This window comes from Bradyrhizobium sp. AUGA SZCCT0182 (assembly GCF_018130185.1).
Lineage (GTDB): Bacteria > Pseudomonadota > Alphaproteobacteria > Rhizobiales > Xanthobacteraceae > Bradyrhizobium.
Genome location: NZ_JAFCLY010000015.1, coordinates 1 through 113,304 on the forward strand (window position 1 = coordinate 1; position 113,304 = coordinate 113,304).

The following is a 113,304-nucleotide window of genomic DNA, read 5'->3' on the forward strand; positions in this document are numbered from 1 at the left end:
GAAATCGTGTCAAGTAGAAAATTTCTGTAAATCAAAAATATTTCTGTTGCCGGCCGACCCAAATCAGTGCGCATCTATCGCCATCCCGTCCCACTCAGAGGGCGTCGGCCGTCGTCACGGACGTTGGGCGGGTTGCGGTGGACGCTGGTTTACGCCTCGACGACGGCGTGGATAAGCGTACGGCAAAACCGTGTGGTCCTGGCACCCGTTGCAGGTGTCAAGCTGTCGGGTAGGCGTGAGCCGAACGGCGGTGACGGAGTCAACCAAGAACTCGTCTCCGGGGAGAGCACGATATAAGCCGTAAAGCCATTGCGCAGGGAAGGCCGGGTGTTCTCCGCTGCCCTGTATGCTCGTGTGCAGCATTTGTTGTGCTAACCGCACACGAGACCGCGGGTGCAGCGCGCACCCGGTCTTCCCTGCGCCCTCTATTTGAAGAGGGCGGGAAGTTTCTGGCAAAGCTCGGGCGCAATGCGTCGCGAGATCGCGAAATCACGTTTTGAATGATTGCGCATCTACAATCACCGCTGTCGTCCCGGGCTTGACCTCAGATGCGCAATTGCGCATCGGGGGACCCATAGCCACAGGAAAAAGTTTTGCGAACGGTCTCTGTTACCGCGTCTTCATCGAGAGCTCACGCGGTATGGGTCCCCCGATGCGCAATCGCGCATCTGAGCTCAAGGCCGGGACGACGAGTGGAGAGCGTGAGGGCGCCAAAACGGACTGCGCCTCTGCCCGAACCGCATGGGTCCAAACACGGGGATGAATTGACTCCAAGGCTTAACCGGCTGCAAATGCAGCCAAACACTAATGGCGAGGGAAAACACCATGGCTGACGCGCTGATCATCGACGCCTGCAGGACACCGCGTGGCATTGGCAAGGCCGGCAAGGGTGCGCTCGCCGGCATCCATCCGCAGCAACTCGGTGCCACGGTGTTGCGTGCGCTGGCAGATCGCACCGGGATTAATACCGCTGACGTCGACGACATCATCTGGGGCACCAGTTCCCAACGCGGAGCGCAGAGCGGCGACCTCGGCCGGATGTCGGCGCTGGACGCCGGCTATGATGTGCGCGCCAGCGGCGTCACGCTGGACCGGTTCTGTGGTTCCGGCATCACCAGTGTCAACATGGCGGCCAACTCCATCATGTCGGGCTCCGAGGATCTCGTGATCGCCGGCGGCACCGAGATGATGTCGATGGAGGGTCGCCGCGGCGAGGGGCCGTTCATGATGGACAATGGCAACCTTCGTCTGCGCGCCCGGCACCCGCAATCGCATCAGGGCGTCTGTGCCGATGCGGTGGCGACGCTGGAGGGTATTTCGCGTCAGGATGTCGATGCTCTGGGCGTCGAGAGCCAGAAGCGCGCGGCCGCCGCCATCAAGGGCGGTCATTTCGACAAGAGCCTCGTGCCGGTTCACCGCGAGGACGGCAGCCTTGCGCTGGACCGCGAGGAATATCCGCGTCCGCAGACCACGCTGGAAGGCCTTGCCGGGTTGAAGCCCGCCTTTACCGCGGTCGCGGACTATCCGCTCGACGACAAGGGCACGACCTACCGCAATCTTATCCTCGACAAATATCCCGATCTCGACATCAACTTCATGCATCACGCCGGCAATTCCTCCGGCGTCGTTGACGGCTCGGCGGCCATTTTGTTGGCTTCGCCGAATTATGCCAAGGCACATGGCCTGAAGCCGCGGGCGCGCGTGGTCGCGATGGCGAACATGGGAGACTCCCCAACCCTGATGTTGAATGCGCCGGTGCCGGCTGCGCGCAAGGTGCTGGCCAAGGCAGGCCTCACGCTCGATGATATCGACCTGTTCGAAATCAATGAAGCCTTCGCCGTCGTCGCCGAAAAATTCATTCGCGACCTCAAGCTCGACCGCGACAAGGTCAACGTCAATGGCGGCTCAATCGCGCTCGGTCACCCCATCGGCGCGACCGGCTCGATCCTGATCGGTACCGTTCTCGACGAACTGGAGCGGCGCGACCTCAGGCGTGGCCTGGTGACGATGTGCGCCGCCGGTGGCATGGCGCCTGCGATCATCATCGAGCGAGTCTGAAGCGTTCTCGAGCGAAGAAAACGCGATCAAATCAAGCGGCGGGAAACTGCAGTTCGAACGCCACGTCCTTGTCTGATGGCAACAGCCGGATCGATCCGCCGTGACTCGCCATCACGGCCTGGACGATCGCGAGTCCCATTCCGGTGCCGCCGGTGTCGCGGCGGGTGGTGAAGAACGCGTCGAATATCTTCTCCCGGTTAGCTTCCGATATCGGATCCCCGTCGTTGCTCACGGTCATCTTGACCGTGGCACCTTCATCGACCGCTGCCAGCCGCACATTCCCAGCGTTGTGACGAATGGCGTTGTCGGTCAGATGCGAAAGGACGATGAGCGCCTTCTCGTTGGACATGCCGATCGAACGTTCGAGACAGCCGGTGGCGTCGATCGCGCGGGTGGGAAAACGGCTCCTCAGTCCACTGACGACCTGGCTTAATTCGGTGTGCTCGTTCTGCGGCGTGGTCTCGGCGCGCGCCAGTTCGCGCAGCCGCTGCGTCATCGCTTCCAGGCGCTCGGTGTCACCCAGAATATTCGATACGAAAGTCTTCTGCTCCATCAGTGTGAGATTGCCGGTCTTGCTCTGCAGCGAATCCAGCAGCAGTTCGGCGGCGCCCTTGATCGAGGTCAGCGGCGACTTCAGCTCGTGGGTGAGATGCGACGAGAAGGTCGCGATGTAATCCGATCGGCGCGACAATTGCTCGGCCATGTCGAGAAAGCTGTGCGACAGCTGGGAAAACTCGCGGGTGCCGTAATGCGCCAGCGGCTGAAAGGCGTCGCGGTCGCCGCGGCTGATACGGGCGGCGCGATCGACCAGCTCGCGCATCGGCCGGGTGATGGTGCGGGAAAACACCAGGCCAATGATCACAGTGGCGAAGATGACGGCGAAGCCGGCAAGAATGAACTTGCCACGCTCCTGATAGAGATGGTCGAAGATGTTGCTCGGCGTCCTCGATAAGTAGACGACGCCGGCAACGCGGTTGTTGACGACGACGGGCATGGCCGAAAACACGTGAACGCCGACGCCGCGGCTGATCGAGTAGATCGGCGGCGGGGGCTTGTCGGGGACCCTGATCCGCAACGCGGCGCGATACTGCCCCTGCAGCGCCGTCGCCACCTCCTCGATATGCGCCAGCGATTGGCCGACTTCGTTGCGGCCGGCGATCACGACGCCGCGGGGATCGAGGATCCGGAATCCCGCCAGCGTGACCTTCTGCGTTTCCAGGATGATCGGCATCAGCCGCGCACCGATCTCGACATAGGCCGGAGATGCGGGAGCAGCGGCCGGAAGCGCGTCGGGCCGCCGCCTCAGCAGATCTGCGCCGGCGGCAAGGTCGAGTGCCGGCCGGATTGGCGTCATCTTGTCGTCCGAAACCGGACGCGCATCGGGCGGGATTTCAGCGCCAAGGACGACCCCGGCATTGAGGCGGGATTCCACCTCCCGCGCATAGACCGCGGCCAATACCCGGCTTTGGGCAATCAACTCGGCCTGCGTCTGGTGAATGAGCTGGTTGTCATAGAGCCGAAAGAAGAACAGGCCGACCAGAGGCAATGCGGCCACAGCAGCCAACGCGGCAAAAATGATCATGCCGACCGACGGCCGCCATTTCTCGCCGGCCCGCGATGTCATGCGTGCGGCTCGCATCGGCCGAGCTTGAAGCCAACGCCGTGGATGGTCTCGATGACATTGTCGCAATTCACCGCGGCAAGCTTGGCGCGAATATTGCGAATATGGCTGTCGATGGTGCGGTCCGACACCTGGATGTTGAGCTGATAGGCGGCATTCATGATCTGCTCGCGGCTGAAGACCACCGATGGCCTGGTCAGAAAAGCCCTGAGGATTCCAAATTCGATGGCGGTCAGGCGAAGCGGTGTACCGGCGAACGCCGCAACATGCTGTTCCGGATCAACCAGCAGCCCGCCCTGGGAAAGCGCCGCCGTCGCCTTGGTGTCCGACCCACGCTGCGAGGTGCGGCGCAGGATGACATTCACCCGCGCGACGAGCTCGCGCGGGCTGAAAGGCTTGGTGACGTAATCGTCGCCGCCGATCTCGAGGCCCAGCACGCGGTCGATCTCTTCGTCGCGTGCCGAAAGAAACAGGATCGGAACGTCCGATGACTTCCGGACCTCCCGGCAGACATCCAATCCATCGAATTCCGGCATGCCGATATCGAGAATCATGAGGTCCGGCCTGTCGGCGGCGAAGCGGGTCAAAGCTTCCTTGCCGTCCCGCGCCTCGAAGACGGTCATCCCGGCCTTCCGGAGCGCGACCCGGATGACTTCGCGAATATGCAGGTCGTCATCGACGATGAGGATACGGTGTGTCAAACGTCTCTCCGGACAAAGGTCGTCGTCAACTCGCGGTCGAACTCTTTGAGGCGTCCAGAGTACGCTGGAGCCGCCAGCTCCGAAAACCCCAGGCGCGCCAGGATGCCAAATCATTGAGATGCTGTTCTACAAGGTAGTTGCGGCGGAAAACAAGGTTTGGATCGAAGCTGCGGAGGGCAATCGCCCTGTCGATGGCGGGCAAGGCCTGAGGACCGAGATGAAACAGATAGTTGATGTCGACCGGGACACCCTTTCCCGTGGCTTCGCGGCTATGACCGACATTGTAGTCGGCGATAACAGCAGGAAAATTGACCAGCGAACAAACATAGAGCGTTGCGATCAAAGTGATGAGGTTCGCGCGGATCAGCCAATCGTTCGAACGATTGAGCCTGATACGGGCAACGATAAGCAGCAGTCCGAACGCGACAAGCAGCATCCAGATAAAGGCTGCGACGCGCCACCAGGTCAGCAGGTAGATCTGCACATAGAGATCGAGCCGCAGGATGGATGACGCAACCAGCAGGACGTTCTGCGCGACCCAGAGATAGACGAGCGGCCGGATCACCTTCGATTGCTCGGCCGGGCCGCCGGGTCTCATTGCGATGAGTACGAATCCGGCAGCCAGCAACGCGGTGAGGATCAGGGGATAGGCGCCCCGGTGCGCATAGGCCGCGTAGCTGATGTCGGCCGGCAGCGTCGCGTTGCCCCAGAGAAAGAACACGTCCAGGGCGGTTTGAACCGCAAACAGCAAATTGAACAGGATCAGCGAACGCAGGATGGTCGCCACACCGAAGAAGTCGACGTCATGAACTGGCTTCTCCTGCTCCTCCGTTACCGATACGACCAAGTCGGCCGGCACCTCGGACTTGCGGCGCCACCGGACGTGGATAAAGGGCCAAACGAGTGACAAAGCGGCTGCCCAAAACAGCACCCGTGCCAGGCTGATATAGGAGGTGGCGCTGCCGGGGTTCATCAGGCTGATCCATTTCTCAAGCAGCGGATTGGCCGATACGAACAGCAAAGCGAAGATGCCGCTGAGAACTACCGGAATGAACCACACGGTGAAACCTGCCGTCAGCGCCGGGAGATTGAACGCGCTGATGGCGTCCCGGAGCAATCTGAACGGGCCGACCAGATAAAGGTCGCAGAGCGCGGCGGCTTGTTCGCCAACGCCGGTCAGTTTGCGATCTGTCGTTAGCGAGAGGCCAACGCCGAGCGCCACGACAATGAAGAAGAGTGAAGCGGCATTGAATTCCTCGACGGCCGGGATGAGGGCGGCGAGCACAAGGAGACCGGCAACTAGAACCTTCGCTTTGTTCAGCCTGGTGAAATTGGCGAGCAGCGCGCCGCCGGTTAGTGCAATGGCGAAGATAGCAGCGGATATTCCGGTTCGCTGGCCGTAGAACAGCCAGTCGGCCAATGCCGCGAGGGCCAGGGCAATGGCCGGCTTGATTGGGAAAGTGCTTTCCCGAATGGAGCCTGCATGGGGTGCCGGCGTGGAGAATTCAGCCATTGTTGCGCTGCCTGTCTGGAGGGAAAGATTGCAGACCAGCGCCGCCGAGAGTGGCTCAGAGAGCCACCAGCCATCATTGGCTAAACGCGAGGGAATCGGCATTCAAAGGTCGTCACCGGTTTGCAAGACGAGCTATGCGCGGCCGTTGTGCAAATGCCGGGAAGGCGGTCTGCAAGACTTCAGGATTCTTATGCAGTTTCTGTGCAGCCACGCTTATGCGCTCGCGCGGCAATAACAAGTTTGATACGGCGATGGTCTCGCCTGTAACAAACGCACACAGCATCGTCCTTCATGCAAATCATCAAACGTATCGGCGTCGGCCTGATCTGGTTCGCGGGGTTGGCTTTCATTTTCATCGCGGCGAACAAGAACGATCCTTATCTGATTGCGTTGCGTGGTACGGGTAACATCGTTCTTGTCGCGGTGAGCGTTGGCGTTCTCGCCTGCCTGCTTCGTGGCGGTCACTGGCGCAGGCGAGGGCTCGCGGGAAAACTACTGGCCCTGCTGTGGTGCCTGCCGCCGCTGTCAATGCTGTGCGCGCAAGCCTCGTTCGAGTTGCGCAGACGAAACGTTCTGCAGACCGACGTCGTACAGGCGCGTAGCCTCGGCCAGCATTTCATGGTGGGGTATTCATCATTCCCTGAAGTGGCTGCTTTGGCTGAAAAAGGCCTGATCGCCGGCATCTACATCACCAAACACAATGTACGAAGAGCACCGGCGACGCTGAAATCTGAAATCTCGGCGCTTCAGGAAAAACGACGTGCCGCCGGCCTGCCGCCATTGATTGTCGCCGCCGACCAGGAAGGCGGCATCGTCTCGCATCTGTCGCCGCCCCTGACCAAATTGCCTGCGCTCTCGACGCTGGCGAACCTTCCGCCGGATGTTCGCACGGAGAAAGCGGAGGCGTTCGGGCGAACTCATGGCCAGGAACTGGCGGCGCTTGGCGTCAACCTCAATTTGGCGCCGGTGCTGGATTTGCGACCCGACGCGAAGCGTAACCGGTTCGATTTCAACACGCTGATCGGCCACCGCGCGATTTCCGACGATCCGGCCATCGTGGCCGACATCGCCAGGTCCTATGTCCATGGGCTTGAGGCCGTTGGCGTCGGTGCGACCGTGAAGCACTTTCCGGGGCTGGGGCGGGTTCGTGCCGATACCCATCACTTCAGTGCCGATCTCGATACGCCTCTGGCGGAGCTCGAAGCGTCCGACTGGCGGCCGTTTCGGGATGTGCTGGCGGGCTCCAGGGCGCAGTTAATGATCGGGCACGTGACGCTGACCGCTGTCGATCCCGATCGCGCGGCGTCGCATTCCCGGCTTGTGGTTGACGGCATCGTTCGCAAGAAGTGGAATTATCAGGGCGTCATCATGACTGACGATCTGGTGATGGGCGCGATCTATCAGAACAATGTCTGCACAGCGGTGGTGGAAGCGCTCAATGCCGGCGTCGATCTGCTGCTGGTCGCCTTCGACGGTACGCAATTTTACCGGATCTTCGCGTGCGCCAAGGAGGCATCTTCTCAAGGGAAACTCGATTCGGTAACGCTGCGCGACAGCGAGGCACGGCTAAAGCGGGCATTGCCGCCGGATTGAGAGAGACGCCCCGTCGCGGTCTCGGTGCTGGAAGGTCTGGCGTTTGCCATGTAACATCCTCTTACGACGCGCCGGTCGTCGCCGCAGGTACCATCGTGGCGGGCCGGAAAAGACGTCCTCGGGGTGGTGCAATGCAGTTCGGAATCTTCGATCAAAACGATCACGGGCCCTATCCGCTCAGCGAACAATATGAAAATCGGCTGCAATTGATCGAATTCTACGATCAAGCCGGATTCCGTACATACCATATGAGCGAGCACCATTCGACGCCGCTCAATTTGACGCCATCGCCAAGCGTGTTCCTTGCAGCGGCGGCGCAGCGCACCAAGCGTCTGCGCCTCGGTGCGCTGGTCTACGTATTGCCGACGCACCATCCGCTGCGGTTGGCCGAAGAAATCTGCATGCTGGATCATCTGAGCCGGGGCCGGATCGAGGTCGGGATCGGCCGAGGCGCGTCGCCGCATGAGCTGCATTATTTTGGCGTCGATCCGGACCAGGCACAGGCGATGTATGTCGAGGCCTACACCGTCATCATGCAGGCGCTGACGCAGGCCGAGGTGAATTTTCAAGGCAAGCACTATCAGTTCACGAACGTGCCGATCGACATGAAACCGGCGCAGCTTCCGCACCCGCCGCTATGGTACGCGGTCCCGGTGCCCGAGGGCGCGGTCTGGCCGGCGCAGAACAGGATCAACATCGTGTGCGGCGGGCCGCTGCCGCGGGTACGTGAGATTACCGACCGCTTTCGCGCCGAATGGGCTGCGGCGGGCAATTCGCCGGAACAGCTGCCGCTGCTCGGGATCAACCGTTTTGTGGTGGCGGCCGACAGGGACCGGGAGGCGATGGCGCTTGGTCGCCGTGCCTGGCCGAACTTCTACAGCAGCTTCATGAAGCTCTGGAAGAAGCACGGTACGCAGCCGCGTTTCGCCCGGCTGCCCGAGGATTTCGATACGATGGTACAAAACGGCGGAGCGATTGCGGGATCACGGGGCACGATCCGGGAGCAGGTCAGAAGGATGACCGAGGAGGCGGGCGCCAACTACTTCATCAGCCAGTTTTCGTTCGGCAACCTCAGCCAACAGGAGGTACTGCACTCCGCTGGCATCTTTGCGCGCGAGATGCTGCCCGTGGCGCGGGAGCGCGTGGCGCAGACCGTCCAGGAACACCAAGGATGATCATTCGCGTTATCGCATCGAGCCGATCCGTCGAAATCGATGACCCCGAAAATTTCAAGGCATTCTCGGTCCGCATCGAAGGGGCGATGGATTCCACCGTGCAGGCAAAACTGCTTGGCAGCGTGGCCGTGCGCAGCGATCGCGAGCATGCCTGGATTTCGGAGAAGGTCTTGCGCGATTGGCCTTCGCTCACATACGAGGCGTGGTGGCAGGATGGCCTGTCGAACATGATCGCAGCGGTGCAGAAATTCGGCTGGATCGATCAGGTCAACCATTCGATCCGCGCCCACATCGAATACGCGCCGTAGCGGTTTGGTGGACCGCAGCCTCGCTCAGTAACGAGTGCTGAGCGCAGGTTTGTAGTCCTGCCGCCTGGACCACGACGTGTAATAGGCAACGCCCGCCATGATCGCGATTCCGGCGATGCTGACCAGGAAATGCATCGCGAGCGAATTCGGTCCCGTGATCAGGAAGAAATGCCCTGCAAAGGAAAGGAAGACACCGGCGCAGAAGACAGGCAACCATTCTTCCCCGCACTTCACGATCGGCCGCAGGGCTGGCCGTTGAAATCCATGCCAGTCTCTCGGGACCGCGAACGAGAAGAGGAAGGCAAGAGTGAGGAAATGAAGTACCCTGTAAGGGGCCAGATTTTCCTTTTCATTTGGAAGGAAGAAATCGAGCACGGCGTCAGGAACGATTCCAGCCAGCTGCGGCACGTTTCCCGTTACGGTCACGATCAACGCGAACAAGAGATAGAGCAAAGCCAGTATGCGCAGGATCGAAAGATCCTGGAGCGAACGAATCGTCCGCATTTGCCTCGCGCTACCCAACGCGAACCAGGCGCCGAGCACGAACAGCAACTGCCAGGCGAATGGATTGAAATACCAGTGCCCGTCTGGAAATGAGGATAGATTCCAGTCGAATTTGCGGGCGGCGAGGTAAAGGACAATCGACCCGGCTGCCGTCAGGTTCGGCCGGCGCAACATTCCGAACAATACGACCGGAAAAAATGCCATCAGGACGATGAAGAGCTGCAACACATCGAGGTTGAGCGGCTTGGCCTGGAGCAGCAGGCCGTAAATCAATGTCCGGATCGTGTGGCCGAGGATTCCGGCGACATTGAATTCGTGGATGATTTCGGGCGCCGCCGATTTCCTGGCGACGTATCCGATCAAGTCGATATAGATCACGAACAGGACGACATAGGCGGCGTATAGCTGCCATACGCGCCTGAAAATGCGGGTAGCGGTGACCAGGAAACCGCGCTCCAGCATCATTTTTCCATAGAGGATTGCGGCGGTATAGCCGCCGACGAACACGAACAGGTCGGTTGCGCCGCTGAATCCGAAATTCCGCAGGGTCAACAGGCTGACTGCGTTATGCGGAATGTGATCCAGAAATAAGAACCAGGCAGCGATACCAAGCAGCAGACTGAGCCGGGGATCGCCGTCGCGTGCGGCGATCTCGGCCTTCATTGACGGAAACATGGAGTGTAAGAACTTTGCAAGCCGGAGAAAATCGAATCGCTTATGTAGCGCAATTGTCTGCGCCGTCCGAGTAGACTTTGCGTGACGAATATTTAAGGAAGCCGCCGGCGATCAAGGCCCGTTAATGATCACATTATTTTGACGACGGAACAGGGTTGCGCGAGTTCAGACGGTTTCGTGTTTTCGCAGGTCGCGTCGGTGGTCGAACTGGTCGGCCTGCAGATCGACGCTCGCCGCGCCAATGTCGGGAAGCGCGGCTTCGTTCAGAATGTCGGCGGTTATGTCCTCGACGGAGGAATCGACGATTTCATGGATAAAACTGATGTTCCTGTATTCACCCGACGCAATCCGCGAGATGACCTCGCGCCGGGTGATTTCAGGATCGACAATGGCCTCACGGCCACGCCGGCCGTAATCGATCATCACGACGAAATACTGCATATTTGGCAATCTGTCAGTCACCCTGGAACGGATGACACCAGTATTACTGAAAAACAGAAAAAGTCAAGCAAGAATTCGGCAAAACAGCAATCAAGGCGGCGTGTGGCCTGTTCCCGACGGCCGGCCGGCCGAATCACTTGATGGCTTTACCTGCCGAATCGCTTCCCTTTCGCCGGCATCCCGTCCGCTATTTTGCCTTGGCCGCCTTGCGTGTCTTCGCAGCTGCCTTATTGCGCAGGCGTTCGATCTGACCCCGCGGCAGGGTGACGCAGATCTCGCCGATCCATTCGAGTTTCACGCCCGTGATCGGCTTGGCGTTGAAGCTCTTGAGATTGACCAGAGGTGAGGACTTTCCTCGCTCGATCGTCTTCAAATAGCGCTCGCCGGTCTTCAGGCGCACGACAGCCTCTTCGCCGTAGAAGCTCGACAGCGGATGGCGCTGATCGCGGAAAACCACGATAACGTCGCCATTTTCGTATTTTGGCAGCATGGAATCGCCTGCAACTTCAAAGGCGATGGTCTCTTCGGCCATCGGGAAGGGCAGTTCGACCTCGCCGAGGCCCTCCGGCGGCACCTGTTCATGCTCTGGCTCGATCGTTGCGCCGGCGCCGACGCGCCCCATGATCGGCACCGAATTCAGCCCGAGATATTCCGTGATCGGCGCGATCTCGGACGCCTTGATCAGCCGTATCCCGGACAGGATTTCCGAGACTGCGCCCGCACGGACCCCCATGGCGTCCGCCAGGCCACCCTTGCTCTTACCCGTCCTCTCAAGTGCCCGTTCGATCATTTTGACGTCCAGCATGGTTCATCCTTTCCCGAATTTCGGAAACACTAGCAGTTACGATTACCAGAAACAAGCTTGACTTTTTGTTCGGAATATCGGAAATAAACGAGGGGGCGTCGGGCGGCGCTGAAAGAAACAGGAAATTCGGTAATGGAACCAACAGACTGGGCGCCCGAGCACTCGGGCGCGCTGCGGGAGCTTTTTGCCCTGCATTTGTCCTTTGCCCGGATCGCGGCAACTATCAACAGGAAATTCAACACAGCTTACTCGCGCAACGCCGTGCTGGGCCGTGCCAGGCGGATGGGGCTCGCCGGGGACGATCGGTCCGGATCGTCCCCAGGCGTGGAGCCGCAGTTGACCCGGCCGGGCCAAATTCACCTGGTAGAGGCAACATCGCTCAGGTTTCCATGGCCGGTGCCGCCGCTTAGAGGGATGAAGCCGGTCGAGCTGCGTTGTGTCGAGATCGATCCGCTCCATCTTTCCCTGATCGAACTGGAACGCGGCAATTGCCGCTACCCTTACGGTGGGGACGAAGAGGGGGAAGCCATCACCTTCTGCGGTCATCCACGCCGGCCTGGCTCGAGTTACTGCACACCGCATTTTCATTTGAGCCGCGGCCCCGGCACGCCATCGGAACGCACGGCGTGCACTGTCTTGCTCAAGCTGGTTGAGACGGCATGAACAGCAACGCCGGGTTCTTCCGCGCGCAATCCAAATCCCATCGTTCTTGAAAGGAGATCATCCGACATGCCGAGAGCCAAGCGGAACAAGCCGTATAACCCTGCAAGGGCCCATGACCGGAAATCCCGGGATTTGCCACGCAACGCCGAGGTCGCGACCGTCGAGGTTGACAATCCCCTGGCGCTGGAGCCGGGTGAGAAGATGGTTGCCCTGCGCTCCATCCGCAACGATCCGCTTGCCCGTCTGCATTCGCATCGCCAGATCGACGAGGCGCAGTACCAGGGCGGGCGGGCCTTTCAGAGCGATTGGGAGAGAGCCGAGCGCGGCCCGCGCGCTGTCGATCCGACCAGGGAGTACGTGGATGGCGGTCAGATGCGCGAGCCGATCACCGAGGGGCAGCGCAAGGCCGTGCTGCGGCTCAATCGCGCCGAGCGCGAACTCGGTGCCGACGGTTCGGCGCTGGTGCATGACGTCCTTGTCCACGGCTTGACTATGGCGCAGGTCGGGCAACGGCGGGGATTGCTCACCCAGCGCTGGAAGGACTATTTCGCACGTCGGTTCTGCGAATGCCTCGACCGACTAGCACTGATCTATGGGTTCGCGAACGCCAATCCCGTCAAAACGCCCCCGCGATGAAGCATTATTCCAGCCCAGCGCGGCGGAACCCCTCTAGATAATGCTCCCGATCGGCGTCGAGTTTCCAGGGTAACTGCGTCGCGATCCAGGCCAGCGAGATATTGGGCTGGGTCCGCCGCAGCTCCTCGAGCGCGGCTTTGGCGACGTCGATCTTCCCGGCCATGCCGGCGGCCACCGTCAGCACCCGGTAGGCGCCGCTGAGATCGCCGCGCTGGCGGGTCGCTTCGCGCGCGAGCGAGATCGCTTCACAATAGTTCCTGCCGACGAACTGGGCGTAGGCGGCGACGCCGTAATAGATCGCGGACGAAGGATCGCGCGGGCTCTGGCGGATGGCGCGTTGCGCGGCCGCATAGGAGTCCTGCCATCGCCCGCTGTAGGACAGCGCCAGCGCGTAGTATCCTTGCGCCAGCGAGAAGTTCGGGTTGAGCTGCAACGCCAGCTCGAATTCGGCCAGTGCATGGTCGAGGCGGCGGGTGGAGAAATAGACGCTGGCGAGCGCGGTATGCGCCCACGCATCCTCGCTGTCGGCAGCAATGGCTGCGAGCGCTGCGCGCTCGGCGATGGGGGCTACGGTCGTAATGTCCGCCCAGCCCAGATGCACGCCGAACATGTGGTTAGTGGCGATCAGGGCCAGCGCCTGGCCGTAATTCGGATCGATCGCAATCGCCTGTTCCAGAAGCGTCTGAGCGGCGGCGCTGTCCGTCCGCGTCACGCGCCAATGATGCGACAGCGCCCGCATAACAAGGTCCCACGCGTCCACGCTGTTCGGTGGTTTGCGCCGGCTGCGGAAGTTTTCGGCGGCATAGATCTGCGGCTCGATCGCCGCGACGATGGCATCGGTGATCTCATCCTGCACGGCGAATACGTCGACCAGATCGCGGTCGTAATGCTCTGCCCAGACGTGGCTGCCGGTCGCAGTGTCGTTGAGTTGCGCGGTGATGCGCACGCGATCGCCGCTCTTGCGCACGCTGCCTTCGAGGACGTAGCGCACCCCCAGTTCGGCGGCGACCTGCTTCAGATGCACCGCCTTGCCCTTGTAGGAAAACGACGAGTTGCGGGCGATGACGAAGAACCAGCGCAATTTCGACAACGCGGTGATGATGTCTTCGCTGATCCCGTCAGAGAAGTATTCCTGTTCCTGGTCGCCGCTCATGTTGTCGAACGGCAATACGGCAATCGCCGGTCGATCCGGTAATGGCAATGGCCGGGGTTCAGCAGCGGCCTCGGCTGGCTCGGGGGGCGGATGAACGCCATTCACCTGCTCGTTCACGGTTCCAACGAAACGAAGACCCTTTCGCGGAATTGTCCGGATCAGCCGTTGCTCCTTGCCACAGTCGCCGATGGCGTTTCGGGCGGCGTTGATGCGGCTGTCGAGCGTTGAGTCCGACACGGTCCGACCGCCCCAAACCAGCGCGATGAGGTCGTTCCGGCTGACGACGTGATCGCGACGCTTCAACAGATGAACCAGCAAGTCGAATACTTGCGGCTGCATCGCAACCAGTTCGCCGTCGCGGCGCAATTCGCGAAGATTGGTGTCCAGAGCGTACTTGTCGAAGTCAAATTTCACGTGCGTTGTCGCATCCTTTCTCAACAAACAATCAAGTCCGTCTCATGGAGAGATCAAGCGTCAGGCTAAGTCTTGTCGGCGCGTTTCAGTCATCCTGCAAAAACCGAAGTCGCGATCCCATTGCCCTCCACGGAGTTAATTTCATGTCCGAAGCCCGAGCCATTGGCTCAGTCATGCCGACAAATCGAATGCTCAAATTCACTGCATTTCTGTTCGGCGCTGTGGCCTATTTCACATTTCTCTTCACGATTTTGTATGCGATCGGGTTCGTGTCGGACCTGGTCGTGCCGAAGGCCATCGATACCGGCGCGAATTCGCCCGTTTTTGAAGCAATCGCCGTCAATCTCGCGCTGATGTCGCTGTTTGCCATTCAACACGGCGTGATGGCGCGTAGGGGCCTTAAACAATGGTGGACGCAGTTTATTCCGAAACCGTTCGAGCGCAGCACCTATGTGCTGTTTGCCAGCCTGACGTTGCTGCTGCTGTTCTGGCAATGGCGGCCGATTCCGACCGTCGTCTGGCATATCGAAGAGCCCGAAATGGCCGCAACGATCGCCATATTGTCATTTGTCGGCTGGGTGATCGTGTTCACCAGCACATTCCTCACCAATCATTTGTTCGGATTGCACCAGGTCACCAACCACCTGACCGGTCGGCAGATGCCGCCATCGATCTTCCCGACGCCGCTGCTCTACAATTTCGCGCGGCATCCGATCTATCTCGGCTTCATCATCGCGTTTTGGGCGGCGCCGACCATGAGCGTCGGGCATCTGTTGTTCGCGGCGGTGACCACGGCCTACATCTTCATCGGGATATTGCTCGAAGAGCGCGGCCTCATAGGCATGTTTGGCGACGAATATCGTCGTTACAAGCAGCGGGTATCGATGTTGTTTCCGTGGAGCAAACTGATCTGATCCAGACTCTCTGTTGTTTGTACGGAGACATAAGTGATGAAGCATACGGACACTGCCTCACCAGTCGAAGTGCAGGTTAGCGGGTTGCCGGATGGATCGGGCGTAGCGCTTCCCGGGTAAAAGTATTCGCGATACCCGCTGCGACACTGCTTTCGACGCGACTAAGCGAAGTATTGCGCTGCCCGGTCGGGGAAAACCCGATCGGGCGGCCGTTCGTTTGGGAGAGAGCTATGTCAGAGGCAGGTCCCGCCCTGCAAATTCGGGGTTTGGCGTTGGCTGCGGGCTTCCGGTAAAAGGCCATGAAGCACCGTTCGCGGCGGCCGCGATCCGTTCCGCCAGGCAAAATAACACGAGGAAATGCCCGACATGACTGCCAGACCGCAATTGCCGGAGCGCACGCCGCGCGCCAAGGGCGAACCGACCGCCCTCGATGGTCTGCTGGTCGTCGATTTCACCCGTGTTGTTGCAGGGCCCGCCTGTACGCAAACGCTGGCCGACTTTGGCGCCGAGGTGATCAAGATCGAAAATCCGGATGGCGGCGACGATACGCGTCATTATGAACATGCGGAAATCGGCGGCGAGAGTGCGGCCTTCCTCAGTCTCAACCGCAACAAGCGCGGTATTGCGCTGGATTTCACCAACCCGGCGGCGCTGGAGGTCGCGCGCGAACTTATTGCGAAAGCGGACGTCGTGGTGGAAAATTTCTCTGGCGGCGTGATGAAGAAATTCGGCCTCGACTATGCGTCGGTCGTTCCAACCAATCCGCGACTGGTCTATTGCTCGATCTCGGCCTATGGCCGCAAGGGAGAGCTCGCCTTGCGCCCCGGGTTCGACCCGATCACACAGGCCGAAAGCGGCTTCATGTCGCTGAACGGCTTTCCGGATGCTCAGCCGGTACGAACCGGCCCGCCGATCGTGGACATGGCGACGGGAATGTCGGCGTGCAACGCGATCTTGCTGGCTCTGATTGCGCGCGACCGGCTCGGCCGTGGCCAGCAGGTTGAGGTGGCGTTGATCGACACCGCGGTAGCGATGACCGGCTTTTATGGCATGGCCTACCTGATCAGCGGCGAGAACCCCGGTCGTTTTGGTAATTCACCTAACGGCTCACCGACGGTCGGCGTGTATCAGGCCGCCGACGGGCCGCTCTATATGGCCTGTGCCAACGACCGGCTGTACCGCCGCCTTGTGACGGAGGTGCTGGAACGGCCCGACCTCGTGACCGACCCTGAGTTCGCTCACCGGAAAAACCGAACGGCCAACAAGGAAAAGCTGCGCGCCATCATTGCCGGCGTCTTTGCCAGCGACCGGCTCGAGAACTGGATGGCGAAGATGAAAAAGGCGAACATACCGGTTGGCTATCTGCGCACCGTCGAGGAGGGCTTCAACGCGCCGGAAGTGCGCGACCGCGATCGCCTCAGCCACATCCCGCATCCGACCGCTGGTTCAGTGCCCAACATCGAAACGCCGCTCAATATGAGCCTCACGCCGACGATCGATCCCGTCGCTGCGCCGCTGCTCGGCGAGCACACCAAGGAAGTGCTGCGCAAGACGCTTGGATACGATGACCGCCGTATCGCTGGTTTGGCCGAGGCGGGGGCTTTCGGAAAGACGAGCAATACCGGCTGATCGGCTGTCTTTCGTTTCCAATCGTGTCACCGGCGCCGGGTCTGATCCATTCGGACCGGTCCCGGCCCCGCACATTTCCCGCCGACCCTCTCGCCGCACCGAATCGGGCCGTTTCGGCCGTTCAGTTCGGCTTGCTGCGTAGGTTGTTTTTTGGCATAGTTGCAACCTGTTCGGGCTCCGCGCGATCGATTTCCAGGCGAGCCATGCGAAGTATCAGGGTCGCCGTCGTCAAGCCGAGCCGTTCGGCTTCTTGCGCAGCAGTATCTACTTTCTGGGCCAAGCCCTCACGTTTACCTGGATATGCCATTCCTGTTCCTCTTCTAAGGTGCGAGATGAAAAATCCCACTTATGTTGCAGAGCTGCAGAAGAAACTCGGAGCTCCATCGAGCGAAACGATCGAAAGCCTGCGACTGTTGAAGGCTTTCGTCAAACTTCCGTCCGGTCAGCGTTCCGAAATCATCGAGCTGGTCGAACGAGTAGCGACGGACTCTTCGTCTAACGATCCCTCATTGTCTTGACCCCCATTGCACGCGCGCCTTGCTTCAATTGTTCGCTTGATGGGCGGGCGGACGGGTCGCGATCGCGTAGACTGCGCCGCCCTCCAGCGCTTCGGATTGATGGAGCGTGCCGGCGGGCAGGTGGATGGTATCGCCGGCGCCGACGATGCGCTGGCCGCCATCCCACATGAAATTCAGCCGGCCGCTAATGATCACGAGGATTTCATCTACCGGATGGGTGTGAAAGCGATGCACCTTGCCCGCGGCGTCATGCTGCAATTCGATGCTGCCTTGCTCGGGGAGCAGGTTCAGGATGACGGGATCGATAGCGAACTCGGTTTTCTGACTTGCAATGATTTGGGTCATGCCGCTTGCTCCTTGTCTTCGATTTGAGGCGGTTTGCTCTGCGCGAGCTTGGCGAAGGGACAGCCTCCTCCGGATTCGTTATCGTCATGCAGGAAGTACTGCTGGTACTCGCGCCCGTCGGCCGCACCGTAACGGCCGAGATGCGGTGAGGGGCTTGCATTGTCGTAGGGAATGAGCCGCTTGCGTACTTCGGCGAACGCGGCGTTGGCGGCCTTTTCGCTACCGAGGATCTTCTCGAACACCCATCGTGGCTGGAAGGTGAGCATGAAGGCGCTCGACCGGCGGCTTTGCCGCATCACGTGTGCCGGCGTCGTGCACACCACAAAAATTGGCTCTCCGGCGAATGAGAACTCCCACATTGGATGATCGATCTGTTCGGGGATCTCTGCAGGCCATGGACTCTTGTCGAGCCGCGCCAACTGGTCGAGCGTCAGCCACATCTTGCGGTAATAGGCGTCAAGCGTCTGCACCGGGCGAGGCCGGGTGAATACGATCAACGAAGTGTTGGGACCGTAGGATCTGGACTCGGAGACGTATTGTGCGAGTTGGACGCCTAGAATCTCGACGTCGTAGGGATCGAGGAACAGATAGCGCAACTGGTCCTGCCGATGGCCGGTCACGCCGAAAACACAGGGAAAAGGTCTCGCTCCGCTGCTCATCTGGGCTTCGAATTCGGAGAACATGACACTTTGCCAACTGCTCACCGCATACTTCGATGCGACTTCCTCTTTTCTCAAAAACAAACGCTCCATAACGGCCCCTCTACGTTCAATGCGTCTAGCGAACTATCAATTTGGTCCTCATCAATAACGGCCCGGCGATACCCGGCAGCGACATGAGCAGCAGAATTCCGATCAGCATGCTGTACCCGGCGTCGCCGATCGCGGCAGCGCCTTGCATGCCGCCGCTGGCGGCAAGCGGACTGGCGGCAATCATGGCGAAGCCGATGACGGGCTGTGCCGCGCCGGCGAAAATTCCCGCGGCCGTCGTGTTCACGGACGCGCCGACGCCGATAAGGTCGGAGGTGTAAAGTTTCTTGGTGCATTTCAGCACCAGGGGCACCGTCCCGCCGGCGACAAGTCCGAGCGTCGTAAACACGATGGTAACGTAGATCAGGCCGAACGCCTGTGCGATCGGCGGCAGCAGCATTGCAATCAGCACCATCCGCAGCACGCAGATGCGGATCAGCGCGGTGTCGAGCGCGGCTGCTGCGCGGTCAGCCATGTGACCGAGAAAGATCGAGCCGACCGCGTTACCGATCATGAAGGCGAGCAGGGGAGTGGCGGCCGCCGTCGGCGAGATACTGAAGAAATGAGCCACCATCGGAATACCCCAGACGCCTGACAGTGTCGTCACGACGGCGAAGTGAGAGGCAAAAGTCATGGCGCAGCCCCAGTTGGCGAGCTGGGTCAGCGATTGTCCGGCGGCCACAACGACGCTCTTCAACGTCTTGTTGCTGCGCGATACCGGATCAGGCTTCAGCACGACCTTGGCGAAGGCAAGGTTGGCCAATCCGACGGCGGCGATGAACAGGAAACACGCGCGCCAGCCGAAGCCGGTTACCGCGGCCGCGAGCGGCGTCGTCGCGATGACCCCGCCGACGTAGCCGGATACTTGCGAGATGCCCGACATCACGCCGAACCGCTCGTCGCTGAAGCTCTGCGCCACGAGCTTCAACAGCGCCGTGAATACCAGCGCGTCGCCGCAAGCGATGACGAGGCGCGCCGCAAAAACGTCGAGCATATTCGGCGCCAGCGCAAACGCAGCACTCCCGAGCGAGGATGCCACCATACTGAACAGCACCACGCGCTTGACGCCGTAACGGTCGACCAGAAGACCCGCCGGAATCTGCATCAGCGTGTAGCCCCAGAAGTAGCTGGAGGCGAGCATCGCGACGCCGGCGGCGTCGGTGCTGAAGTCGTGCATGAGGTTCAGGCTGACCGATTGCGGCGACACGCGCTGCAGGAACGCGATGGCGTAGGCGATGGCCACCGCTGCCCAGGCCAGATAGGCGCGATCGGTGAACCGCGAGACCGGTGCGATCATGGCCTGTTGTCCGGGCATCGACATCATACCCTCGCGTATCCAACCGAGAACAGGGCATCGGCCGTATCGGGAATCACACGGGACATCGCGGCGTCGACCAGCGACGCCGCGCCATGATAGTCCTGCCGGTGGTGCTTAATGTGGCCGTAGGCGCCCCGCATGATCATGCCGGGTAGTTCCAGCAGTTTGCCGGGGTACAGCGAGGAGCACATCTCAATGCAGGCCGCTTGCAATGCGGGATCCTGCGTGTCCCCAAGCAGCGAGGGGGCAACCTTCTCGCAGATCTTGGCATTGGCGGCCCATACGATGGGATTTCGCGTCCGCCATCCATAGAGCACGCTGTCACCCTTCTCGGCGGCACCTGAGCGCCTCAGAACTTCCGAGGTGAAAAATCCGTAGAGCCCGCGGCCCTGATGGGCGGGGAGCACTTCGGTTCCACTGCGATAGATTGCAAGTCCACTGGAGATCCTCAGCACGCGATAGACCGAAAACGCGACCAGTCCTGAGCTGCTAAAAACCAGAATGAGGCTGAACTTGCTGTCGAACGGGGAGGCGTCCGCCGTCCAATGCGGCTCGCTGGCTTTCCAGTTGACGGCGATGATGCCGTTCATCGCGTCCATCAGCGGTTGGCGGTCGGGGGCTGCAACGCTTGATGCATCCGGAAAGCTGTAGACTGCGTAGTCTGTCCAGGGCGATTTGATCGCCTGATACCGGCTGCCCAGATTTCGCGTCATCGCCGAACTCCAGTTATGCCCTGAGCTATACAGGCGAGCCTCGAATGGCTTAAAGGACAATATGCCCTCGAAATCTGCCAAACCCCGACGCTCCGGACCGCGTGAAACGCCGTCGACGCGGCGTATCGCGATCGTCGCCTTTCCGGGCGTGACCCTGCTGGATATCTCCGGTCCGGCGCAGGTGTTCGCGGAGTTAGCGGCGATCGAGTTGTCTGGTCCGGGCTATTCCTTGTCCTATCTGTCAGCCTCGGGCGGGTTGGTGCCGACAGATGTCGGGATGATGGTGGATACCGCCGCGATCGATAGCGTCCGGCCGCATCAAGTCGATACGCTGGTGATCCCGGGCGGGCCCGGTATTTGGGATATCCGCAAAGACACCCGGCTGATGCAATGGATTTCGCAGACGCTGCCCAAGGCACGTCGGGTGGCATCGGTGTGTCTCGGGGCTTTTGCGCTGGCCTGGACCGGCGCGCTGGACGGAAAGCGCGCCGCGACCCATTGGCGCTATTGCCCGAGGCTGCAGGACAGCTTCCCCAACATCCGCGTCGAGCCGAACGCGATCTTCGTCAAGGACGGGCGGGTCTGGTCATCGGCTGGCGTTAGCGCCGGCATCGATCTGGCGCTCGCCATGATCGAAGAGGATTTCGGCCACACCACCGCGCTCGACGTTGCGCGAAGGCTGGTGGTGTTTCTCAAGCGGCCCGGCGGCCAGAGCCAATTCTCTACCGTGCTCGCGGCGCAAGCCTCCGACGTCGAAGGGCGGTTCAGCGCGTTGCACGCCTGGATCATCGAGAATATCGCAAGCGATCTCAGGGTCGAAACACTCGCCGCGAAGGCCGGGATGACGCCTCGGACTTTTGCTCGCACCTATGCCAACCGCACCGGAATGACGCCGGCGAGCGGTGTCGAAGCGCTGCGGGTGGAAACCGCACGTCTGTTGCTGGAAAGCAGGCAGGTCGGCGGCGTGATCGAGGTCGCCAAACGCGCCGGGTTCGGCGATGACGAACGCATGCGCCGCGCGTTCCTGCGGCACCTCGGCGTATCGCCCACCGAATACAGGAACCGTTTTTCGGGCGGTTGAGCGCCGCCGCCGGGGGCCCAGCGGCCACGAAGTTCCCCTGTGTTAGTCCCCAAAATGCGCCAAGCTCTGACGTTTTTGGCCACAATCCAAATCGACCGTGACGACATGAAAACGCTGGTCGTCATTTCGATTCTTGCGCTGCTCACGGTTTCCGGGGCGGCCTATACCGACCAGCTTTTCACGGGCGATCAGCAGACGACGCGAGGGGCGGATTGAACGCGCCTCACAAGCACCTTGGGGACGACGAGCATGCTTTCAATTGATCAATTCTTGCGATTCATCAGTGTACCGGCCGTGATGGCGGCATTCCTGATTGCCTCCCAGGTCTCGGGCGCGGGAATTTTCCATTCCAAGCCGATGTACCTCGCCAGCGAATAGCAGCCCTTCGTTCCAGCACCGGATTAACCCGTTCAAAGCGGTAGCTTTTCCCATTTGTCTGCGGCTAATGTGCCGCCAAAACGGGAGAGAAACAGCATGAATGATGGGACCCCCATCCGGCCGGCGAGGAATGTCGAACTCGGCGCCAGCGGCGAAGAATTCCAGAATCTCCATGAATTCGTGCGCAAGGCGCGGGCCCGGCTGAACCAGAACGCCTGGGACTATATCGTCGGGGCCTCAGAGACCGAGACGACCATGCGCCGCAACCGCATGGCGCTGGACGAGATCGCATTCCGGCCGCGGGTCCTGCGGAATGTGGCCCGGGTCGACGCGTCGACCGAGGTCTTCGGCCGTAAATTGCGCCTGCCGGTGATGATCGCGCCCGTCGGCGCGCTGGAGATTTTCGATCCCGATTCAGGTGCTGCGGTAGCACGGGGAGCCGGGACGTTCGGCGCGGCCCATATGCTCAGTTCGGTCTCCGAGCCCGGGCTTGAGGCTACGGCAAAAGCAGCGCCCGATGCGCTGCGCATCTTTCAGCTTTACGTTCGCGGCGACGATGCCTTCGTCGAAGATACCGTCAGCCGCACGATCGAAAACGGCTATGCCGCGTTTTGCCTGACGGTCGACACCGCCCATTACAGCCGGCGCGAACGCGATATCGCCAAACGCTATGTCCGCGAAAGCCGGATTCGCGCTACCGGCGGCGACTTCCAGAAGGGGCTGGAATGGCGGACCGTGAAGCTGATCAAGGACAAGTATAAAATCCCGCTGGTGCTCAAGGGCATCGCGACCGCGGAAGATGCAGTCATTGCGCTCGATCATGGGGTGGACTGGATCTATGTGTCGAACCACGGCGGACGCCAACTCGACCACGGGCGCGGCTCGATGCACGTGCTGCCCGAAATCGTAGACGCCGTTGCCGGCCGCGCCAAGATCATGGTCGACGGCTCGTTCTGCCGCGGCACAGACATTGTGAAGGCGATCGCCTCGGGTGCCGATCTCGTCGGCATCGGCCGCCTGCAATGCTGGGCGCTCGCCGCCGCGGGCGAGGCCGGCATCACCCGGATGCTGGAATTGCTGGAGGATGAAGTGATCCGGTGCCTCGGGTTGCTCGGCGTCACCAGTCTTGCGGAGCTCAACAAATCATATCTACAAGCGGCGATGCCGACCAACCTGCCGAGCGTGTTCAGTGCATTCCCGCTGCTGGATATTGAACCTTACCGGTACTGAGCACGGTGCTGCGGGCCGATTTGGGTGGATGGCGTCCTGACGACGTTGCCGCGTAGACGAGCGGGGCTGTTTTTCGCGACGGCTCTGCTCAAGGCTTGCGCGGCGCACAGGGAATCTCTGGTCAGGTCTTGAACGCCATTCTCAGGGAGGCCGGCGCCGATTGTTGCATTAGCCGGTGCGCGCAAGAAGCTGCCGCGATGCAGACAAAATCTGATCGAAATCTACCAATAGCGAGGAGGGATGGTGGACAATCCTTTCGCTGAACTCAGTCTCGAAAAGGCTATTGGCCTTCGTTGGACATTGCGGGACATTCAGGCCCGCCGGCTGAAAATGTCGCCTGTCAGCGACGAAGACCTGCACGTTCTGACCGAACTCGGTCTGATTGAGATACGAGACGAGGGGCCAGTGCTGACGGAGGCAGGGGCTGCCGTGCTGTGACCCGATCTAGAGCTTCGGTTCTGATTGAATCAGAACCGAAGCTCTAGATTCTTATTTTGTCGCGTTTTCTTCACGCGAACCGGTAGCCACTTCGCTCGAAAACGCTCTAGCGGGCCTTCAAAAAGCTCTCACCCGAGTCGCATGGGGAGCATCGATAGGTCAGCACATCGTAACTTTGATCGCGTGGCTCGATCATGGCCAGCCTCATTTGCGCGCCGCATTTGATGCAGGGCATTTCTATGCTGGTTTGAAAGCGCGTGCAGGTTGGCGTTGGCCGGAATGTTTGCAGCATTTGTTCCCCATGTTCCCGAGAGCGACGCAAACGCCACGAACCATCGAACTCGAGCCCCCGAATCACTATGCCACACTGTTGACATGATTGGAATCGGGTACGCTAGCCCGTATCGCTACGGGCCGGAGAAGGAATTAATTCCTTTGCGGAGGCGCCTGGACGACATCCCAGGAAGTGCGGCGCCGGCCAATACGGCGCAGACGCGGCCCTGAACTATGCTAACCTCCCAGAGACGACATTGGAGAGGCGATCATGATTGAACCGAAACTCGAAGTTCCGGCCGAGCTGCGCGATCTGGCCGAAAAAACCATCGATCAGGCAGAAAAGGCGTTCGGCATGTTCTTCGATGCCGCCGGCAAGTCGATGACGTCGATGCCGGGGCCAGGGACGGAGATTTCGAAGCAGGCGCTATCGTTCACCGAGCAGAACATGAAGGCAGCATTCGAGCACGCCCGAAAGCTGGTTCATGCGACCGACCTCCAGGAAGCGATGCGGATTCAGTCCGAATTCCTGCGAAGCCAGTTCACCAATGCCGGCGAGCATATGAGACAGATCAGCGGTGGTGTCATGTCGGCCGCCAAGGACGCGACCAAAGGCAAGTTCTGAACGGCAGCCGCTACCGCCGGCGCGCTATTGCGACTCCGAACAGGAACGCAACGAACAGACTTGCGAGGGGCGCTTCCCGGGTAATTGCGCTGACGGTGGATAGCGGCTTGCCGGGTTGCCGTGCCGTTGCGATCGCCTCGGCTAGACGATCGACCGCGGACTGAAGCGCTGCAGACACATCCGTGATCGTGCGCGATACATCGGTCGCGGTGTCGATCGCGCGTTCGGCCATGTTGGGCTGTAGCGGTGGAGGTGTCTCGATGCTCACTGTCGACACTCACTTTAAGATTTTTAAACTTTGAAATCTGTTCAGCATGCTGGAAATGCGCGAGTAGGCGATTTGTTCCGCCACGGTTCCGCGACAGGGCGGTCTGAAGGCGGAACAATCGTCGGCCCCGGGATTTGATTCCAACACAGCAACCAATCCGGGTTTCTAAAATGACGAACAATCATTCGAAGGAAAGCCATGCGACACGCTGTGGCGGAGCACCTTTGGCGGTCGCGATTGCAGTCGCGTGTGTTGGCGGGTTCAGCATGTTAATCGCTGATTACGGCCCAAGGAATAAGACCAAGGTGCAAACGGCCGCGGAGGCACATTACAGCACCACGGGCGACGCCGCCCGGGCGGCCGGCGCAAAGGTGATGCCGACCGAACCGAAACCGCAACTTGAACCCGATGCGCCGGGGCCGAAGCCCGTGCAGCCGGCAAACCCCGTGCGGTCCGGGTATAACTAGTCGGCAGGTTGGTCCTCGCCGTGCGAAACCCTGAGAGCAGCGTCAATTCTCATGTGAACGCGACGCTCCGCCATGTGAATCAGCCGCGTCCTGGTCTTGCCGGCCACGGTCTGCTCGCCGATCTGAAATCGCCATTGCCAGACATCCGGTTCGCCGGTGGCCGCGACGCTGTATTCCACGCCCTTGTAAATCACGATCTGCCCCATGCTGGGTCAATATCATGAGGGACAATTCTTTGCCGCTGCGATCAATCCGGGAGATTACGGAAAATGGCCCGTGATCTGCATGCTTCCCGTGCAGAATGGCGTGAAACACGAATGGCTCGATGCTGAGTTGCAGGGGCTGCGGCCGCTTCGCTCAAGAGGTACCGATAGCCGATCCCGTTGATGAACAGTCGTTCGGGCAGCTTGCAAGTAGCGGCGAGAGCTTGATGCGACGATCCTGATTTCGCGTTTGACACGTCGGGCAAATCAGGGGCAGAAAATCATCATCGCGAAATCAGGCTCGTGACCGGCGCTTCAGCGTACGCTGACGAAAGCGCCCCATACCGCAGCAAGCCCCGCTCCCACCAGGACGAGAAGCGGGTTGGCACAAAACGAACTGCCGTACTGGCACATCTTGACGCCGAGCGAGCCGATCTCGTTATGGCTTGCCGCATAGAACAGGCCCGACAGGATCGCGAGCACGGTAGCGACGAAATACATCAACGGCCTCCTTGCGATCTGATTGAGCGTTGGCTGGTGCCCTGCGCCCAATGTTTCCATTTGAATGTCGATGCACCGAACCAATTTTTTGCGCTTGACGCGTCGGGCAAATCAGCGGCACATCTTCATCATCGCCGATATCGTAAAGCTCGCGCCGGTAAATCGGCCGCGGGCTTTTTCATTTGCAGTGATGCTATCCGCGGGGAAGTTTCAAATTATCCAACCTGTTGCATCGCATTTTCGGTAATTTGTCGACGGTCCGAAAAACATTTGACACGTCGGGCAAATCACCGGCACATCATCATCGCGAAAATCGTGCACAGCCCGGGCGGAGAAATCCGCCGCGGGCTTTTTGTTTGAAATTTTCCAATCGGACGGCGGCCGCTTGTCACGACGCCACAAATCCCAACGCCCGTCGCCTGAGGCGTCGCAGGCGCGCCGTCGTCCGAACCTTTGAGATCATCATTAGCCGGCACGCGCGAACGCGCCGGTGTGCGGCGTGGCCAAGGTCACGGCGCAAGCGGCCCCTGCACCAGGGATACGGTTCGCGCCCGAAATGATCACACACCGGCGATCATGCCGCGCATTCTATTTCCAGAGAGAAGCCGATGATCGCGTATCTGATCTCGCTCGTGCTGATCGGCCTGATTGCAATCACGGTATGGGAGGTAGCCTCATGAGTGCCGACCGGCGTCGCCCGGTTCGTCCCGCGCCCCGAAACGATCATGGTGAAGCGAGATTTCCGACCACCAGGGGGTAAGGTCGGACGTGTCAAGCAACCGGCCTGCACAAAATATCCTGAAATCATCAACGTGAACTAATGAGAAGGCGCACGAAAAGAACAGGATAATCCATAGTCTGCCTACGCGATTTCTAATTGGCCGTGCATCTGGGGCGTGGAGGCCTGATATGACGAAAGAGTTTGGTACGTTTATGCAGCGGGCGGTGAGCACTGTGATGCGGCCGAACAGCAGTTTTGCAGTCTGGGCGGCAATGTTGCTGTGCGTCGTGCAAGCACCGATTGCGCGCGCCGATCCCGCCTCCTGCATCGAAAAAGTATCTTCCTATGTCGCAGAGGTGGATCAACTTCTTGCAAAGGAAAAGAATTGGATCATGCCGTTCGTGGATCTCAATAATCGACATCCGTCGTTTGTGGATTGCGACACGGATGCCTTGTTGCTTGTAACTTGGCGATCGCGATTTCTCCAGTCGATCAATTACAATCCGCAAGCGAAGCAATTTATTGTTCTGTTCTCAAGCGACGATGTAACTGTTGGATTTTCGTATTACCCCCTGAAGAAGAAATCGGACCCTCCGTTTGTTGGCTGGGTGAAGAAGTAAAGGTGTCAAAGATTGGCTGAACGAATTTTTATGACCTTCACCAATGCGAGCGCGTTGCCTTATCAAGGGGCGGTGCTCGGGCATCATATCGTGTTGAACTACATCGATTCCGAAGGAAAACATCACACGCTTGAGGGGGTGCCGGAGCAGAAGTTCGATCGTAACGTCGCTAAGTTTTTAGCATTCGTTCAAGAGGAAGGCCGGTCCAATGGTGCAAACAATACAGATTCGCCGTTTAAGCGTCTCAGAGCGGAGAAGCGAGATGCTATCCGCCTTGCGTCAAACCTGCCATCTACGCTTATCGCTGAGGCTGACAATCTGCGTTCGCAGTGGGAGCGGATGACGAGCTTTGGCGATGAGGTGAATTCGATAGGGTACGAGTATCGTCCCTTATCGCAGAACAGCAACTCGTTTGCGGCGGGAGCCTTGAAGAGGGCGGGATTTTTAGGTCCGGGAACGGTGTTTCCTGAGATTTTCGATCGTTTTTTTGCCGTCGATCCCGTAAGCGGCCAAACGCACCCGGTGAAGGTTCCAGGTTTCGATCGGCGCTTGGAAAATCCCCTCGACAAGGCGGCAGCACCTTTGCGCGGTCCGGTTACGCCGTTCGTCCCGGCGAATGCTAGCCCTGCGGGCGATCGCCAAGAGTCGTTTGATCGCCGGTTCGGAAGCTCTACTGCGGAAAGCACCAATCCAAATCTGCCCGCGTGGGTGAGGGGCGTCGGGGAAATACCGAGGGACGCTGACCGCAAGCCTGTACCGTATTTGGGTCGACGCGTCGCGGGTAAGCCGGAGGTATCTACGTTCGATGTCGGTGCACCACCCGTTCCGTTCGTTCCGTCCAACGAGGGTCTTTCTCCCCACCTTCAGAATTCACTCGATAACCGCTTCGGAAACTGGACCTCTTCTCCTGCCGGCGTCACGCCGCGCAATCCGAACTTACCCCTGCCGCCGGCTGAACCCGGCAAGCCACCCGGAATATTCAACGACAAGCCGATGCCGTTGTGGACGACACCACCACCGATCCGGGGATCGACAGACTTTTCCGAAGCGCCTGGCATCGGCACCAAGCCGATGCGGTATGTCAGCCGGCGGGATGGCAATCCGCCGCCGGCGTCCGTTTTCGACACCGGCGCTCCGGCCGCGCAGTTCGTTCTTCCCGATCAACTGAACGCCTCTAGCGGCCGCATCGACTGGGCTGCGGCTCTGGCGGGCCTCGATCCGCTGCATCCGATGCGGGCGGCGCCGCCGCAACGCCGAAACGCCTTCGTCAGCGGAAACGATGCCTTGTCCCGCGCAGCCGGTGGAAGCAGCTCTTCGTCCAGGCCGGGGCAATCCCAGGGTCCAACGGCCTCCACGTTGTTGGAGTACATTCAACATCTGAACCAGCTGAGCGCCAACGAACCGCAGGCTCCCATATTCGAGCGTGGCGCACCGGGAGCATCGCTCGCTCCCTCGGACAGTCCAATTCCGATGGGCGGTCTTGCGGGCCGGATCGCGGCACTTACGGGCTTCGATCCCGACAATCCGGATGCGCCGCCGCCCGGCGTGCTGCTCAAGCTCTTGCTCGCCGCCCAGCAGCGGTAGTCTTGAAGATCAAAATACCCGTCGGCTCGCGCCTTATTGTCAGGCGAGTCCTGTCGCATCGATGTTCCCTGATTTTCTGCGATTGATTGACGGCCTGAAAAAGAATTTGACACGTCGGGCAAATCACCGGCTGAATATCATCATCGCGAAAATCATGCAGAGCCCGGGCGGAGAAATCCGCCGCGGGCTTTTTGTTTAAAAAATTCCAATCGGACGGCGGCCGCTTGTCACGACGCCCCAACTCCCAACGCCCGTCGCCTGAGGCGTCGCGGGCGCGCCGTCGTCCGAACCTTTGAGATCATCCTTAGCCGGCACGCGCGAACGTGCCGGCGTGCGGCGTGGCCAAGGTCACGACCGCAAGCGGCCCCCGCATCAGGGATACGGTTCGCGCCCGAAATGATTGCACGCCAGCGATCATGCCGCGCATTTATTTCCAGAGAGAGGCCGATGACGGCGTATCTGATATCGCTCGCGCTGATCGGCCTGATTGCAATCGCGGTATGGGAGGATCCCTCATGAGTGCCGAAATCATCCAGTTCATCCCGCGCCCCGGGCATGATCATGAACAGACCGATTTCCCGACGATCGCGTTCCGCTCCGCGGTGCACGAGCCTGCGGCGGACCCGACCGACCTTACGCCGTGCGAATACGTCACGGCGGATCATGACGAGGCGCAGTGAGGAAACCCTTGGCAGACATCCGCTCACTGGCACGGAGCCAGACCAAGACGGCCATCAACGTCCTCGTCAAAATCATGCAAAGCAAGGATGCGACGCCTGCGGCGCGCGTCTCGGCGGCCAACGCCGTCCTCGATCGCGGCTGGGGCAAGGCCGCGCAACCACAGGAGAGCGGCAATGAAGTCCCGGGCGGGCCTCCCCAACGCATCGAACGGCACATCGTCAATCCTGAAAATCCCGACAGCGAAAGTATTTGAACCGTTGCTTCGGCCCAGCAGGTACCGCGGAGCTTTCGGCGGCCGGGGATCCGGAAAGTCGCATTTTTTTGGCGAGCTGCTGGTCGAGACCTGCCAGGCCGAACGCGGCACGCTTGCGGTCTGCATTCGCGAGGCGCAACGGACATTGGCGCAGTCGAGCAAGCGGTTGATCGAGAGCAAGATCGCCGCGCTCGGCGTCGGCAGCGGCTTCAAGCTCTACAGCGACAAGATCGAAACGCCCGGAGATGGAATCATCATCTTCCGGGGTATGCAGGATCACACTGCCGACTCGATAAAATCACTGGAAGGGTTTCGTATTGCCTGGATCGACGAGGCGCAGAATCTGAGCGCGCGCAGCCTGTCGCTGCTGCGTCCGACGATCCGCGCCGAACGCTCGGAGCTGTGGGCGAGCTGGAATCCGCGCCGGAAGTCCGACGCGATCGACGATTTCCTGCGGACGCGCCAGCCGCCGGGTGCGTGCGTGATCAAGGCGAGTTGGCGTGACAATCCCTGGTTTCCCTCCGTGCTGGAGGAGGAGCGGCAACTCGATTTGTCGCTCTATCCGGATCGCTATGACCACATCTGGGAGGGCGACTACATCGGCGCGTTCGAAGGCGCGTACTTCGCCGGGATGCTGTCGCAGGCGCGAAGCGACGGGCGCATCGGCAAGGTCTCGGCCGATCCGCTGTTGCCGCTCCGCGCCTTCATCGATATCGGTGGCTCCGGCGCGACGGCGGATGCCTTCACGATCTGGATCGTGCAATGGGTGGGAGCCGAAATGCGGGCGGATCTTCAGCATCTGCGTCGCTGGCGCAGAAGTGTCGAACAGGCTCAGAGCTATACTTTCAAGGCGGTCATCACCGTAATTGTCACCGGATTTGTCGGTGCGGTCTGGCTCGGCATCAAGGCTGCGCTTGGCAGGTGATCGCGGAGATGCGCCATGACCGGAATATCTCAGCGTATGTTGTGTAGCCACGGTCATCGATGTGGCGTCCAGATTCATTGCCGACGGTTTGCTGAATGCGATCCGTCGACAACTCAAATTTCAGCATCAGGTGGGGCCAATGTACCGGATTCGTGAGGTTGACGGGCACGACGATGAGATAGCTGATACGCTCCTGGAACTTCATCGGCTGACATTCTTGGATTGTGCCCCTATACCAAAGTTCGATCATGGGCATTGGTGGCTCGCTCGTGACGAGACGGAGCCAGTTGGCTTTGCGGGAGTTGTTCCTTCAACCCACGTGTCCAATGCCGGCTATTTCTGCCGGGTCGGCGTGCTGAGAAAGCACTGGGGACGCCGGTTGCAACTTCGTTTGATGGGCGCCGTGGAGGGGCGTGCGCGGCTCAACGGATGGTGTTCGGTCATTTCCGACACGACTGACAATCTGTCGTCAGCCAATAATTTCATTAGCGCCGGCTACCGGCTGTTTCAGCCGCCAGTCCCATGGGCTTGGCCAAATACGCTTTATTGGCGCAAGCTCATTGGATAGCCAGCGTCCAGCATTCTTTCGAAGTACTCCTCGCCCGGTGGCCTGACGGCCGCCGGGCTCTTTTTCGTTTTAGCATGGGTGCATAGCCAACGAATCCGTCTGGCGCGACGCAAAAGATCACATGGCACCAGCCCAATTTGGCGGAAGAGGCATGTTCCGCGCGCCTTGATCATTGGCGGTGAGGCGGTAGACTGGCCAGGCCCAACCGCTTCAAGTTCGCAACGACGGATTGGGCAAGGAAACGCCAATGCCAGGGGACGGCCGCAGGCCAGATGCAAGTTCGCTCGCGGGACCGGGTACGGACAGCTATGCCGCTATGGTTGCCCGCGCCAGAGCGCTGATCCCGAAATTGCGGGAGCGTGCTGCCAGGACCGAAGAACTGCGGCGCCTGCCACCGGAGACCGAGCGAGATTTACACGATGCCGGCCTGTTCCGGATCATACAGCCCAAACGCGTCGGCGGCGCCGAACTCGACTATGTTGCGCTGGTCGATTGCGCCGATGCGCTGGGGCAGGCGGATGCTTCCGTAGCGTGGAATTTTGCCAATCTTGCAAGCCATCACTGGATGCTAGGCATGTTTGACCGGCATGCGCAGGACGCCGTCTGGGACAAGGACGCCAATGCGTTGATCGCCTCGTCATTCATCTTTCCAGCTGGCCGAGCCAGAAAAGTCGATGGCGGATATGTGCTCAATGGCCACTGGCCGTTTTCCTCAGGCGTCGAATCCTGCGATTGGAACATGCTCGCCAGCGTGGTTTCGTCCGACGATGACGCCGACGGTATCGAATACCGGCTCTTCCTGCTCAACAAGAGCGACTACAAGATCAACGATACCTGGAACGCGACCGGCCTGTGCGGTACCGGATCGAACGATGTCAGGGTCACGGACGCCTTCATCGCCGAGCAGATGACGATCGCCGTCAGCGATCTTACCGGCGGGCCAACCCCGGGGAGTGCCGTCAATCCAAACGCCCTCTATGCGTTGCCGGTATTCTCGTTGTTCCCCTATGTATTATCAGGCGTCGGTCTGGGTAATGCACAGGCCTGTTTGAATGATTATGTCGAATTCGCACGTCATCGCGCCTCGACCTACAATCGGGCCAAGCTCAGCGATATGCAGACGACCCAGATCAAGATCGCGGAGGCCTCCGCCAAGATCGACGCGGCGCGGCTGGTCATGCGCACAAACTGCATCGAAGCGATGGTGGACGCTCGACGTGGTCACGTTCCGGATATAGCAGACAAGACGCGATTGCGGCGTGACGGCGCGTTCTCTGTCAACCTCTGCACTGAGGCCGTGTCGCTGCTGTTTGCTGCAAGCGGCGCGCGCAGTCTGTTTACGTCGGGTGCGTTGCAGCGGCAGTTTCGCGATGCCCACGCGGTGAATTCGCACCTCGCGTTCAATTTCGATGCGGCGGGAACCAATTATGGACGTGTAGCGCTTGGCCTGCCGTCCGAAAACCTGACGCTCTGAGGCGAGGATGTCCGACGCACCCAAACATCCGGCCGATCCCGCGAACGAGTTCGCCAGCGACAACTCGGCGATCGATCCCCGGGATTTTCGTAATGCGCTCGGTACGTTCGCTACCGGCGTCACTATCGTTACAGCGATGGCGGCTGACGGAAAGCCGTATGGCGTGACCTGCAACTCCTTTGCCTCAGTCTCGCTGAATCCGCCGCTGGTCCTGTGGAGCCTCGGCATGTTCTCGCAGGGCTTGACCATCTTCCAGAACGCCAGCCATTTCGCAGTCAATGTTCTCGGTGCTTCTCAGCAGACGCTGGCCTCGCAATTCGCAAAATCCTCCGGCGACAAATTCGCCGGCGTGAGCTGGACGCCGGGGCTCGGCAACGCCCCGGTGCTTGCTGACAGCGTCGCAAATTTTCAGTGCCGTGCCGCCAATCGATACTACGGCGGTGACCACATCATTTTCCTGGGAGCCGTCGAGGCCTATACTTATAATGGGCAGCAGCCACTGTTGTTTGCACGCGGCGGATTCGGTCGATTCCTTGCCGGCGATGACGGCAAATCCTGATGAGCAGGAAAGAAGAGGCCAAACGTGCTGGCGCCAAGCAAAGGCGCCTCTCGCCCGACGATCGTCGCCGGGAATTTGTTGCGAAGGCGACAGAATTTTTCTCGGAAGAAGGATTTGGCGGTGGAACGCGAGCATTGGCGCGGCGGCTTGGCGTAACGCAGCCGTTGCTCTATCGCTACTTTCCAAGCAAGGGCGACTTGATCAAGGAAGTTTATCGCACGGTCTATCTCGATCCGCTCGAGACCGGCTGGGAGAAACTGCTGACCGATCGCTCGCGGCCGCTTCGTGACCGGCTGCTGGAGTTCTACCGTACCTATACCGACGCGATCTTCACCCGGAAGTGGCTTCGCATCTATCTCTATTCGGGCTTGAAGGGCCTCGACATCAATCGCTGGTATGTCGGCATGGTCAAGGAAAAGATGCTGACCCGGATCATCCGGGAGTGCCGTCATGAAGCGGGACTTGCGGTGCAAAACAAGCCGAGTGCGACAGAACTTGAGCTCGCCTGGTTCCTTCACGGCGGAATTTTTTACTACGGAGTTCGCAAATACATTTACGATTCGCCGGTGCTCGAAGACAAGGACCGGATGATTAGCGATGCGCTGGATGTCTTCCTGGCCGGCTTCGAGCGGGTTAACGAAACCTCGGCGGATATTCGTCGTGCGCCAATCAAGGTGGTGGGATAGGTAGCTGTTATTTTCCGGCTGTTTCCGCGCGATACCAGTCGCCGATTTCGCTTGCGGTCATCAGTGCCACGCCGTCATGGCTGATGACGTAGTCCAGCAGCGCCTCCAGATATTTGATGCGATGCGGGACCCCCGTAATATAGGGATGTATCGAGATCGCCATGATCCGCGCGTTCGATTCGCCTTCGAGATAGAGCCGGTCGAACTGATCCATGCCACGCTTCAGGAATTGCTCGGAGGGCTGATGTTGCAGCGCATGGACGACGATATCGTTGGTTTCGACCGAATAGGGGATCGTCGTGATGGTGCCGTGGGGCGTGGCGATATCCTGCGGCAGGTCGTCGATTACCCAATCCGCCAGATATTCGATGCCGTTGAGGCGCAGCAGATCGAGAGTTTCCCCGGTCTCGGTGAGGCCCGGGCTCTCCCATGATCGCGGTGCTTTGCCGGTGAAATTTGCAATTGTTTCAACTGAGCGCTTGATCGCATCGGCTTGATTGTCGAGCTTGTGCATCGGGCCCTGCAGGAATCCGTGGCCCATAAACTCGAAGCCGGCCTCGAGCGCGGCGGACGCAACGCGCGGATAGGAATTGCAGACATTGGCATTCAGGGCCAGCGTTACCGGCATCTTGCGGTCGGTCAGCACCTTGAACTGCCGCCAGAAGCCGGCCCGCATGCCGTATTCATGCCAGGACCAATTCGGCACGTCAGGCAGCAGCGTCTGTCCCATCGGCGGGCTCAACACCGTCCGCGGCATCGCGTTCTCGATCCGCCATTCCTCTACGTTGAGGATCACCCACACTGCGAGCTTCTTGCCGCCGGGAAGCGTCAACTTTGGTCGATCGATTTGGGCCTGATAGGGGATACGATCACTAAGAGCCACGGCAGATTCCTTGGATGAATTGATCTATCCGGACGCCTTGCCGGACATGTCTGCGCTAACGCGCGGCATGACTTTTTCGGCCATCAGGATCATCGACTGGCGTCCAAGCTCACGATCCTTCCAGTCCTTGCCGGCATAAAGGAGCGTGCCAAAGGGCCCAGTCTCCTCCTGAAAAGCCAGTAGTTGGTCGGCCACGCTATCTGGCGTGCCGTGAATGATGAGTTTGTCGCAGATCGACTCGAGCGTCACTTCCTCGTCGGGCTGATCGCGGCGCGTTTTGAACAACTCGATGCGGCCGCCACGCTTCAACTTGGTGAATAGCGAGCGATAATAATAGACATATGGACCGTTTGGATCGGTGGCATAGGCTTTTGCCGTTGCAGCATCCTTGGCTACAAACACGCTTTTGGCGACCCGCCAGTTCGCCGACTCTGCGAGGCGGCCGACACGTTCGCAGCCTTCAACGTATTTTGGCCAATGGCTTTTGACCCAAGCCGGCATCAGGAAGTTCGCCGAAATCGGATCCCAGCCGCGCGCAGCGGCTTCGGTCACGCCTTTCGAGAACGGCGCCACTGCCGTCACTACGATCGGTGGATGTGGCCGTTGTAGCGGGCGCGCGATGAACCCCTGACCAATGTCCTCAATCAGGGTCTTCTGTACCGATATATTCCAGTACTTGCCTTGGAGGTTATACGGAGGCTCGCTTGCCCAGATATCAAGGACCTGATTGATCGCCTCCAGGAACATCGCGTTGCGATCTGCGTCGAGATTACCGAAAACTTCAGCGTCGGACAGCAACCCACCGGGGCTGATACCGAAGATCAAGCGGCCGTCGAGCATGTGATCGAGCATCGCGATCGAGGCTGCAAGCGCCGCCGGATGAGTGTTCGGCATGTTGATGGTGCCGGTTCCAAGCTTGATTTGCTTGGTCGCCGCGGCAAGCCAGGCGATGAATGCGATGCAGGATGTGATGTTCTCGGCTTTGTCGGTGACGTGCTCGCCGACATAAGCTTCGCTGTACCCGAGCTCGTCGGCCAGCAGGAAGGCTTCGCGATCCTCTTTGAGGGACAGCCGCCAATCCTTGCCGACAGGATGGATGGGCATCGTGAAGAACCCGAGCTTCATGGTCTGATCCCCCAAGGGCAGGCTTTTTGTTTGGTAGGAAACGTGCGTCGGTCGCAAAATGATAACAAGTCCCAAAGTCGCAGGCACCGAAATAATCACTCGATAAACAAACTTGACCTTTAAAAATTGTCGCCGTCTAATCCAAAGAAAATGCCGATATCCGGCAGGGGGAGGTTACGCCGAAATGAAAGCCTCGGCTTTCGCTTATGCCCGCCCGACCAGCGTCCCAAGTGCGCTGGAACTGTTGGTCGCGTACGGGGACAAGGCCAAGGTGTTATCCGGCGGCCAAAGCCTGATGCCGGCAATGAATCTGCGCCTGATCTCCCCCGAATTCATTGTCGATATCGGTGAATTGGCTGAGCTTCGCGGGATAGTTGTGAAAGGCGACGTCTTAACCGTTCGTGCGCTGACGCGTCACGTGGACGTCCTGAGATCTCCCGAAATCGCGACCCATGCTCCTCTGTTGAGGGACGCTACCTCCCATGTCGCGCATCCGGCGATCCGCAACCGCGGCACGCTCGGCGGCAGCCTTGCGCACGCGGATCCGGCTTCCGAATTGCCGGCTTGCATGGTGGCGCTGGGCGCAACCGTCATCGTTTGCGGGCCACGCGGCGAGCGGCGAATCCCTGCTCAAGAATTCTTCACCGGCATTTACGAGACGGCACTTTCGCCACAGGAACTGCTGGTTGCCGTCGAACTGCCTGTCGCGCGGAAAGATTCCGCGCACTTCTTCCATGAATTTGCCCGCCGTCATGGCGACTATGCCATTGTCGGCTTGGCGGCGCAGTCGACCATCGTAGACGGGCAGTTCACTGATCTCCGCCTCGGTTTCTTTGCCGTGGGCGACCGGCCTTTGCTCGCCGGGGCTGCCGGAAAACTTGTTAACGTCGCCGTCACGCCGGAAGTCCTGGCCAACGCCTCCGCGGTACTGGGCGAAGAGCTGGATCCGCAGGAGGATCAGCAGGCTACTCCGGCCATGCGGCGGCACCTCGCGAAAGTATTACTTCAGCGTTGCGTGTCCACGCTGCTTTCCCGTGCCGACTTGCAGTCGGGGGTACCCGCGCGATGACCCCTGTGCCCATTTTCCTCGAAGTCAATGGCGAGCGTATCGACACCCATGTGTTGCCGCGGCTGAACCTGGCCGACTTCCTGCGTGAGCATATGAAGTTGACCGGTACGCATGTCGGGTGTGAGCACGGGGTTTGCGGTGCCTGCACGGTGCGCTTCAATGGCGAGATCGTGCGCTCCTGCCTGATACTGGCGGTACAAGCCCAAGAAGGCTCGGTCGAAACGATAGAGGGTTTGTCCGACAGCGGTGAAATCGCGGATCTGCAGGCCGCGTTCCGCGATCGTAACGCCTTGCAATGCGGCTTCTGCACACCGGGAATGTTGATGGCGGCGCAGGATTTGCTGCAGCAGACTCCGGAGCCGGATCGGAAAAAGATTCGTGAGCATCTTTCCGGCAACTATTGCCGTTGTACCGGCTATCAAGCGATTATTGATGCGATTGAGACGACAGCGCGGTTGCGCGCAGGACGCGCGACATGACACGCAAACCTGCGAATCGTGACGCGTTTTCGGTGCTCGACCGGCCGAACTCCTATATCGGCAAGACCGTGCCGCGGCCGAACCTCGACCGGCTGATGCAGGGACGCGGGTTATATGTCAGCGACATCGAACTGCCGCACATGGCGCATGTTGTGTTCCTGCGCTCGCCGCACGCGCATGCAAAAATCACAGGTATCGACGCAGCGGCGGCAGAACGCATGCCGGGTGTAATTGCCGTCGTCACCGGCCAGGAAATTGCTGTGGTTATCACGCCGTGGGTTGGGGTGCTCTCGCACTTGAAGGGTCTCAAATCTGCGCCGCAAAGCGCGATCGCGGTTGATCGGGTGTGCTGGCAGGGCGAAGCCGTCGCGGCAATCATCGCAACTAGCCGCGCCGCTGCCGAGGACGCGGCAGAACATATCTCCGTCGCGTATGAGGAACTCGACGCCGTGACGGACATGCAAACTGCGCTCGATCCCACAACGTCCGTGATCCATCCCGCGCTCGGCGACAATCTGGCCTTCGAGCGTAATCATGACGCAGGCGCCGTCGACGCGGCCTTTGCTGCCTCCGACGAGGTGGTGGAAGCAGAATTCATTTTTGGGCGGCACACCGGCGTGACGCTGGAGCCTCGTTCGGTAGTTGCCGACTGGAACTCTGCCGAAGGGCGACTCACGATCTATCAGGGCACGCAGGCGCCGCATATGGTGCAGAATATTGCGGCGCTGCATCTCGGTCTTCAGGAGTCCCAGGTCCGCGTGGTCTGCAAGGACGTCGGCGGCTCCTTCGGTATCAAGGTCCACGTCTACGCCGACGAAATGGCGACTTACGCACTGTCGAAACTGCTGCGGCGGCCGGTCAAATTCGTCGCCGACCGGGTCGAGAGTTTTAACACCGATATCCATGCGCGCGACCATCGCTGCAAGGGAAAGATCGGAGTCAAACGCGATGGTATCATCACCGCGTTCGAGATTGACGATCTCACGGGTATCGGGCCGTATTCAATGTATCCGCGAACCAGCGCCATCGAGGCCAATCAGGTCGTCAACCTGGTCGGTGGGCCCTATGTGACCAAGAACTACCGCGCCCGCGCCCGCGTCGTGTTCCAGAACAAGAACGTCATGTGTCAGTATCGTGCGGTCGGGCATCCGATCGCCTGTTCAGTAACTGAGGGTCTGGTCGATCTGGCGGCGATGAAGATCGGCATGGATCCCGTCGAAATTCGCCGTCGCAATCTGATTGCCGACGACGCTTACCCCTGTGCTTCGCCTTCGGGTTTGCGTTTCGAGCAATTGTCGCATCATGCCGCGTTGGCGAAACTTATCAAGATGATGGACTATGACGCGCTGCGCGCGGAACAGGCAATGTTGCGAGCCAGAAACATTCATCGCGGTATCGGCATCGCCAGCTTTATCGAAGTCACCAATCCCAGCGCGGCATTCTATGGCGTCGGCGGCGCCAAGATATCGTCGCAGGATGGCGTTGCGGTGCGGCTTGATGCCCAGGGAGCCGTAGTCTGCCAAACCAGCATCACCGAGCAGGGGCAGGGATCGGAATCGCTCACCGCCCAGATCGTCGGCAGCGTCCTCGGCGTCTCGATGGATCGCGTTCGCGTCATTCTGGGGGACACCGACAACACGCCCTATGGCGGCGGCACGTGGGCTTCGCGCGGGGCCGGCATCGGCGGTGAGGCCGCACTTCAGGCCACCAAGGTCCTGCGCAAGAACATCCTCGATGTCGCCGCTGCCATCCTGCAATCGTCACCCGGCGATCTCGACATCGTCAGCAATAGCGTTGTGAACGTCAGCGATGGCGCGCCGCGCATTGAATTGAGTGAATTGGCGAGGATCGTTTATTTCCGTCCCGATACGCTGCCACCGGGTATTCAGGCGGAGCTGATGGCGACACGGCATTTTGTCCCGCGAGAATATCCCTTCGCCTTTACTAACGGTGTCCAGGCCTCATGGCTGGAGGTCGATACCGACACCGGCTTCGTTAAATTGTTGAAGCACTGGGTGGTCGAGGACTGTGGCACGATCATCAATCCGCAGCTGGTTGACGAGCAGATCAGGGGCGGGGTGGTGCAGGGCCTTGGCGCCGCGCTGTTCGAAAAATGCGTTTATGACGAACGAGGCCAGCTCACCAACGCTAACATGGCCGACTATCTGGTCCCGATGTCCGGCGAAATGCCGGATATTGATATCGGCCATGTGGTGTCGCCCACGATGGAATCGGAATTGGGCGCCAAGGGCGCGGGCGAGGCCGGTACGGCCGGGGCGGCCGCCGCCGTGACCAATGCGGTCAATGACGCGCTCAGGCCGTTTGGGGCAATAATCACGGAGATTCCGCTGACGCCTCAGATGATCCTGACTGCGCTGGGGAGAATCTGAACGACGGTGCCAGCGAAAGCCAGTGTTCACTCGGCTGCAACGTTCGCGATCGAACTCGCCTGCCGATTGGTGACGACCACCTTGATGGCATCGTCAACACGCTCACGCGCGTATCTTAGCGCGGTTGGCAGATCGCCGAGTGGAAACGTATGTGTATGGATTTTCGTCGCATCGAAGCGCTTTTCCGCCATGAGTGCCATGGCACGGCGGGTCGCGCTGCGGCCCTCGCCGCGAATGCCGTAGGCATAGATGTTGTTCTTTACGAGATGTGCGAGATCCATCGTGACGGGATCATGTGGGAACGCGGCAAGGCAAATTTTTCCACCGCGATTGGTCATGTGAATGGCTTGATTGATTGTAGTTTCGCTTCCGGCGCATTCAACGACGTAGTCGGCGCCGATACCGGTAAGTTGCTTAACGACTTCGACTGGGTCCTCGTCGTTGATATTGATGACGCGATCGGCGCCTAGTTCCTGACCGATTGCGAGCCGTTTGTTGCGCGTTCCAGTCAAGATCACCGGGCTCGCGCCGAGCGCTTTGGCAACGGCGACCGCGAGCAGTCCGATCGGCCCCGGGCCGATCACCACGACGCTCTCGCCCGCGACCAACCCTCCCAATTCGGTCAAGCCATACATTGAGGTGCCGGCGGTGACGACCAGCGTCGCCTCCGCGTCACTCATCGTATCTGGTACGCGTGCCAGCGTGTTGATGTGGTTGACGGCGTATTCGGCAAAACCGCCATCGGTGGTGAAACCGTTGGCGCGATGTCCCTTCTCGGGCTTTCCGTAATTCAGGCACGAGGTGTACATGCCCTGGCGGCAGCGCTTGCACTGGCCGCAACCAGCGTGGATCTCCACGCTGATCCTTTCTCCAATCGTGAATTCGTCGACGTCAGGTCCGAGCGCTGCGACAGTGCCCATGTATTCGTGGCCCGGCGTGAAATTCTTGTTGAAGGGCAGGCCACCCTGAATGCTCGCCGGCGAGCCTGTATGAATGATCTCAAGGTCGGTTGCGCAGATCGCAACCGCATCGATCCGGACCAGCACTTCCGCGCGCGTGGGAACGGGGACCGGTTTCTCGCGCAAGGAGAGGTGGTCCGGGTCGTCCAGTACCCAGGCCCTCATTTGGTTAGGGATGGGTAGGTCGGGGGAAGTCTTGACGCCGGCGGGCTGGTACATGAAGCGTCTCCTCTCATGTCGAAGCCTAGCTGAAATCGTCGGCTGACGAAATTCCCGGACGGCTACAGCGCGGCTGCAGCCGTTTGCTGCATAGCAATAGACTGTCGCAAAACCTTCATGCGCAGCCTATACTTGGTCGCCGGTTGGTGCTGATATCCTTTTCGGCCGCTCGAAACCGGAGTTATCCATGAAGACCGTCCGTTTTGTTCTTGTCTTGCTGGCGCTAGCGCTGATCGCGCCCGGGCAATCTGCCAAAGCGGCCGACGTCATTTGCTATAATTGCCCCCCGGAATGGGCGGACTGGGCCTCGATGCTCAAGGCGATCAAGGCCGATCTCAATTACGATATTCCGCACGACAACAAGAACTCCGGTCAGGCTCTGGCGCAGATATTGGCCGAGAAAAGCAATCCCGTCGGCGATATCGGCTATTTCGGCGTCACCTTCGGTATGAAGGCCAAGGCGCAGGATGCCCTTGAGCCCTACAAGCCCGCCAACTGGGAGCAAGTCCCTGCCGGCTTGAAGGACGCCGACGGTTACTGGACCACGATTCACTCGGGCACGCTTGGCCTGTTCGTGAACAAGGATGCGCTTGGCGGCAAGCCGGTGCCGGCCTGCTGGAAAGATCTCCTCAAGCCCGACTATAAGGGTATGGTCGGCTATCTCGACCCGTCTTCAGCCGCGGTCGGGTACGTCGGTGCAGTCGCCATCAATCTGGCGCTTGGCGGCTCGGCGGCCAATTTTGATCCCGCAATCAGCTTCTTCAAGGACTTGAAGAAGAACGACCCGATCGTCCCCAAGCAGACTTCCTATGCCCGTGTGGTTTCGGGCGAGATGCCGATCCTGCTGGATTACGATTTCAACGCCTATCGCGCAAAATACTCGGAGAAAGGTAATTTCGAGTTTGTGATCCCTTGCGAAGGTTCTGTGGTGTTTCCTTACGTCGTTGGCCTCGTCAAGAATGCGGCGCACAAGGACAAGGCCAAGAAGGTTCTCGACTATCTTCTGTCCGACAAGGGGCAGGCGATCTGGACCAACGCCTATCTGCGTCCCGCGCGGCCGATCGAGCTGCCTGAGGCCGAGAAGAAGAAGTTCCTGCCCGACAGCGACTACACGCGCGCGAAAAATGTCGACTGGGGTCAGATGGAAAACATGCAAAAAGGCTTCGTCGACCGCTATCTCGCCGAGGTTCGCTGAGGCAATATGGCGTCCGGTTAGAGCGTTTTCGAGCGAAGTGGTACCGGTTCGCGTGAAGAAAACGCGTCGACGAAGTAGAGCTGCGGTTCTGATTCGTCAGAACTGAAGCTCCGGGGCGCCTTTTGCTGATGTCGCATAGATCCTTTGTCTGGTTGTGCCTGCTGCCGCTTGCGGTGGTGACGGCAGCGTTTTTTCTGCTCCCGATGGCGCGGCTGGTCGTGACCGGGGCGGAAGGCCCACAGGGCGCCGCGGGCTATCTGGCGATCTTGACCGAGCCGCGTTACCGCGCGACCTTGATCAATACGGTGGCGCTGGCAGCCGCGACCACCATTGTGACGCTGATCGTGGCGACGATTGCTGGAATGTTCCTGCAGCGGCATCGCTTCCCCGGCCGCGCCGTACTGATTGCGATGCTGACCTTTCCGCTGGCGTTTCCCGGCGTGGTTATCGGCTTCCTGATCATCCTGCTCGCCGGGCGCCAGGGGCTGATCGGTGATCTTTCCAACCGCGTGTTGGGCGAGAAGCTGGTCTTTGCCTACTCGATCTACGGGCTGTTCCTCGGTTATCTCTATTTCTCGATCCCGCGCGTCATTCTCACCATCATGGCCGCGGTGCAGAAGCTCGATGTTGGTTTGGAAGAGGCAGCCCGTTCGCTGGGGGCCAGTCCATGGGCGGTGCAGCGCGATGTGGTGTTGCCGGCGTTGGCGCCGGCCTTCGTCGCCTCCGGTGCGATTGCCTTTGCGACGGCGATGGGGGCGTTTGGTACGGCGTTTACGCTGGCGACTAACATCGATGTGTTGCCGATGCTGATCTATACCGAGTTCACGCTGGCTGCGAATTTTTCGACTTCGGCCGCGCTGTCGGTCGGGCTCGGCATCATTACCTGGTTCATCCTGGCGCTCGCCCGCTCCTTCAGCGGCAGCGCAGTTGCGGCGGCTGGATGAGCCATGCGTGATCGTCTGATCTTCACCGGCCAGCTAATTTTTACATTGATCGTCGCCGCATTCCTGGTGGTGCCCGCAATCCTGTCGATTTCCGCCGGCGTTACCGTGAACTATTTTCGCGGTATCCAGTCCGGCGTAACCCTGCAATGGGTTGTCCAGGTCTGGCAGCTCTATGCCGGCACTATCCTGCTGTCATTCGTGATCGCCTTTGCTACCCTCGCCGTGACGCTGGCCATTGGTGTTCCCGCAGCCTACGCCTTGCACGTGCGGGGAGGGAGGCTGTCGCGCATCGTCGAGGAGATCATCACGCTGCCGCTGGCGATACCAGGTCTGGCAATTGCCCTGGCATTGCTGCTCACCTACCAAGGCTTCAGCGACTTCCGCCGTTCTTGGCTCTTCATCCTGGTGGGGCATGTTATTTTCACCATGCCCTTTATGGTGCGATCGGTGATGGCGGTGTTTGCAACGGTCGATATCAAGACGCTCGACGAAGGTGCGGCGTCGCTCGGCGCATCACCATGGCGGCGCTTCCGCGACGTTATCGTGCCGAATGCCGTGCCCGGGATACTTGCCGGCAGCCTGATGGTGGTGACGCTTTCGCTTGGCGAATTCAACCTGACCTGGATGCTTCATACGCCCCTGACCAAGACGCTGCCCATCGGACTTGCGGACAGCTACGCCTCGATGCGGCTCGAGGTGGCTTCGGCCTATACGTTGATATTCTTCGTAATGATCATCCCGCTGCTGGTGGCCATGCAATTCTTTGCCGAGAAGGAACAGAAGAGATGAACGCGTCAGCAGGACATGGCGCCTCGGTGCGTATTGAGGCCTGCGGCAAGACGTTTATCGATGGAACGCGCGCGCTGGAGCCCGCGACGCTCGATATTGCGCGCGGTGAGACGCTGGTGTTGCTAGGTCCGTCCGGCTGCGGCAAGACCACCATGCTCCGCATCATCGCGGGCCTCGAATTGCCTGATGCCGGTGGCAAGGTATTGTTCGACGGCAACGATATGACGTCGGTGCCAATCGAACGGCGCAACGTCGGCATGGTGTTCCAGTCCTATGCGTTGTTTCCCAACATGAGCGTATCTGACAACATCGGCTACGGCCTGAAGATCCGCGGTGTGGCGGCCAAGGAGCGTGCGGCGCGCGTCGCCGAACTGGTCGCGCTGACCAATATTGCCGGGCTGGAGAATCGCCGCGTCGACCAGCTTTCCGGAGGGCAGCGCCAACGCGTGGCACTGGCGCGGGCAGTCGCGATCCGGCCGGGTATCCTACTGCTTGATGAACCCTTGACGGCGCTCGATGCGGCGTTGCGTGATCGGCTACGCGGTGAACTCAACCGCCTGCTGCGCGCGCTTGGTATCACCACGATCTACGTGACGCATGACCAGGCCGAAGCGATGGAACTCGGCGATCGTGTTGTTGTCATGCAGAAGGGAACGATTGCCCAGATCGGTACGCCGCGCGAGATCTACTTCACGCCACAAAGTCGCTTCGTGGCGGAATTCATAGGTGCCGCTAATATTATCGAGTCGCCGATCGAGAATGGTTATCTCGTTTTACCGGGCGGGCGGCAGGCGATCGGGATCGACGCAAATTTTCCGACCGTGGTCGCCATGATTCGTCCCGAAACGATCCGCGTAGTGGAGGCGGGGAGTGCCCCGCTTTCCGGCGTCATCGACAGCGTCAACTTTATTGGCGATCGGCAACGCCTGGTCATAAGTGGTGTATCCAATAGGCTATTTACTGTTGACGCGCCGAATACGGTACAAGCCAAGGCCGGCGAACGGGTCGGGCTGTTGATTTCGCCGGAAGCCGTTCGTTTGCTGCCGTCCGAAAGTTGAGAACGCCAATGTCGCCAAAACCGGTTCGTATCGCCCAAATTTCCGACCTGCATATCAAGCCGCCGGGCGCGCTCGCCTATGGCCGGGTCGATACTGCCCGGGCCCTTGAACGTTGCGTCGCGGCGTTGAACGAATTTCAGCCGGCGCCTGATTTTGTGGTGATATCAGGTGATCTGGCAGATACGCCGACGGTTGAGGAATATCTGTACCTCAAGCGGCTACTGACGCCATTGAAACTCCCGTTCGCCGGCATTCCCGGCAATCACGATTCGCGTCAGCTGATGCGCGATGCGTTTCCCTCTGCTTCATATGCCTTGGCGTCTGGGCCGCTCAATCAGAAGATTGAGATCGGCGGGCTGGATCTGCTGCTACTGGACTCAAGCGTACACCAAAAGCCCCATGGCGAACTCGAAGAGCCCACGCTGCGCTGGCTTGACGCTACACTGGCTGCTTCGCCCGATCGGCCAGCGCTGCTGTTCCTGCATCATCCGCCGTTCAAGGCCGGAATCTGGCACATGGATCGCCAGAATCTCCTCAACGCCAGCGAACTCGCCCCCATCGTTCGGCGTCATGCGCGCGTGCAACTCATCTCGGCCGGTCACGTTCACCGTGCGGCGCTGACGATGTTCGCGGGCGTGCCGACTACGATCTGCCCGGCGCCGAACCACGCGGTCGATCTTGACCTTGCTGAACTCCGCGAGCCCTCGTTCAAGGTGGAGCCGCCGGCCTTCCACCTCCACACCTGGTTTCCGGGCGAGGACTTCGGCAGCATCGTCACCCATCAGGTGCCGATTGGAACGTTTGACGGTCCGCATCCGTTTTTCGGGCCAGATGGGAAATTGCTTTAGGAGGCTCTTAAGTCTACCCTTCGGCGGCGTTTCCCAAAATTGTCGCTCCGCCATCGATAGCTTCCCTCGTTGCCCGGCCATCCTCCTTGCCCCGCATGTCGATTGACGCACTGGCTCATTCTTCATTTCGTTGCCGACCAGATTGCCAAGGCGGATGTGGAGGAGCAATCATTCTCCGGAAGATGTGGCCCATATCCCAAATGCTGACCGCCTGAGGAGAATCATGAAATGCGCCTTCTCCATTCGTTGATTCCGGCGCTCGCGCTGCTCCTGAGTTCTAATGCGATCGCACAGACGTCCTATCCGGACCGGCCTATCAAGATGATTGTGCCGCTGGCTGCAGCGAGTGCCGTCGATGTTGCAGCGCGGATCGTGACGCAGAAAATGGCCGACAATATGGGCCAGCAATTCGTGATCCTGAACCAGCCTGGCGCCTCAGGGATGATCGGGGCGGAGCAGGTCGCGCGGGCTGAACCGGACGGCTACACGATCGGGGGCTTCAACGACAGCATCATGACCATGGTGCCCAACCTGCAGTCCAAGATGCGCTGGGATATATTGAAGGATTTCGAACCGGTATCGCTGGTTGCAACCGTGGAGTGGGGGCTGGTCGCCAGCAATCGGGCCAGCTTCAAGAGCGCGGCGGATCTGATCGCAGCTGCGAAAGCAGCACCTGGCAAGATCGATTATGGCTCGGGTGGCCCGGGCAGCCCGCAGCATTTGGCCATGGCGATGTTTGCTTCCGCGGCCGGCATATCGCTGACCCACGTGCCCTATAAGGGCGCAACGCAAGCTGCAACCGATGTCGCCGCAGGCCAGATTCCAGTCGGCTTCCAGGGGCTCGGTACGGTTGCTGCCCTGGTGCGCGGCGGCCAACTCAAACTGATCGGAGTCACTACCGAGAAAAGATTGGCGCAATTCCCCGACGTGCCGACCGTCTCTGAATCCGGCTTGCCAGGATTCTTCTTCAACTCATGGTTTGCGATTCTTGCTCCTGCCGGCACGCCGAAGGCGATCATCGCTCGGTTGAACGCCGAGGCGCTGAAGGCGGTCGGTGATCCCGAAGTACGCCGCAAGCTGGAGGAACTGGGATTTGCGGTGCGCGGCAGTTCGTCGGAAGAATTGCGTGTCATGACGCGTGATCAGCTTGCCAAATACGCGCGCGTGATCAAGGAAATGGGTATCGCGAACGAATAAGCCGCCGGAGCGAAGCGGTCGGCGCTGCGTTGCGCCGGCGAAGTCCGTTACAGGCCGAAATTGGTGCCTCAATGGCGTCTGGCTATTTCCGCGTGACGGGATAGCTCGATGCCCGTACCATCCGATCGCGGGTTCCAGGGTTATCGGAGCGTTAATGCCTGGGCGGCCTTTGAGTTTTGGCCGCTAAATCGACGCAGTAGGATGCTTTCCGGTTGAAAAGCCAACCGGCGTTGATTACGGAAGAGCTACATCCCGAACAGTTTCTGGAGTTTGACTGGCGTGCCTCAACAAAGGACGGGTGAAGCTCAGGGATTTTCGAGCAGCAAACTGTCGGTTTTGCGCAAGCATCCCTATTTTGTCGACCTTGAGCCCGAAGCCTTCGATCAACTCTGCCGTTACGCCAAACACGTCACGCTGAAGCGGGGAGCGACGATCTTCGCCAAGGGAGATCCCGGCAACAGCCTGTTTGCCGTGATCTCCGGCACGGTGAAGATCAGTATTTCGTCGCCCGATGGCCGCAACGCAATCCTGAACCTGATCGGGGCGGAGGAGATTTTTGGCGAAATCGCGCTGCTTGACGGTTCTGTTCGCTCGGCAGACGCGACTGCGAACACCGCTTGCGAGCTCTTCACGATCGACCGGCGCGAGTTCATTCCTTTCGTGCGCAGCCAGCCGGGCCTTGCGATGAAGTTCATCGAACTGTTGTGCACGCGGATTCGCTGGACCAGCGATCAGGTCGAACAGGTTATCCTTCAAAATTTGCCGGGACGGTTGGCCAGCGCGTTGCTTCGCTTGACCGAGAAACACAAGCTTGAACCGCAGGGCCGAACCATTGCGATTACCCAGCAGGAAATCAGCGAGATGGTCGGTATGACGCGAGAAAGCATCAATAAGCAGTTGCGGGCGTGGGCGGCGCGCGACTGGGTGCGGCTCGAGCACGGCGCGATCGTTGTACTGAAGGCCGAGCCGCTGCAGGCTTTGGCCGAAGCCGGATCTGGCGACGAAGGCGAATAGCGGCGTGCGGCCGGCTAATTCTCCGGCGCGTTTAGCGATATTGTTCTCACAGGTCGAACACGGCCACAGCGCGGATCGGGGAGGCAGTGCCCCCGCGCCACTTCATCGGCAGGCCGATGAAGGTGAACCGGCCTTTACCGAGGAGCGCTTCCAGATTGCACAGGCTCTCGATGTGGGTGATGTCGAGGTCGAGACAGGCCTTGTGAACGAGCGCGTTCACGTCGCCTTCGGGACCAGGCCGCATCGAGTCGATGCCAAAATGCACGACGCCCTGTTGCGCGAGCCATTCAGTCGCGGCGACATTCACGCCGGGATTGTCGTTCGAATATTCCTTGCGTGGGAACGTGCGTTCGTGGTGGCCGGTGCAGAGCAGTACGGTGCCGCCTCTCGGGATCGGCAGGTCGGCCGTCTTCACCGCCACTTCGAGATCGGAGGGCGTAATCTCGGCGCGCGGCAGAATGTGGCGCAGGTCGAGGCAGATACCCGGCACAATGCATTTCTCCAGCGGATACTGGTCGATCGATATACCGCTCTTGCCGAAATGCCGGGGCGCATCGATGTGGGTGCCGGCGTGATCGACCATTGAGATGAACATCGATGCAAGTCCGTGCACGTTACCGGACTCGGCAAGGGATTCTTCGTGGGTCTTCCAGACGCCATGGATGACAGGTGGGTGACCCGGATAGCTCGGGGTGCGATGATAGAGCTCTCGGCTCAGGTCGATGATTTTCACGATAGAACCCTTTGGAAGATGCGGCTATTTCGGAATGCTGATAAACCCTGAGCGTTCGCGCTGTTCTTGTTGCCCTGCGCCGATCAACAAGCCGATCAATTCCTGCGCCTGGGGAGCGTGGGCAGCCCTGGTAGCGACGCCAGCTGTGTACATAGTCGCGAGTTCGCAACCGGGTGGCAGCGTCCCGGACAGGCTGACGCCCTTGGTGTTGATGATCTCGGTCGATTGCGTGCAGCCGATCGGACGTCGCGCATCGGATGCCGCCATTTCGCGCATAGCAGTCGCGCCGTTCGGGAAGATGTTGAGTCGTGCGGCGACTTTATCGGTGATGCCGAGTTGCGCCAGAACCTTCGCAACGTGAATGCCGGCGGTCGAGGCTACCGTGTCCGGCACGTAGATCGCGTCCGATGCAAGCAAGCATTCGCGCAAGCCGACGGTATCCTTGACCGTAACCCGGGGATCGCCGGCGCGAACGGCCAGGGCGGTCTCGACCAAGCCGACATTTGCGATCGACGAGGCGACCACCAGCTTCTCCTCGGCAAGCTTGGCCACGATCGCTGCGGCCAAAATGACGATGTCGGCCGGTATGCCCTTGCGCAATTTGTCGGCCATGGCGCCAACCGCGCCAAACTCTCCCGCGATATCGAAACCGGTCTGCGCCTTGAATTTCGAAGCCAGGCTGCCGACCAGTCCCTGTGCTGCGCCGCCGCTCAGGATGTTCAGGTTGCTCACGGGGTCTGCTCCATGGCAGCGATGATACTTTCGCGCGTGATTGGAAGATGGCGCACGCGCACGCCGAGCGCGTCGAACACGGCGTTGGCAATGGCCGCCGAAACCGGACCATGGGCAGCTTCGCCGGCACCGACGGGGTCCATCTCCGACCGCTGGATCAGTTCGACTTCGACCTCCGGCACCTCGCTGAAGCGAAGGATCGGATATTCCGTCCAATTGGTGCTGGTGATGCGTTGCCGGTCGAAGCGGACGCGTTCCTTCAACACCCAACTCGTGGCCTGGATCGCGCCGCCTTCGATCTGGTTGATGACGCCATCAGGATTGATGGCCTCACCGACGTCGACCACCAGGGTCAATTTTCGGACGCGGATAACGTCGGCGCCCTCAATCTCGGCGACTACGGCACAATAGGCGCCGGTGTTCTTGTAGCGGGCAAAAGCGATGCCGTAGCCAATGCCGGGCTGCTTCTCCGGCTTCCACCGGGCGCGCTTTGCAGCAGCGCGGATCACGTCCTTTGCCCGCTCATCGGTCAAGTGACGCAGCCGGAATGCGACCGGGTCTTCGCCGCGCTCGGCGGCGATCTCATCAAGGAAGGATTCGATCGCAAATACATTGCCTTGAGCGCCGAGTGTCCGCAGCGCGGAGGTGCGGATCGGCATCGTCGTCAGGCGATGGCTTTCGATCTGCCAGGATGGGAAGTCATAGAGAGGTACGGCGTTGCGGTCACCGCCGCCGCCATTGGCCTGCGGTGGATTGGTCGAGATCATCCGCGGAAACGGATTTTCCAGTTCGAATCCCGCCAGCAGCGCCGGTTGCGCCGCGCGCCCCGGCCGTGCCACATGGCCGTTGCTCCATATGGAATGGCGCCAGTCGGTGATTTCGCCCTCTGCGTCGAGATCGGCCTCAATCTCGATCGTCATGGCGGCCCCAAACGGGGCATCCGACATCTCGCCTTCGCGCGACCATTGCACCCGCACCGGCCGGCCGCCGGCGGCCTTGGCGAGCAATACCGCGTCGAGCGCAACGTCGTCAGCCGCGTTATGTCCATAGCAGCCGGCGCCCTCTATATGTTCCACTATGATGTTTTCGGCCGGCAGTTTGAGAACCAGCGCCAGATCGGTGCGCAGGAGATAGACGCCCTGGCTGTGGGTCCAGACGTGGACGCGGTCGCCATTCCACTGTGCCATGGCGCAGGAAGGCGCGATCGAGGCGTGGGCGATATAGGGGCGGGTATATTGCCGTTGAAGGGTCCGCTTCTTGGCACCGGGCGACGATGCTATGCGCTTGTCGACAACCGTTGTTTCCGAGGGTTCGGCCTTCAGGAATGCAGCTAAATCGCTTTCGTCGGGAAGGGGGGCGCCGTCGGCCCAGACCGCCCCCTTGCGCAGGGCTTGCAGCGCTGCTTCCGCGCCATGCTCGGTTTCGCAAACGACGCCCGCGAAACTGCCATCGCGCACCACCGCGACGAAGCCTGCTATCGTCCGGACATTGCCGTCTTTCAGCCCGGCGAGGTTCGCGCGCGCGTTCTGCGGCCGCAACACGCGGCCGTGCAGCATTTCCGGCAATGTCCAATCGTGAATGAAGCGCGCCCGCGCGAAGACCTTGTCGGGGATGTCGATCCGCTGCACCGAGTTTCCGGCGAGCGCGCGGCGTGTGGCCGGTTTCGGTTTCACATCAGGCGTCGCGTCGCGATCGAGCGAGACTTCTTCCGCAAGCTCCCAATAGCTCGTCGTGACATTGCCCGGCCCTGAAATGGTGCCGTCCTCGACACCGAGCGAAGCGATGTCGACACCCAGCCGTTCCGATGCCAGTTGAAGAAAGATCTGGCGTACCTCGGCGCAGGCATGCCGCATCGCGCGTCCCGATTGTTGCACGGAGAGGCTGCCTGAAGTCACGCCCTCGTTGGGGCTGACAGCCGTCGACGCGCGGATCATCTGCACGCGCGCAATATCGATGTCGAGTTCGTCGGCGGCGATCTGGGCCAGAGCCGTTACAATACCTTGCCCGATCTCGACCTTGCCCGGCGAGACCGTCACCTGTCCCTGCGGCGAAAATATCAACCAGGATGACAGTTTCGGGTTTGCCGCGAGATTCACCGGCAATTTGGGCGGGGACGGGGGCGGCGCTGGCTGGTTCATTCCGCCGCCATCTCGTCCGCTGCGCGCAGCACTGCCCGCACCATGCGGTTATGTGAGCCGCAACGGCAAAGGTTACCGTCGAGCGCTTCTTTCACTTCTCGGCTGCCGGGCTTGGGATTTCGTTTCAGCAGCGCGGCCGCGCTCATGAGAATTCCGGAGACGCAATAACCGCATTGCAGCGCCTGCTCGGCGATGAAGGCGCGTTGCAATGGATGCGGTCGCTCAGCAGTCCCCAAGCCCTCGATGGTCGTGATGTCCTTGTCCGCTATCGACCACAGCGGTGTATCGCAGGCCGCCACGGCGCGATCGCCGATCATGACGTTGCAGGCGCCGCATTCACCCGCGCCGCAGCCGAAATGCGGACCGGTCATGCCGAACTGCCCGCGCAAAATATCCAGCAGAGGCCGATCGGGATCGGCGTCGACGTCGGTCTCCACGCCATTAAGGCGAAATCGAACGCTCGGCATCGCGGGTGGGCCTTGGCTGGCGCTACTTTACTGGGGCTTGTCGAACTTCTTGACGACCTCGGCCCATTTCACAATATCGCCGCGCAGGAATTTGTCGAACTCTTCCGGGGTCATCGCCATGGGAACCGCGCCCTGCTGGGTCCAGAGCTTGACGACATCCGGCCGTTTCACCGCGGCGTTCACGGCGGCATTGATTTTGTCGATGACCGCCTTAGGCGTTCCCGCCGGCGCCATCAATCCCAGCCAGATGGTCGCCTCATAGCCGGCAACGCCAGCCTCGATCGTCGTCGGCGCGTTGGGCAGCACGGTGGAGCGCGTCTTGCCGGTGGTCGCCAGCGCGCGCACTTGGTTCTCCGCGACATTGGGCGCCATCGTCGGAACCGCGTCGATCATCATCTGCACCTGGCCGCCAATCACGCCGCTACGCGCCTCGCCGCTGTTGCGGTAGGGCACATGCACAAGATCAACGCCGGCCATGGTCTTGAACAGCTCGCCGGCCATGTGATACGGCGTGCCCTGGCCGGACGACGCATAATTCAGTTTGCCGGGCTGCGATTTGGCCAGCGCGATGAATTCCTGCAGCGTCCTTGCCTGAACGCTTGGGTGGATCACGATCACGAGGTCGGAATAGTTGACCGGAGCGATCGGCGCGAGATCTCGCATCAGCTCATATTTGCGCTGCGGCACCAGGGACTCATTGGCGGTCTGGGTGTTCGACATCATCAGCAACGTGTAACCATCAGGCGGTGACTTGGCAGCCTCGAGCGTGCCGATGACGCCGCCGGCGCCGGTGCGGTTCTCAATCACGAAGGGCTGGCCGAAGCTTTCCTGCAGGATGCTGCCGATCTGGCGGGCGGTGACGTCGGCAGGGCCACCGGCGCCGAACGGGACGATCACCCGGACCGGCCTCGAGGGATAGTCTTGGGCCAGACCTGTAGTCGCAAGAACAGCCTGTGCGAAAAGCGTTGCCGCCAGCGCAAGCGCCACTCTCAAGCGGATCATTTCAACCTCCCGAACCCAGTCTTGTGCTGCTTGGCCGGTTGCCGGCCCAATCTGGCTTCAGGGAAGTCTAGCGATCCGCGCGGTGATCGCCAGTACCTTCAGATGCGACATTCGTCGCGCTGCTGGCTTGTTTGACCAATTGGTCCCCAGCTCTTTTCCGGAAGTGCCCTCGTCCTATTTGACGTATTGCATCAATCAAGCCGCAACCATCTGCATCATCGACGCAACGCTGGCCGTGGCCAACGCAAATAGAATCATTGAGAGTGGGAAGCTGATTGCTGATCCAGGACACCCCGTCGCGAGGAATGTGACATGAAGTTCTTCCCCTGCATGGCTGTTGCTACCCTTCTGCTCGCCGGCAGTAATACCGTCACCAATGCCCAGACCCTTCCGGCCTATATGGCGCCGATCTCGGGTAAATCAGCTGCGACCGCCGCGGATATCGCGACCAGGGATGTGCTGGCGCTCAACACCGGCATGTTCGAGCTTTATGGCAATGCAGCAAAGATCTTCCAGAAGAACATTCTGGACAAGCATCCGGTGATTCTCGCCCTGTTCTCGGGCGCCGGCGGTCGGATGATCCTGTACCGGCCGGGGATGGCGCCAATGGATGCGCCGCAGGTGCCGATCGTCTATCAACTGCTCAAGTCGGTCGGCCATAGTACGATGGCACTGGCCCAGGTCGTCGGCCCCTATGTCGACAATCCCGATGACAAATCCTGGCGCGGGGCGATGCTGGCCTATCGCAGCCGCATGCAATCGGCGCTCGATGGCCTCGACGCCACGCCGATGGAGCCCGGTTGGCGCGACAACAATCGGACCATCCTGCAGAACAACCTCGCGTTCATGGACGAGTGCGTCGCCAAGGGCGTCGTGCCGTTCGCCGCGCTCGAGGCCTTTGGCAAGAAGCAGGCGCCGTATCTGGCGAAGAACGTGGCTTGGGCGGCGCAAACACAAGTCGGGCATTGGATGACGGTGCTGGCGGACTGGAAAAAGCAACTCGGCGCCGACTGGGACAAGACCTATGCCGCGAGCAACACGATCTATGTGGCTCGCCAGAACAACGTGCTGTTCAGCGTCCTGGCGCAATTCTTCGGCCCTGATGCGATCAACAGCCGGCTGCTGCTGATCGAGACGGTTTCGTTCACGACGACACCGGCAGATATGCTGGAATCCTTGACCCGCATCATTGCGGATCGCTCCGTCGGCTCGCTGTTCTTCGGCAACTATCATCTGATGGACTACGAGCTGATGGGGGGCGACGCGCGTGTCGCGATCGTTGCGGAAACCGGCAAACGCGGCATGACGCCGTTCCTGCCGCCCGTCGTGCCGTTCGGCTCCAAGCAATGGCCGACATTGGTGACACCCGGGCCGGGCCCGGCATCTATCGCCGATCTGAAGTAGGTCCGATAGTGTTGACCGACAGGTAGGAACATGCGGCCTTCGCGGCGCGAATTTGTGAAATGGGTGTCGGCAAGCGGCATCGCCCTCAGCCTGTCGCGGCTGGGATCGGCGGAAGCGGCCGGGTTGCCCCCACGTGCCTCTCTCCCGGGACGCGAGGGCTGGAACCCAGCGGCCAATGGTGCTGGCCGCATTGACGGCGTCGCCAAGGTTACCGGCGCGAAACTCTACGCGTCGGATTTTCGCGCGTTCGACCTGCCGGGCTGGCCGCAAAGCACCTCGCACGCAATACTGGTTCGCGCGCCCGATGCCACGCGCGTCTATACCGGGATGGATCTGGCGCGGCTGAGCGGCGCGCTCAAGCCGTCGGTGGTCGTGACCGCGGCTGAGCTTGATAAAATCGGCACGCGCGTTCCAGCATTCTACACCGGCGACCTGTTCTGTCCGGTCGGCAAGACGCCGATCTATATGGGGCAGCCGGTCGCGCTGTTGATCTTCGATACTTTCGATGCATTCGACCAGGCACGGCTGGCGTTGCGAGACGGGACCTTCGTCAAGTTCGGCGAAGAGACCGGCCCGGTCGCGATACCGAACTACGGTGCCTATCGCTTCACGCGGGTGGCCGGCCCAACGCCCGATGCGCCCGATGTCTATTCGCCGATCCAGGCGGGCTGGGTCAGCCCGGGACGCTCCCAGATATCGCCCCTGCCGGTGTGGTCGCCCCTCGCAAAGGACACGCCGGCGCCTTACTCCAAGGCCGCGGTCCATGGCGAACAAATTCGAAGCGAGCTCGCAGCGAAAAATTCCAATCTGCTGATGCTGGATCGCGAGTTCGAAACCCAATCCGTCGATCCGATGTTTCTCGAGCCGGAAGCCGGCATCGCATGGTACAACAACAAAAGCGAAAGCCTGGAACTCGTCCTTGGCGTGCAGTCTCCCTACGAGGCGGCTGAATCGATTGAGCATATGCTCGGCAAGGCGAGCGCTCCATTCAAGCCGGAACGCATCAATGCCCAGTTCACCTATGTCGGCGGCGGGTTCGGCGGCCGCGACCACTCCCCGTTCGTCCTCTATGTGGCGCTGGCGGCGATGTTCTTTCCCGGCCGTCCGGTCCGGTTGGCGCATGACCGCTATCAGCAGTTTCAGGCCGGCATTAAGCGCCATCCATTCAAGATGCGGTCCCGGATCGGGGTCGACCGGAGCACGGGCAAGATCACGGCCTTCGCCGCCGACCATGTGCTCGATGGCGGTGGCCTTGCGAACTTTTCTGTCAACGTGGCAACCGTTGCCGCGACTGCAGCGATCGGCATCTACGACATTCCCAAAGTCGATGTGACCACGGTTGTGGTGCATTCCCGCGGCGTCACGGCCGGGTCGATGCGCGGTTACGGCACGCTGCAGAGTATGACCGCGCTGGAAGTGCTGATCGACGAAGTCGCAGCTGCCTTACCGCTCGATCCGATTGAATTCCGGCGCCGCAACGCGCTCAAGCCCGACGGCCGGACCATGTGCGGCAATCGCTACAGCGTCTCGGTCCGCACCACGGAAATGCTCGACAAGCTCGAGAAGCATCCGATCTGGCAGCAGCGCGCGCAGCAAAAATCAGCCGCGCGGCCTGGCACTCTCGTTGGCACCGGGCTCGCCTGCGTGACCAAGGACTACGGCGCCGGCGCCGATTGTTCGCTGGGGCGTGTCGAACTCTCGGCCGAGGGCAAGATCACGATCTATTGCGACCATGTCGAGATGGGTAACGGCATTGGCACCGCGCTGGCCAACCGGGTGGCGATCTATCTCGGCGGCGTCGCCGACGAAGTTTCGGTGGCACGCGTCGATAGCTATGACGTCCTCGGGCTGGTCACGTCGGGCGATCCCTACACGATGGATCAGAAGACGCAGGACCGGGCAGAGAAAGACCCGCGCTGGGTGCCCGCGATCAGTACGGCGACCAGCGCCTCGGTCGGTGCGCATGTTGGAACCCATTCGGCGGCCGAGGCGGCGCGTGCAATCTTCCGCTTCGGCCTGTGGCCGGCGGCGCTTGAATTGTGGAACATCGCCCCGAACGACCCACGCGGAAAGGATTGGGCGAAGGCGCAATGGAAAGACGGTCAACTGGTGCTTCCCGGCCTTGCCGCGCTGCCCTTGCCGGCACTGGCCGCGAAGGCGCATGCACGCAATCTGGTGACCGGCGCCGTGGCGCACAGCTTCTCCCGCTGGGAGTGGTCGCGTGCGCGTTTTCCGTTTAACGGCGAACAATATCGCGCCGAGATCGATGCGCTGGCGGTGCGGAAGGGTAACGGCAAGTTCGCCCGGATTGATCGGGTCAGCGTCAGATTCCCGCCTGCCGTCAACAACCAGAGCGGCAACACCTATACCTCGATGTGCGGAACGCTGGTCCGCGTCGAAATTGAGCGCGCGACCGGTGCGCTGCGGATCGCCAAAGCGTATAGCGTGCTTGAGTGCGGCCGGGCATTGGTGCCCGAAGTGGTGCTGGGCCAGGCGCAAGGCGGGTTTGCGATGGGCGTCGGCTATGCCCTGCTGGAGAACCTGCCGCCTTACGAGGGCGGTCCCGGCAACGGCCAATGGAATCTCGGGCAGTATCTTGTCGCGCGCGGATCGGACCTGCCGCTTCGCGATCTCGAAATCGAGGTGCTGCCGCCGCTAACGCCGGACGAGCCGCCGAAAGGCATGGCGGAAGTCGTGATGGTTCCGGTCGTACCGGCGATCCTGAACGCTATCTTCGACGCCACCGGCCGCCGCTTCCAATCCCTGCCGGTGACCGCCAGCCTGCTCAAGGGAGTATTAGCGTGACCAGATTGAGCATCACGATCAATGGCCGTGCACACGGGCCGACGGATGTTCGCGATGATCTCTCGATGAACGATTTCCTGCGCGAATACCTCGGCATGACCGGTACTAAATTCGGCTGCGGTGCCGCGCAGTGCCTGAGCTGCGCCGTCATCATCGACAATCCCGATGGAACGAGTTTCACCAGCCCGACCTGCGTCGTCTCTGCGGTGAGTTTCGACGGCAAGGTCATCCGCACGGTCGAGGGACATGCGAAGAACGGTGAGCTTACGACGCTGCAGAAGGCATTCATTGAGCATTTCTCGTTCCAGTGCGGCTATTGCACCGCCGGTTTCCTGAACGAGGGACAGGTGCTGCTGGAGCGTCTGGCGAAGGCGCCGGTCGCACGCGCGGAACTCGAAAAAACCATCGCGGAAGCGCTCGACGGACACATCTGCCGCTGCACCGGCTATATCAAATATCACGAAGCGGTACGTGACGTGATCCTCGCGGATTCCAAGCGCTATCTTGTGGCGAACCAATGACCGGGCGCGAGGACCAGGCGACATGAAATCGAAACTGCGGTTTCAGCTTCTCGTCTCGATCGCCACCGTGGCGACGAGCATGCTTGCGGGCTACGCGGTTTCCGAAACTACACCCCAGAACCTTGCCAGCCCTGAGAGCTTTGCATCAATCGCCGATACGGACGCACGATCGGCGGCGATGTTCACTGAACTCGGCAAGGTGCTCACCCATCCGCGTTGCACCAATTGCCACCCGGCGACTGACCGTCCGCGGCAAGGTGATAAGAGCCGGCTGCATCAGCCACCAGTCGCGCGCGGCATCGATGGCCACGGCCTTCCGGCGATGCGCTGCTCGATCTGCCATCAGAATGCGAACTTTGAGCCCGGCCGCATGCCGGGTCACCCGGAATGGCATCTCGCGCCGCGCGAAATGGCATGGGAGGGCAAGACGGTTGCCGAAATTTGCACGCAGCTCAAGGATCCCGCGCGCAACGGCGGTCGCAAGCCCGAGGATCTGATCCATCACATCGGCGAAGATACGCTCGTCGGCTGGGCCTGGGCCCCGGGCGTTGGCCGCAGCCCCGCGCCCGGTACGCAAAAGCAGGCCGGCGCGCTGGTCGAGGCCTGGGTGAAGTCAGGCGCGGCCTGTCCCGCACAGTAACACCTGCGCGAAAGACCGTGCACTGTGGCGCGCGCTAGATTGATGGGCAGGCGATCTACGCCAATGGGCAGCCGATCGTACGCTTAATGCATGGCTTGGCTGCCGTTTTCGCCGGTGTACCCGTCGAGAAAGTCACTCGGCGGCGGCGGATTTTGATGTTACCTATCGGGGCATGAACCAGCATGCCAAGGTCGATATCCGCCACTCCACCTGTCCGCATGATTGCCCGTCGGCCTGCGCACTCGATATCGAAGTGATCGACGGCCGCAGCATCGGCCGGGTGCGCGGTTCCAAGCAGCAGACCTACACCGCCGGCGTCGTCTGCGCCAAGGTCGCCCGCTATGCCGAGCGCATTCATCACCCCGACCGGTTGTTGCATCCGATGCGCCGCACCGGACCCAAGGGCTCCGGTCAGTTTGCGCGGATATCGTGGGATGAGGCGCTCGACGAAATGGCCGCGCGTTTCGATCAGGCCGAGAAGGAGTTCGGTGCACAATCGGTATGGCCGTATTATTACGCCGGCACCATGGGTCTGGTGATGCGCGACGGCATCAACCGTCTTGCCAATGTGAAGAAATATTCCCGTTTCTACTCGACGATTTGCGCGAACGTCGCGCGCATCGGATTTGCCATCGGCACCGGCAAGATCGCCGGCGTCGATCCGCGCGAGATGGGCGTGTCCGACCTCGTCGTGATCTGGGGCACCAATCCCGTGAACACGCAGGTCAACGTGATGACGCATGCGATGCGCGCCCGCAAGGAGCGCGGCGCCAAGATCGCAGCGATCGATGTCTACAACAACGACACCATGAAGCAGGCCGATATCAAGATCCTGCTTAAGCCCGGCACTGACGGTGCGTTCGCCTGCGGCGTCATGCACGTGTTGTTCCGGGAAGGTTACGCCGACCGCGAATACATGGATCGCTACACCGATTGCCCGAATGAACTGGAAGCGCACCTTGCGACCCGTACCCCGGAATGGGCATCGTCCATCTCGGGCGTGCCGGTCGAGGAGATCGAGGCGTTCGCCCGCCTGGTCGGTCAGACCAAGCGTTCGTTCTTTCGCCTCGGCTATGGCTTCACCCGGAGCCGTAACGGCGCGGCGCAGATGCATGCGGCGCTGTGTATCCCGGCGGTGACCGGCGCCTGGCAACACGAGGGCGGTGGCGCGTTCTTCAACAATTTTGCGATCTGGAAGTTCGATGAATCCATCATCGAAGGCCACGATGCACTCGATCGCACCACCCGCTGGCTCGACCAGTCCCAGATTGGACGTATCCTGACCGGTGACGCGGAAGCCTTGAAGGGCGGACCGCCGGTCAAGGCAATGCTGATCCAGAACACCAACCCGATGACGGTGGCGCCGGAGCAGGCGCTGGTGCGCAAGGGTTTTGCGCGCGAAGACCTGTTCATGGTGGTGCATGAGCAGTTCATGACCGAGACGGCTGTCATGGCTGACATCGTGCTGCCGGCGACCATGTTCATGGAGCACGACGACCTCTATTACGGTGGCGGACATCAGCATATTTCGGTGGGCGCCAAGCTGATCGACCCGCCCGGCGAGTGCCGCTCGAACCACGAGGTGTTGCAGGGCCTCGGTCGCCGGCTTAACGCCGTGCATCCCGGTTTTACGATGTCGCCGCGCGAACTGATCGACGCGACGCTGCAGAAGAGCGGCCATGGCGATATTGCGGCTCTGGAGGCGGATCTGTGGCGCGACCTCCAGCCGGATTTCCGCACCTCGCATTACCTCGACGGTTTTGCGCATGCGGACAAGAAGTTTCACTTCAAGGCTGATTGGGCGAACCCGCCCTTCGGCAACGCTTTGGGACCTTGGGCGCAGATGCCGTCGCTGCCGGACCATTGGACGATTATCGAGGAAGCGGATGAGACCCATCCGTTCCGGCTCGCCACCAGTCCCGCGCGCAGCTTCCTCAACACCAGCTTCAACGAAACGCCATCTTCGATTGCGCGCGAGGGCGAGCCCTCGGTGATGATGCACCCCGATGATGCCGCGACGCTCGGGCTCGCCGATGGGGATGTCGTCTCACTCGGCAACGTGAGAGGTGAGACGAATTTGACGGTAAAGCTGTTCGACGGGCTGCGACGCGGCGTATTGATCGCGGAATCCATCCAGCCGAACAAGGCCCATATCGGCGGTCGCGGTATCAACATGCTGACCGGAGCCGAGGCGGTCGCCCCCGTGGGCGGTGCGGCGTTCCATGACAACAAGGTCTGGGTGAAGAAGGCCATGCCCTCGGCTTAAATCCTGCTTGCAGTCCGGCGTCATCCTGCCGCAAATGTTCGCCAATCCATGGCAAACAGGGCGAGCGGAACAATGACCGACAACAGCAGCGTAATACGCGAGAAGCGCGGACAGGCGTTCTGGATTACCATCAACCGGCCGGACAAGCGCAACGCCATCAATGCCGACGTGGTCGCCGGTATTGCGAAGGGTTATCGCGACGCCCATGACGACAAGGAAGTGCGCGTCATCGTGCTGACGGGGGCGGGTGACAAGGCGTTTTGCGCCGGCGCCGACCTGCAGAACAGCGGCGCTGCCTTCTCGATGGATTTTTCCAAGCCGAATGTCGACTACGCCGATCTGTTGCGGCTGTCGCAGAATGCCACCAAGCCTGCGATCGCACGGGTAGGAGGCGTCTGCATGGCCGGCGGCATGGGCTTGTTGTGCATGACGGATATGGCGGTGGCCGCCGATCACGTGATTTTCGGGCTGCCCGAAGTAAAGGTCGGCGTATTTCCGATGCAGGTGATGAGCCTGTTGCAATCGATGGCGCCACCGCGCCTCGTCAATGAATGGGCGCTGACGGGCGAGCCGTTCGATGCGAAGGCGGCTCAGGCCGCCGGGCTGCTGAATTACGTGGTGCCGCCAGCCGAGCTCGACACCAAGGTCGAATGGCTGATCAGCCGTATCGTCGACAAATCGCCGACAGCGATCCGGCGCGGCAAATATGCCATGCGCGCCATCGCCTCGATGTCGTTCGACGAAAGCATCGCCTACACCGAAAGCCAGATTGCCTTGCTGGCCATGACGGAAGACGCCAAGGAAGGCCTCAAGGCGTTTGGCGAGAAGCGCAAACCGTCATGGCCGGGGCGGTGAGCTTCTCGGTTATCTGCACGACCGCTGATCGTGCAGTGTGTATCGGTCAGCGTTATTGCGCTCCGAACGATACGGAGGCGCGTGCGCGATAGGTCCAGAGGCCGAAACTGCCTCCGATGCCGCTACGCTCACCGCCGATCGCAACCTGTGCTCCGTTGTTGAACTTTGCAGCTAACCCGCCGATTGCGCGGGCCGACCAGCCATCGAACACATTGATGACAGGAATTGCGGGGACAGCCGCAACCAGTGTCACATTGTCCGAATTGAAATAGTAATCGCTGTAGACCCCTACATAAGGGACCAGCGTGGCTGTCGATATCCAGGCCACGGGATAGGACAGCTTCACGCCTCCACTGGCGCGGCCGACTGCGAAGTTGCGATCACTCAGCAGGATACCAAGCGTATCTCTGTAGGCATTCTCGTGCTCCCACAACGCATAGATCCGCGCGGAGGGCTCGATCTGCAGGCCCCAACTTTGGTAAGTGCCAGTTAGTCCACTGGAGAGCAGCCAACGTTGTCCGCCAAATTGACCGGAGGCAGTGCCCGCGCTGCCGTCATAGCCGATGCCGGAATAGGCGAACGCTGCATCGAAGCGAATGTTCGGCGCAAGCATCCATCCCAGGTACGAACCAACCGTCCAACCATCGCCTTTCAACCGTCCCTGCAGCGCGTCGGATCGATAATCGAAGGTCTCGTAGCCGCCGAGCACGCCGATCAGGAAATTCGGCGTCAGCTTGCGGGTAACCCCTGCCAGCAGGTTGACTTGATCGCCTGAGAGCAACGAGGCACCGGTCACCACGCCCAATCCACCGGTCCCCCAGCGATCCAGGTGGGCGCCACGGACTTCGGCCCAGCCATACCAATCCCGCTGTTCGACCCGACGCGGTGGTGCCTTGGCATAACCGCCGGCATAGGCCAGCGCGCCGAAGGCATCGTTCACGCGATCCCGTTGTTCCGGTGCAAAGCTGCGCGCCGTTCCGAACGAGCCGCCGGCGCTGCTGAATGGATCCGCGGCATGCGCGATGGTATCCGGCTTTCCGTCCGGGTCAGCCGCGAAATTGAAGCGAACGCCTCCGCCACTGACAGTGGCGGGCGGACCGCCGCCGCCAAAGCCCTCTGATATGGCGCTGTCGACCGCGCCCGATATCGCCGAACCGGAATTCTGCGCGACAACCTTGGTGGCCATCGCTTGCAGCGCCTGTAACTTGGCGCTGTCAGCCGTGCCGCCGACCGCCTGAGTCAAAGCCGCCGACGTACTCGCGGTAAAGCTTCCTGCACCAGCGTAGGCGGCGGTGATGCTGTGGTTTCCCTGCGTAAGGTTTGCGGTCGTGAAAGTTGCGACGCCTCCTGCGAGTGCGCCGTTACCGATCACGGCGCCGCCGTCGAGAAAGTTCACCGTTCCCGTCGGTGTGCCGCCGGTACCACTGACGGTAGCGGTGAAGGTGACGGATTGGCCGACGGCGGATGGATTGAGCGATGACGTCACCGTCGTCGTTGTTGCAGCCGCTACGGCCTGGCAGACGACGGCAATGGTTATGCTGGCGGCGGCGGTCTCGCCGACCCCCGATTGTGCGAATACTTCGGTGCCGTTCGCGGTCAGGCTCAGCGTCGTTCCATTGGCAATCGAATTGCCGTTCACTGCCGCGGCGCCCAGCCTCAGGACCAGCGAATTTGGCGTATTGAGAGAAGCAGCATTGCCCGGATTAGTAACGGTCAATGTCAACTTTTCGCCGGCTGAAAAAGCAGCATTGACGGGTGGACTATTGACGGTGCCGCCCACCGTTTTCGTAAAATTGAGCGTGCCACCGTTTACGGCATCACATCCAGCTGAAGCGAACGCGGCTGCCGGCGCCAAAAGGCTCGCGCATAACCCGAGCGTCAGCGCCCAAGCGGCATTCGAACTCCCAAGCCGCCGCTTGGAGCGGCGTGCATTCCCCATTCCCAGCACGTCAGCCCCCAAACCCATCGTAGGAAATTGCTTAATTATGAGTCGATGGTATCGGAGTCGGAACTCCGATTAATGCGGCCAGGGCGGGTTTTGACAATCGCTTCAGGCATGTTGCGCTTCGGCAACAAATATCGAGCGCGCTTTGAGAAGCCGCTTCCTGAACGCCTCGTTCGGATGGTGTTCGGCCTGTGACGGCCTGCACTTATCCGGCGTTGGCCTTAAGCCCAGCGGCCTCGATGCCCGCGACGGCGCAGACTTCATCATTGTCCGAGGTGTCGCCGCTGACACCGACAGCGCCGAGCAAAACGCCGCCGTCCTGGATCAGCACCCCGCCGGGCACCGGAACAAGGCGGCCTTGCGCCATCGTGTTTATCGCGCTGACGAAATAGGCCTGCTCCTGCGCCCGCTGGAACAGCGCGCGTGAGCCCATGCCCAGCGCCAGCGCGCCATAGGCCTTGCCGTGTGCGATTTCGGCCCGCATCAGGCTGGTGCCGTCCTGCGCCGCGGTGACTTTGACGCAGCCGCGTGCATCGAGAATGGTGATGACCAGCGGCTTCAGTTTTTTCTCGACGCCCTTGGCAAGCGCGGCATCTAGAATTTTACGGGCGACGTCGAGCGTGAGTTCAGCCATGGATCGGTTCCTTTGCATGTGAGGAGAGAGGTGAATTGGACTTTGCGCGGTCGAGGCTCATCGCCAGAACGCGTGCGACGTGAAGGGCGGATCGCCCGCTGCCATCCTTGATCTGATGCCGGCACGAGGTGCCATCGGCAACGATCAGTGTGGCTTGGTCGGCGCCGCGGACGGCCGGCAGCAGTGAGAGTTCGGCCATTTGCATCGAAGCCTCATAGGTGTCGGCACCATAGCCGAAGGCGCCGGCCATGCCGCAGCAACTGGACTCGATGATCTCGACGTTCAGGTCGGGCACGAGGCGAAGCGCTTTTTCGACCGGCTTGAACGCACCAAATGATTTCTGATGGCAGTGGCCGTGAACCAGCGCCTTGGCAGGCATCGAACCAAGCGGCAGCCGCAGACGGCCGGCCTCCGCCTCGCGAACCAGGAATTCCTCGAACAGCAGCGCATGCATGCCAATGCTCTTGGCGTCGTTATCGGAGCGCAAGGAAAGCAGCTCATCGCGCAGCGTCAGAAGACAACTCGGCTCCAGTCCGACGATTGGAACGCCGCGCGCGGCGAACGGCGCATAGGTTGCCACCAGCCGGTCCAATTCGGCTCGCGCTTGATCAACCAGACCAGCAGAGAGGAACGTACGCCCGCAGCACAGCGGCCGCGCGTGGTCTGCCGGTTTTGGAATGTGGACGCGGTATCCGCCTTCGACCAGCACGCGCAGCGCGGCATCGAGATTTTCCCGCTCATAGGCACGGTTGAACGTATCGGCGAACAGCACGACTTCGCGGCCACTCTCCGGCCCGAAGGCCTCGGCATCGGTTCGGAACACATCGCGGCGGAATGCGGGCAGGGCGCGTTGCGCACTGATGCCGGCGAGTTTTTTTAACAGCTTGCGCAACGACGGGTTGCCGTTGCGCCAGTTGGCGAGTGGGGCGAGGCGGGCCGCGAGGCCGGCATAGCGGGGCAGATACCCCACCAGCCGGTCGCGCAGCGAAAGCCCATGCGTTGCTGCCCGTGCCGCCAGCACCTCGATCTTCATCTTGGCCATGTCCACGCCGGTCGGGCATTCGTGACGGCAAGCCTTGCAGGAGACGCAGAGTTTCAGCGTGTCCATCATCTCGTCGGAAGCCAGCGCGTTAGGCCCGAGCTGACCGGAGATCGCCAGCCGCAGCGTATTGGCGCGGCCGCGCGTGACGTCCTTCTCGTTGCGGGTCGCACGGTAGGACGGACACATCACGCCGCCTTCGAGCTTCCGGCAGGCGCCGTTGTTGTTGCACATTTCGACGGCACCCTGGAAGCCGCCGCCGGCACCGGGATAGGCCGACCAATCGAGCGCTGTTTTCAGCTCGCCGATGCGGTAATCGGGCGGATAGCGAAACAGCGAACGGTCGTCCATTTTGGGCGGATCGACGATCTTGCCGGGATTGAGGACATTGTCCGGGTCGAAGCGATGCTTGACCTCCCTGAAATCGGCAGCGATGCGCGAACCGAACATCGCTTCATGGAATTCGGAGCGGACCAGGCCGTCACCGTGCTCGCCGGAGTGCGAGCCCTTGTATTCGCGCACCATCTCGAAGGTCTCTTCGGCGATGGCGCGCATCGCCTTGACATCCTTCTCCAGCTTCAGATTGAGCACGGGACGCACATGAAGGCAGCCTTCGGAGGCGTGCGCATACATGGTGCCGCGGGTGCCGTGCTTTTCAAAAATGCCGTTGAGGCGTTCGGTATAGTCGGCAAGATGCGGCAGCGGCACCGCGCAGTCCTCGACAAAGGAGACCGGCTTGCCCTCCTGCTTCATCGACATCATGACGTTGAGGCCCGCGGCGCGGAAGTCGGCGATGCCGGTCTGCAGCGCGGGTTCTGTGATTTCAACCACGCCGCCCCATTTGCGCTGCGGCTTGTCCCAACCGAAGCCGAGATCGGCCATCAGCTCGCCGAGCTGCTTCAGGCGGCGCTGGTTTTCAGCCTGATCTTCCTCGGCGAATTCCACGATCAGCACCGCATCGGGGTTGCCGCGCACGGCGGTACTGATGATTGGCTGGAACATCGCGATCTCGCGGCCCAGCGCGATCATGGTGCGATCGACCAGTTCGACTGCAATCGGGCGGAGTTTTACCAGATGCTGGGCCGCGTCCATCGCCTCATAGAAGTTGCCGAAATGACAGACGCCCAGCACCTTGTTGCGGATGATCGGCCATAGCTTGAGCTCGACCTGCGTGGTGAAGGCCAGCGTGCCTTCGGAGCCGACCAGCAGGTGCGCCATGTTGTTCGCCGCGTTGCGCGGTACCAGCGCATCGAGATTGTAGCCGCCGACGCGGCGCTGCACTTGCGGAAATCTTTCGGCGATCTCGGCTGCCTCGCGCTTGCCGAGATCGAGCATGTCGCGAAACAGCGCGAGCCCGCTATCTGGTGAATTCACGCGCGCGAGATCGCGCGGCACCTCGCCAAAATGCAGCAGCGTGCCGTCGGCCAGGGCCGCATCCATCGACAGCGTATTGTCGCGCATGGTGCCGTAGCGGAGCGAGCGTCCGCCGCAGGAATTATTGCCGGCCATGCCGCCGATGGTGGCGCGCGACGCCGTCGAGACGTCGACCGGAAACCACAGTCCGTGCTTCTTGAGTTGGCGGTTGAGGTCGTCGAGCACGATGCCGGGTTCGACAACGCAGGTGCGATTTTCGACATCGAGCGAGAGGACGCGGTTCAGATGTTTGGAAAAATCGACGACGATCCCCTCATTGACGGTCTGGCCGCATTGCGAGGTGCCGCCGCCGCGCGGGGTGACGATTCGGCCAGCGTCCCCTGCGATGGCCAGCGTCCGCAACGCCTCGTCCATGGTCCGGGGGACCACGACGCCAAGGGGCATCATCTGGTAGAACGAGGCGTCAGTCGCGTAGCGGCCACGGTTGAATTCGTCGAAGAAGACGTCACCGGTAATCTCGCGAGCAAGACGCACGGCGAGGGCGCTGTTTTCGGCCGAGTTTTGTGACTTTTCGGCCCCTGTTGCCGCCATTGCCTTGGTCTCGTGAGTGCTCCTCAGTGTCTTGCCTGCCGGGGTCCGGCTTGGCAAGGCAAAGCCCTGCTTCTTCTGCATTGACGGGCCCCGCCGGGCGGGGGACAAGCTCGCCGAATAGTGATATTCGAGCGGCTCGTGAAGCCAAGACTTGTGAAGCCAAAGACAAGACCGGGAAGGACGCCCCATGACTGTGCACTCTGGACGGCATTTTCTGCAGATTCCGGGACCGACCAACGTGCCGGACCGGGTGCTGCGCGCCATGGACATGCCAACCATGGATCATCGGGGTACCGAATTCGCCGAGATCGGCCACGCGGTGCTGGCGGCCATGCAGCGGGTGTTCCGCACCAAGCAGCCGGTGATCATCTACCCGTCGTCGGGCACCGGCGCCTGGGAAGCGGCGATCGTCAACACGCTTCAACCCGGCGACAAGGTCCTGATGGCCGAGACCGGCCAGTTCGCCGTGCTGTGGCGCGGCATCGCCGACAAATTCAAGCTCGATGTTGATTTTCTGCCCGGCGACTGGCGCCACGGCGCTGATCTGGAGCAGATCGAGGCCCGGCTGACGGCCGACCGCCAGCACAAGATCATGGCGGTCATGGTCGTGCACAACGAGACCTCGACGGCCTGCGTCACCTATCCACTCGAAGTCCGCAAGGTTCTCGACCGCGTCAAGCATCCAGCGCTGCTGATGGTCGACACCATTTCCGGTCTCGGCTCACTGGAATATGAGCACGACGCCTGGGGCATCGACGTGTCGGTCGCGGGGTCACAGAAGGGACTGATGCTGCCGCCGGGTCTCGGCTTCAACGCCATATCGGAAAAGGCGCTCGCGGCCGCAAAGGCCAATCCGGCGATGCGTTCCTATTGGGACTGGCAGGAAGTCATCGCGATCAACAAGGCGGGCACCTGGCCCTATACGCCGGCAACCAATCTGCTGTTCGGGCTTCGCGAAGCGGTCAAGATGCTCGAAGAAGAGGGACTGGAAAACGTCTTCGCGCGCCACAAGCGCCACAGCGCTGCGACGCGTGCGGCCATCAAGGCGTGGGGCCTGGAAACGCAGTGCCAGGAACAGGGCGCACATTCGCCGGCGCTGACTGGCGTGGTGATGCCGGATGGCCATGACGCCGACAATTTCCGCAAAGTGGTGCTGGAAAACTTCGACATGTCGCTCGGCACCGGCCTCAACAAGATCAAGGGCAAGGTGTTCCGGATCGGCCATATCGGCCATTTCAACGATCTGATGCTGATGGGCACGCTGTCGGGCGTCGAAATGGGTCTCGATCTCGCGAAGGTGCCGCATCGAGGCGGGGGAGTGCTGGCGGCGATGGAAGTGCTCAAGGGACGCGATGTGGTTTCCATTCCAAAGGTCGCCGTCGCCTGAACCGGTCCCAACAACGAAAAGAACGGAAAGAACTGCGATGAACGCACCGGTAGCTGCAACTGAAGACCTGCTCTATTCCGTCGAGGACGGTATCGCCCGGCTGACGTTCAACCGGCCGCAGGCGCGCAACGCGCTGACCTTTGCGATGTATGAGCAGATGGCGGCGATCTGCGAGAGCGTCAACCAGGACCGCTCGATCAAGGCGATGATCCTGACCGGCACGGGGGACAAGGCGTTCGCATCGGGTACCGACATTTCGCAGTTCCGTGCCTTCAAGACCGCGGAGGACGCACTCGAATATGAGGAGCGGATCGATCGCGTGCTGGGCACATTGGAGAAGGTCCGGGTGCCGACGATTGCGGCCATTGCTGGTGCCTGCACTGGTGGCGGCGCCGGGATTGCCGCCTGCTGCGATATCCGGATCGGCACCGCAACGACGCGCATCGGCTTTCCCATCGCGCGCACGCTGGGCAACTGCCTGTCGATGTCCAACATCAGCCGGGTTGTTGCGTTGGTCGGGCCGGCGCGGACCAAGGACCTGATTTTTACGGCGCGGCTGATCGAGGCCCCGGAGGCGCTGTCGCTCGGCCTGCTCAACGAGGTGGTGCCTGACGTTCCGACGCTGCAGCGCCGCGCCGATGAAACCGCCAAGCTCGTTGCTGGTCATGCGCCGATCACGATGGAAACCGCCAAGGAAGCGGTGCTTCGTATCCGCCGCACTTTGTCGCGCGAGGAAGGCCGAGATCTGATCCTGCGCGCCTACATGAGCGAGGATTTTCGCGAGGGAATGGATGCCTTCCTCAACAAGCGTACGCCGAACTGGAAGGGCAAATAGGGTTCGGGCCTAGCTTCAATCACGATTGGGTTTCCGTATCGTCGCGAACCTGGTTTGCTCGGCTCATGCGAAAGTCATAGGCAGCGTGGGCCGGTTCGACTTGAACTGGCGTTGTTAAATCCGCACAATGGTACCGTGTGTGTTTGCGTTTCTATAATTAAAACAAAGACATAGGGAAGAAACACGTGGGACAGATTCTGAAAGCCACGGCCGCCTTGGCGGCCATGATCGTCAGCGTACCGGCGTTCGCTGCCTGGGAGCCGACCAAACCGGTTGAAATCGTGGTCGCAGCAGGTGCCGGCGGCGCCTCCGACCAGATGGCTCGGATGATGCAGGCGGCAATCCAGAAGAATAATTTGATGAAGCAGCCGATCGTGGTCTCGCTCAAGGGCGGAGCCTCCGGCGCCGAGGCGTTGATGTATATGAAATCCAGCGACGGCGACCCCAACAAGGTGCTGATCGCCTATTCGCTGATCTACATGCTGCCGTTGTCGGCGAAGATTCCCTTCAATTGGCGCGATCTCACGCCGGTGTCGGTGGTTGCGCTCGATCAGTTCGTGCTGTGGGACAATGCCGCCGGACCGAAAACCGTCAAGGAATTCGTTGCGGCCGCCAAGGCTGCGAGTTCGCCGTTCAAGATGGGCGGCACCGGCTCCAAGCGCGAGGATCACGTGCTCACCGTGTTCATGGAGCAGAGGACAGGCGCGAAGTTCTCCTATCTGCCGTACAAATCCGGCGGCGAAGCCGCGACGCAACTGGTTGGCAACCACACCGAATCTAACGTCAACAATCCGTCCGAAAATCTCGAGGTCTGGCGCGCCGGCCAGGTCCGCGCGCTGTGCGTGTTCGACAAGGAGCGTATCGCCTACAAGACCAAGGTCACCGAGACGCAATCCTGGAACGATATCCCGACCTGCAAGGAAGAAGGGCTCGACGTGCAGTATCTGATGCTGCGCGCGATGTTCCTGCCGGGCAAGGTCACGCCGGACCAACAGGCGTTCTATGTCGATCTGTTCCAGAAGGTGACGCAGACCGCAGAGTACAAGGAATACATGGAAAAGCAGGCGCTGAAGCCGATCTTCCTAACCGGCAAGGACATGGTGAAGTTCCTCGAGGAGGATGACAAGCTCAACACCTCGCTGATGAACGAAGCCGGTTTCGTGGCGAAGTAAGCCCGCCGTAGCGCGTTATTTCCCGGCAGGACCGTATCCAGCGATCCTGCCGAGAACGTTCTTGATCTCTGCTTTCGGCAGCAAGCGCGGCGTGCCGATCTGAAGGCAGCCGTGGTATTGCCGCGCCAGCGCTTCGACCTCCACCGCAAGCCACATTGCCTTCGACAGCGAAGGTCCGACGGCGATCATGCCGTGATGCTCCAGCAGGCAGGCCAGGCGGTCCTCGAGCGCCCGAACGGCGTGTTCCGACAGTTCCTGCGTGCCGAACGTCGCATAGGGCGCGCAGCGGATGGTGTCGCCGCCGGCGACCGCGATCATGTAATGGATCGGCGGGATTTCCAGACCCATGATCGCGAGGATCGTCGAATAGGGTGGATGCGCGTGCACCACCGCGTTGACCTCGGGCCGTGCCTTCAGAATGTCGAGGTGAAACCGCCACTCGCTCGACGGTCGCTGCGCCGCGTCGAACGAACCGTCCAGACCCATGAACACGATCTGCTCCGGCTGCATCGTTTCATAGGGCACGCTGGTCGGCGTGATCAGCAGGCCGGTGTCATGCCGCAGGCTGATATTCCCGGACGTGCCTTGATTAATGCCAAGCGCATTCATGCTGCGGCAGGCGTCGATGATGGACTGGCGCTTTTTCCGCTCGCTGGTGGCCGACATCCACTTTCTCCTGATAGCTGCAGCGTCAAATCACCAGCCCTGCCAGAGGGCCTTTGCAGTAGGCGAACAATGGTTGATTATTGCGTCGCAGTATAGTCGAACATCCAAGTGTGCTGGGAACAAGCCGGAGCGGTCGCTCCGGGAAACATTCTGGGAGCAATCATGACGAATGCCGTGCTTGGCATTATCGGCGGATCCGGCATTTACGATCTGCCGGGGTTGGAAAATGTCCGCGACGAGGCAATCGAAAGCCCCTGGGGCGAGGCTTCTGCGCCCGTCAGGCATGGTGTCATCGCCGGGCTGCCGATCGTATTTCTGCCCCGGCATGGCAAAGGGCACGTTCTGTCGCCTTCGGACATCAACTACCGCGCCAATATCGACGTCCTGAAACGGGCAGGGGTTACCGACCTGATTTCGCTCTCGGCCTGTGGTTCGTTCCGGGAGGATCTGCCACCCGGCACATTCGTGCTCGTCGATCAATTCGTGGACCGCACCCACAAGCGCGAAAGTTCATTCTTCGGCAGAGGCTGCGTTGCCCATGTCTCGATGGCTCATCCGGTGTCACCGCGTCTATTGGTGCATTTGGCGGAGGCCGCCAAGGCCGAGGACGTCGCGGCCGTGCAAGGCGGCACCTATGTCTGTATGGAAGGCCCTCAGTTCTCCAGCCTTGTCGAGAGCCTGACCTACAAGACGCAGGGCTATTCGGTGATCGGGATGACCAACATGCCGGAAGCCAAGCTCGCCCGTGAGGCCGAGATCTGTTACGCCAGCGTGGCGATGGTTACCGATTTCGATTGCTGGCATCCCCAGCACGACGCCGTGACGGTTCAGGACATCATTCGCGTGCTGAACTCGAATGCCGAAAAGGCCAAGGGCCTGGTTGCGCGCCTTGCCAGGGATTTCCCGCGCGAGCACGAACCGTGTCCGATCGGCTCGGATCGGGCCCTTGATACCGCGCTGATCACGGCGCCGGAGGCGCGAGATCCCGCATTGCTCAGCAAGCTCGACGCGGTGGCCGGCAGGGTGTTGCGTTCATGAAGGTCGATGGCAGGCATTTTCGCAGCATCTGGCTCGAGCCCGATGGATGGTCGGTCGGGGCGATCGACCAGCGACGGCTGCCGCATGATTTCGTCATCGCGCGGATGACGAGTGCGGCGGACGCCGGCGAAGCCATCCGTTCCATGCTGGTGCGCGGCGCGCCGCTGATCGGCGCAACCGCCGCTTATGGCATGGCGCTGGCTATGCGCGCCGATGCCTCCGATGCCGCGCTTGACCTTGCCTACAAGATGCTGATTGCGACCCGGCCGACGGCCATCAACCTGAAATGGGCGCTCGATGAAATGCACGGGATGCTGCGGCCCTTGCCGCCGTCAGGACGTGTCGCGGCGGCCTACAAGCGCGCCACTGAAATCGCGGAGGAGGACGTCGCGATCAATCAGGCCATAGGACAGCACGGTTTGGCGCTGATCGAAGCGATTGCCGCGACCAAGCCGGGAGAGACGGTCAACATCCTGACGCACTGCAACGCTGGATGGCTGGCGACGGTCGATTTCGGTACCGCGACGGCTCCGATCTACCTCGCGCATGATCGTGGCCTGAAGCTCCATGTTTGGGTCGACGAAACCCGGCCCCGCAATCAAGGCGCCTCCCTCACGGCGTGGGAACTTGGCCACCATGGTGTCCCGCATACGGTGATCGCCGACAACACCGGTGGCCACCTGATGCAGCACCGGATGGTCGATCTGGCCATCGTCGGAACCGACCGGGTGGCTGCCAATGGCGACGTCTGCAACAAGATCGGAACCTACTTGAAGGCGCTCGCCGCGCACGACAACGGCGTGCCGTTCTATGTTGCGCTGCCGTCGCCGACCATCGACTTTAGTATCGACGACGGAATAAAGCAGATTCCGATCGAACAGCGCGCTTCCGATGAAGTCGCGACCATGACCGGCCGCACCACCGATGGGCGTATCGAAACGGTGCGGGTGGTGCCTGCGGGATCGCCGGTCGCCAATTATGCGTTCGATGTCACGCCGGCGCGGCTGGTAACCGGATTGATCACCGAGCGTGGTGTGCTGAGGCCTGAACGTGCTGCACTTGCGAGCACGTTTCCCGATCGGGTCCGGTAGCGTTTTCGCGCGAAGCATGCCCTCGGACTTGATCCGAGGGTGGAAGCCGGTTCGCGTTGAGAACACGCGTCAAACCAAAGCATTCGCTGAAGTTACATTGACGCGGCCAACACCAGCACTGTATCCCGTATGCCACGTCAGTCAGCCGGGATAGATCTCATCCAATGTCCAATACCGACATCGAAATCGTCGTCGACGATCCAACCGCGCCTGAGGTCAATTCACCTGTCGTGACGAGCGTCCGCATCGTCGACGTCGTGGTGTCATTGCTCCTTCTGGCGCTCGCGCTGACGCTCGGATGGGACAATTGGCGCACCGGCGCCGCCTGGGACTCCACCGGCCCGCAGGCCGGTTATTTTCCGTTCTATCTGTCGGTCATCCTCGGTGGTGCCAGCCTCTATGGTCTCGTCACCGCTTTCCTGTCGCGCAAGGAAGCCGCCGAGACTTTCGTCACGCAGGCCCAGCTTCGCCGCGTCATGGCCGTGTTCGTGCCGACGCTGCTGTTCTGTCTGGCCATGCAATTTCTCGGACTCTATGTCGCGAGCTTCCTCCTGGTTTCGACCTTCATGCGCGTGGTCGGCAAGATCGCGTTGTGGAAGTCGCTGCTGACGGCCTTTGTGTTCACCGCTGTGATGTTCGTGACTTTCGACATCGCGTTTGACGTCATCATGCCGAAGGGCCCGCTCGAAGCGGCCCTCGGCCGTTAGTAGATCGCAGGTAGTCTGATGGAAGCCTTCGGTCTACTCATGGACGGCTTTGCCGTCCTGCTGACATGGAAGACGCTCGTCCTGATGATGGTCGGGCTGGTGCTCGGCATTTTCGTCGGCGTGCTGCCGGGACTTGGCGGGCCGAACGGTGTGGCGATCCTGCTGCCGTTGACCTTCACGATGGATCCGACCTCGGCCATCGTGATGCTGTCCTGCATTTATTGGGGCGCGCTGTTCGGCGGCGCCATCACGTCCATCCTGTTCAACATTCCCGGCGAGGCCTGGTCGGTCGCGACCACCTTCGATGGTTATCCGATGGCGCAGCAGGGCAGGGCTGCGGAAGCGCTGACTGCGGCGTTTACTTCCTCGTTCATCGGTTCGCTGGTGGCGGTGCTGTTGATCACGTTTCTGGCGCCGATGATCTCGTCCTTTGCGCTGAAGTTCGGCCCGCCTGAATTCTTTGCGGTCTATCTGCTCACCTTCTGCTCCTTTGTGGGGCTTGGCCGCGAGGCCAAGCACAAGACTGTCATTTCGATGTCGCTCGGTCTGCTGCTCGCCGGCGTTGGAATGGACACGGTGTCCGGCCAGTTGCGCATGACCTTTGGTTCGACTGACCTCTTGCGCGGCATTAATTTTCTGGTCGCGGTCATCGGCCTGTTCGGCATCAGCGAGATACTGCTGACGATGGAAGAGCGCCTCGCGTTGCGCGGACACGCCGCCGGGATCAGTCTGCGCGTCGTGTTGTCGGTCTGGAGAGACCTGCCGAAATATTGGGTGACGCTGCTTCGTTCGTCGTTCATCGGCTGCTGGCTCGGCATTACGCCGGGTGGCGCGATTGCGGCCTCGTTCATGGGCTACAATCTCGCCAAGCGTTTTTCCAAGGACCCGGACGGTTTCGGCAAGGGCCGCATCGAAGGTGTGTTTGCGCCGGAAACGGCGGCGCATGCCTCGGGTACGGCAGCACTGCTGCCGATGCTGGCGCTCGGTATTCCCGGCTCCGGCACTGCGGCAATCCTGCTCGGCGGCTTGATGGTGTGGGGCCTCAACCCCGGGCCATTGTTGTTCGTCGAACACAAGGACTTCGTCTGGGGCCTGATTGCCTCGATGTATCTCGGCAACGTGGTCGGTCTTGTGCTGGTGCTGACGACGGTGCCGATCTTTGCCTCGATCCTGCGGGTGCCGTTCGCAGCGGTCGCGCCGATGATCGTGGTGTCCTGCGCGATCGGTGCCTATGCCATCCAGAATGCGATGTTTGACATCTGGCTGATGCTTGGCTTCGGCGTCGTCGGCTACGTCTTCAAGAAGATCGGAATACCGCTCGCGCCATTCACGTTGGCGCTGGTACTCGGCAACCGGGCCGAGGATGCGTTCCGCCTGTCGATGATCGGATCCGGCGGAGACATGAAGGTGTTCTGGTCCAACGGCCTTGTTGGCTCGATTACAACACTGGCGATCGTTCTCCTGTTCTGGCCCGTGATCGACAAGCTATTTGGCAGTTTCGCCCGGCTGATGCGGACGTCAAAAAGTAACGCCTAGCCAGATATTTAGGGCGGATTTGGTGTTTTTTCACCCTGACGCCGGCTAATCCGCCGATGGAACTCAATTGTGTCCACTTGTTGCTCCCGGGTAACAGGATACGGCATTCGTTTCTGTATACTGGTTCCAGTTCAATTTCACGCTTTAGGCCCCCATGAATCGCATTCTGATTGCAGGCGCCGCGATTGTTTCGCTGCTCACGACAAGCGCTTTCGCTGCCGACCTGGCCCCGCGGCCGTATACCAAGGCTCCCGTGATCGTCGATCCCGGCTACAACTGGACCGGGTTCTATGTCGGTCTCAACGGCGGCTATAGCTGGGGCAGGGCGCGTAACACGTTCGAACCGGGTGCACCGCTTGGGATCACCACGTTTGGGCAGAATGTCGATGGCGGTCTCGGCGGCGCGCAGATCGGTTATAATTGGCAGCTGGATCGCACCTGGGTGGTCGGACTTGAAGCTGACATCCAGGGTACGGGGGAACGCGGAGGATCGCGTGATCAACTCGGAGCGATCAGAGTCGGCAACATAGGTGCAACCTTGTTCGCCGACACCACCACGAGCTTGCCCTGGTTTGCAACCTTCAGGGCCCGTGGCGGCGTCCTCGTTGACCCGAGTTTGTTGCTGTACGCGACAGGCGGTCTGGCGGTTGGTGAGGTCAAGGTGGCGACGACGCCGACCGGGATCTTCCAGCTGTTCGACGGCAACAGCAACGTCACCATCGGCGCACCGTTCACGGTCATTGGGACCACGGTGTCCGGAAGTGAGACGCGTGTGGGTTGGACAGTTGGAGCCGGCCTTGAGAAGAAATTCGCCAGGAACTGGTCGGCGAAGCTCGAATATCTCTATATGGACTTCGGCTCGAAGACCTACTTCGGCGGAACGGCCAATCAGACCACCGTCAGGTTCCATGACCATGTTGCCCGCGCCGGCATCAACTACCAGTTCACCGCGGGTCCGGTCGTCGCCAAGTACTGAGCGACAGAACGATAGGAATAAAAAAAGCCCCGGTTTTCCGGGGCTTTTTCGTGTGGTGAGTTCCAGCCGTGCTGATGCCGCTCAGACCACCTTGCGTTGCCTGAGATCGGCGATCTCTTCCTTGCCGAAACCGAATTCAGCAAGCACTTCTTCGGTCTGTTCACCGAACTCCGGCGGACGTGCCGCCATGCTGCTTGGCGTCCGCGACAAAGTTATCGGCTGGCCGACCAGTTGGATGTGCCTGTTTTCGTCGTTAGGCACGTGCTGCGCGATGCCGAGATGCTTGACCTGGTCGTCGTCGAACATCTGGTCGATCGAGTAGATTGGGCCACAGGGCACGCCGGCGGCGTTGAGCTCGCTGACCCAGGTCTCGGTGGATTTCTTCTCGGTGAGCTTCCCAATGGCAGCATTGAGCGCGTCGCGGTTCTTCGAGCGGGCGGGAGAGGTGGCGTAGTCGGGATTGGTGAGGAGTTCAGGCGCGCCGATCGCCTGCGCGCAGCGCTCCCAGATCCGCCCGCCGGTGGTGGCAATATTGATATAGCCGTCGGACGTCTTGAAGACGCCGGTTGGAATGCTGGTCGGGTGGTTGTTGCCGGCCTGCTTGGCCACGTCCTTTTCCATCAGCCAGCGCGCGGCCTGGAAATCCAGCATGAAGATCTGGGCCTGCAGGAGCGATGTCTGCACCCACTGGCCTTCGCCGGAGACGTCGCGTTCGAGCAGCGCCGTAAGGATGCCAAGGGCGCAGAACAGCCCGGCCGTGAGGTCGGCCACGGGAATACCGACCCGCATCGGGCCCTCGCCGGGGGCGCCGGTGACCGACATCAGCCCGCCCATGCCTTGGGCGATCTGATCGAAGCCCGGCCGCTTGTGATAGGGGCCGTCCTGCCCGAACCCGGAAATGCTGCCATAGACGATGCGGGGGTTGATCTTGCGCAGGCTCTCGTAATCGATGCCGAGCTTGGCCTTGACGTCGGGCCGGAAGTTCTCGACCACGACGTCCGCCTTCTCGGCAAGGCGCTTGAACACCTCGAGGCCCTTCGGGTCCTTCAGGTTGAGCGTCATCGCCCGCTTGTTGCGGTGCAAATTCTGGAAGTCCGAGCCCTGGCGCGGGCCGCCCGGCTGTTCGCCGGCCGAGTCCTCCAGCAGCGCGTCGATCTTGATGACATTGGCGCCCCAGTCGGCGAGCTGCCGCACGCAGGTCGGCCCCGAACGGACGCGGGTCAGGTCGAGGACGGTGAAACGGGAAAGGGCCTGCGAGGCGCGCGGGGAGGGCATCAAGGAGTCTCCAGCCAACAATTGGTCGAGGTCAAATTATCGGCGAAATGCATGGGCTTGTCATGCCATCATCGCAGATGGTGTCCGCGCCGGGATGCATAGCATGTCGCTGCCAGCACACGCGACCTCAAGCCCGGACGCAGCGCGTTCACGCGCGTCTTCGGCGCGCTACGGGCGGTGCACCGCAAGGCCCGGACACAAAATCGCGAAAACAACCCCATGCGAAGTAGCATGGGCCCCGGCTCGCCGCACTCGTGCTGCGTTGCGTCCGGGGCACGATAACAGAATGACCCGCCGTCACGGCCCAACCCAATCATCCCTCTCTAGCGCGATAGTCGTCGCAAATCGGCTCGCGCTTTCGCTGCCAGAGGATCGTCCGGATGCCTTGCGATGAAGAGCTCCAGTGACTGAACCGTGTTCAGTCGTCGCGCCAGTTGATATTCCTCCTCCACTGCCAGCTTGGGATCGCGTGCAGGGGGCGTGGTACTTTTGGTGGCAGTGCCAAGCTTTTCATTCGAAGCGACAGCTTTGGCCATGGAGAAATGACCTTTCTGAAGCATACGATCCGAATCCGACAGCAAGATTGTTGCAGCCAGTAGAGAGATCGTAAACGCCCTTTGCACGGCCTTCTTGCGCAGCACTTTTTGCATTTTTCCGATTCAGCTTGCACCGTCCAGCGCCAATCCGGAGCAGGCGCAAACGTTCCAGGAGCCATGAGCAGAAACGATGAGAATGAACGTCAATGTGAGAGCGGCGGACGATTAAAACGGTCCATGTGCGGTATGGCTGTGGCATAGTGCGCCGGAGCGGTGGCTGAATTACGACGCATCCGTCACGTTGCGCGTGGAACGCCTTCCTCTCGCTGGCCGCTTCGTCAAGAAGAACGCCGCAATAATTCGCGCGGCAATTGAGTTGACGAGGAAGATGCATTTCATAGGCGTGTTGGTATTTCTCAAGTTTTTATACTGGCTCCATGGCTGGTTCCCAGAGCCGCCTCTTTGCTTGTAAGTGCTCGTCGAAATTGTGCTTGTCGGTTGACGGACTTCGCGTTAGCTGCGTTCGTCGACAATCACCTTTCCATCATTTGGCAATGACTTAGGCTCGACCCAATCCACGATACCTCCGAGTTTTGTTATGTTTCGGAGTGTTGTGACAACCGCTTCCATGAGGCCGGCATTCGGACTGGCTGTTTCTGCCTTGAGGGTCATTAGGTCGCTTTCGCCCGATCGCGTCACGACGAGGCGCAACCGTCCTAGTTCGGGGTGACGCTTGCCGATCTCGGCGATCTGCTCCGGCCGCACGAACATGCCCTTGACCTTGGTGGTCTGGTCGGCCCGCCCCATCCAGCCCTTGATGCGCATGTTGGTGCGCCCGCACGCGCTTGTCCCCGGCAGCACTGCTGTGAGATCGCCAAGCGCGAGCCGGATCCAGGGGTGGTGCGGATCGAGCGACGTGACGACGATCTCGCCGACGTCACCGGGGGTGACGGGATCGCCGGTGCCGGGCCGCACGATTTCGAAGATCAGGTCCTCGTTCACGACCATGCCGTCATGGGCCGCGGTCTCGAAGGCGATCAGGCCAAGGTCGGCGGTGCCGAACGCCTGGTAGGCATCGACGCCGCGCGCCTTGACCTCGTCCTGCAGCGATTTCGGAAAGGCCGCGCCGGACACCAGCGCGCGCTTGATCGAAGAGACGTCGCGCCCGGCGCTTGCGGCGGCATCGAGCAGGATTTTGAGGAAGTCCGGCGTGCCGCTGTAGCCGACCGGCCGATAGGCCTCGATCAGCTCGAACTGCGCTTCGGTGTTGCCGGGGCCGGCCGGGATGACGGCACAGCCCAGCGCCCGCGCCGAGGCGTCAAAAATGAAGCCGCCGGGCGTCAGATGGTAGCTGAAGGTGTTGAGCACGACGTCGCCGGGCCGGAAGCCGGCTGCAAACAGCGCCCGCGCGCCGCGCCAGGGGTCGGCATGAACAGCCTCAGGCTCGAAGATCGGCCCCGGGGAGGTGAACAACCGTCCGAACGACCCCGGGAGGCCCGCCACGAGCCCGCCAAAGGGTGGTGCGGCCTTGTGCAGGGCAGGGAGTTCGGACTTGCGCAGCACCGGCAGGCGCGCCAGTGCGGCCCGGTCGGTCACGGAAGCCGGATCGGTGCCCTTCAGGCGCTCGGCATAGGCAGGCGCTGCCATCGCCCGGCGCAGCACGTCCGGCAGCCGCGAGAACAACTCCGCCTCGCGCTGGATCGGCTCACGCGTTTCAAGGGCGTCGTAATGGTCGGTCATGAGTCAGTCTTTCTTTCGTCATCCCGGGGCGCGCGAAGCGCGGGCTATGATGTGCATTGCGCATCTGAGGCCTGCGCCAAGAGGCGCATCCCGAAATGACGGCTGTTACAGCCACCGCTTCCGTCTCTTGAAACTCTTCAGGTTCTTGAAGCTCTTGCGCTGGTCGCCGGCGCCGCCGAGGTAAAACTCCTTCACATCCTCATTGTCGCGCAATTCGTCGGCCGAGCCGTCGAGCACCACCTTGCCCTGTTCCATGATGTAGCCGTGGCTCGCGACCGAGAGCGCCGCCCGCGCGTTCTGCTCCACCAGCAGGATGGTGACGCCGAGGTCGCGGTTGATCTCCTTGATGATCCCGAACACTTCCTTGACCAGCAGCGGTGACAGCCCCATCGACGGCTCGTCCATCAGGATCATCTTCGGGCGCGCCATCAGCGCGCGGCCGATCGCCAGCATCTGCTGTTCGCCGCCGGAGAGGTATCCGGCGAGCCCCGTGCGCTCCTTGAGGCGCGGGAAATAACGAAAGACCATGTCGATGTCGGCGCCGACCTCGTTGTCGGTGCGGGTAAAGGCGCCGAGCTTGAGGTTCTCCACCGACGTCATGTCTGAAATGATGCGGCGGCCCTCCATCACCTGGAAGATGCCGCGGCGGACGATCTTGTCGGGATCGATGCCGTTGATGCGCTCGCCGTCGAACACGATCTCGCCGCGGGTGACCTCGCCGTCTTCGGTCTTGAGCAGGCCGGAGATCGCCTTCAGCGTCGTCGACTTGCCGGCGCCATTGGCGCCGAGCAGTGCCACGATCGCGCCTTTCGGCACTTCGAGGCTCAAGCCGCGCAGCACCAGGATGACGTTGTCGTACACCACCTCGATGTTGCGCACATCGAGCAGCGGCGCGGTGGTTGGCGCCGCCGCCGGTGCGCGATCAATTTGAGTTGCTTCTGTCATGTCTGATCACCTGCTGCCGTCATCACCCGCCTTGTGCGCAATTGCGCACTGGGGCGGGTGATCCAGTATTCCAGAGCCGCCTGCGATCTTGCGGATGGGCTGCGGCGTACTGGATCCCCGCTTTCGCGGGGATGACGGCGGAGTGTTAAGGTTGCCCGGAGGCCCGCTAGATTACCAGCCCAGCCATTCGGCCTTGCGCGGCAAGTCGATGACCTTCACCTTGTCGAGCTTGATCGCGCCGTTCTTGACGAGATCGTTGAGCGGCGCGTCGGTCGCACCGGTGACCTTCATCCGGTAGAGATCGACCTTGAGCGTGCCGCGGTGGTCCTTGTCGGTCCAGGTTGACGGATTGCAGACGCCGTCCATGCCGGCCGGCACCCAATCCTTCTTCTGGTAGAAGCCCTTCTTGACGTTCTCGCCGGTGGCGCCGCCGTTCTTGGCAGCCCATTCGACGGCTTCCTTCATGTAGAGCGCGGTGCAGACACCGGCGATGTAGTGGACCGGACGGTAGGCGGTCCCGCCCGTGTCGGACATTTTGGAGATGTCCATCACGGTCTTCATGCCGGGAGCGTTGCCGCCCCAGGCCACGGCGGTGCGCAGCGGAAACACCACGCCGTCGGCGGCGGCGCCGGCGGCCTTGGCGGCATTCTCGTCCATGCCCCAGACGTTGCCGAGGAACTGAACGTCGACGCCGGCAGCCTTACAGGCGTTCAGGACCGAGATGTTCGAGCCTGCGGTGTTGCCGAGATAAGCGTAGTTGGCGCCGGAGCTCTTCAGGGTCAGGCACTGCGCGCTGTAGTCACCCGGCGTCAGCGCGAACACGATCGGTGGCAGCAGGTCGAAGCCGAGTTCAGCCGCGATGGCTTCACCCGCGGCCTTGGGCGCGTTCGGATAGGGATGGTTGGCGCCCATATGGACGAATTTCGGCTTGCCCGGCTTGCCCTTGGCCTTCCAGTCCTCGGCAGCCCAGGTCAGCATGCCGCGAACGGCGTCCGAATAGCTTGGGCCATAGAAGAAATTATAGGGTGCGGGCTTGGCCTTGCCGCCGGCGCCGGTCGGGTCCGAAAGCGCTGCAGCGTAGGACGCCGAGATGTCGGGGATCTTGTCTTCGGCGAGGAAGCCGGTGAGGGCTTCGGTGTCGGCGGTGCCCCATCCGAGAATGGCTGCAACCTTGTCGGCGCCCGACCATTTCTTGTACTGGGCGATGGCGCGCGGCACCTGATAGCCGTAGTCGACGGTATCGACCTTGACCTGGGTGCCGTTGACGCCGCCGTTTTTGTTGATCCAGGCATAGGTGTCGGCGACGCCCTGTCCGAACGGCGTTCCGACGTCGGACGTGGCGCCCGAGTAATCGGCAAGATGGCCCAGCGAGATCGGGGCTTGCGCGCTGGCTGAAGTAACGCCGAGCAGGAGCGCAAGCGAAGCGGTGCTCAATAAAATCTTCATCGTCATTATATTTCCTCCGGGTCTTTTGTTGAGGTCTTTTGTCGTCGGTCCCGTTCCTTCCTCAATGCGAGAACGGGTAGAGTTTCCAGTAAGCCTTGATGCGCCGCCAGCGGTGCGCGAGCCCGTCCGGTTCAAAGACCAGAAAGATGATGATGATGATGCCGATGGCCATCTCGCGCAGGAAAGCGATGTTGTTTTTCAATCCCAGGAATTGGTCGATCGGGCTGTCGCGCAGCGCGACGCTGAGCCATTCCATCGATTCCGGCAGCAGCACCATGAAGGCCGTGCCCATCAACGTGCCCATCACAGAACCGATGCCCCCGATGATGATCATCGCGAGAAAAATGATCGAGCGGTCGATGCCAAAACCTTCGTTGGAGACCACCTGGTTGTAATGCGCATAGAGCGCGCCGCCGACGCCGGCAAAGAAGGCGGCGAGGCCGAACGACAGCGTGCGGTATTTGGTGAGGTTGATACCCATGATCTCGGCGGACAGATAGTGGTCACGCACCGCAACCAACGCGCGGCCGTCTCGCGAACGGATCAAATTGGTCACCAGTAGATAGCAGACGATGACGTAAGCCAGCACGACGTAGAAATATTTCTTATCGCCGCGCAGCGAGTAGCCGAAGATCGAGAACGGCTCCGCGCTCGCAGGCACGCTGCCGCCGGTGAACCATTCGGCGCGCGCAAAGAAATCCAGCAGGATGTATTGCGCGGCCAGCGTTGCGATCGCGAGATAGAGTCCCTTCAGGCGCGCCGCGGGCAGCCCGAAGATCAGGCCGACCGCTGCCGTGACCACGCCTGCGAGCGGAATGCAGAAGAACACCGGGATGCCGAACCGGTTCGACAGATAGGCGGAAGTGAAAGCGCCGAACCCGAAGAAGGCGGCGTGGCCGATCGAGATCTGGCCGGTGAACCCGACCACGATGTTGAGGCCGAGGGCTGCGATGCCGAAGATGCCGATCTGGATCAGCAGGCTGAGGGTGTATTCATTGAGAACATGCGGCGCAAAGCAGATCAGGATGATGCCGACGATCATCGCGTTGCGGCTGGTCCTGGTTGGAAACACGGTGGTGTCCGCCGCATAGGTGGTGCGGAAGTCGCCGGCGGGGATCAGGGTCTGGGTTGCCATGATGGATTACACCCGCTCGATGTCTTTGGTGCCGAACAGGCCATAGGGCTTGATCATCAGGATGATGATCAGCGCATAGAACGGCGCGATTTCGTACAGATTGCCCCAGTGCAGATACTCGCTGTCGAGGAAGTGCGCGAAGTTCTCCAAGAGGCCGATGATGATGCCGCCGAGCACGGCGCCGCCGACGCTGTCGAGGCCACCGAGGATTGCCGCCGGAAACACCTTGACGCCATAGGCTGAAAGGCCTGCCGAGACGCCGTTGACGACCGCCACCACGACGCCGGCCACCGCTGAAACCGTCGCCGAGATCGCCCAGGCCATTGCGAACACGCTCTTGACCGAGATGCCGAGCGACTGCGCCACCTGCTGGTTGAACGCGGTGGCGCGCATCGCGAGGCCGTATTTGGACAGGCGGAAGAACCATGCCATGCCCACCATCATCGCCAGCGAAACCGCAAGGCTCATCAAATAGACGGTCTGCACCTGCAGTCCGAGGATGTTGACGTTCTGGGTGGTAAAGACGCGCGGAAACGGCTGCAGATTGACGCCGAATATCCATTTCATCAGCGCGGAGAACACGGTGGACAGCGCAATTGTCACCATGATCACCGAGATGATGGGTTCACCGACCATCGGGCGCAGGATCACCACCTGGATGGCGATGCCGAACAGGAACATGAACACCAGCGTGATCGGCATGCCCAGATAGAACGGCACCTGGTATTTCGTCAGCAGCCACCAGCACACCCAGGCGCCGATCAGCAGCAATTCGCCTTGCGCGAAATTCACCACCTGAGTGGCCTTGTAGATCAGCACGAACGACATCGCGACCACGCCATAGAGCGTGCCGACCACGAGGCCGTTGACCAGGAGCTGGATCAGTAGCTGGGTGTTCATGCGAATTGACTCGTGAGAGGCGCGCTCTTCTTTCCCTCTCCCTTTGTGGGAGAGGCAAAGGCGGCCACGGGCCGCCGTTCTAAAAGAGGACGCCGATGCTTTGCATCGGCTACGGCGAAGCGAAGACGGGTGAGGGGTTGTCTCCGCATACGCATGTGTGGAGAGAGACCCCTCACCCTAATGAGTGTGTTTTGAGCGGCGGTGTAGCCTTCTCCCACAAGGGGAGAGAGCGCACCAACTGGCACCGCGATGTATTTGAGCTGGGTGTTCATTCCGCGGCCTCCGCGAGTGGCGCGTTGGTGCCGAGATCGACCACCCGCAACGTGGTGCGGATGCGCTGGGTGGTGCCGTCCTGGAAGCGGATCACGGTATCGACGGGAATGTCGCGTTTGCCGCCATAGATCGCGTCGATGATCCCGGCATATTTCTCGTTGATGACGCTGCGGCGAACTTTTCGGGTGCGGGTGAGCTCGCCGTCGTCGGCGTCCAGTTCCTTGTAGAGCAGCAGGAAGCGCGAGATGCGCTGCGCCGGCGGCAGCGTGGCGTTGACGGATTCGACCTCCTTGCGCACCAGTTCATACACTTCGGGGCGCGAGGAGAGGTCGGTGTAGGTCGTGAACGAGATGCGGTTCTTCTCCGCCCATTTCGAGATGATCGAGTAGCGGATGCAGATCATCGCGGCCAGCGCGTCGCGGCCGGCGCCGAGCACGACGGTCTCGGCGATGTAGGGCGAGAACTTCAGCTTGTTCTCCAGATATTGCGGCGAGAAGCGTTCGCCGCGCGAAGTCTCGGCGAGATCCTTGATGCGGTCGATGACCACGAGCTGCTGGTTGTCGTTGAAATAGCCGGCGTCGCCGGAATGCATCCAGCCGTCCTTCATGTCGGCGGCGGAGGCTTCCGGATTCTTGTAATAGCCGAGATACATGTTGGGGTGACGCACCACAATTTCGCCGACGCCGTTGATGTCGGGGTTGTCGACGCGGATTTCGATGTCGGATGCCATCGGCACGCCCGTCGTATCCGGATCGACCTTGCCGGCCGGATGCAGCGTGTAGGCCCCGAGTAATTCGGTCTGGCCGTAGAGCGTGCGCAGCGGCACGCCCATGGCCTGGAAGAATTTGAACGTATCTGGCCCGAGCGCCGCGCCGCCGGTGGCGGCCGAGCGCAGCCGCGTGAAACCGAGGCGGTCGCGCAAGGCGCGGAACAGCAGTTGGTCGGCGAGCAGGGACTGCTTGCCCTCGGCCAGCGCCGCCAGGCCCGCCTTCATGCCGAGGTCATAGAGCTTTTGCTTGAGCGGCGAGGAGTCCATCACGCCGGCGCGGACATCGGCGGCGATCGATTCCCAGACCCGCGGCGCGAACAGCACGAAGGTCGGTGCGATCTCTCGGAAATCGTGCATCATGGTCTCAGGCTCTTCGACGAAGTTGACCTTCATCCGGCAGAGCAGCCCTTTGCCGAGGGCGTAGACCTGCTCCATGATCCAGGGCAGCGGCAGCACCGAGACGTATTCGTCATCCGGCCCCTTCGGATCGAAGCTGAGATACGTCGCGCAATGGCGGAGCACGCGCCCGGCGGCCAACATGGCAAGCTTGGGATTGGCCGTGGTGCCTGACGTGGTGCAGAGGATCGCGACATCCTCGCCTTTTGTGGCGTCCACCAGGCGGTCATAGAGGCCGGCCTCGCGCGCGGCGCGGTCGCGCCCCATCGCCACTAACTTGTCCGCTTCCATCAGGCGCGGGTCGTCGTATTTCCGCATGCCGCGCGGATCGGAATAAACGATGTGCTTGAGGTTGGGCACGCGCTCGGCAAGCGCCAGCAGCTTGTCGACCTGTTCTTCGTCCTCGGCGAACACCAGTTTGGCTTCGCCATAGCTCAACAAATAGGCGGCTTCCTCATCGAGCACGTCGCGATAGAGGCCAAGGCTCATGCCGCCGATGGCGTGCGTGGCGATCTCGGCCGCCATCCAGTCCGGCCGGTTGTCGCCGATGATGCCGATGACGTCGCCGCGGCCGAGCCCGAGTTCGACCATGCCCAGCGCGAAATCATGCACCCGGGTCTGGTAGTCGTTCCAGGTGAAGACGCGCCACAGCCCGTGATCTTTTTCGCGTAGCGCGATCTCGCCCCCGTGCTCCTTCGCGTTGAGGCGGAGTAGCTTCGGATAGGTGTCGGCCTTTGCGGCGCGTCCGGCGTAATCCATCATGCCGCGCTCTCCGCCGGCGTGTCGTCCGGATCGACCAGGGCTTCGTCCTCTTCACCGAGATAAGCGCGTTTGACGTGGGGATCGGCCAGCACCGCGGCCGGGTCGCCCTCGGCGATCTTGCGGCCGAAATCCAGCACCATGACGCGATGGGAGATATCCATCACTACGCCCATGTCATGTTCGATCATCATCACGGTCATGCCGAACTCTTCGTTGAGATCGACGATGTAGCGCGCCATGTCTTCCTTCTCCTCGAAGTTCATGCCGGCCATGGGTTCATCGAGCAGGATCAGTTGCGGCTCCAGCGCCATGGCGCGCGCCAGTTCGACGCGCTTGCGCAAGCCGTAGGGCAGGGTGCCGGCGGTCGCCTTGCGCACCGACTGAAGGTCGAGGAAGTCGATGATCTCTTCGACCTTGCGGCGGTGCTCGAGTTCCTCGCGCCGCGCGCCGGTCAGCCAGTACAGCGATCCCGTGATGAAGTTGTTCTTCAGCAAATGGTGCCGCCCGACCATGATGTTGTCGAGCACGCTCATATGGTGGAACAGCGCCAGATTCTGGAAGGTGCGGCCGATGCCGAGCGAGGGTCGCGCATTGGGATTGAGGCCGGTGATGTCCTTGCCGCGATAGAACAACTGACCCTCGGTCGGCTTGTAGCGGCCCGAAATGCAATTGACGATCGAGGTTTTCCCGGCGCCGTTCGGGCCGATGATCGAAAACAACTCGCCATCGTTCACGCCGAAACTGACTTCGGTCAGCGCGCGGACGCCACCAAAGCGCAGTGATACCCCGCGCACTTCCAACGTGTAAGCCACTCATTCCCTCCAGATACGGCGCTTAGGCAGCGCTCTTTATCTCTTCGTCAATCGCTCTCGCGATCCTACATCGACGGGTACCGCCAAGCCATCCGACTAATGATGCCGCGCGCCGCGCGATGCCTTCGTCGTCCTGCTCGCCGGGATCACATGCGCGGTAACGCCGCACCCGCAATCTCCGTCGTTTCCCGTGCGCCACCAGCTTGTCCGGTTGGGCCGTAAGCCGGCTGGGCGCGAGGTGGCTCTCAATAATGGAAAGCGTTACGTTGAAATGTCATGTGCCTGACAATTGGCCAGCAAATTTCGACGGCGTAACGTGCTTGCGGTCCTCCACCGATCGCGCGGAACGGGTACCCGCGGCTGCTGTTGCAGTGCAATATGACGAAGGCAGAGGTCGCAGGCGATAGTTGATGAGATCATGATTGCTCCGGATTCCCTGAAACGCATCGCATCCTGGTCACGCGAATTGAACGATCGCGAGATCGAGCTCGCGCGCGCCGGCATCGTCGAAAAATCCTACCGCGCCAATGAATTCATCTTCATGCGCGGCGACCCCTTCGAATACTGGACCGGCGTTGTCACGGGTCTGGCCCGGATGGGGATCGTATCCCGCGGCGGCAAGGCCGCCAGCTTTGCCGGCCTGACGGCGGGCGCCTGGTTCGGAGAAGGCTCCGTGCTCAAGAACGAGCCCCGGCGCTACGACGTGGTGGCGTTGCGCGACACGCGTCTGGCGATGATGAACCGCACGACCTTCATCTGGCTGTTCGAGAACAGTGTCGGATTCAATCGCTTCCTGGTCCGGCAACTCAACGAGCGTCTGGGGCAGTTCATCGGGCTGCTCGAATACGGCCGCACGCTGGACGCGACCGCGCGCCTGGCGCGGTCGATCGCTTCCTTGTTCAATCCCATTCTGTATCCCGACCTCACGCCGCATCTGGAGATCACGCAGGAGGAAATCGGGGCGCTGTCGGGCATCTCCCGGCAAAATGCCAACCAGTGCCTGAAGCGGCTGGAGAAGGAAGGCCTGCTCCGGCTCGAATATGGTGGGGTGACCATCATCGATCTCGATCGATTACGCCGCTATGGCGAGTGACGCCGGAAATCCGCGCACCGCGGGTCGTGTTTCTAACTGGAATAGGTTTACCGGCGGGCTGGCCCGCACTGGGCGCCTAAAGGTCTGATTCCAAACGGTTTTAGGATTAGACTCCGCCGGGGCCGGATGCTATGGCCTGCGCCGCGTGGTTGAAGCCCCTTGCGCGTCCGGTTCGGCTGGGCGAATGGGGCTGCGAGGGGCTTTGCCGGCCCTGCGGACGTACCCGGAAGGCTTGGGTGTCCGGCGGCCGGGGAACTTACTGGCGTTCGCGCTGCCTTGAGGCGGCGCCGGGGTGTTGGAGAGAAAATGGCGGATCAAGATTCGAAACCGCGCGTCGCGCTGATTACGGGCGTCACCGGCCAGGACGGTGCCTATCTGGCCGAGTATCTACTCGGTCTCGGTTACACCGTGCACGGCATCAAGCGCCGCTCGTCCTCGTTCAATACGGCGCGGGTCGACCATCTCTATCAGGATCCGCACGCCGGCAACGTGCCGTTCCTGATGCATTACGGCGACATGACCGACTCCACCAACCTGATCCGGCTGATGCAGCAGATCAGGCCAACGGAGATCTATAACCTCGCCGCGCAAAGTCACGTCGCCGTCAGCTTCGAGAGCCCGGAATACACCGCCAATGCCGACGGCATCGGCGTGCTGCGCCTGCTTGAGGCGATCCGGATCCTCGGCATGGAAAAGGAAACGCGGTTCTACCAGGCGTCGACTTCGGAGCTCTACGGCCTGGTTCAGCAAGTGCCGCAGAAGGAAACCACGCCGTTCTATCCGCGCTCGCCCTACGCCGTTGCCAAGCTCTATGGCTACTGGATCACGGTGAACTACCGCGAGGCCTATGGCATGTTCGCTTGCAACGGCATCCTGTTCAATCATGAAAGCCCAATCCGTGGCGAAACATTCGTAACGCGCAAGATCACGCGCAGCGTGGCCCGGATCGAGGCCGGCCTCGAGGAAGTGGTGCATCTCGGAAATCTCGAGGCCAAGCGTGACTGGGGTCATGCGCGCGATTACGTCGAAGGCATGCACCGGATATTGCAGATCGATGAACCCGACGATTTCGTGCTTGCGACCGGAGAGACCCGCTCGGTGCGCGAATTCGTCGAACTGGCGTTCGCGGAAGTGGGTCGCACCATCGAATGGCGCGGCGCGGGGGTCGATGAGCAAGGCATCGACAAGAAGTCCGGCAAGATCGTCGTGCGCATCGATCCCATGTATTTCCGGCCGACCGAAGTCGATCTTCTGATCGGCGATGCCAGTAAGGCGCGGGAGAAACTCGGCTGGAAGCCGAAGACGCCGTTCGCCCAGTTGGTCAAGGAAATGGTCGCAGGCGATCTTGCGACCGCAAGACGAGAGGTTGCCAATGGCAAGAGTTCCGTTTGAGCTGAAGGGCAAGACGGTTTTCGTCGCCGGGCATCGCGGAATGGTCGGTGCGGCGCTGGTGCGCCGGCTCGCACAGGAAGACGTCGAACTGCTGACGATCGCACGCGCCGAAGTCGATCTGCGCGACCAGGCCGCGGTCAACAAATGGTTCGCCGCCAAGCGCCCGCAAGCAGTGTTTCTGGCGGCGGCAAAGGTTGGCGGCATCGTCGCCAACAACACGCTGCGGGCCGAATTCCTCTACGACAATCTGGTGATCGCGACCAACGTCATTCACGCGGCCCATGTCAACGCGACCGAGAAACTGATGTTCCTCGGCTCCTCCTGCATCTATCCCAAGCTGGCCCCGCAGCCGTTGCACGAAGATTCCATGCTGACGGGACTGCTGGAGCCGACCAACGAACCCTACGCGATTGCCAAGATCGCGGGGATCAAGATGGTCGAAGCCTATCGCAGCCAGTACGGCTCCGACTTCATCAACGTGATGCCGACCAATTTGTACGGCCGCGGCGACAATTATCATCCCGAATACAGCCACGTCGTCGCTGCCTTGATCCGGCGCTTCCACGAGGCGAAGGTTTCGGGTGCCAGGAACATCGTGGTCTGGGGCACCGGCACGCCGCGGCGGGAATTCCTCTATGTCGATGATCTTGCCGACGCCTGCATCCATTTGATGAAAACCTATTCCAGCGGCGAGCTCGTCAACATCGGGCTCGGCGACGACATCACCATCGCCGAATTCGCCCGGCTCGTTGCCGCGACCGTCGGCTATGCCGGCGAGATCAGCTACGATACTTCGCGGCCGGATGGGACGCCGCGCAAATTGCTCGATAGCGGCCGGCTCGCCAAGCTCGGCTGGCGCGCCAGCACCACGCTCGAGGACGGCCTCAAGCTGGCTTATCAGGCCTTTCTGAACGAATCGCAGCAGGCGGCCGAGTAATGCTCAGAGCGCTTTCGCTACGGTAGCGCGCGGTGGGGCTTTGCCGAGGGCCGTCGCCATCGCCGATATCAATGGTCTCATGAAAAAAGCGTCATCGGCCGGATAGATGTCGGTGCGCAAGCCGTGGGCCGCGAGTTCGTTCGACACCGCCGGTCCGACCGAGGCGATTGGCGTTCGTTCAAGCCCATCGCGCAACCGATCCTCGCAGCCACGCGCCCGCGCGACCTCGATGAGGCGGCGAATCTGGCCCAGATTGGTCAACGCGATCGCATCGATGCGGCCGGCGGCCATCTCGTCGATGGCGGTGACGATGTTGGCGTCGGCGGCCTGCGCGTCATAGACATAGGGCAGCACGGTATCGACCTCGGCGCCCTGCGCCTTGATCGCGCCGACCAGGACGCTGTGATCCTTGTCCGGGTAGAGCTGCAGCCCGAGACGGCGGCCGCGCAGGTCGATGCGCGACAGCATCTCGGCGATGCCTTCGGATGTCGGCTTTTCCGTCGTCACCTGCGGCTCCAGCCCGATTTCGCGCAGCGCACGGCCCGGTTTGGGGCCGCGCGCGAATTTGCGGGCCTTGCCAAGTGCGGCCACGAATTCCGGTTCGAGGCCGATGTGGCGCACGACTTTCATCAGCCGGCGGAGACCTTCGCCGGTCATCAGCACCAGATCGTCGCAAGGCGCGGCAACGAACCGCCTGATCCAGGCCTCGATTGGCGCCGGATCGGGCGCGTCGTGAATGGTGAACATCGGACATTGCAGCACGTCCGCGCCTTGCTCGGTGAGCAGGCGGGAAAACTGCGCTTCCTCGCGCGTTTCCAGGATCAGGATACGGTAGCCGTTCAGTCTGTCAGCCATGGCCTCGCTCCAACGCCAATCGTCGTGCTTTGTTCATCATGACCCCGGTTTCCGGATTGGCGCAAGCCGGTTGGTGGTGATAGAGCAGGGCGCCAAACAAGCGTTCCACGTCTCTGCCAGAATTGTAATCAAGCCCGCGCCATGCCCGACCATCAGTTCGTCCTGACCCTGTCCTGCCCCGATCGCCCCGGCATCGTCTCCGCGGTGTCGACCTTTCTCGCCCATAACGGACAGAACATTCTGGACGCCCAGCAGTTCGACGATATCGAAACCAAAAAATTCTTCATGCGGGTGGTGTTCACCGCCGCGGACCTCGCGGTCGAACTGGCGGCGTTGCAGACCGGCTTTACCGCGATCGCCGACCGCTTCGGCATGGACTGGCAGATGCGCGATCGCGCCAGCCGCCGCCGGGTGATGTTGCTGGCTTCCAAATCGGACCATTGCCTGGTCGATATCCTCTATCGGTGGCGCACCGGCGAACTGGAGATGATTCCGACCGCGATCGTCTCCAATCATCCGCGTGAGACCTATGACAATCTCGATTTCGGCAAGATCCCGTTCCACTATCTGCCGGTCACCAGGGAGACCAAGCGCGAGCAGGAACAGGCGGTCCTGAAACTGGTGCAGGACAGCGGCACCGACCTCGTGGTGCTGGCGCGCTATATGCAGATTCTCTCGGACGAGATGTCAGAAGCGCTTTCGGGCCGCTGCATCAATATCCACCACTCGTTCCTGCCGGGCTTCAAAGGCGCTCGGCCCTATCACCAGGCGCATGAGCGCGGCGTCAAACTGATCGGCGCGACCGCACACTATGTGACGCGCGACCTCGATGAAGGCCCGATCATCGACCAGGACGTCGAGCGCATCAGCCACCGCGATACTCCGGAAGATCTCTCGCGCAAGGGCCGCGATATCGAGCGCCGCGTGCTGGCCCGCGCGATACGCCATCACCTCGAAGATCGTGTGATCCTCAACGGCCGGAAGACAGTGGTATTTGGCGACTGATGAGCGAGCTATCCGGCTAGAGCGTTTTCCAGCGAAGTGGACACCGGTTCGCGTCAAGAAAATGCGTCAAATCAAGAATCTAGAGCCCCGTTCCGATTCCATCGGAACGGAAAAGGCTCTAGTCGACCCTAGTCGAAGGTCGGAAAGAAATTTCTTGGCTTCCATCCGAAGTCGCGTACCGCAGGCGTTGAATCGAAGGCCATATCCTTCATCATCCGGATGCCCATTGCGGCGTTAGCGCTTGGGAACAATGGCTTGGCGACGACAAATCCTGCTCGCCACAAGACTGGTGGTATTGAGAGTGTCCGTCGCGGCAACTTCATCCCGTCAAAAATTCGACCGATCATCTCGCGGTAGGTGAGGGTTTCGCCGCCGGGCAACGAGTATATCTTGTTTGCAGCGGCTTGACTGAATGCTGCGGAGACCGCTCCGATGGCCAAGTCCTCCGCATGCACAGGCTGCCGCAAACCCTGCGCTCCCCCGACGAGAGGCATAAAGCCAAATTTCCGAATAAGCCGCGATAGTGGCGTAATATTGCGATCCCGTCCTTCGGCATAGATGAGTGTCGGCCGCAATATGGTCCATTCAATGCCGGCCTGTGAGCAGATACTTTCGATGTTTCGCTCCGCTTCGGCTAGCCTGGTCAAGGTTGCTCGTTCGGAAGCAATCTCGCTATCAATTTTTGTAAGGACGCTTGTCGAGGTGAAGACAACAATTCGCTTCAGGGAAGGATTCAATAGATATGGCAGAGCGCTGGACAACAGCGCAGCACTCGCCGTGCAAAACAGGGTCGTAAATGGTGGAAATTTGAAAGCTTCAGGTTTTTCAAGGTCACCCAAAAACCAATCGATCCCGGTCCCATCTTGCGGTGCCCTTGACAAGGCAAGGGGTCGTTGACCGCTGCGGACCAGGCGTTCAACGATGTAGCCGCCGACAAGGCCGGTAGCTCCTATAACCAGACTCTTCGTCTCAGTTTTGTTGTGTTCAGCTGGTTCATCCAATCCTAGCAAATTCATACCGCTCCCAGAATTCAAGCACCCGCGACCGGTCGATGGTCGAGAGTTATCTCCGTTGTTCCGCTCTTCAGCCGGTATAGACCGGTCACATTTCGCGGCATAGGGCGGAAGGAGCGATCCAGGCTTGAAATCACGTGCGCGATAGGAGTGTTATCGACAATGCAACTTAAGGGTGTTGAAAGGAGCGCTTCGTACAGCGGTGCGATGTGGTATAATGAGACCGTTGCCCCATTGCGCGTCGGTAGGTGTCCAAGGGCGCCCTGCGTCGCAGGTGCTTCACCATTGATGTCAGTGCGGTCGCGCTTGGCCTGACCCGCAATACTGGTAACCAGGAGCCTCAAAGCGATGCAAGCTGTTGAAAAACATAGCTGCTTCGGCTATCCGATGAAAATGGTTCGGCGGGGTGGGCAAGTTGATTTTGCGATACCCGTGTCGCACGGGATCGAGTAGTCCCGAATTGACTTCGAAAGCTCTTCGTGGCGAACCGCAAATTGGGTGATCAGTGATCAAATTTGGCTTGCTGGGGTGCGGACGTATCGCAAAGCGTCACGCTGATCTTCTTGGCGGCGGCCATATCGCTGGGGCCAAATTGGTTGCAGTCTGCGACGTCGTGCGCGAGCGGGCCGACACGATCGCCTCGCGGTTTGGCGTGCCGGCGTTCTACAGCATTGATGAATTTCTGAACCACAAGGACATGCAGGCGGTTTCGGTGTTGACGCCCAGCGGGATGCATCCGGCTCACGCCATTGCCGCGGCCAAGGCCGGCAAGCATGTCATCGTCGAAAAGCCGATGGCGCTCCGGCTCGAAGACGCCGATGTCATGATGAACGCCTGCGATGCTGCTGCCGTCAAGCTTTTCGTCGTGAAGCAGAACCGGTTCAATGTCCCCGTGATCAAGGCGCGCGAAGCGCTCGAGGCCGGTCGCTTCGGACGGTTGATCCTGGGAACCGTAAGGGTGCGCTGGTGTCGTGATCAGGCCTATTATGATCAGGATAAATGGCGTGGAACCTGGGCCTATGATGGAGGCGTTCTGGCCAACCAGGCAAGTCACCATGTTGATATGCTCGAGTGGTTCTTCGGCGACGTGGTCAGCGTACACGCCCGGGCAGCAACCGCGCTGGTGAACATCGAAGCCGAAGACACTGCAGTGGCGACGCTCAAGTTCAAGAACGGTGCGCTCGGAATCATCGAGGCGACAACGGCAGTCAGGCCAACGGATCTCGAAGGCTCGTTGTCAATACTCGGTGAAGGGGGAGCCGTTGAGATTGCCGGGTTTGCCGTCAACAAGATCCGGCACTGGCAGTTCTCAAAGGAGCTTGATTCAGACAGAGAGGTTGTCGAAAGGTTCTCGGTTAATCCGCCAAACGTCTATGGTTTTGGCCACCAGGCCTATTACGAACATGTCGTCAAATGCCTCAACGATCAGGGCCCCGCGCTTGTCGATGGCCTTCAGGGTCGAAAGAGCCTTGAATTGATATCTGCGTTGTATGAATCCATCGAGACCGGCAAGGAAGTCTCTTTAAAGTTTGCCCCGCAATTATGCCGTCTCGGCGAACTGCCATGAACGAGCCCGAAATCCGACAGGTGGGCATGCGTGACGTGGTATTCGGTGCTCGTGTCATCATCGTCGAGCCGTGCAATCTTTACGGTTGCGAAATTGGCGACGATTGCTTTATCGGCCCCTTCACCGAAATCCAGAAATCAGTACGGATTGGATCGCGAACGCGCGTTCAGTCCCATGCGTTTGTTTGCGAGCTTGTCACGATCGGCGACGATTGCTTCATTGGTCACGGGGTGATGTTCATCAACGACACGTTTTCGACGGGTGGCCCGGCGCGAGGCCGCAAAGAGTTGTGGCGCCACACGAAAATCGGAAATCACGTATCGATCGGGTCGGGGGCGTCAATTCTTCCGGTTGAAATCTGCGACAATGTCGTGATCGGGGCCGGCGCGGTCGTTACCAAGGACATTACGTTGCCCGGAAGCTACGCCGGAAATCCGGCGCGTCTAATTCGGCGCCATTGACAGCTACTGGTTCGAAATGAGGCTCCATCCCATGGCCGTGCCCTACGCCGACCTCCATCTGCAATATGAGAGCATCAAGTCGGAAATCGATGCCGCGATCGCCGCCGTCATTCGTGACAGCTCCTTCATACGTGGTCCATACGTCGACAATTTCGAAACTGCGTTTGCGGCCGCCGTCGGCGCCCCCCACTGCGTGTCTTGCGCGAACGGAACGGACGCTCTTTACGTCGCGATGCGGGCTTTGGGAGTTTCGCCCGGCGATGAGGTGATTACGACCGCGTGGTCCTGGATCAGCACATCGGCCACGATTACGCATGCCGGCGCGAACGTCGTCTTTTGTGACACTGACGCCGGCACCTACACGATCGATCCGGCCGCGATCGAAAATGCCATTACGCCGCGGACGGTGGGAATCATTCCGGTCCATCTCTACGGTCAGCCGGCCGACATGGACGCGATCATGCAGATCGCGCGTCGACACAAACTGTGGGTGATCGAAGACTGCGCTCAGGCTCATCTGGCCGAATACCGAGACCAGCAAGTCGGCACGTTCGGGGACGCTGCGACCTATTCGTTCTATCCCGGGAAAAATCTCGGAGCGATGGGAGACGCTGGCGCAATTGTTACCGGTCGCGCGGATCTTGCCGAACGAATGGCAATGTTGGCGCGACACGGTGGCCTTGTCAAACATCAGCATCGTATCGAGGGCATCAACAGTCGTCTCGACGGCATGCAGGCCGCTATCCTTTCGGCAAAGTTGCCACATCTCACGCGGTGGACGCAGGCTCGGCAGGCGGCGGCAACGGTTTATGATGCCGGCCTCAATCAGATCGAAGACGTTGTTGTTCCTCAGGTGGCTCCGGACCGCACCCATGTGTATCATCTTTATACCATCCAGCATCCGGAACGCGACAAGCTCGCCGCCCACCTGAGCGCAAACAACGTGCAAACCGCCGTCAACTACCCGGTGGCTCTTCCGTTTCTGGAGGCCTATGGACGATTGGAGCATCGTCCAGAGCAGTTTCCGAATGCGCATCGGGCTCAAAGCCGGATTTTGTCATTGCCGATGTTTGCGGAAATCACGGCGCCGCAACAGAAGACCGTGGTCGATCTCATTCGCGCCTTCGGTTAGTCGTGCTGCGCAGTGCAGGCGATATCGATTATGAAATGGCTGCGCAATTCTCATGAAAAGCGGCTCCCGACTGCTGGCAAATTCGACCTGGAATGCCATGGCATTCCTCGTCAGCGTCGGGCTGAACTTGCTGATCTTGCCGTTTGTCGTCGGTAAATTGGGCGTTGCATCCTTCGGGATGGCGGGGCTTGTCGTCGCCACCATTGCGCCTGCGCTCATTTTCAGTGGCTCTCTCGCCATGATGTCGACGCGCGAATTTGCCCGAACGCTCGCCACGGCAGCGCGCCATGAGACCCGACAGTTTTTTGCAACGGCTCTGTTTCTCAGCCTGGCGGTAGGAATTCCACTTGTGGGCCTTTTTTGGCTCGTCGGCCCGGCCTTTGCGCAGCGCGTTTTTCATCTGGGCGGTGACCTGGCGGGCGATCTTTTCGCTGCGTTCGCTTTCGGTGCCGTGGGGTGGCTTTTCCAGTGCATCGCCGGCGTGTGCCTGGCGCTGTTCACGGCCCATCAAGATTACGCGCGGCTGGCTCTGGTGAGCGTCGCAGGCAGCGTGGCGTCGACACTTTCAATGCTTCTATTGATCCCGCACTGGCCGCAGGCGTCGACTTTCGTGGCCTGTCAAATGATCGGTTTTGCAGTCAATCTCCTGCTGTCGATGCTGCTGGCGCGGCTGCTATGTCCAGATGTGGTGGCGTTTCCAGCGCTGCATTCCAGATCACTGCTAACTCTCCTGCACATCGGCAAATGGCAGGCGCTGGCGCAGGGCGGTGGATTGGTCGCCGGACAGGCGGAACGCTATTTGCTCGGCATGTTTCTTCAGCCGCAAAACGTCGGATACTATTCGATCGCGCTGCGCGCGGAGGAAGCGATTTACATTGGTGTTCTCAAGATCGGCGAGATTCTGTTTCCATTTTTCAGTGCATTGCAGGGCGAGAGCGACGAGCGCGTCGGCGACCTGTTTTTTCGTGCATCATGGATACTGAACGTGCTGGCCGTAACCGCGCTCGGAGCTCTTATTCCTGTGGCGGGTAATGTGCTGTACCTATGGACCGGCCCGGAAGTTGCGGCCGAAGGCCAGCGCGTGCTGATCGTGCTGGCCTTGGCAGGCATCCTTGGCAGCGGTACCAACGTTTTCACGTTCTATCTCCTGGCGAAGGGCAGGACACGCGCGAACGCCGCGATATCGCTGGTCACCGCGCTATTCACCCTCGGAACCAGTGCGATGGCGCTTCCCTATTTTGGATGGCCGGCGGCGGGTTGGAGTGCATGTGCCGGCGCACTGGCCCAGATGGTTTTCATGACGCTGCTGCTGCGGCGAAGTTTCGCCTTGCCGGACATCGGGTCGCGGGTTTTGCATTTTGTCCTGATGCCGATTGGAGTCGGGGTCGTCGGTGCAATCCTGTTGCGAGTCTGGATTACGAACTATGGGATAGATCAAGGTGCCGCTTTGTGGGAGGTTGCCGGCTATTACGTTCTTTCGGCCGCGGCGATCCTGATGGCGGTCATTGCCGTTTCCAGCATCGGGCCCTATGGAGCAATTTGCCGGCGGGATCTGTATCGCATCGTAACACGGTTTCTTCCCGCCCGGAGCTTCTGATTCATGTGCGGTATTGCTGGTATCGTCGATCTGCGCGGCGAATCTGTCGCTCCATCTGCCATCGAGAAAATTACCGGCCTGATCGCTCACCGCGGTCCCGACGGTGCTGGATTTTGGTTCAGCGATGACAAGCGGATCGCGCTCGGACATCGGCGTTTAGCGATTATTGACCCCGGCGCCCGTGGCGATCAGCCGATGCATTCGGGAGATGGCCGTTTTGTCATCGTCTACAATGGCGAGGTCTACAATTTCCTGGAATTGCGGGCAGAGTTGCAAGCCGCGCGCGTCCCGTTCCGCACCGAGTCCGATACGGAAGTTATCCTCGCTGCCTGGCAGGCGTGGGGACCGGACATGCTCCTGCGCTTCAACGGAATGTGGGCCCTGGCGATCGCGGACAAGGTATCCGGCGACGTTTTTCTCGCCCGCGACCGGTTCGGCATCAAACCATTGCTTTACTCGATTTCGGACGGCCGCCTGGTGTTTGCGTCGGAAATGCGCGCCATTGTTCGATCCGGACTGGTGCCTACCGACATCGATGCAGATGCTGCGCGCCGGATCATGGTCGATGCCTTTGGCATTGAAGGAAGCGAGCGGACCCTGCACCGGGAAATCAAGCGGTTGCAGGGAGGGCACCATCTTTGGATAAGGGGCGGCCGTACCAGCGTTACGCGTTGGTGGCGTACGCTGGATCATCTGCCCCAGTTACCTTCCACCGAGGTTGAGCGGGTCGAACGTTTCGGCCAGATTTTTCGAGATGCCGTGGCTTTGCGCATGCGCAGTGACGTGCCGATTGGCACTTGCCTGTCCGGTGGATTCGATTCCTCTGCCATCATTTGTACGATGTCCGAAGCCGAGAAAAAGGGGATGGGGCCGCGCGGCAATCATGCGTGGCGGCACGCCTTTGTCGCGTCGTTTCCGGGATCTCCCAACGACGAACGGCCACAGGCCGAGGAAGCCGCGGCCTGGGCCGGTGTTGAGCCCACGATACTGCAAATCGGTGATGACGACGCCTTGCGGGATTTCGATCGCGTGCTCGAAGACATGGACGAGGTCTACATTGGCCTGCCAACGGCCGTCTGGTTGATCTATCGGGAACTGCGTCGCCAAAAAGTGCTTGTTTCGCTCGATGGCCATGGTGCTGATGAATTGATGGGGGGCTATCTGCAGGCGGGTGGTACAGCGGCGTTTTGGATGCGTAACGTTCTTTCTGGAATCATGGAGCGCTGGCCGTTTTTGGCAAACGCGGCGGATTTCGCGCGCGCGGCGCTGCTCAAGCGACGAGGCCATTTTTTTCTGCGGGGCGGGCTTTCCTCGCTTCCACGGAGGTTCGCGGTGGTTGGTGATGAGGACCGTTTGCCGACCGAGTGGGGTTCCTTCAATCGCAGGCTCTATCGTATGCTCCATGGAACCGTTCTGCCGACAATCCTGCGCAACTTCGATCGCCTGTCGATGGCGCACGGGATAGAAGTGCGGATGCCTTTTCTGGATTGGCGGCTGGTGACCTATGCGGTTGCCCTTCCGGAAGAGGCCAAGTACGCCGACGGATACTCGAAGTTGATTGCGCGTCGAGCCATGGCCGGCTGCATGCCGGAATCAATCCGGACCGCAAAGCGAAAAATCGGCTTCAATTCGCCGATGCCGGAATGGTTGAACGGTCCGCTTTCTTCCTGGACCGCATCCCTGCTGGCAAAGAAGGTTGAGGCCTTCACGGAACTGGTCGATGAGCCGGCGTTCGAGAAAGCAGTTTTGAAACTGAATCGTGACAGGTCGTGGGATTGGGAGTCGGCGGGACGGATCTGGCCCTATCTCCATATGAAGTGGGTACTGGATCGCCTGCCGTGATGGCGTCTTGAAAGAGAAGATTATTTCTAATCCCTTCACTCCCGCTCGCTGCTTCCTGGTTGTGAAGTTCCATCGACTCCCCGGCGCTCGATGCAGCGCCGACAGTGGCCGAGGTAACCATGCTCGTGGCAAGCTATGTGTTTACAGCCTTGGCGATATGCTGCGCCGCAGTTTATCTGTGCGCCAGGCTGCGGCTCTTTCTGACCGCGACCACGATGTTGCTGGCCTCATTGCTTCTTATTTATGGACCGGCATATCTCAGCTTCCTGCTGTCATCGGGCGAAAAGGCGATGCTGATCGCTCGATTGTCCGGCTCTGAGGGGGGCAAATCGGTCATGTACAGCATGATTCAGTCAGCCTCATCCGATTTCGGCGCAATCATCGTTGCGATGAACATCTCGATTGCTTTGATGTTCGTCGGCGTCGTTGCCGGGGTCGAAATTGTTGACCGCCTGATTCCAGGGCGGGCTGCGTCTTTAAAAATCGCATTAGCCGACTGGAATTCACAAGCCCTGAGAGACAGCGTCGGCGGGACTCGGGTGTTGCTGGTGATCGCAGTCTGTTTGACTTTGTTCCTGGCTTGGATCTCTTTCAGCGAGGGCCACCTTGGGACCATTGGATCGTTTTTGTCCATTACCGGAGACGAGGCAGCAAGGGCTGCATTCCGTCTGAACAACGGGGGGAGCCCAAACTATTTTTATCGCATTGCGTTAGGTGCAGTGGCCCCGATGTTGGTCGTATGGGGACTGCTGTCGGGCTGGGTCAACCGCTCATGGGGTCTGCTATTGGTGGCGGGCTTGCTTCTTGTTGCGGTCTTGATCGGAAAATCCGAGACCCTGAGCAAGGCGCCTCCTGCGTTTTTCCTTGTTCAGTTGATCGTGGCCGGCCTGCTTGTGTTTCGCAACAAGCTGACCTGGCGGAGCGCCCTTGTCGTCCTTTCTGCAATCATTCTGATCCTGTACGTCGTCGTCAGGCTCACGATATCCGTCTACGACAATTTCGGCGCTTTGGGATTTCTGTATTACCGGATATTTGAAGTGCCAAGCGAGTCGGCTCTCGAGACGTTCGGCGCTTTTCCGTCCAAGTATCCTCACACTTGGGGCGCGAATATCAGGCCGCTGGCAGCGATGATGGGACTTGACTACGTCCCTGCGTTTACGATCATTTCGCAGCTTTGGCACAATACCAAAGACGCCACCAGCAACGCGCTCTTCATTGCCGACGCCTGGGTCGATTTTTCGTATGGCGGTGTGATCGTATTCAGTGCGTTGGCGAGCGCTGCCTGTCGGCTGATTGACTTGATCTATCTGGTAAAGGGTAAAACCGCGGTCGGCATTGCGATGATGACTGCGGCCTTCGGTGGAGTTCTCACGCTGCTCGTGAGCGCACTCAACACCGCATTTCTATCGGGAGGATTGTTGCTTGCGCCGCTCGTCGCGGGGGGCATTGTCGGAATAATAAAAATTATGAATAGGAACTCGAGGCTGGATGCGAAACCGGCAGGAATTGGCACGTAAGGCTACTTGGCCAACACCATCAGCGACCAGCCTCCCAAAATACGGGCGGCAAGATCCGGCGAGACTTTTGATAACAGCGCGCGCGGTAGCTTCATCAGGTTGGTGCGTAACCTGCTGCTGTCAAGTTCAACTGCTCGCGCGGTGAAATCGGTGTCGATTATCTCGTAGCCGCAGTACCTGATCGTCTCGATCGCAGTTTCCTTGGTGAAATAGTGCAGGTGCCCCACGCGTCGCCGTGCGTCCAGCAGCGTATCGCTCCGCGCCACCGCAAAGACCGATAGATCGAGCGGGATGTGAAAAACCTTGTAATCCGCGTAGCTGCGGATCGATTTGATGAATCCGATATAGTCGTCGACATGCTCGAACACATCAATGCACAGCAGGGCGTCGAAGTGGACGTTTTCGTCCAGCATGTTGGTGTTGACATAGTGTACGCCGGGACGTTCGCGCTTTCGCGCCAGCTCGAAGGCTTGCCCGGACATCTCATAGCCGACGAAAGTGCTTTCGGGCAGGAGCGCCTTGAGCTGCACCAAGATCTCGCCCGCGCCGCAGCCGATTTCTGCAATCCGGGAAGGATTGAGATTGTTTCTGCGCAGGGTGCTGCATATCTTGCCGGCCTTCCAGGCTGAATCCTCGGCATGCCAGGTGGGATTGTGCGCAAGATACTCCGCGTTGGAATAGATCGACTCTGTTTCGAGCTGGTGGCCCACGGTATTCTTGCTGCTCATGCGCTATTCCGGTCTCGTATACCCGCCGCCTGAAGCGAAAACTGGCCTATTTCGCAGCAGCACATGGGGGTGTCAACTGCGGTCGCACCAATGGTCGGTTGCTGTATGTGAGCTATAGGCGCGTTGAGTGTTGTTATTCGTGTGCAGTTTGCTATCTGAGGGCATCCTTTCGTGGACCCCCTTGAATGCGGTTATTTCAGAATAGCGCTCTTTACCCATCTTACCTGCAGCATTTTGATGGTCTTGCGGCCGGGGCTGTTAGCTTCGACGATCGGCTGCGCGTATTCCTGGACGACAGGTTCGGTGTATTGCATTTCCTCCAGCCGGTCATCGATCGGTCGCCCGATGCATTTTTTACCAATGCCAATGACAAGACGCTGCAGACGTACTGGGCGCGCGAGCACGGAATGGCATCGGCGAGCGCGCCGGAGGACATTCTTCTGGCGCAGATCGAACATCACCGCGCTGACGTGTTCTACAATCTGGATCCGATCCGCTACAGCAGCAGCTTTGTTCGCAAGCTGCCCGGGTGTGTAAGGAAAGCCCTATGCTGGCGCGCTGCGCCATCGGGTGGCGTCGATCTGTCGGCCTACGATGCTGTTGTCAGTAATTTCCCCTCTATTCTTGATGACTGGCGACGGAAAGGCTGCAATGTTGCGCCGTTTTTTCCGGCGATTGATCCGCTGATGGATCAATATGGTCGCGGCGATCGACCTATCGACGTGTTGTTCGTTGGCGGTTACTCCCGACACCATTCGCGTCGTGCGGGCATTTTGGAGCGGGTCGCTGCACTTGCCGAGAGACGGAACGTGGTGTTCTGCCTTGACGCATCGCGTCTGACGCAGCTTGCCGAAACCGCGCTCGGGTTTTTGCCGCCCCTCAAGAAGCATCGCCGACCTCGCGCCATATCGAAAATTGCCAGACCACCGGTCTTCGGACGGCAGCTCTATGATCTCATCGGGCGATCCAAGATCGTGCTCAACGGAGCGATCGATATGGCGGGAGCGGATCGCGGCAATATGAGATGCTTCGAGGCCATGGGGTGCGGTGCCTTGCTGGTGTCGGATGACGGCCGGTACCCCGCGTCGATGGAACCTGGCGTCACAATCGCGACCTATGGCTCGCCCGAGGAAGCGTTTATCGTTATCGAGGAGCGTCTGGCGGACTGGGATGGATCGTCGAGGATCGCCTCGCTCGGTCGCGAAAGGGTCACCGCCGCCTACAGTAAGCCGTTGCAATGGAAGAGCTTTGTTGATCTCGTCGGGCAGTTATGATCCTGCTAATTACTCCCGGCCAATAGCGCAGTTGAACTCCATGAACCTTCATCGTCTAGCCCAGCAGATCCTGGGGCGTGCAACCTGCAGGGTCGGTGCCAGGTCGCGCCTCAGTCAAGCGGCACGCATCAAAAATGCCGCCGGCGACTCCGATCGTATTCTGATTGGCAGCGATACATTTGTGCGCGGCGAGCTGATGACGTTCGGGCACGGGGGAAGAATTGTGCTGGGCGATTGGTGCTATGTGGGAGACGGAACCCGCATTTGGTCCGCGGCATCGATCGAAATCGGACATCGCGTCTTGATTTCCCATTCCGTCAACATATTCGATAACCTCACGCATCCGCTGCAAGCCTCGCAACGACACCAGCAGGCCAGGGAAATATTCGAGCGTGGCCATCCGCGTAAGCTGGAGTTGGGCGAGCAGCCTGTCACGATTCACGACGACGCCTGGATAGGCGCGGGGGCCTTTGTGCTGCGCGGCGTCACCGTCGGGCAAGGTGCGATCGTCGCGGCCGGGGCGGTCGTGACCAGGGATGTGCCGGCGTTCTCGATCGCAGCGGGAAATCCCGCGGTCGTTGTCAGGGAGCTATCGCCCGATGAACGCTGATCCCAAGCTGTCGTCCTGGGAAGAGGCGGTCGTCTGGTTTCGAAATCAACCCGAGCAGCAGCAAGTTGCGCGCGACGCATACTACGATGACCCATTGGTGGATGCCGCGGCGCGTTACCATGCATCGGAAGAGTGGCGCGCCGTCTCCAAAATTTTGCATGGTCGTCGTGGCCGAGCGCTCGATATCGGAGCTGGCCGTGGTATCGCCAGCTACGCACTGGCCCGTGATGGTTTCGCAGTCACGGCGCTTGAGCCCGACCCGAGCAAGATTGTTGGCGCCGCGGCGATACGCATGCTCGCACGCGATGCCGGAATTGCCATTGACATCGTCGAGGAAGTTTCCGAGCGGCTGCCGTTTGCTGATGCGAGCTTCGATGTGGTGTTTGCGCGAGCGGTGCTTCATCACACGACCGATCTGGAAGGTGCATGCCGCGAAATCTATCGCGTGCTGAAACCGGGTGGCATTGCGGTTGCCGCCCGCGAACATGTCATTAGTCGTGATTCCGACCTTCAGAAGTTTCTGGACCAGCATCCGCTGCATCGGCTCTATGGCGGTGAGAACGCCTTTCGTCTTGATCGGTACGTTGGCGCGTTGCGCACTGCCGGCTTTGAGCCGCTCGAGATACTTCCGCCCCTTACAAGCCCGATCAACTTGTTTCCTTACACCATTGAGAGCTTGCGATCGGCTGTAGTCTCACGGCTTTCGGCCAAGCTTCCCCTCCCGGGCTGGCGGGCGCTCCTGAGTCGTGACCGCATATTCAGGTTCATGCTGTTGATCGCCGAACAATTCGACAACCGGCCCGGTCGACTCTATTCGTTTGTGGGGTACAAGCCGGGGCAATGAAGCCAATGTCGGCCCTCTCTCATTAAGAACTATTGCGACGTCTTGCTGGAAACGACTTCGTCGTAGATGGCCACGGCCTGTTCTGCCGATCTCTCCCAGTTGAAGAGCTGAGTGACACGTGCGCGCCCGGCATCGCCCATCGCCTTGCGGAGCGGTTGGTCGGCACACAGCCGGTCCAGCGCCGAAGCGAGTGCCGCGGGATCGCCGGGCTTCATCAATATCCCTGTGTCGGCGGAAACTTCGAATGGAATTCCGCCAATCAAGGTCGAAACAACCGGCAGGCCGCTGGCCATGGCTTCCAGAATGACAAGTGGCAGCGTATCGGCGCGCGAGGGAAAGACGAACAAGTCGACGCTCTGATAGAGCGCGCGCAATTCTTCGCGGGTGATGAAATCGGTGAATAGAATCTTTTCACTGCTGGCAGGCATGCCGTTGTCAGCAAGGAGCTGCGCATGCTCCTTCTGCGAGCGGATAGCACCGGCGACGACAGCCACAGCCTTTTCGCGCATGAGGGGCAGGGCTCTGAGCAGAACGTCCAGGCCCTTGTTTGCCGTGTGGTTACCCACATACAGCATGAGTGGACGGTCCGCCGGAAGAGCGAAGCGTGCGACCAGTCGTTGCCGCTCTGCTTCTGAAACAGGAATCGTGAAGTAGGGGTCCACGCCATTGGATACGACGCGAAGATTGCGAGGATGGACCCCCATGCCGGATAAAATGGGTTCCTCCTGGGGCGAGAGCATCAGGACTCTCGCTGCGTTCTGCGCCACGTGAACGACCGGTCGACGCACCAGCAATTCCAGCAATGGCTTTTGCCAGGCAGGGGCACCAAAGCCTTGTGAGAATTCATTGAATTCGATGAACCCGTGCGTTGAAATCACGTAGGGGATTTTTAGCTCGTCGCAGGCCCGCGCCGCAGCCTTGAGCGCACCCGGTGGATGTGGATTGTGAAAATGAACGACATCGAACTGTCCCTGGCGAAGCCATGGCTTGATATTCGCTCGCCATGCGAGAGTGACGGCTTGCCGCGGCAGCACGCGCCGCAGGGGCAGAAGGGGATTTGCTGCCTTTTGACGAACTATGCGCAGACCGTTCTCGACGGTTTCGCCGTTGTCCTCGGCCATCAGCAACAGCGCGCTGTCGATCTGCTTTGCGATTCGCTCGGTCAATTGGATCGCAGCCGATACCCCTCCGCTTGCCTTGAATGTCGGTGGTGTGATGACGACCGCGGCAACGCGCAGCTTGGTGGCCGTCACGTTAGTCCATCCTCCATCCGATTTGTCCATGCGCGATGCATGCTTTCGGCAAGCGAAATAGACGGAGCCCAGCCGGTAACTTGTTTCAGTTTCTGAGTTGACGCCTTCAGCATCGGACGATCGACAGCGCGCACACGAAGTGGGTCCTGCTGAATATCGACTGTCACTCCGGCCGCCGTCCCGATCGTCGCGACGACGTCACCCACGGAGTGCGTGTTTCCAGTGCCAAGATTCGAAATCAGCGGGCCGTCCTCGAAAGCATCGTGCCTGGCGAGGGCGCGGAATCCGTAACCAACGTCGCTGACGTCGATGTAATCCCGGTGGGGGAACAGGTTTCCCAAGGCCAGTTGGTGGTTACCGGAAGCGAGCTGGCTGATGATCGCCGGTACGAGATGCGGGTTGGTCTCACCGGGCCCGACGACGTTGAAAAGTCTGACGATGATGCCGCGGACCTTGTTTTGGTTGTGGTAATGCCTGACAAAATGCTCGCCGTGCAATTTTGTGTAGCCGTAGACATCGACCGGGCCGAGGTCTTCGTCGCGTTCCAGATGCGCGTCGGGCAATGGTCGGTAGACGGCGGCCGATGAAGCGAAGACGAACTTGGTCCCGGCCGGAGTTGCGTTCAGCAGATTGACGGTTCCCGCCACGTTGATTGCGACCGCATTCCCGGGTTCGGCTTCGCATGCTGGAATGAAATGAACTGCAGCCAAATGATAGATTATCGACGGCTGTATCTTCTTGAGCAATTCCGAAACCGCATCCGCATCCCGGATATCCTGCCGGTGCAGTACGAAAGCTTGCTCGTCCATTTGCGCCAGACGATGTTCACCGCTGGCCATATTGTCCAATACGTGAACTTCGCAATCTCGCTGGGCGATCAGCTGGCGCACCAACTCCCGGCCCACGTATCCGTTCCCGCCCGTTACCAAAACCAGACCTTTAGTCATAACAAGCGTGCCTTGGAGTGAAAAGTTTCGAATGGCTGATTGGAGCGCACTCTCTGGATAAGGAATAAACCTCTACGAGAGTCAACAGCTAAAAGTCATGCCTTCGGGGGCGTTAGCGTTCCCTGATTTGTCCCGAGCTGCGAGCGATCTCATCTGTCATCGGACACAGCAGCGTCTTTGTTCAGAAGCCGATGCATCAGTTGCCGGTATGAGTTCAACGCGGTTGGTCGTGCATAGCTACGGGCAATCTCGGTCGCCCGCCGACCCTTCTCTTGGGTATTGCCGGCGGCCGAAGCTGCAAACTCGACGGTACGAGCAATTGCGGCAGGATCTTCGGGTTGTACCACCCAGCCCAAGTCATGTTCCTGCACGAGAAGAGCAGCCTCCGCATCTGGCTCGGAGCAGATTATAACTGGTCGTCCCACAGCGAGCAGATTGTAGATCCGGCTTGGTACAGACACGCCGGTATTGTTTTTACGATACGGGATTATCCAAATGTCGGCAGCCGACAAGAATTCTTCCAGCTCCGCTTCGGGTACGCGCTCAATCAAAGTGACGTTACGCAGGGGGGTCGCCGCCTGCCTTTTCTTCAATGTGGTCCAGCCGACGCCCTCGCCCGAAAACAGGAAGTGAATGTCCGTATTGTGTTCCAGTATTCGAGCAGCTTCGAACACGGAGTTGGGGTCGTGAGTGAATCCCGCGTTTCCAGACATGGCCACCAGAAATTTGCTTCCGCAGCGGATACGAAAGGAATTTTCGGTGACAACTCGATGTTGAATAGGAAGCGTTGGCCAATTCGGGATAAAGACGATCTTGCTTGGCTGCATGCGTGGATAGGCCATCAACAGCACATTCATATCGCGCCCGATGGTGACGACAGCGTCGAGCCATTTGAACAAGACAGAGTTCGCCCAACGCATGATTTTTGTTACTATGGAGCGGGGATGCAGAATACCGGCCATGACAAGCGTGTCCGGATAGAAGTCATGAATAATAAGTGCCGCGGGGATTTTGCGGAGCCTCGCTGCTACAGTTACGGCGTACGGAACTGTGAAAGGCGTCGTAACGCAAAGGATGGCGTCCTCGCGGCGGGCGTGCTTCAGGATGGCAAAGAACACCTGTAATGCGAACAGGACTGCGGCAAGCGATCTCGAAACCAGCGCTGATTTTCCTGGCCACCAGCTCTTTATCTCAATAATTGTGGGGAAGGATGACTTCGGGGGCGCCTTCGAGTTGGAGCCGGGCGAGCCCGACAGAACGGTGACGTCGCAGTCGCGAGCCAACTCCTCGGCGATCTCAGTCATGTAGGCCGAGGTCGTACTCGGAAACGGGGCATAATGCTGGGAAACGAGTAGGATTTTCCCAGCGCTCTGCACCCGGGGGCCCGGCAGTATCGAACTGTCTGGCGCCCGATGCTGGTGCCGATTTCGCGTGAGCCCGTCGTAGAGTTCGACGACGGAGTTCCCGATGATTTTGGCTGACAGTTTTTCGACGACGAGCTTTCTCGCAGCTTGTCCGTAACGGTCGCGAAGCTGGGACGAGTTCGCCAGGCCAAGGATCGCCGCAGCAAGTGCCAATGGATCCTCGATAGGCACCAGGACGCCGGTCTGATCATGGATGACAACTTCGCGGCAGCCGGGAGCGTCGGTAGCAATCATCGCTCTGCCACAGGCTGCCGCTTCCAGCAGACTCATCGGCAGGCCTTCTCGATGCGACGGCAAGACGGCAAAATGGCAACGCTGCCAAAGCGAGACGATATCGTCGATGTGCCCAAGCCAGGTGATTCCCGGCCGCTGGCTCCATTCCTGCGCTTCTTCAACCTGGACCGAGGCGGGGTTGGCTGGATCGGGATTACCGGCAATGATCAGGTTTATATCGTGACCTTGTTCTCGCAAGATGCCGTGGGCGGCTACCAGCGCCCGAATTCCTTTGTCGGTTAACAAGCGCCCGGCGAACCCCATCGTAATTGGGCCACTCGGCTCCGGCAGTGGCTGCAACACATCAGTGTCGACGCCGGATCCGGGGATCAGGACAATTCGACCGTGCTCTATTCCAAGGCTTTCGAGAGCGGACAGATCGTCGGGATTCTGGACGAGAACAACGCTTTGCTCCCTGTTGAAGAGCCAGGGAAGGAGAGTAGCCATGCTTCGTTTCAGAAGCCGTGTTCGCCAAGTCACCGAGGTAAAGATGTAGCCCAGGCCGGTGATTGCGTTAACAAGCGGGATTCTTCTTCCCAAAGCTGCAATCGATCCATACACGCAGCATTGCAAACCGGAGTGATGAACGATCTGCGGCCTGATCTTGCTTTCAAGCCGTCGAAGCGCAGCGATGGTCGGTACTGCAGCAAATGGAGATAATCCGCCTCGGCGGAATGGGATCCGATGAAGCGTGAAGCCCTCTGCTTCTATGGCGGTTGCGCCTTTGTCGACGCGCGTAGCCACGTGCACTTCATAGCCCGCGGCGCGCGCAGCTCTCGCCATCGGCAGCCGGTTGAGCAAAAACGCGAAGTCTTCGTTTACCACGTATAACAAGCGCGGGCGCGCGGTAGTCGTTGCGAAAGCCATGCAACTCACATCGTTTGATCTGCTGTTAGAGCGGTCCCGCACCCATTCGGGCTGATACCACATTGAAATGGACATCGATGCCGTGGGCGTCGAAATGCCGTGCCACCCTACGCCGTTCGGGCTTCGAACTGAAGGGATCACGCCATCATTGTTGCCAAGGTTCGCAGATGGTATTTATCGTCTCGTTAGCGAATTGTGTCCTGCGAGGATGAAGCAGGCTTTGCTTCCTCGCCGCGTTCTGCGGCGGGCAGCTGGCGTTTCCGTTCGCGTTCCCTCATGAACTCGTCGTACTTCGCGGTGCCCGGCCGCGGTGGCGCGTCCGCCGGCACGCCTCCGGCCCAGGCCGGAATGGCGTCGCTGACCCCGGCCGAAATTTTTTCGTTGATGGTCCCGCAGCCGCTCAGGGAGCAGGCCGCGAACGCGACGGCAACGAGGACAAGGATATGGCGGGCAAGGATCGACATGGGCGGCAGGTTACAACTTAGACCTTTAAGGATGATGGATTTGAGGCCGCCTTGCGGCAGGGCACGACCTGCCGCTTATTTGTTGACACCAACATTTTATTTGTACAAATGTACAAATGGAACGAAGGCCGGAGACGGTCGGGCCGGCCGGTGGGTCTCGAAGCGGGGACGGTGTTATAATACTGCCAGCGACCTGACGCAGGGACGCCGCCGGGGAACGTGCCCGTCCAAGGAAACGCGCCCTTCGTCCGATTGACAACAAGCCGCGGTGAGACGCCATGTCGTGGCGCTACCCGGCCGAAAATTTGGGTTATGGTGAGGCAAGGGCCGGGGACTCGGCTCAAGGCACAAGACCGATCAGGGGGAGAAAATTCATGTCTATTCGTCGTCAATTGCTGCTGGCTGCAGGCGCCGTCGCCGGTGTGCTGGCTGTTATACCCGCCAAGGCGCAGGACGCCGTCAAGATCGGCCTGATCCTGCCGATGACCGGCGGGCAGGCCTCGACCGGCAAGCAGATCGACAACGCCGTCAAACTCTACATGCAGCAGAAGGGCGACACCGTCGCCGGCAGGAAGATTGAGGTCATTCTGAAGGATGACGGCGCGGTCCCCGACAACACCAAGCGCCTCGCCCAGGAGTTGATCGTCAACGACAAGGTCAGTTTCATCGCCGGCTTCGGCGTGACGCCGGCAGCCCTTGCCGCGGCGCCGCTGGCGACCCAGGCCAAGGTCCCGGAAATCGTGATGGCGGCGGGCACCTCGATCATCACCGAGCGTTCGCCCTATATCGTGCGCACCAGCTTTACGCTGGCGCAATCGTCGACGATCATCGGTGATTGGGCCGCCAAGAACGGCATCAAGAAGGTCGCGACGCTGACCTCCGACTACGCGCCCGGCAACGATGCGCTGAACTTCTTCAAGCAGAACTTCACCGCCGGCGGCGGCGAGATCGTCGAAGAGGTCAAGGTGCCCCTGCAAAATCCGGACTTCGCGCCGTTCCTGCAGCGCATGAAGGATGCCAAGCCGGATGCCGTGTTCGTGTTCGTGCCGGCAGGGCAGGGCGGCAACTTCATGAAGCAATATGCCGAGCGCGGCCTCGACAAGGCGGGCATCAAGGTGATCGGCCCCGGCGACGTGATGGATGACGATCTGCTCAACGGCATGGGCGATGCGGCGCTCGGCACCGTCACCGCGCATCTGTACTCCGCCGCGCATCCGTCCGCGATGAACAAGGATTTTGTCGCAGCCTACAAGAAGGCCTATAACCAGCGCCCAGGCTTCATGGCGGTGGGCGGCTATGACGGCATCCATTTGATCTATGAGGCGCTGAAGAAGACCGGCGGCAAGACCGACGGCGATGCGCTGATCGAGGCGATGAAGGGCTTGAAGTGGGAGAGCCCGCGCGGCCCGATCTCGATCGATCCGGAAACCCGCGACATCGTGCAGAACATCTACATCCGCAAGGTCGAGAAGGTCGACGGTGAACTCTACAACGTCGAATTCGCGACCTTCGAGGCAGTCAAGGATTCCGGCAAGACGAAGAAGTGACCGAAGGTCATCCCGGGGCGCGCGCGAGCGCGAACCCGGGATCTCGAGATTGTAGCGCGAGATTCCGGGTTCAGCGCTGTGCGCTGCCCCGGAATGACGACATCTCCCAAAGGCTCTAGAGCTTTCACCTGAATGACCACGCTCTTCACCATCCTGTTCGACGGCGTCGCCTACGGCATGCTGCTGTTCGTGCTGGCCTGCGGGCTGGCCGTGACGCTGGGGCTGATGAACTTCGTCAACCTCGCCCATGGCGCGTTCGCGATGACCGGCGGCTATGTCTGCGCCGTTCTGGTCAACAATTCCGGCTGGCCGTTCTTTGCGGCGCTGCCGCTCGCCTTCGTCGTCAGCGCCGTGATCGGCGTGGCGCTGGAGCGCACGCTCTACCGCCATCTCTACACACGAAGCCATCTCGACCAGGTGCTGTTCACGATCGGCCTCACCTTCATGTCGGTGGCGGCGGTCGATTACATCATGGGATCGTCGCGCATCTTCATCAAGCTGCCGGCGGCGCTCGAGGGCCAGTTCGATTTCTTCGGCGTCGGCATCGGCCGCTACCGGCTGATGATCATCGTGATCTGCGGCCTGCTCACGGTTGGGCTGCAATTGATCCTGGCGAAAACCCGGTTTGGCAGCCGTTTGCGCGCGGCGGTCGATGATCCCCGTGCCGCCAGCGGCCTCGGCATCAACGTGCCGCAGGTGTTTGCCTTTACCTTCGCCTTCGGTTGCGGGCTTGCCGGTCTGGGCGGCGCGCTCAGCGCCGAAATTCTCGGCCTCGATCCGTATTTTCCGCTCAAGTTCATGATCTACTTTTTGATCGTGGTCACCGTCGGTGGCTCCTCCAGCATCACCGGGCCGTTTCTGGCTTCGCTGCTGCTCGGCATCGGCGACGTCGCCGGCAAATATTACGTGCCCAAGATGGGTCCATTCGTCATCTACACCATCATGATCGTGATCCTGATCTGGCGCCCG

The 113,304-nt window shown here is 60.5% G+C and carries 105 protein-coding genes and 2 pseudogenes (1 of these 107 only partly in view); 62 read left to right on the plus strand and 45 right to left on the minus strand.

Annotation, left to right across the window (positions count from 1 at the left end):
- Nucleotides 1–825 precede the first annotated feature (825 nt).
- Nucleotides 826–2,058 carry an acetyl-CoA C-acetyltransferase gene (locus tag JQ611_RS17460; RefSeq protein WP_212466102.1) on the plus strand — a complete coding sequence of 411 codons (1,233 nt, stop codon included), beginning with the start codon at nucleotides 826–828 and terminating at the stop codon, nucleotides 2,056–2,058.
- 31 nt (nucleotides 2,059–2,089) lie between these two features.
- Here JQ611_RS17460 and JQ611_RS17465 read toward each other — a convergent pair whose 3' ends face one another.
- From JQ611_RS17465 to JQ611_RS17475, 3 genes are read right to left on the minus strand one after another with little or no spacing between them, the layout of a single operon-like run.
- Nucleotides 2,090–3,682, minus strand: a complete 1,593-nt coding sequence (locus tag JQ611_RS17465) for an ATP-binding protein (RefSeq protein ID WP_212466103.1) — start codon at nucleotides 3,680–3,682, stop codon at nucleotides 2,090–2,092.
- Complete coding sequence (locus JQ611_RS17470; RefSeq protein ID WP_212466104.1) at nucleotides 3,679–4,380, minus strand: response regulator transcription factor; 702 nt, start codon at nucleotides 4,378–4,380, stop codon at nucleotides 3,679–3,681. The genes JQ611_RS17465 and JQ611_RS17470 overlap by 4 nt, the downstream gene beginning before the upstream one ends.
- 25 nt (nucleotides 4,381–4,405) lie before the next feature.
- Nucleotides 4,406–5,995 carry a DUF4173 domain-containing protein gene (locus JQ611_RS17475; protein ID WP_249133245.1) on the minus strand — a complete coding sequence of 530 codons (1,590 nt, stop codon included), beginning with the start codon at nucleotides 5,993–5,995 and terminating at the stop codon, nucleotides 4,406–4,408.
- 189 nt (nucleotides 5,996–6,184) lie between these two features.
- On the opposite strand from JQ611_RS17475, the gene JQ611_RS17480 reads away from it, so the two are divergent.
- The 3 genes from JQ611_RS17480 (at nucleotide 6,185) to JQ611_RS17490 (ending at nucleotide 8,969) form a co-directional block, all read left to right on the plus strand.
- Nucleotides 6,185–7,486, plus strand: coding sequence for a glycoside hydrolase family 3 protein (locus JQ611_RS17480; RefSeq protein WP_212466105.1), 1,302 nt, complete (start codon nucleotides 6,185–6,187; stop codon nucleotides 7,484–7,486).
- A 131-nt stretch (nucleotides 7,487–7,617) separates the two neighbouring features.
- The gene (locus JQ611_RS17485; RefSeq protein ID WP_212466106.1) at nucleotides 7,618–8,661 is read left to right on the plus strand and encodes an LLM class flavin-dependent oxidoreductase; all 1,044 of its coding nucleotides are present in this window, start codon (nucleotides 7,618–7,620) and stop codon (nucleotides 8,659–8,661) included.
- Nucleotides 8,658–8,969: a hypothetical protein gene (locus tag JQ611_RS17490; RefSeq protein WP_212263905.1), complete on the plus strand. Its 312-nt coding sequence runs from the start codon at nucleotides 8,658–8,660 to the stop codon at nucleotides 8,967–8,969. Before JQ611_RS17485 ends, JQ611_RS17490 begins: the two co-directional genes overlap by 4 nt.
- A gap of 24 nt (nucleotides 8,970–8,993) precedes the next feature.
- On the opposite strand, the gene JQ611_RS17495 is transcribed toward JQ611_RS17490, so the two are convergent.
- The 3 genes from JQ611_RS17495 to JQ611_RS17505 all read right to left on the minus strand — a co-directional run bounded on the left by JQ611_RS17495 (nucleotide 8,994) and on the right by JQ611_RS17505 (nucleotide 11,394).
- Nucleotides 8,994–10,148 carry an OpgC domain-containing protein gene (locus JQ611_RS17495; RefSeq protein ID WP_212263906.1) on the minus strand — a complete coding sequence of 385 codons (1,155 nt, stop codon included), beginning with the start codon at nucleotides 10,146–10,148 and terminating at the stop codon, nucleotides 8,994–8,996.
- A gap of 165 nt (nucleotides 10,149–10,313) precedes the next feature.
- Nucleotides 10,314–10,589 carry a hypothetical protein gene (locus tag JQ611_RS17500; protein WP_212263907.1) on the minus strand — a complete coding sequence of 92 codons (276 nt, stop codon included), beginning with the start codon at nucleotides 10,587–10,589 and terminating at the stop codon, nucleotides 10,314–10,316.
- 187 nt (nucleotides 10,590–10,776) lie between these two features.
- On the minus strand, nucleotides 10,777–11,394 hold the full coding sequence (locus tag JQ611_RS17505; protein ID WP_212263908.1) for an XRE family transcriptional regulator: 618 nt from the start codon (nucleotides 11,392–11,394) through the stop codon (nucleotides 10,777–10,779).
- Between the two features lie 132 nt (nucleotides 11,395–11,526).
- Between JQ611_RS17505 and JQ611_RS17510 the strand changes: the two genes are divergently transcribed.
- Both JQ611_RS17510 and JQ611_RS17515 read left to right on the plus strand, forming a co-directional pair.
- Nucleotides 11,527–12,057: a GcrA family cell cycle regulator gene (locus tag JQ611_RS17510; RefSeq protein WP_212466107.1), complete on the plus strand. Its 531-nt coding sequence runs from the start codon at nucleotides 11,527–11,529 to the stop codon at nucleotides 12,055–12,057.
- Between the two features lie 66 nt (nucleotides 12,058–12,123).
- On the plus strand, nucleotides 12,124–12,693 hold the full coding sequence (locus JQ611_RS17515; protein ID WP_212466108.1) for a DUF6456 domain-containing protein: 570 nt from the start codon (nucleotides 12,124–12,126) through the stop codon (nucleotides 12,691–12,693).
- Between the two features lie 4 nt (nucleotides 12,694–12,697).
- On the opposite strand, the gene JQ611_RS17520 is transcribed toward JQ611_RS17515, so the two are convergent.
- Nucleotides 12,698–14,260: a winged helix-turn-helix domain-containing tetratricopeptide repeat protein gene (locus tag JQ611_RS17520; RefSeq protein WP_212466109.1), complete on the minus strand. Its 1,563-nt coding sequence runs from the start codon at nucleotides 14,258–14,260 to the stop codon at nucleotides 12,698–12,700.
- A gap of 143 nt (nucleotides 14,261–14,403) precedes the next feature.
- Here JQ611_RS17520 and mddA point away from each other — a divergent pair, with 143 nt between their 5' ends.
- Together mddA and JQ611_RS17530 are read left to right on the plus strand one after the other, a co-directional pair.
- The gene (mddA, locus tag JQ611_RS17525) at nucleotides 14,404–15,174 is read left to right on the plus strand and encodes a methanethiol S-methyltransferase (protein ID WP_212466110.1); all 771 of its coding nucleotides are present in this window, start codon (nucleotides 14,404–14,406) and stop codon (nucleotides 15,172–15,174) included.
- A 366-nt stretch (nucleotides 15,175–15,540) separates the two neighbouring features.
- Nucleotides 15,541–16,803, plus strand: coding sequence for a CaiB/BaiF CoA-transferase family protein (locus JQ611_RS17530; protein ID WP_212466111.1), 1,263 nt, complete (start codon nucleotides 15,541–15,543; stop codon nucleotides 16,801–16,803).
- A gap of 121 nt (nucleotides 16,804–16,924) precedes the next feature.
- Here the strand turns inward: JQ611_RS17530 and JQ611_RS17535 are convergent, their stop codons facing one another.
- Nucleotides 16,925–17,110, minus strand: a complete 186-nt coding sequence (locus JQ611_RS17535) for a hypothetical protein (protein ID WP_212210050.1) — start codon at nucleotides 17,108–17,110, stop codon at nucleotides 16,925–16,927.
- Nucleotides 17,111–17,135: 25 nt separating this feature from the next.
- On the opposite strand from JQ611_RS17535, the gene JQ611_RS41750 reads away from it, so the two are divergent.
- Nucleotides 17,136–17,321 (plus strand): hypothetical protein, encoded by a 186-nt coding sequence (locus JQ611_RS41750; RefSeq protein WP_249133246.1) that lies wholly within the window; start codon nucleotides 17,136–17,138, stop codon nucleotides 17,319–17,321.
- Between the two features lie 24 nt (nucleotides 17,322–17,345).
- Here the strand turns inward: JQ611_RS41750 and JQ611_RS17540 are convergent, their stop codons facing one another.
- The 4 genes from JQ611_RS17540 to JQ611_RS17555 are packed head-to-tail and all read right to left on the minus strand — an operon-like array spanning nucleotide 17,346 to nucleotide 20,446.
- On the minus strand, nucleotides 17,346–17,666 hold the full coding sequence (locus JQ611_RS17540; protein WP_212263913.1) for a cupin domain-containing protein: 321 nt from the start codon (nucleotides 17,664–17,666) through the stop codon (nucleotides 17,346–17,348).
- On the minus strand, nucleotides 17,663–18,418 hold the full coding sequence (locus tag JQ611_RS17545; RefSeq protein ID WP_212466112.1) for a YqcI/YcgG family protein: 756 nt from the start codon (nucleotides 18,416–18,418) through the stop codon (nucleotides 17,663–17,665). The genes JQ611_RS17540 and JQ611_RS17545 overlap by 4 nt, the downstream gene beginning before the upstream one ends.
- A 25-nt stretch (nucleotides 18,419–18,443) precedes the next feature.
- Entirely contained in the window at nucleotides 18,444–19,712 is a 1,269-nt protein-coding gene (locus JQ611_RS17550; RefSeq protein WP_249133247.1) for an MFS transporter, read from the minus strand.
- A 23-nt stretch (nucleotides 19,713–19,735) separates the two neighbouring features.
- The gene (locus JQ611_RS17555) at nucleotides 19,736–20,446 is read right to left on the minus strand and encodes a hypothetical protein (protein WP_212263916.1); all 711 of its coding nucleotides are present in this window, start codon (nucleotides 20,444–20,446) and stop codon (nucleotides 19,736–19,738) included.
- Nucleotides 20,447–20,507: 61 nt separating this feature from the next.
- On the opposite strand from JQ611_RS17555, the gene JQ611_RS17560 reads away from it, so the two are divergent.
- From JQ611_RS17560 to JQ611_RS17575, 5 genes are all read left to right on the plus strand, one after another.
- Entirely contained in the window at nucleotides 20,508–21,527 is a 1,020-nt protein-coding gene (locus tag JQ611_RS17560) for a GlxA family transcriptional regulator (protein WP_212263917.1), read from the plus strand.
- Nucleotides 21,528–21,776: 249 nt separating this feature from the next.
- Nucleotides 21,777–21,905 (plus strand): hypothetical protein, encoded by a 129-nt coding sequence (locus JQ611_RS42475; RefSeq protein WP_283813406.1) that lies wholly within the window; start codon nucleotides 21,777–21,779, stop codon nucleotides 21,903–21,905.
- A gap of 96 nt (nucleotides 21,906–22,001) precedes the next feature.
- Nucleotides 22,002–23,135, plus strand: coding sequence for an alpha-hydroxy acid oxidase (locus tag JQ611_RS17565; protein ID WP_212263918.1), 1,134 nt, complete (start codon nucleotides 22,002–22,004; stop codon nucleotides 23,133–23,135).
- A 240-nt stretch (nucleotides 23,136–23,375) separates the two neighbouring features.
- Nucleotides 23,376–23,573 carry a hypothetical protein gene (locus JQ611_RS17570; protein WP_192738659.1) on the plus strand — a complete coding sequence of 66 codons (198 nt, stop codon included), beginning with the start codon at nucleotides 23,376–23,378 and terminating at the stop codon, nucleotides 23,571–23,573.
- Between the two features lie 544 nt (nucleotides 23,574–24,117).
- Nucleotides 24,118–24,471: a phasin gene (locus JQ611_RS17575; RefSeq protein ID WP_192738658.1), complete on the plus strand. Its 354-nt coding sequence runs from the start codon at nucleotides 24,118–24,120 to the stop codon at nucleotides 24,469–24,471.
- Between the two features lie 10 nt (nucleotides 24,472–24,481).
- On the opposite strand, the gene JQ611_RS17580 is transcribed toward JQ611_RS17575, so the two are convergent.
- The 3 genes from JQ611_RS17580 to JQ611_RS17590 all read right to left on the minus strand — a co-directional run bounded on the left by JQ611_RS17580 (nucleotide 24,482) and on the right by JQ611_RS17590 (nucleotide 25,910).
- A complete protein-coding gene (locus tag JQ611_RS17580) occupies nucleotides 24,482–24,739 on the minus strand; it encodes a hypothetical protein (RefSeq protein WP_409411281.1) in 258 nt (85 codons plus the stop codon).
- 463 nt (nucleotides 24,740–25,202) lie between these two features.
- Nucleotides 25,203–25,412, minus strand: a complete 210-nt coding sequence (locus JQ611_RS17585; RefSeq protein WP_249133248.1) for a hypothetical protein — start codon at nucleotides 25,410–25,412, stop codon at nucleotides 25,203–25,205.
- Nucleotides 25,413–25,724: 312 nt separating this feature from the next.
- On the minus strand, nucleotides 25,725–25,910 hold the full coding sequence (locus JQ611_RS17590; protein ID WP_212466115.1) for a hypothetical protein: 186 nt from the start codon (nucleotides 25,908–25,910) through the stop codon (nucleotides 25,725–25,727).
- 909 nt (nucleotides 25,911–26,819) lie between these two features.
- On the opposite strand from JQ611_RS17590, the gene JQ611_RS17595 reads away from it, so the two are divergent.
- From JQ611_RS17595 to JQ611_RS42725, 5 genes and pseudogenes are all read left to right on the plus strand, one after another.
- Complete coding sequence (locus tag JQ611_RS17595) at nucleotides 26,820–27,251, plus strand: hypothetical protein (RefSeq protein WP_212263921.1); 432 nt, start codon at nucleotides 26,820–26,822, stop codon at nucleotides 27,249–27,251.
- A gap of 12 nt (nucleotides 27,252–27,263) precedes the next feature.
- On the plus strand, nucleotides 27,264–28,835 hold the full coding sequence (locus tag JQ611_RS17600) for a hypothetical protein (RefSeq protein WP_212466116.1): 1,572 nt from the start codon (nucleotides 27,264–27,266) through the stop codon (nucleotides 28,833–28,835).
- Between the two features lie 515 nt (nucleotides 28,836–29,350).
- A complete protein-coding gene (locus tag JQ611_RS17605) occupies nucleotides 29,351–29,515 on the plus strand; it encodes a hypothetical protein (RefSeq protein WP_212263924.1) in 165 nt (54 codons plus the stop codon).
- 8 nt (nucleotides 29,516–29,523) lie between these two features.
- Nucleotides 29,524–29,769, plus strand: a complete 246-nt coding sequence (locus JQ611_RS17610) for a hypothetical protein (RefSeq protein WP_249133249.1) — start codon at nucleotides 29,524–29,526, stop codon at nucleotides 29,767–29,769.
- Nucleotides 29,690–30,289: pseudogene (locus JQ611_RS42725) on the plus strand (phage terminase large subunit); the annotation flags it as partial. The gene JQ611_RS17610 and the pseudogene JQ611_RS42725, both read left to right, overlap by 80 nt.
- A gap of 382 nt (nucleotides 30,290–30,671) precedes the next feature.
- Here the strand turns inward: JQ611_RS42725 and JQ611_RS17620 are convergent.
- Nucleotides 30,672–30,950 carry a hypothetical protein gene (locus JQ611_RS17620; protein WP_212466173.1) on the minus strand — a complete coding sequence of 93 codons (279 nt, stop codon included), beginning with the start codon at nucleotides 30,948–30,950 and terminating at the stop codon, nucleotides 30,672–30,674.
- Between JQ611_RS17620 and JQ611_RS17625 the strand changes: the two genes are divergently transcribed.
- From JQ611_RS17625 to JQ611_RS17640, 4 genes are all read left to right on the plus strand, one after another.
- Entirely contained in the window at nucleotides 30,834–31,262 is a 429-nt protein-coding gene (locus JQ611_RS17625) for a GNAT family N-acetyltransferase (RefSeq protein WP_212466118.1), read from the plus strand. The two genes, JQ611_RS17620 and JQ611_RS17625, sit on opposite strands and share 117 nt — an antisense overlap.
- Nucleotides 31,263–31,509: 247 nt before the next feature.
- Nucleotides 31,510–32,736, plus strand: coding sequence for an acyl-CoA dehydrogenase family protein (locus JQ611_RS17630; RefSeq protein WP_249133251.1), 1,227 nt, complete (start codon nucleotides 31,510–31,512; stop codon nucleotides 32,734–32,736).
- Between the two features lie 7 nt (nucleotides 32,737–32,743).
- Complete coding sequence (locus JQ611_RS17635; RefSeq protein WP_212263927.1) at nucleotides 32,744–33,295, plus strand: flavin reductase family protein; 552 nt, start codon at nucleotides 32,744–32,746, stop codon at nucleotides 33,293–33,295.
- Nucleotides 33,295–33,981, plus strand: a complete 687-nt coding sequence (locus tag JQ611_RS17640; protein WP_212263928.1) for a TetR/AcrR family transcriptional regulator — start codon at nucleotides 33,295–33,297, stop codon at nucleotides 33,979–33,981. The genes JQ611_RS17635 and JQ611_RS17640 overlap by 1 nt, the downstream gene beginning before the upstream one ends.
- Nucleotides 33,982–33,988: 7 nt before the next feature.
- Here JQ611_RS17640 and JQ611_RS17645 read toward each other — a convergent pair whose 3' ends face one another.
- Together JQ611_RS17645 and JQ611_RS17650 are read right to left on the minus strand one after the other, a co-directional pair.
- Nucleotides 33,989–34,864 (minus strand): polysaccharide deacetylase family protein, encoded by an 876-nt coding sequence (locus tag JQ611_RS17645; protein ID WP_212466119.1) that lies wholly within the window; start codon nucleotides 34,862–34,864, stop codon nucleotides 33,989–33,991.
- Nucleotides 34,865–34,888: 24 nt separating this feature from the next.
- Nucleotides 34,889–35,989 carry an LLM class flavin-dependent oxidoreductase gene (locus JQ611_RS17650; RefSeq protein ID WP_212466169.1) on the minus strand — a complete coding sequence of 367 codons (1,101 nt, stop codon included), beginning with the start codon at nucleotides 35,987–35,989 and terminating at the stop codon, nucleotides 34,889–34,891.
- A gap of 184 nt (nucleotides 35,990–36,173) precedes the next feature.
- Between JQ611_RS17650 and JQ611_RS17655 the strand changes: the two genes are divergently transcribed.
- From JQ611_RS17655 to JQ611_RS17665, 3 genes are read left to right on the plus strand one after another with little or no spacing between them, the layout of a single operon-like run.
- Complete coding sequence (locus JQ611_RS17655; RefSeq protein WP_212263931.1) at nucleotides 36,174–37,058, plus strand: xanthine dehydrogenase family protein subunit M; 885 nt, start codon at nucleotides 36,174–36,176, stop codon at nucleotides 37,056–37,058.
- Entirely contained in the window at nucleotides 37,055–37,537 is a 483-nt protein-coding gene (locus JQ611_RS17660; RefSeq protein ID WP_212390954.1) for a (2Fe-2S)-binding protein, read from the plus strand. Before JQ611_RS17655 ends, JQ611_RS17660 begins: the two co-directional genes overlap by 4 nt.
- Nucleotides 37,534–39,927: a xanthine dehydrogenase family protein molybdopterin-binding subunit gene (locus tag JQ611_RS17665; protein ID WP_212263933.1), complete on the plus strand. Its 2,394-nt coding sequence runs from the start codon at nucleotides 37,534–37,536 to the stop codon at nucleotides 39,925–39,927. The genes JQ611_RS17660 and JQ611_RS17665 overlap by 4 nt, the downstream gene beginning before the upstream one ends.
- A gap of 26 nt (nucleotides 39,928–39,953) precedes the next feature.
- On the opposite strand, the gene JQ611_RS17670 is transcribed toward JQ611_RS17665, so the two are convergent.
- A complete protein-coding gene (locus JQ611_RS17670) occupies nucleotides 39,954–41,105 on the minus strand; it encodes a zinc-binding dehydrogenase (protein ID WP_212263934.1) in 1,152 nt (383 codons plus the stop codon).
- A gap of 187 nt (nucleotides 41,106–41,292) precedes the next feature.
- On the opposite strand from JQ611_RS17670, the gene JQ611_RS17675 reads away from it, so the two are divergent.
- The 7 genes from JQ611_RS17675 to JQ611_RS17705 all read left to right on the plus strand — a co-directional run bounded on the left by JQ611_RS17675 (nucleotide 41,293) and on the right by JQ611_RS17705 (nucleotide 48,150).
- Nucleotides 41,293–42,300, plus strand: a complete 1,008-nt coding sequence (locus tag JQ611_RS17675) for an ABC transporter substrate-binding protein (protein WP_212466120.1) — start codon at nucleotides 41,293–41,295, stop codon at nucleotides 42,298–42,300.
- Nucleotides 42,301–42,428: 128 nt separating this feature from the next.
- Nucleotides 42,429–43,244 carry an ABC transporter permease gene (locus JQ611_RS17680; protein WP_212263936.1) on the plus strand — a complete coding sequence of 272 codons (816 nt, stop codon included), beginning with the start codon at nucleotides 42,429–42,431 and terminating at the stop codon, nucleotides 43,242–43,244.
- Nucleotides 43,245–43,247: 3 nt separating this feature from the next.
- Nucleotides 43,248–44,033 (plus strand): ABC transporter permease, encoded by a 786-nt coding sequence (locus tag JQ611_RS17685; protein WP_212263937.1) that lies wholly within the window; start codon nucleotides 43,248–43,250, stop codon nucleotides 44,031–44,033.
- A complete protein-coding gene (locus tag JQ611_RS17690) occupies nucleotides 44,030–45,091 on the plus strand; it encodes an ABC transporter ATP-binding protein (protein WP_212466121.1) in 1,062 nt (353 codons plus the stop codon). Before JQ611_RS17685 ends, JQ611_RS17690 begins: the two co-directional genes overlap by 4 nt.
- Nucleotides 45,092–45,099: 8 nt before the next feature.
- Nucleotides 45,100–45,939: a phosphodiesterase gene (locus tag JQ611_RS17695; RefSeq protein ID WP_212466122.1), complete on the plus strand. Its 840-nt coding sequence runs from the start codon at nucleotides 45,100–45,102 to the stop codon at nucleotides 45,937–45,939.
- A 228-nt stretch (nucleotides 45,940–46,167) separates the two neighbouring features.
- Nucleotides 46,168–47,136: a tripartite tricarboxylate transporter substrate binding protein gene (locus JQ611_RS17700; RefSeq protein WP_212263940.1), complete on the plus strand. Its 969-nt coding sequence runs from the start codon at nucleotides 46,168–46,170 to the stop codon at nucleotides 47,134–47,136.
- A 279-nt stretch (nucleotides 47,137–47,415) separates the two neighbouring features.
- Entirely contained in the window at nucleotides 47,416–48,150 is a 735-nt protein-coding gene (locus JQ611_RS17705) for a Crp/Fnr family transcriptional regulator (protein WP_212263941.1), read from the plus strand.
- Between the two features lie 46 nt (nucleotides 48,151–48,196).
- On the opposite strand, the gene JQ611_RS17710 is transcribed toward JQ611_RS17705, so the two are convergent.
- Genes JQ611_RS17710 through JQ611_RS17730 form a run of 5 tightly spaced genes read right to left on the minus strand, consistent with a single transcriptional unit; the run spans nucleotide 48,197 to nucleotide 53,222 of the window.
- A complete protein-coding gene (locus tag JQ611_RS17710) occupies nucleotides 48,197–48,883 on the minus strand; it encodes a cyclase family protein (protein WP_212466123.1) in 687 nt (228 codons plus the stop codon).
- A gap of 24 nt (nucleotides 48,884–48,907) precedes the next feature.
- Complete coding sequence (locus tag JQ611_RS17715) at nucleotides 48,908–49,615, minus strand: substrate-binding domain-containing protein (protein WP_212466124.1); 708 nt, start codon at nucleotides 49,613–49,615, stop codon at nucleotides 48,908–48,910.
- Nucleotides 49,612–51,753, minus strand: a complete 2,142-nt coding sequence (locus JQ611_RS17720; protein WP_212466125.1) for a molybdopterin cofactor-binding domain-containing protein — start codon at nucleotides 51,751–51,753, stop codon at nucleotides 49,612–49,614. Before JQ611_RS17720 ends, JQ611_RS17715 begins: the two co-directional genes overlap by 4 nt.
- Nucleotides 51,750–52,220, minus strand: coding sequence for a (2Fe-2S)-binding protein (locus JQ611_RS17725; RefSeq protein ID WP_212466126.1), 471 nt, complete (start codon nucleotides 52,218–52,220; stop codon nucleotides 51,750–51,752). The genes JQ611_RS17720 and JQ611_RS17725 overlap by 4 nt, the downstream gene beginning before the upstream one ends.
- Before the next feature lie 27 nt (nucleotides 52,221–52,247).
- Nucleotides 52,248–53,222, minus strand: a complete 975-nt coding sequence (locus JQ611_RS17730; RefSeq protein WP_212466127.1) for a tripartite tricarboxylate transporter substrate binding protein — start codon at nucleotides 53,220–53,222, stop codon at nucleotides 52,248–52,250.
- Nucleotides 53,223–53,534: 312 nt separating this feature from the next.
- Here JQ611_RS17730 and JQ611_RS17735 point away from each other — a divergent pair, with 312 nt between their 5' ends.
- From JQ611_RS17735 to JQ611_RS17760, 6 genes are all read left to right on the plus strand, one after another.
- Nucleotides 53,535–54,626 (plus strand): hypothetical protein, encoded by a 1,092-nt coding sequence (locus JQ611_RS17735; RefSeq protein WP_212466128.1) that lies wholly within the window; start codon nucleotides 53,535–53,537, stop codon nucleotides 54,624–54,626.
- 30 nt (nucleotides 54,627–54,656) lie between these two features.
- Nucleotides 54,657–57,431, plus strand: a complete 2,775-nt coding sequence (locus JQ611_RS17740) for a xanthine dehydrogenase family protein molybdopterin-binding subunit (protein WP_212466129.1) — start codon at nucleotides 54,657–54,659, stop codon at nucleotides 57,429–57,431.
- Entirely contained in the window at nucleotides 57,428–57,952 is a 525-nt protein-coding gene (locus JQ611_RS17745; RefSeq protein WP_212263949.1) for a (2Fe-2S)-binding protein, read from the plus strand. The genes JQ611_RS17740 and JQ611_RS17745 overlap by 4 nt, the downstream gene beginning before the upstream one ends.
- Nucleotides 57,953–57,974: 22 nt before the next feature.
- Complete coding sequence (locus JQ611_RS17750) at nucleotides 57,975–58,592, plus strand: Isoquinoline 1-oxidoreductase subunit (RefSeq protein WP_212263950.1); 618 nt, start codon at nucleotides 57,975–57,977, stop codon at nucleotides 58,590–58,592.
- A 172-nt stretch (nucleotides 58,593–58,764) separates the two neighbouring features.
- On the plus strand, nucleotides 58,765–60,858 hold the full coding sequence (locus JQ611_RS17755) for a molybdopterin oxidoreductase family protein (protein WP_212263951.1): 2,094 nt from the start codon (nucleotides 58,765–58,767) through the stop codon (nucleotides 60,856–60,858).
- A gap of 72 nt (nucleotides 60,859–60,930) precedes the next feature.
- On the plus strand, nucleotides 60,931–61,713 hold the full coding sequence (locus tag JQ611_RS17760; protein ID WP_212466130.1) for an enoyl-CoA hydratase/isomerase family protein: 783 nt from the start codon (nucleotides 60,931–60,933) through the stop codon (nucleotides 61,711–61,713).
- Nucleotides 61,714–61,765: 52 nt separating this feature from the next.
- On the opposite strand, the gene JQ611_RS17765 is transcribed toward JQ611_RS17760, so the two are convergent.
- The 3 genes from JQ611_RS17765 to JQ611_RS17775 form a co-directional block, all read right to left on the minus strand.
- Nucleotides 61,766–63,430 (minus strand): Ig-like domain repeat protein, encoded by a 1,665-nt coding sequence (locus tag JQ611_RS17765; RefSeq protein WP_212390938.1) that lies wholly within the window; start codon nucleotides 63,428–63,430, stop codon nucleotides 61,766–61,768.
- Nucleotides 63,431–63,863: 433 nt separating this feature from the next.
- Nucleotides 63,864–64,292, minus strand: a complete 429-nt coding sequence (locus JQ611_RS17770) for a heme-binding protein (protein WP_212263955.1) — start codon at nucleotides 64,290–64,292, stop codon at nucleotides 63,864–63,866.
- On the minus strand, nucleotides 64,285–67,296 hold the full coding sequence (locus JQ611_RS17775) for an FAD-binding and (Fe-S)-binding domain-containing protein (RefSeq protein ID WP_212466170.1): 3,012 nt from the start codon (nucleotides 67,294–67,296) through the stop codon (nucleotides 64,285–64,287). Before JQ611_RS17775 ends, JQ611_RS17770 begins: the two co-directional genes overlap by 8 nt.
- Nucleotides 67,297–67,483: 187 nt before the next feature.
- Here JQ611_RS17775 and JQ611_RS17780 point away from each other — a divergent pair, with 187 nt between their 5' ends.
- The 3 genes from JQ611_RS17780 to JQ611_RS17790 all read left to right on the plus strand — a co-directional run bounded on the left by JQ611_RS17780 (nucleotide 67,484) and on the right by JQ611_RS17790 (nucleotide 70,690).
- Nucleotides 67,484–68,683 (plus strand): alanine--glyoxylate aminotransferase family protein, encoded by a 1,200-nt coding sequence (locus JQ611_RS17780; RefSeq protein WP_212466131.1) that lies wholly within the window; start codon nucleotides 67,484–67,486, stop codon nucleotides 68,681–68,683.
- A gap of 37 nt (nucleotides 68,684–68,720) precedes the next feature.
- Entirely contained in the window at nucleotides 68,721–69,518 is a 798-nt protein-coding gene (locus JQ611_RS17785; protein ID WP_212263957.1) for an enoyl-CoA hydratase/isomerase family protein, read from the plus strand.
- A 224-nt stretch (nucleotides 69,519–69,742) separates the two neighbouring features.
- Nucleotides 69,743–70,690: a tripartite tricarboxylate transporter substrate binding protein gene (locus JQ611_RS17790; protein ID WP_212264009.1), complete on the plus strand. Its 948-nt coding sequence runs from the start codon at nucleotides 69,743–69,745 to the stop codon at nucleotides 70,688–70,690.
- A gap of 15 nt (nucleotides 70,691–70,705) precedes the next feature.
- Here the strand turns inward: JQ611_RS17790 and JQ611_RS17795 are convergent, their stop codons facing one another.
- Entirely contained in the window at nucleotides 70,706–71,356 is a 651-nt protein-coding gene (locus JQ611_RS17795) for a class II aldolase/adducin family protein (RefSeq protein WP_212263958.1), read from the minus strand.
- Nucleotides 71,357–71,518: 162 nt separating this feature from the next.
- Here JQ611_RS17795 and JQ611_RS17800 point away from each other — a divergent pair, with 162 nt between their 5' ends.
- From JQ611_RS17800 to JQ611_RS17820, 5 genes are all read left to right on the plus strand, one after another.
- Nucleotides 71,519–72,394 carry an S-methyl-5'-thioadenosine phosphorylase gene (locus tag JQ611_RS17800; protein WP_212466132.1) on the plus strand — a complete coding sequence of 292 codons (876 nt, stop codon included), beginning with the start codon at nucleotides 71,519–71,521 and terminating at the stop codon, nucleotides 72,392–72,394.
- The gene (mtnA, locus tag JQ611_RS17805; protein WP_212390934.1) at nucleotides 72,391–73,485 is read left to right on the plus strand and encodes an S-methyl-5-thioribose-1-phosphate isomerase; all 1,095 of its coding nucleotides are present in this window, start codon (nucleotides 72,391–72,393) and stop codon (nucleotides 73,483–73,485) included. The genes JQ611_RS17800 and mtnA overlap by 4 nt, the downstream gene beginning before the upstream one ends.
- A gap of 164 nt (nucleotides 73,486–73,649) precedes the next feature.
- Nucleotides 73,650–74,192 (plus strand): tripartite tricarboxylate transporter TctB family protein, encoded by a 543-nt coding sequence (locus JQ611_RS17810; RefSeq protein ID WP_212263961.1) that lies wholly within the window; start codon nucleotides 73,650–73,652, stop codon nucleotides 74,190–74,192.
- A gap of 18 nt (nucleotides 74,193–74,210) precedes the next feature.
- Nucleotides 74,211–75,728 carry a tripartite tricarboxylate transporter permease gene (locus JQ611_RS17815; protein ID WP_212466133.1) on the plus strand — a complete coding sequence of 506 codons (1,518 nt, stop codon included), beginning with the start codon at nucleotides 74,211–74,213 and terminating at the stop codon, nucleotides 75,726–75,728.
- Nucleotides 75,729–75,882: 154 nt separating this feature from the next.
- The gene (locus JQ611_RS17820; protein ID WP_211997455.1) at nucleotides 75,883–76,704 is read left to right on the plus strand and encodes an outer membrane protein; all 822 of its coding nucleotides are present in this window, start codon (nucleotides 75,883–75,885) and stop codon (nucleotides 76,702–76,704) included.
- 81 nt (nucleotides 76,705–76,785) lie between these two features.
- Here the strand turns inward: JQ611_RS17820 and JQ611_RS17825 are convergent, their stop codons facing one another.
- The 9 genes from JQ611_RS17825 to JQ611_RS17865 all read right to left on the minus strand — a co-directional run bounded on the left by JQ611_RS17825 (nucleotide 76,786) and on the right by JQ611_RS17865 (nucleotide 87,693).
- Entirely contained in the window at nucleotides 76,786–77,979 is a 1,194-nt protein-coding gene (locus JQ611_RS17825) for a CaiB/BaiF CoA-transferase family protein (RefSeq protein WP_212390933.1), read from the minus strand.
- A gap of 323 nt (nucleotides 77,980–78,302) precedes the next feature.
- Nucleotides 78,303–78,629 (minus strand): hypothetical protein, encoded by a 327-nt coding sequence (locus tag JQ611_RS17830; protein WP_212466134.1) that lies wholly within the window; start codon nucleotides 78,627–78,629, stop codon nucleotides 78,303–78,305.
- Nucleotides 78,630–79,028: 399 nt separating this feature from the next.
- Nucleotides 79,029–80,255, minus strand: a complete 1,227-nt coding sequence (locus JQ611_RS17835) for a phenylacetate--CoA ligase family protein (RefSeq protein WP_212390932.1) — start codon at nucleotides 80,253–80,255, stop codon at nucleotides 79,029–79,031.
- A 105-nt stretch (nucleotides 80,256–80,360) separates the two neighbouring features.
- Nucleotides 80,361–81,200 (minus strand): ABC transporter ATP-binding protein, encoded by an 840-nt coding sequence (locus JQ611_RS17840; RefSeq protein ID WP_212263966.1) that lies wholly within the window; start codon nucleotides 81,198–81,200, stop codon nucleotides 80,361–80,363.
- A gap of 171 nt (nucleotides 81,201–81,371) precedes the next feature.
- A complete protein-coding gene (locus JQ611_RS17845) occupies nucleotides 81,372–82,652 on the minus strand; it encodes an ABC transporter substrate-binding protein (RefSeq protein ID WP_212466135.1) in 1,281 nt (426 codons plus the stop codon).
- 55 nt (nucleotides 82,653–82,707) lie between these two features.
- Nucleotides 82,708–83,781, minus strand: coding sequence for a branched-chain amino acid ABC transporter permease (locus JQ611_RS17850; RefSeq protein WP_212210107.1), 1,074 nt, complete (start codon nucleotides 83,779–83,781; stop codon nucleotides 82,708–82,710).
- 6 nt (nucleotides 83,782–83,787) lie between these two features.
- The gene (locus JQ611_RS17855; protein ID WP_212263968.1) at nucleotides 83,788–84,681 is read right to left on the minus strand and encodes a branched-chain amino acid ABC transporter permease; all 894 of its coding nucleotides are present in this window, start codon (nucleotides 84,679–84,681) and stop codon (nucleotides 83,788–83,790) included.
- Between the two features lie 268 nt (nucleotides 84,682–84,949).
- Complete coding sequence (locus JQ611_RS17860; RefSeq protein WP_212263969.1) at nucleotides 84,950–86,881, minus strand: long-chain fatty acid--CoA ligase; 1,932 nt, start codon at nucleotides 86,879–86,881, stop codon at nucleotides 84,950–84,952.
- Nucleotides 86,878–87,693, minus strand: coding sequence for an ABC transporter ATP-binding protein (locus JQ611_RS17865; RefSeq protein WP_212263970.1), 816 nt, complete (start codon nucleotides 87,691–87,693; stop codon nucleotides 86,878–86,880). Before JQ611_RS17865 ends, JQ611_RS17860 begins: the two co-directional genes overlap by 4 nt.
- Nucleotides 87,694–88,111: 418 nt before the next feature.
- Here JQ611_RS17865 and JQ611_RS17870 point away from each other — a divergent pair, with 418 nt between their 5' ends.
- From JQ611_RS17870 to JQ611_RS17880, 3 genes are all read left to right on the plus strand, one after another.
- Nucleotides 88,112–88,786 carry a Crp/Fnr family transcriptional regulator gene (locus tag JQ611_RS17870; RefSeq protein ID WP_212263971.1) on the plus strand — a complete coding sequence of 225 codons (675 nt, stop codon included), beginning with the start codon at nucleotides 88,112–88,114 and terminating at the stop codon, nucleotides 88,784–88,786.
- A gap of 306 nt (nucleotides 88,787–89,092) precedes the next feature.
- Entirely contained in the window at nucleotides 89,093–90,178 is a 1,086-nt protein-coding gene (gmd, locus tag JQ611_RS17875; protein WP_212263972.1) for a GDP-mannose 4,6-dehydratase, read from the plus strand.
- Entirely contained in the window at nucleotides 90,159–91,115 is a 957-nt protein-coding gene (locus JQ611_RS17880) for a GDP-L-fucose synthase (protein WP_283816758.1), read from the plus strand. Before gmd ends, JQ611_RS17880 begins: the two co-directional genes overlap by 20 nt.
- Before the next feature lie 3 nt (nucleotides 91,116–91,118).
- Here the strand turns inward: JQ611_RS17880 and JQ611_RS17885 are convergent, their stop codons facing one another.
- A complete protein-coding gene (locus JQ611_RS17885; RefSeq protein WP_212390929.1) occupies nucleotides 91,119–91,970 on the minus strand; it encodes a uroporphyrinogen-III synthase in 852 nt (283 codons plus the stop codon).
- Between the two features lie 141 nt (nucleotides 91,971–92,111).
- Here JQ611_RS17885 and purU point away from each other — a divergent pair, with 141 nt between their 5' ends.
- Nucleotides 92,112–92,975 carry a formyltetrahydrofolate deformylase gene (purU, locus tag JQ611_RS17890; RefSeq protein ID WP_212390928.1) on the plus strand — a complete coding sequence of 288 codons (864 nt, stop codon included), beginning with the start codon at nucleotides 92,112–92,114 and terminating at the stop codon, nucleotides 92,973–92,975.
- A 128-nt stretch (nucleotides 92,976–93,103) separates the two neighbouring features.
- Here purU and JQ611_RS17895 read toward each other — a convergent pair whose 3' ends face one another.
- On the minus strand, nucleotides 93,104–93,991 hold the full coding sequence (locus tag JQ611_RS17895) for an SDR family oxidoreductase (protein WP_212466136.1): 888 nt from the start codon (nucleotides 93,989–93,991) through the stop codon (nucleotides 93,104–93,106).
- A 502-nt stretch (nucleotides 93,992–94,493) separates the two neighbouring features.
- Here JQ611_RS17895 and JQ611_RS17900 point away from each other — a divergent pair.
- The 6 genes from JQ611_RS17900 (at nucleotide 94,494) to JQ611_RS17925 (ending at nucleotide 102,104) form a co-directional block, all read left to right on the plus strand.
- Nucleotides 94,494–95,555 (plus strand): Gfo/Idh/MocA family protein, encoded by a 1,062-nt coding sequence (locus JQ611_RS17900; protein ID WP_212263975.1) that lies wholly within the window; start codon nucleotides 94,494–94,496, stop codon nucleotides 95,553–95,555.
- The gene (locus tag JQ611_RS17905) at nucleotides 95,552–96,016 is read left to right on the plus strand and encodes an acyltransferase (protein WP_212263976.1); all 465 of its coding nucleotides are present in this window, start codon (nucleotides 95,552–95,554) and stop codon (nucleotides 96,014–96,016) included. The genes JQ611_RS17900 and JQ611_RS17905 overlap by 4 nt, the downstream gene beginning before the upstream one ends.
- Nucleotides 96,017–96,047: 31 nt before the next feature.
- Nucleotides 96,048–97,148: a DegT/DnrJ/EryC1/StrS aminotransferase family protein gene (locus JQ611_RS17910; RefSeq protein ID WP_212390927.1), complete on the plus strand. Its 1,101-nt coding sequence runs from the start codon at nucleotides 96,048–96,050 to the stop codon at nucleotides 97,146–97,148.
- A 52-nt stretch (nucleotides 97,149–97,200) separates the two neighbouring features.
- A complete protein-coding gene (locus JQ611_RS17915; RefSeq protein ID WP_212466137.1) occupies nucleotides 97,201–98,745 on the plus strand; it encodes a lipopolysaccharide biosynthesis protein in 1,545 nt (514 codons plus the stop codon).
- Between the two features lie 3 nt (nucleotides 98,746–98,748).
- Nucleotides 98,749–100,587 (plus strand): asparagine synthase (glutamine-hydrolyzing), encoded by a 1,839-nt coding sequence (gene asnB / locus JQ611_RS17920; RefSeq protein ID WP_212466138.1) that lies wholly within the window; start codon nucleotides 98,749–98,751, stop codon nucleotides 100,585–100,587.
- A gap of 104 nt (nucleotides 100,588–100,691) precedes the next feature.
- Nucleotides 100,692–102,104 (plus strand): hypothetical protein, encoded by a 1,413-nt coding sequence (locus JQ611_RS17925; RefSeq protein ID WP_212466139.1) that lies wholly within the window; start codon nucleotides 100,692–100,694, stop codon nucleotides 102,102–102,104.
- Between the two features lie 2 nt (nucleotides 102,105–102,106).
- On the opposite strand, the gene JQ611_RS17930 is transcribed toward JQ611_RS17925, so the two are convergent.
- Entirely contained in the window at nucleotides 102,107–102,832 is a 726-nt protein-coding gene (locus tag JQ611_RS17930) for a bifunctional 2-polyprenyl-6-hydroxyphenol methylase/3-demethylubiquinol 3-O-methyltransferase UbiG (RefSeq protein WP_212390923.1), read from the minus strand.
- Nucleotides 102,833–103,017: 185 nt separating this feature from the next.
- Between JQ611_RS17930 and JQ611_RS17935 the strand changes: the two genes are divergently transcribed.
- Genes JQ611_RS17935 through JQ611_RS17945 form a run of 3 tightly spaced genes read left to right on the plus strand, consistent with a single transcriptional unit; the run spans nucleotide 103,018 to nucleotide 105,560 of the window.
- Entirely contained in the window at nucleotides 103,018–104,106 is a 1,089-nt protein-coding gene (locus JQ611_RS17935) for a glycosyltransferase (RefSeq protein WP_212466140.1), read from the plus strand.
- Between the two features lie 40 nt (nucleotides 104,107–104,146).
- A complete protein-coding gene (locus JQ611_RS17940) occupies nucleotides 104,147–104,716 on the plus strand; it encodes a DapH/DapD/GlmU-related protein (protein WP_212264012.1) in 570 nt (189 codons plus the stop codon).
- Entirely contained in the window at nucleotides 104,706–105,560 is an 855-nt protein-coding gene (locus JQ611_RS17945; protein WP_212466141.1) for a class I SAM-dependent methyltransferase, read from the plus strand. The genes JQ611_RS17940 and JQ611_RS17945 overlap by 11 nt, the downstream gene beginning before the upstream one ends.
- Before the next feature lie 29 nt (nucleotides 105,561–105,589).
- Here JQ611_RS17945 and JQ611_RS17950 read toward each other — a convergent pair whose 3' ends face one another.
- The 5 genes and pseudogenes from JQ611_RS17950 to JQ611_RS17970 all read right to left on the minus strand — a co-directional run bounded on the left by JQ611_RS17950 (nucleotide 105,590) and on the right by JQ611_RS17970 (nucleotide 110,788).
- Complete coding sequence (locus JQ611_RS17950; RefSeq protein ID WP_212466142.1) at nucleotides 105,590–106,813, minus strand: glycosyltransferase family 4 protein; 1,224 nt, start codon at nucleotides 106,811–106,813, stop codon at nucleotides 105,590–105,592.
- Entirely contained in the window at nucleotides 106,810–107,760 is a 951-nt protein-coding gene (locus tag JQ611_RS17955; protein WP_212466143.1) for an NAD(P)-dependent oxidoreductase, read from the minus strand. The genes JQ611_RS17950 and JQ611_RS17955 overlap by 4 nt, the downstream gene beginning before the upstream one ends.
- 149 nt (nucleotides 107,761–107,909) lie before the next feature.
- A complete protein-coding gene (locus JQ611_RS17960) occupies nucleotides 107,910–109,064 on the minus strand; it encodes a glycosyltransferase family 4 protein (RefSeq protein WP_212264013.1) in 1,155 nt (384 codons plus the stop codon).
- Between the two features lie 126 nt (nucleotides 109,065–109,190).
- Nucleotides 109,191–110,324, minus strand: a pseudogene (locus tag JQ611_RS17965) (glycosyltransferase family 4 protein); the annotation flags it as partial.
- Nucleotides 110,325–110,509: 185 nt separating this feature from the next.
- On the minus strand, nucleotides 110,510–110,788 hold the full coding sequence (locus tag JQ611_RS17970; RefSeq protein WP_212466144.1) for a hypothetical protein: 279 nt from the start codon (nucleotides 110,786–110,788) through the stop codon (nucleotides 110,510–110,512).
- Nucleotides 110,789–111,162: 374 nt separating this feature from the next.
- Here JQ611_RS17970 and JQ611_RS17975 point away from each other — a divergent pair, with 374 nt between their 5' ends.
- Nucleotides 111,163–112,335 (plus strand): ABC transporter substrate-binding protein, encoded by a 1,173-nt coding sequence (locus JQ611_RS17975; RefSeq protein ID WP_212466145.1) that lies wholly within the window; start codon nucleotides 111,163–111,165, stop codon nucleotides 112,333–112,335.
- 132 nt (nucleotides 112,336–112,467) lie between these two features.
- Nucleotides 112,468–113,304: the 5' portion of a branched-chain amino acid ABC transporter permease gene (locus JQ611_RS17980; protein ID WP_212263988.1), read on the plus strand. It continues 33 nt past the right edge of the window; only the first 837 of its 870 coding nucleotides appear in the window; it begins with the start codon at nucleotides 112,468–112,470; its stop codon lies off the right edge, out of view.

Coding starts and splice junctions, on each gene's coding strand:
- JQ611_RS17565 (WP_212263918.1), top strand. CDS start 22,002: ATGAATGATGGGACCCCCATCCGGCCGGCGAGGAATGTCGAACTCGGC.
- JQ611_RS17485 (WP_212466106.1), top strand. CDS start 7,618: ATGCAGTTCGGAATCTTCGATCAAAACGATCACGGGCCCTATCCGCTC.
- mtnA (WP_212390934.1), top strand. CDS start 72,391: ATGAAGGTCGATGGCAGGCATTTTCGCAGCATCTGGCTCGAGCCCGAT.
- JQ611_RS17590 (WP_212466115.1), bottom strand. CDS start 25,910: ATGTATTTCGTCGCTACCGTGCTCGCGATCCTGTCGGGCCTGTTCTAT.
- JQ611_RS17940 (WP_212264012.1), top strand. CDS start 104,147: ATGAACCTTCATCGTCTAGCCCAGCAGATCCTGGGGCGTGCAACCTGC.
- JQ611_RS17665 (WP_212263933.1), top strand. CDS start 37,534: ATGACACGCAAACCTGCGAATCGTGACGCGTTTTCGGTGCTCGACCGG.
- JQ611_RS17795 (WP_212263958.1), bottom strand. CDS start 71,356: ATGTCGGCCACCAGCGAGCGGAAAAAGCGCCAGTCCATCATCGACGCC.
- JQ611_RS17585 (WP_249133248.1), bottom strand. CDS start 25,412: ATGGGGCAGATCGTGATTTACAAGGGCGTGGAATACAGCGTCGCGGCC.
- JQ611_RS17545 (WP_212466112.1), bottom strand. CDS start 18,418: ATGGAGCGTTTGTTTTTGAGAAAAGAGGAAGTCGCATCGAAGTATGCG.
- JQ611_RS17785 (WP_212263957.1), top strand. CDS start 68,721: ATGAACGCACCGGTAGCTGCAACTGAAGACCTGCTCTATTCCGTCGAG.
- JQ611_RS17835 (WP_212390932.1), bottom strand. CDS start 80,255: ATGACCGACCATTACGACGCCCTTGAAACGCGTGAGCCGATCCAGCGC.
- JQ611_RS17700 (WP_212263940.1), top strand. CDS start 46,168: ATGCGCCTTCTCCATTCGTTGATTCCGGCGCTCGCGCTGCTCCTGAGT.
- JQ611_RS17800 (WP_212466132.1), top strand. CDS start 71,519: ATGACGAATGCCGTGCTTGGCATTATCGGCGGATCCGGCATTTACGAT.
- JQ611_RS17510 (WP_212466107.1), top strand. CDS start 11,527: ATGGAACCAACAGACTGGGCGCCCGAGCACTCGGGCGCGCTGCGGGAG.
- JQ611_RS17575 (WP_192738658.1), top strand. CDS start 24,118: ATGATTGAACCGAAACTCGAAGTTCCGGCCGAGCTGCGCGATCTGGCC.
- JQ611_RS17910 (WP_212390927.1), top strand. CDS start 96,048: ATGGCCGTGCCCTACGCCGACCTCCATCTGCAATATGAGAGCATCAAG.
- JQ611_RS17670 (WP_212263934.1), bottom strand. CDS start 41,105: ATGTACCAGCCCGCCGGCGTCAAGACTTCCCCCGACCTACCCATCCCT.
- JQ611_RS17970 (WP_212466144.1), bottom strand. CDS start 110,788: ATGTCGATCCTTGCCCGCCATATCCTTGTCCTCGTTGCCGTCGCGTTC.
- JQ611_RS17595 (WP_212263921.1), top strand. CDS start 26,820: ATGACGAAAGAGTTTGGTACGTTTATGCAGCGGGCGGTGAGCACTGTG.
- JQ611_RS17650 (WP_212466169.1), bottom strand. CDS start 35,989: ATGAAGCTCGGGTTCTTCACGATGCCCATCCATCCTGTCGGCAAGGAT.
- JQ611_RS17505 (WP_212263908.1), bottom strand. CDS start 11,394: ATGCTGGACGTCAAAATGATCGAACGGGCACTTGAGAGGACGGGTAAG.
- purU (WP_212390928.1), top strand. CDS start 92,112: ATGCCCGACCATCAGTTCGTCCTGACCCTGTCCTGCCCCGATCGCCCC.
- JQ611_RS17655 (WP_212263931.1), top strand. CDS start 36,174: ATGAAAGCCTCGGCTTTCGCTTATGCCCGCCCGACCAGCGTCCCAAGT.
- JQ611_RS17640 (WP_212263928.1), top strand. CDS start 33,295: ATGAGCAGGAAAGAAGAGGCCAAACGTGCTGGCGCCAAGCAAAGGCGC.
- JQ611_RS17880 (WP_283816758.1), top strand. CDS start 90,159: ATGGCAAGAGTTCCGTTTGAGCTGAAGGGCAAGACGGTTTTCGTCGCC.
- JQ611_RS17885 (WP_212390929.1), bottom strand. CDS start 91,970: ATGGCTGACAGACTGAACGGCTACCGTATCCTGATCCTGGAAACGCGC.
- JQ611_RS17730 (WP_212466127.1), bottom strand. CDS start 53,222: ATGATCCGCTTGAGAGTGGCGCTTGCGCTGGCGGCAACGCTTTTCGCA.
- JQ611_RS17550 (WP_249133247.1), bottom strand. CDS start 19,712: ATGATCGCACCGGTCTCGCGGTTCACCGATCGCGCCTATCTGGCCTGG.
- JQ611_RS17825 (WP_212390933.1), bottom strand. CDS start 77,979: ATGCCCTCCCCGCGCGCCTCGCAGGCCCTTTCCCGTTTCACCGTCCTC.
- JQ611_RS17755 (WP_212263951.1), top strand. CDS start 58,765: ATGAACCAGCATGCCAAGGTCGATATCCGCCACTCCACCTGTCCGCAT.
- JQ611_RS17495 (WP_212263906.1), bottom strand. CDS start 10,148: ATGTTTCCGTCAATGAAGGCCGAGATCGCCGCACGCGACGGCGATCCC.
- JQ611_RS17695 (WP_212466122.1), top strand. CDS start 45,100: ATGTCGCCAAAACCGGTTCGTATCGCCCAAATTTCCGACCTGCATATC.
- JQ611_RS17935 (WP_212466140.1), top strand. CDS start 103,018: ATGCGGTTATTTCAGAATAGCGCTCTTTACCCATCTTACCTGCAGCAT.
- asnB (WP_212466138.1), top strand. CDS start 98,749: ATGTGCGGTATTGCTGGTATCGTCGATCTGCGCGGCGAATCTGTCGCT.
- JQ611_RS17905 (WP_212263976.1), top strand. CDS start 95,552: ATGAACGAGCCCGAAATCCGACAGGTGGGCATGCGTGACGTGGTATTC.
- JQ611_RS17460 (WP_212466102.1), top strand. CDS start 826: ATGGCTGACGCGCTGATCATCGACGCCTGCAGGACACCGCGTGGCATT.
- JQ611_RS17780 (WP_212466131.1), top strand. CDS start 67,484: ATGACTGTGCACTCTGGACGGCATTTTCTGCAGATTCCGGGACCGACC.
- JQ611_RS17930 (WP_212390923.1), bottom strand. CDS start 102,832: ATGAGCAGCAAGAATACCGTGGGCCACCAGCTCGAAACAGAGTCGATC.
- JQ611_RS17955 (WP_212466143.1), bottom strand. CDS start 107,760: ATGACTAAAGGTCTGGTTTTGGTAACGGGCGGGAACGGATACGTGGGC.
- JQ611_RS17560 (WP_212263917.1), top strand. CDS start 20,508: ATGCCCTCGAAATCTGCCAAACCCCGACGCTCCGGACCGCGTGAAACG.
- JQ611_RS17945 (WP_212466141.1), top strand. CDS start 104,706: ATGAACGCTGATCCCAAGCTGTCGTCCTGGGAAGAGGCGGTCGTCTGG.
- JQ611_RS17660 (WP_212390954.1), top strand. CDS start 37,055: ATGACCCCTGTGCCCATTTTCCTCGAAGTCAATGGCGAGCGTATCGAC.
- JQ611_RS17725 (WP_212466126.1), bottom strand. CDS start 52,220: ATGCCGAGCGTTCGATTTCGCCTTAATGGCGTGGAGACCGACGTCGAC.
- JQ611_RS17720 (WP_212466125.1), bottom strand. CDS start 51,753: ATGAACCAGCCAGCGCCGCCCCCGTCCCCGCCCAAATTGCCGGTGAAT.
- JQ611_RS17605 (WP_212263924.1), top strand. CDS start 29,351: ATGAGTGCCGAAATCATCCAGTTCATCCCGCGCCCCGGGCATGATCAT.
- gmd (WP_212263972.1), top strand. CDS start 89,093: ATGGCGGATCAAGATTCGAAACCGCGCGTCGCGCTGATTACGGGCGTC.
- JQ611_RS17870 (WP_212263971.1), top strand. CDS start 88,112: ATGATTGCTCCGGATTCCCTGAAACGCATCGCATCCTGGTCACGCGAA.
- JQ611_RS17535 (WP_212210050.1), bottom strand. CDS start 17,110: ATGGCATATCCAGGTAAACGTGAGGGCTTGGCCCAGAAAGTAGATACT.
- JQ611_RS17855 (WP_212263968.1), bottom strand. CDS start 84,681: ATGAACACCCAGCTACTGATCCAGCTCCTGGTCAACGGCCTCGTGGTC.
- JQ611_RS17620 (WP_212466173.1), bottom strand. CDS start 30,950: ATGCCCATGATCGAACTTTGGTATAGGGGCACAATCCAAGAATGTCAG.
- JQ611_RS17480 (WP_212466105.1), top strand. CDS start 6,185: ATGCAAATCATCAAACGTATCGGCGTCGGCCTGATCTGGTTCGCGGGG.
- JQ611_RS41750 (WP_249133246.1), top strand. CDS start 17,136: ATGAAAAATCCCACTTATGTTGCAGAGCTGCAGAAGAAACTCGGAGCT.
- JQ611_RS17860 (WP_212263969.1), bottom strand. CDS start 86,881: ATGATGGATTACGCCGGACGCGCCGCAAAGGCCGACACCTATCCGAAG.
- JQ611_RS17675 (WP_212466120.1), top strand. CDS start 41,293: ATGAAGACCGTCCGTTTTGTTCTTGTCTTGCTGGCGCTAGCGCTGATC.
- JQ611_RS17895 (WP_212466136.1), bottom strand. CDS start 93,991: ATGAATTTGCTAGGATTGGATGAACCAGCTGAACACAACAAAACTGAG.
- JQ611_RS17680 (WP_212263936.1), top strand. CDS start 42,429: ATGTCGCATAGATCCTTTGTCTGGTTGTGCCTGCTGCCGCTTGCGGTG.
- JQ611_RS17530 (WP_212466111.1), top strand. CDS start 15,541: ATGACTGCCAGACCGCAATTGCCGGAGCGCACGCCGCGCGCCAAGGGC.
- JQ611_RS17845 (WP_212466135.1), bottom strand. CDS start 82,652: ATGACGATGAAGATTTTATTGAGCACCGCTTCGCTTGCGCTCCTGCTC.
- JQ611_RS17630 (WP_249133251.1), top strand. CDS start 31,510: ATGCCAGGGGACGGCCGCAGGCCAGATGCAAGTTCGCTCGCGGGACCG.
- JQ611_RS17515 (WP_212466108.1), top strand. CDS start 12,124: ATGCCGAGAGCCAAGCGGAACAAGCCGTATAACCCTGCAAGGGCCCAT.
- JQ611_RS17735 (WP_212466128.1), top strand. CDS start 53,535: ATGAAGTTCTTCCCCTGCATGGCTGTTGCTACCCTTCTGCTCGCCGGC.
- JQ611_RS17475 (WP_249133245.1), bottom strand. CDS start 5,995: ATGCCGATTCCCTCGCGTTTAGCCAATGATGGCTGGTGGCTCTCTGAG.
- JQ611_RS17790 (WP_212264009.1), top strand. CDS start 69,743: ATGATCGTCAGCGTACCGGCGTTCGCTGCCTGGGAGCCGACCAAACCG.
- JQ611_RS17820 (WP_211997455.1), top strand. CDS start 75,883: ATGAATCGCATTCTGATTGCAGGCGCCGCGATTGTTTCGCTGCTCACG.
- JQ611_RS17830 (WP_212466134.1), bottom strand. CDS start 78,629: ATGCAAAAAGTGCTGCGCAAGAAGGCCGTGCAAAGGGCGTTTACGATC.
- JQ611_RS17635 (WP_212263927.1), top strand. CDS start 32,744: ATGTCCGACGCACCCAAACATCCGGCCGATCCCGCGAACGAGTTCGCC.
- JQ611_RS17500 (WP_212263907.1), bottom strand. CDS start 10,589: ATGCAGTATTTCGTCGTGATGATCGATTACGGCCGGCGTGGCCGTGAG.
- JQ611_RS17770 (WP_212263955.1), bottom strand. CDS start 64,292: ATGGCTGAACTCACGCTCGACGTCGCCCGTAAAATTCTAGATGCCGCG.
- JQ611_RS17750 (WP_212263950.1), top strand. CDS start 57,975: ATGAAATCGAAACTGCGGTTTCAGCTTCTCGTCTCGATCGCCACCGTG.
- JQ611_RS17810 (WP_212263961.1), top strand. CDS start 73,650: ATGTCCAATACCGACATCGAAATCGTCGTCGACGATCCAACCGCGCCT.
- mddA (WP_212466110.1), top strand. CDS start 14,404: ATGTCCGAAGCCCGAGCCATTGGCTCAGTCATGCCGACAAATCGAATG.
- JQ611_RS17975 (WP_212466145.1), top strand. CDS start 111,163: ATGTCTATTCGTCGTCAATTGCTGCTGGCTGCAGGCGCCGTCGCCGGT.
- JQ611_RS17840 (WP_212263966.1), bottom strand. CDS start 81,200: ATGACAGAAGCAACTCAAATTGATCGCGCACCGGCGGCGGCGCCAACC.
- JQ611_RS17625 (WP_212466118.1), top strand. CDS start 30,834: ATGTACCGGATTCGTGAGGTTGACGGGCACGACGATGAGATAGCTGAT.
- JQ611_RS17555 (WP_212263916.1), bottom strand. CDS start 20,446: ATGACGCGAAATCTGGGCAGCCGGTATCAGGCGATCAAATCGCCCTGG.
- JQ611_RS17465 (WP_212466103.1), bottom strand. CDS start 3,682: ATGACATCGCGGGCCGGCGAGAAATGGCGGCCGTCGGTCGGCATGATC.
- JQ611_RS17685 (WP_212263937.1), top strand. CDS start 43,248: ATGCGTGATCGTCTGATCTTCACCGGCCAGCTAATTTTTACATTGATC.
- JQ611_RS17690 (WP_212466121.1), top strand. CDS start 44,030: ATGAACGCGTCAGCAGGACATGGCGCCTCGGTGCGTATTGAGGCCTGC.
- JQ611_RS17540 (WP_212263913.1), bottom strand. CDS start 17,666: ATGACCCAAATCATTGCAAGTCAGAAAACCGAGTTCGCTATCGATCCC.
- JQ611_RS17570 (WP_192738659.1), top strand. CDS start 23,376: ATGGTGGACAATCCTTTCGCTGAACTCAGTCTCGAAAAGGCTATTGGC.
- JQ611_RS42475 (WP_283813406.1), top strand. CDS start 21,777: ATGCTTTCAATTGATCAATTCTTGCGATTCATCAGTGTACCGGCCGTG.
- JQ611_RS17740 (WP_212466129.1), top strand. CDS start 54,657: ATGCGGCCTTCGCGGCGCGAATTTGTGAAATGGGTGTCGGCAAGCGGC.
- JQ611_RS17775 (WP_212466170.1), bottom strand. CDS start 67,296: ATGGCGGCAACAGGGGCCGAAAAGTCACAAAACTCGGCCGAAAACAGC.
- JQ611_RS17760 (WP_212466130.1), top strand. CDS start 60,931: ATGACCGACAACAGCAGCGTAATACGCGAGAAGCGCGGACAGGCGTTC.
- JQ611_RS17815 (WP_212466133.1), top strand. CDS start 74,211: ATGGAAGCCTTCGGTCTACTCATGGACGGCTTTGCCGTCCTGCTGACA.
- JQ611_RS17915 (WP_212466137.1), top strand. CDS start 97,201: ATGAAAAGCGGCTCCCGACTGCTGGCAAATTCGACCTGGAATGCCATG.
- JQ611_RS17960 (WP_212264013.1), bottom strand. CDS start 109,064: ATGACTGAGATCGCCGAGGAGTTGGCTCGCGACTGCGACGTCACCGTT.
- JQ611_RS17850 (WP_212210107.1), bottom strand. CDS start 83,781: ATGGCAACCCAGACCCTGATCCCCGCCGGCGACTTCCGCACCACCTAT.
- JQ611_RS17490 (WP_212263905.1), top strand. CDS start 8,658: ATGATCATTCGCGTTATCGCATCGAGCCGATCCGTCGAAATCGATGAC.